We start from the raw sequence: 111,036 nt of genomic DNA, 5'->3' as shown, positions 1-111,036 counted from the left end.
TGTCGACCCGGTTGCCGGACCGTTCGACCGTCCACCCCAGATCACCGAGCAGGTCGGTGAGGTCGTCCACCGACCCGGGCACCCGGTCCTGACCCACGAGCTGACGGACGATGTGGCCCTTGGTCGCCTTGTTGAAGTGGCTGACCACGGACCGCGTGCCGTCGCGTTCGTGCAGGACCCGCAGGGTCGCGGTCCTCGGGGCCAACGCCGGTGAAGGCCGTCCGAGGGCGACGTACGTTCCGGACCGCAGGTCGACGAGCAGGCCGTCGGCGACCTCGTCGTCCAGGACGCGGGGGAGAAGGTCTCGCCACCGGCCGGCGACCGGACCGAGCCGCGGCAGGCTGACGGTGCCGGAGAGCCGATACGCGGGAATCGGGTCGGTCGGCCGGACCAGTCCGAACAGGGCGCTGGCGACAGCGACCACGCGGTCGGCGCGCTCCCGGGAGTCACGCTCGAGCGTGGCCAGGTCGAGCGCCCCGAACAGCACCCCGGTGTAGACCTCCCCGGCCGGCGCGGTGGGCTCCTCGCGCAGGCGGGCGTTGCGGGCGACCGCGTCGGCCTGGGTGGACCCCAGCCCGAGCACCTCCATGGCCCGTGACTCCCGACCACCGCTGAGGCGCACGACTGACGAGACGAGCTGCTCCCTGACCTTCGTGAGCCGCGGGAAGCTCAGTGCAGCGAGGTCGAGCGGTGCCCCGTCCACCGGTCGTGTCTTGCCCTCGGACGGGGGGAGGAGGATCAGCACCCGGCGACCCTATCCGCCGCCGGTGGGCCCGGCATCACAGCATCGACACACCCTCGACGACGAGGACCACGGCGAACACGGCGAAGGCCGCGGCTGCGCCGTAGCGGATGATCTTCTCGGGGAGCTGCTGGCCGAGCAGCGCGCCGACCGCGATCGCGAGGGCGTCGGCGGCGACCATCCCGAGGGTGCTTCCGATCCACGTGCCGAACCAGTCGTGGTCGACCGCCAGGGTGATGGTCGCGAGCATGGTCTTGTCGCCGAGCTCGGCCAGGAAGAACGCCAGGCCCACCGCGAGGATCGCCCGTCCGGTGGCCGCGGTGGCCTTCTGCGCCTCGTCCTCACTGAGGTGGTCACCGCGCAGGGTCCACAGGGCGAAACCCGCGAAGGCCACACCGGCTGCGATCGAGATCCACGCCTGGTACTCGCCGAAGGCCTCGCCGACCCAGTAGCCGATGCCCACCGAGGCCAGGTGGACCACCGCGGTCGCCAGCGTGATCCCGATCAGCACGTCGCGAGCCCGGTAGCGCGACGCGAACGTCATCGCCATCAGCTGGCTCTTGTCGCCCAGCTCGGCGACGAAGATCACCACCGTGCTGAGCACCAGTGCGTCGAACATGAAGAAGGCCCCTCGTCCTCCCGGACGAAGAGCCGCTGTGACGACGAGCCTCGACCGGGCTCGTGGTTCACGAATCCGGTCGAAAGTCTCGTCCGCCGGACCCGAGGGCCTGGCCTGCCGTGCCGGATCGTCCCGCGAGGGACTCTCAGTGTGTCGACACGACCGTTGGGGACTACTCCCTTTCGATGATCCAAGCCTAGCCCATCGCCGACGTGCGTAGGATGGGGGATTGCGAATGAGTTGGCCGGGCGGCCGCGGCGCACCCGCGAGGGGACGTCGAGGAAAGTCCGGACTCCACCGAGCACGGTGGTGGCCAACAGCCACCCACGGCGACGTGCGGGACAGTGCCACAGAGAACAGACCGCCAGCGGCCCCCTCTCCTCGGAGCGGGGGTGCGGGTAAGGGTGAAACGGTGAGGTAAGAGCTCACCAGCGCCCCGGGTGACCGGGACGGCTCGGTAAACCCCACCGGGAGCAAGACCAAGAGGGCATCGCGGCTCCGGCGGCGGTGCCCGCGCTGACGGGCGGCTCGTCCGATGTCAGCGGGTAGGTCGCACGAGGCGTCCAGCAATGGGCGTCCCAGATGGATGGTCGCCCGGCCCGTCGCTCCGGCGGCGGGCCGACAGAATCCGGCTTACAGGCCAGCTCATTCGCACCCTCGGGGGGAGCGCCGACGGCGACCGGCGGGTAGCATCGCGGCGTCCGACCGACATCCCCGGAGGTTCCCATGTCGACCGCCCAGACCGTGCGGCGTGCGCTCTACGTGCTCGCGATCGCCCTGGTCCTCACCGCAGCGGTCATCTTCCTGCTGCGGTTCCTCGACGACCAGGAGGCGCAGGACGCGCCCGATGCGGCGGTGCCGACGCAGGACCTGTCCGGCTTCTCGACGGTCGACATCGTGGAGACGATCACGGCGCAGGCGAGCCGCAACCTCGGCCGCCAGGTGACCGTCACGTGTCCGCCGCGGATCGAGCTGGTGCGTGACTTCGAGCTCACCTGCCAGATGACCGAGGCGGAGGGCGAGAACGTGGGCGCCGCCCTGCCCGACGTCATCGTCACGATCACCGACCCGTCGGCCTCGCAGGGCGCTCGCTACACCTGGCGCACGACCGGCTGAGGGCTTCGGCGCCGTCGTCGACCGAGGCGACAGCGTCGCCGCCGCATGACATCATCGCGGCCATGTCGGAACGCACCGAACAGTGGGACCGTGCCACGAATCTGCCGTTGACCGTGCTGACCTTCGTCTTCCTGGGCGCGTACGCCTGGCCGGTGCTGGACCCCGGGTTGCCCGACGGCTGGCGGACCGCGTGCACGGTCGCGGTGTGGGTCACCTGGGGAGCGCTGGCGGTCGACTACGTGGTCCGGCTGTGGATGGCCGAGAGCCGGCGCGCCTTCGTGCGCGGCCATCTGCTCGAGCTGGCCGTGGTCGTGCTGCCCCTGCTGCGACCGTTGCGGCTGCTGCGGCTGGTGACCCTGCTGAACGTGCTGAACCGGCACGCCGGCTCGAGCCTGCGGGGACAGGTGGGCACCTACCTGGTGGGATCGGTCGTGCTGCTGGTGCTGATCGGCTCCCTGGCCGTGCTCGACGCCGAGCGGGGTGCGGGCGGCACCATCACCTCGTTCGGCGACGCCGTGTGGTGGGCGTGCGCCACCATGACGACGGTCGGGTACGGCGACGTCTATCCCGTCACCGCCACCGGCCGCACCATCGCGGTGGCCCTGATGTTCAGCGGCATCGCGGTGCTCGGCATCGTCACGGCGTCGTTCGCGTCGTGGTTGATCGAACGGATCTCCGACGAGGTCGACGAGGACAGCGAGCTGACCCGGCGTGACATCGAGTCGCTGCGCTCGGAGGTCCACGAGCTGCGGGTCCTGCTGCAGAAGGCGGACTGAGGGTCAGGGCCGCAGTGCTGCGGCCTTCGCCGTCAGCACCTCACGCTCGCGGTCGTTGCGGGTCAGCCCGGCGGCCGTGAGCAGCTCGGAACGTGCCTCGTCCACCCGTCCGAGCCGGGTCAGCAGCTCGCCCCGGACGCTGGGCAGCAGGTGCGATCCCCGCAGGGAGCCGGCAGCGGCCAGCGCGTCGACGATGCCCAGGGCCTCCACCGTGTCGCCGGCCATGGACACGGCAACGGCACGGTTGAGGTCGACCACCGGGCTGGGAGCCAGCCGACCGAGCGCCTCGTACAGCACGACGACATGACCCCAGTCGGTCTCCTGGACCGAGGCGGCGACGGCATGGCACTCCGCGATGGCCGCCTGGAGGGCGTAGCTCCCGCGTCCTCGACCGATCTCGTCGACGTGACGCAGCAGCTCGCGCCCCCGCTCGATCTGCGCGTGGTCCCACCGCGACCGGTCCTGGTCGGCCAGCAGCACCGCACTGCCGTCCGGTGCGATCCGTGAGCGGAAACGTGACGCCTGCAGCTCCATGAGCGACAGGAGCCCGTGGACCTCCGGCTCGCGGGGGAGCAGCCCCACCAGGACGCGACCCATCCGCAGGGCCTCCCGGGCGAGGTCGTGACGGATCCAGCGGTCGCCGGCGGTCGCGGCGTACCCCTCGGTGAAGACCAGGTAGACGACCGCGAGCACCCCGGCCAGCCGGTCGGTCCACTCGTCGGCCTCCGGCGCCTCGAAGGGGACGCGGGCCGCCGCGAGGGTCTTCTTGGCCCGGACGATCCGCTGCTGCACCGTCGGCACCGGCACGAGCAGCATCCTGGCGATCTCCTCGGTGGTCAGACCGCCGACGACGCGCAGCGTGAGGGCGACCTGCGACTCCCGCGACAGTGCGGGGTGACAGGTGATGAACACGAGGCGCAGGACGTCGTCATCGATGGCCTGCCACTCGTCCTCGCCCGCCTCGTCCGCCTCGTGGGCCATGGCGCGGTACCGCCGGTCGAGCGAGGTGTCGCGGCGCCACCGGTCGATCGCCTTGCGCTTGGCCACGGCCGTGAGCCAGGCGCCCGGGTTCGCCGGGACGCCGGACTCCGGCCACTGCACCAGCGCGTCGACGACCGCCTCCTGGGCCAGGTCCTCGGCGAGACCGAGGTCGCCCGTCACGCGGGTCAGCGTGGCGACGATGCGGGCACTCTCGATCCGCCACACGGCGTCGACTGAACGCCTGATGTCGGGCTGCATCGTTGCGTCCTCCGCTGCCGGTCGCTCAGTCGGTCCCGAGCTCCTCGCGCCAGCCGGCCTCCTTCTGGATGTACTCGTTGTCGGCGTAGTCCTCGAAGTCGGCCTCGTCGGTGACCCGGCGGACCTCCAGCTTGCTGCCCGGACCGAGGGGGCAGCGGCCCGCCCACTGCGCCGCCTCCTCCTTGGACGACACCTCGATCATCCAGAAACCGTTGAACAGCTCGTGCGTCTCGCCGTACGGGCCGTCGGTGACGGTGGGCGTCTCGCCGTCGAAGTCGACGACGAACCCCTCGGCGGCGTCGGCGAGCCCCTCGCCCGCCTTGAGGACGCCGGCCTTCATGAGCGACTCGTTGTAGGCGCCCATCGCGTTGATGATCTCCTCGAAGTCGATCTCCGCCGAGGACTCGAGGGCGGCGTCGGTCGTGCGCATGATCAGCATGTACTTCATGGTGGTCTCCTGGTGTCGGGAGTACGCCCGGTGCGTGCTCCTACCCTCCCATCGAACGGGCGAGGCTTCGATCGACACGACCACCGAAACTTTTCTGGGAGCCCGGGCTCAGGGCAGCGTGAGGACCTCTGCGCCGTCGTCGGTCACCAGCAGGGTGTGCTCGAACTGTGCGGTGCGGGAGCCGTCGCGGGTCACCGCGGTCCAGCCGTCGTCCCACAGGTCCCACTCGACGGTGCCGAGGGTCAGCATCGGTTCGATCGTGAAGGTCATGCCCGCCTCGATGGGCGTGTCGGCGCTCGGGTCGTCGAAGTGCGGCACGACCAGTCCGTCGTGGAAGGCCGGTCCGACCCCGTGCCCGGTGAAGTCGCGCACGACCCCGTAGCCGAACCGCGCCGCGTAGGCCTCGATGACGCGGCCGATCACGTTGATCCGCCGACCCGGCCGGACCGCGCGGATCGCCCGGTCGGTGGCCTCGCGGGTCCGCTCGACCAGCAGCCGGGACTCCTCGTCGACGTCTCCCACGAGGTACGTCTTGTTGGTGTCGCCGTGCACCCCGTCCACGTACGCCGTGATGTCGATGTTCACGATGTCGCCGTCGACGAGCGGCCGGTCGTCCGGGATGCCGTGGCAGATGACCTCGTTGACGCTGCTGCAGAGCGACTTCGGGTACTCCCGGTAGCCCAGGGTCGACGGGTAGGCGCCGTGCTCGACGAGGAAGGCGTGCCCCACGCGGTCCAGCTCGTCGGTGGTGACGCCGGGCGCGATCGCGGACTCGACGGCGTCCAGCGCCCGGGCGGCGAGGCGACCGGCGACCCGCATGCGGGCGATCGTGTCGGCATCGCGCACCAGCGGGCCCCGGTACGGCAGCGGCGCGACCTGGCCGACGTACTCGGGACGCTCGACGGACGCGGGGACGGCCAGCTCGGGCGAGACCCGACCGGGGCGAAGACGGGTGGGGGAGGGCACGGCGGGAGTCTATCGACGTCGCGGCAGCGTGCAGGTGGGGCAGGATGGGGTCATGACCGACCAGTTCTACTTCTGTCTCAAGCACCGCACGGTCGAGGGCGAACACGGTTGCAAGGCGGCCGACCGGCTGGGTCCGTACGACACGTCCGCCGACGCGGCGAGGGCCCTGGACAAGGTTGCCGAGCGCAACACCGAGTGGGAGAACGACCCCGACTGGAACGACGACGCCCCCCGCGACACGCCGTGAGACAGCGTCGCCGCCGCAACCGCCAGGCCCGGCTGGACCGGTCCGGACCGTGGATCGGGACCGGCGGTGTCGTCGTCCTGGTGTGGTTGGCGATCTCGACCAGCCTCTACGCCCCGTGGTGGGGCGTGCTGCTCCATCTCGTCGCGATCGTCCCGACCGGCCGGCTGCTCGCGCGCTGGGCGAAGGAACACCCGCGACGCTGCGTGTGGATCCCGCTGATCGGGCTCGTCGTGTGGACCGGCATCAACGCGGTCGGTGTCGGCCTGCTCGGCTGGCGGACCTGATCGCCCCACCTGGTGGCCCGGTCCTGACGAGGGCGGGTCAGCTGTCGAACCGGTGCTCGTCGGCCGGGAAGGTGCCGGCTGCCACGTCGGCGGCATAGGCCCGTGCGGCGCCGAGCATGACCCCGTGGAGGTCGGCGTAGCGCTTGACGAACCGCGGGGCGCGTCCGGTGCGCAGGCCCATCATGTCCTGCCACACCAGCACCTGCGCGTCGCAGGCTGCGCCGGCACCGATGCCGATGGTGGGGATGCGGAGCACGTCCGTCACCTGGGCGGCGACCGGTGCCGGCACCATCTCCATGACGACGGCGAAGGCGCCGGCCTCCTGAAGGGCGACGGCCTCCTCGATGAGCCTCTGGGCGGCGTCCCCACGCCCCTGCACCCGGTAACCACCGAGCTGGTGCTCGGACTGCGGGGTGAACCCGATGTGGGCCATGACGGGGATCCCGCCGTCGGTCAGCAGCTGCACCTGGGGTGCCATCGGGAGCCCGCCCTCGAGCTTGACGGCGTGGGCATCGGCCTCCTTCATGAACCGCACCGCGGTGTCGAAGGCCTGCTGCGGTGAGCCCTGGTAGCTCCCGAAGGGAAGATCGGCCACCACCAGCGCACGCTGCGCGGACCTGGTGACCGCGCGGACCAGGGGGATCAGCTCGTCCACGGTGACCGGCAGGGACGACTCGTTGCCGTAGACGTTGTTCGACGCCGAGTCGCCGACGAGCAGGACGGGGATGCCGGCCTCGTCGAACACCTGGGCCGCGTACTGGTCGTAGGCGGTGAGCATGGCCCACTTCTCGCCGTCGGCCTTCCACTGCCGCAGGTGGTGCGTGCGGACGCGCTTGACGGTGGGATCGGTCGTCGGGCCGCCTCCGTACGGGGCGGGCTCCTCGGCGTGGTTCTCGGTCATCTGTCACTCCTTCTCGCAGCCCCGGGGCGGGGGTCCACGGACACCCCCAGCGTGCCAGACCCCGGGTCCGGGTGGCTCAGGCGGCTACAACGACTCCCGCCACCGGTTGGTGATCGGCACCCGACGGTCCCGGCCGAAGTTGCGGCGGCTGACCTTCGGGCCCGGTGGGTACTGGCGCCGCTTGTACTCCGCGCGGTCCACGAGGGTCACGACCCGCTGGACGAGCTCGGGGTCGAATCCCTCCTCGATCACCTCGGTGGCTCCGAGGTCGCGCTCGACGTAGGCGTCGAGGATCGCGTCGAGCAGCTCGTACGGAGGCAGCGAGTCGGTGTCGAGCTGTCCGGGTCGCAGCTCGGCCGACGGGGGCTTGGTGATGGTGTCCTCGGGGATCGGCGGGGTCTCCCCGCGCTCGGTCGACCAGGCGTTCCGCCACCGGGCCAGGTCCCAGACGAGGGTCTTCGGCAGGTCCTTGATCGGCGCGTACCCGCCCACGGCGTCGCCGTAGATGGTGGAGTAGCCGGTGGCCAGCTCGGACTTGTTGCCGCACGCCAGCACCAGGTGCCCGTGCTGGTTGGACAGGCCCATCCAGATGACCGCACGGATCCGGGCCTGCAGGTTCTCCTCGGCCAGCCCGTCCAGCGACAGCTGGGCCTGCAGGGCGTCGAACACCGGCGAGATCGGCACGGTGTCCAGGTGCAGGCCGGTGCGGCGGGCGAGCTCGGCGGCATCGCTGCGGCTGTGCTCGCTCGACCAGTCGCTGGGGTTGGAGACGCCGAAGACCCGGTCGGCGCCGAGGGCGTCGACGGCGATGGCCCCCACGAGGGTGGAGTCGATACCTCCCGACAGACCCATGAGGACACTCGTGAATCCGTTCTTGGCCACGTAGTCACGCAGCCCGAGCACGACGGCCTGGTACCGCTCGCCGAGATCGTCCCAGCGGTCGGCGATCGCCGAGGGGCGCGGGTCGAAGGCCGGCACCGGCTCGGAGGTGACGACGTGGCGCTCGACCCGCAGCCCGTGGAACCGGGTCTCGGGGTCCGGCATCGGTGCGGTGGCGGCGGGCAGGTCGAGGTCCACCACGAGCAGGTCGGTCTCGAACTGTGGGGCCCGTGCGAGCAGCTCGCCACCTGCGTCGACGACGAGGGTGTCCCCGTCGAAGACCAGCTCGTCCTGGCCCCCGACGAGGTTCACGTAGGCGACGGCACACTCGCCCTCCCGTGCACGGCGTGCGCACAGCTCGAGCCGCACGTCGTCCTTGGCCGCCTCGTACGGCGAGCCGTTCAGCACCACGAGCAGCCCGGCCTCGGCCGCGCGCGCGGCGGCCGAGGGGCCGTCCTGCCAGATGTCCTCGCAGATGGCGATCGCGACGTCCACGCCGCCGACCTGGACCACCTGGGTCTCGTCGCCGGCGACGAAGTGGCGGAACTCGTCGAACACCCCGTAGTTGGGCAGGTGGTGCTTGTCGTACCGGGTGACGATGCGGCCGCCGGTGATGACCGAGGCGGAGTTGGTGGGCGCGTTCTTCGGCACTCCGAGGCGGTCCGGCACGGCCTCGAGGGTCGGTGGCTTCGCGCTGTCGAGATGGCCGACGACGACGACCAGCTCGCCGAGCCCGTCGGCCTCGAGCCGGGCGGCCAGCTCGGCCACCGCACGCTGCGAGGCCGTGATGAAGGTCGCGCGGTAGGCCATGTCCTCGATGGGGTAGCCGGTCAGCACCATCTCCGGGGTCACGACGAGATGGGCTCCCGCGGCGTGGGCCCGGCGGCACTGCTCCAGCACCAGCTCGACGTTGGTGTCGATCGCTCCGACGACGGCATTGATCTGGGCGAGGGCGAGACGCAGCTGGGGCACGCGGTCAGCGTAGTGCCGGGTCCGACCGGTCGTCGTTGTGCTCGTCACGATGCTGCGGCGCGACGTAACATCGCCGAAACACGACGCGTGCGAGACTGACCGCATGGGTAAGCAAGAGGCTTTCGTCCTGCGGGCACTGGAGGAGCGCGACGTCCGGTTCGTCCGGCTCTGGTTCACCGACGTGCTGGGCTCGTTGAAGTCCGTGGCGATCGCCCCGGCGGAGCTGGAGGGCGCCTTCGCCGAGGGCATCGGCTTCGACGGATCGGCCATCGAGGGCTTCGCGCGGGTGCACGAGGCGGACATGCTGGCCAAGCCCGACCCGTCGACGTTCCAGATCCTGCCCTGGCGTGGCGAGACACCCGCCACGGCTCGGATGTTCTGCGACATCCACATGCCCGACGGCACGCCGTCGTACGCCGACCCGCGACACGTGCTGAAGCGTGCGCTGAAGAAGGCGGCCGACGCCGGGTTCACGTACTACACCCATCCGGAGATCGAGTTCTTCCTGTTCAAGGGCAAGCCAGGTCCCGGCGGTCGTCCGGTCCCGGTCGACGACAGCGGCTACTTCGACCACACCGCGCAGGGCGGGGGTCAGGACTTCCGGCGCGAGGTCATCACGATGCTCGAGAACATGGGCATCAGCGTGGAGTTCAGCCACCACGAGGGCGGACCCGGGCAGCAGGAGATCGACCTGCGCTACGCCGACGCGCTCTCCATGGCCGACAACATCATGACGTTCCGCACCGTGGTCCGGGAGGTGGCGCTCGGGGCCGACAAGTGGGCCTCGTTCATGCCCAAGCCGTTCACCGAGCACCCCGGGTCGGGCATGCACACGCACGTGTCGCTGTTCGAGGGTGACGAGAACGCCTTCTACGAGGCCGGTGCGGAGTACCAGCTGAGCAGCACCGGGCGCGCGTTCATCGCCGGCGTGCTGCACCACACGGCCGAGATCACCGCCGTCACCAACCAGTGGGTCAACTCCTACAAGCGGCTCGCCGGCGGCGGCGAGGCACCGAACTACGTGTGCTGGGGTCACAACAACCGGTCGGCCCTCATCCGCGTGCCCATGTACAAGCCGCACAAGAGCGGCTCGGCCCGCATCGAGCACCGCGGCATCGACGCGGCGTGCAACCCCTACCTGGCGTTCGCCCTGCTGCTGGCGGCGGGGCTGAAGGGCATCGAGAACGGCTACGAGCTGCCGCCGGAGGCCGAGGACGACGTCTGGTCGCTCAGCGAGCGCGAGCGCAAGGCGATGGGCATCGCCCCCCTGCCGCGCAACCTCGACGAGGCGATCCGCACCATGGAGACCAGCGACCTCGTGGCCGAGACCCTGGGCGAGCACGTGTTCGACTTCTTCCTGCGCAACAAGCGGGCCGAGTGGCAGGACTACCGCTCCCAGGTGACGCAGTTCGAGATCGACCGTCTGATGCCCATCGTGTGATCGGTCGGTGGGGTCGACCGTGCGCCTGCCGTAGCCTGCTGACGTGCCCCCCGAGCCCCCTGAGCTGACTCTCGCGCGTCGAGGCTTCCAGAACGCCGAGCTCGCCGCCGCCAACCTGCAGACCCTCGGTGACGTGCCCGAGGACCTGGTCACGCGCATCGCCGGCGTAGCGTCGCCCGACACCGCGCTCGCGTCGCTGTCCGCGATCGCCGGGTCCTGGGGTGCCAACCGGCTCCTGGCGGCGCTGGAGGACCAGGTGCTGCGCGAGCGGCTGCTGATCGTCCTGGGCACGAGCGAGGCGCTCGGACAGTTCCTGGCCCGGCACCCGGAGATGGTGCTGGAGCTGGGTCGAGACCAGCTCGACACCACCCCTCACGACCCCGACACGATGCGGCGCGAGCTGGCCGAGGCCGGCGACGCCGACGGGCTGCGGGTCACGTACTACCGGCAGCTGCTGTGCACCGTCGCGCGTGACCTCAACGCGTACGTGCCCTTCCGGTCGACGGCGGCCGAGCTGTCGCACCTCGCCGTCGCGACGCTCGCCGCGGCCCTGGGCATCGCGCGCGCCGAGGAGGCCGACGCCGACCTCACCCGGCTGGCCGTCATCGCGATGGGCAAGACCGGCGGACACGAGCTGAACTACATCAGCGACGTCGACGTCATCTTCGTGTACGAGCCCGCCGAGGGTGCCGACGACCAGCGCGCCGTCGCCGCGGCGACCCGGCTCGCGGCGGCCGTCATGCGGATCTGCGGTGGTCACACGGCCGAGGGCACGATCTGGGAGGTCGACGCGAACCTGCGGCCGGAGGGCAACTCCGGTCCGCTCGTGCGCTCGCTGGCCAGCCATGTCGCGTACTACGAACGGTGGGCCACGACGTGGGAGTTCCAGGCGTTGCTGAAGGCGCGGTTCGCCGCGGGCGACGCCGACCTGGGGCAGGCCTACCTCTCGGCCCTGCAGCCGCTGGTGTGGGAGGCCAGCACCCGGCCGAACTTCGTGGCCGACACGAGGGCGATGCGCCGCCGCGTCATCGACCACATCCCGGCCGCCCACCGCGAACGTCAGCTCAAGCTGGGCAGCGGGGGGCTGCGCGACGTCGAGTTCGCGGTGCAGCTGTTGCAGCTCGTGCACGGTCGCGGTGACGAGTCGCTCCGCAGTCCCACGACGCTCGAGGCGCTGAAGGCCCTGACCGACGGCGGGTACGTGGGTCGGCGCGACGGAGCGGCGCTCGAGGAGGCCTACGAGTTCCTGCGGACCCTGGAGCACCGCATCCAGCTGTTCCGGTTGCGCCGCAGCCACATCGTCCCCGACGACCCGGAGGACCTGCGACGTCTGGGTCGCAGCATGGGCTACGGCCAGAACCCGGCCGAGGGCCTGCAGCGGGACTGGCAGTCCCACCGCCGGGTCGTGCGGCGTCTGCACGAGAAGCTGTTCTACCAGCCTCTGCTCGAGGCGGTGGCCTCCTTGCCGACCGGCGATCTCCGGCTGTCCACCGAGGCGGCCGAGCAGCGTCTCGCTGCGCTCGGATTCGTCGATCCCCAAGGGGCGCTCGGGCACATCCAGGCCCTCACCAGCGGGGTCGCCCGACGCTCGGCGATCCACCGGTCACTGCTGCCGGCGATGCTCGCGTGGTTCAGCGAGTCGCCCGACCCCGACGCGGGTCTGCTGGCGTTCCGGCGCATCTCGGAGAGTCTGGGGGAGTCGCACTGGTACCTGCGCAAGCTGCGGGACGAGGGTGAGGGTGCCGAGCAGCTGGCCATGATCCTGTCCTCGAGCCGCTACGTCACCGACCTGATGCTGCGGGCGCCCGACTCCGTCGCCCTGCTGGGCGACGACGACGAGCTGGTGCCACGCGACCACGAGCGCCTGCTCACCGAGATCACGCTGGCCGCCTCCCGCCACGACGACGGGGCGGCAGCGGTGCGGGCCGTACGACGGATCCGGCGGCGCGAGCTGTCGCGCATCGGCATCGCCGACGTGCTGGGCAGGCTGGACATCCTGGAGGTGGGCGTGGCCCTCGCGGACCTCACCGCCGCCACGCTGTCGGGGGCGCTGATCGCGGCGACCAAGACCGTCGAGGCCGAGCGGGGACCGGTGCCGACCCGCATGGCCATCGTGCTCATGGGCCGGCTCGGCGGGCGGGAGTCGGGCTACGGGTCCGACGCCGACGTGATGTTCGTCCACCAGCCCGACCCCGGCGCCGACGACAAGGCCGCTGCCGACGGCGCGCTGGCCATCGCCACGACGCTGCGCACGATGCTCATGGCGGCGTCGGAGGACCCGCCGCTGGAGATCGACGCGGCGTTGCGGCCGGAGGGCCGCAACGGTCCGCTGGTGCGGACCTTCGCGGCGTACGAGGCGTACTACGCCAAGTGGTCGGCGGTCTGGGAGGCCCAGGCGCTCCTGCGGGCCTCGCCCACGGTCGGGGACCCGGACCTGTGTGCGCAGTTCCGCGGACTCATCGACCCGCTGCGCTGGCCGGCCGACGGGATATCGGAGGCCGACACCCGTGAGGTCCGCCGGATCAAGGCGCGGGTGGAGTCCGAGCGTCTGCCCCGGGGCGCGAACCCCAACACGCACCTGAAGCTGGGTCGCGGCGGGATCGCCGACGTGGAGTGGACGGTCCAGCTGCTGCAGATGCGCCACGCCCATGAGATCGAGGGCCTGCGCACGACCGTGACGTTGGAGGCGCTGCACGCCGCCACGGAGGCCGGCCTGGTCTCGGCCGACGACGCGGCGACGTTGGAGGAGGCATGGCGGCTGGTGAGCCGGATCCGCAACGCCGTGGTGCTGATGCGGGGCAAGGCGGCCGAGTCGATGGTGGAGCAGGTCGCGGAGCGGGCCGGTGTGGCCCACCTGCTCGGCTACGGCCAGGACCAGAGCGAGCAGCTGTACGACGACTACCTCCGGGTCACGCGCCAGGCCCGTCAGGTCGTCGAGCGCATCTTCTGGGAGTGAACCCCGCCCCACCCCGCGCGATGCGGAGCGGGGCGGGTGAGGGGGGAGAACAGAGGGGAGGGTTCAGCCGGTGCGGCGGCGCATGAGCAGGTGCTCGCGCTCGCCCGCGGTCAACCCGCCCCACACCCCGTACGGCTCGCGCACCGCGAGCGCGTGCTCGAGGCACTCGGCCACGACGGGGCACACGGCACAGCGCGCCTTCGCGGCCGACTCGCGCTGACGTCGCCGCGGACCTCGCTCGGCCTCGGGGGAGAAGAACGTCTCCGGATCCACATCGCGGCAGGCGCCTTCGTACTGCCACTCGTACGACTCCTGGATGGGATCGGGGAGTCGACTGATGCTCGCCATGCTGGCCTCCGAATCGGTGCTGCTGGTTGCTCACAGTCGATTCGTCGCCGAACGGCGTAAGGATGGGTCAGGGTCGCGACATCTGCAACTGGAACACGTCGATGTAGCCCACCCGGAAGCCCGCCTCGCAGTAGGCGAGGTAGAACTCCCACATCCGGCGGAACGTCTCGTCGAACCCCTGGGCCTGGACGCCCGCCCAGTTGGCGAGGAACTGCTCACGCCACAGGTGCAGGGTGCGGGCGTAGTCCTGCCCCAGCGAACGACGCTCGGTGACCTTCAGGGTCGTGTGCTCGGCGAGGGTCGAGTCGATCGCGTCGAGGGACGGGATCAGGCCACCGGGGAAGATGTACTTCTGGATCCAGCCGTAGGAGTTGCGGGTCGCGAGGTAGCGGTGGTGGGCCATCGTGATGGCCTGGATCGACACCGAGCCGCCGGGGGCGAGGAGCCGGTCGATCGCGGCGAAGTAGGTGGGCCAGTACTCCTCGCCGACGGCCTCGATCATCTCGACGCTGACGATCGCGTCGAACTGGCCCTGCACCTCGCGGTAGTCCTGCAGGCGCAGGTCGACCCGGTCGGTGAGGCCGGCGGCATCGATGCGCTGCTGCGCCAGCGCCGCCTGCTCCTGGGAGATCGTGATGGTCGTGACGTGCGCGCCGCGCTGGGCGGCGCGGATCGCGAGGGCGCCCCAGCCGGTGCCGATCTCGAGCACGCGGGTGCCTTCGCCGACATGGGCCTGGTCCAGGATGCCGTCGATCTTGCGCAGCTGGGCGGTCTCGAGCGGCTCGTCGTCCGTGGACGCGAACCAGGCCGAGGAGTAGGACATGGTCGGGTCCAGGAAGGTCGCGAACATCTCGTTCGAGAGGTCGTAGTGACGCTCGATGTTGGACCGGGAGCCCTCGATCGAGTTCTTCTCGTGGTGCGGCAGCTTCTTGTCGACGAACACGCGCAGGCGCTGCAGCGGCTTGGGCACGAGGTGGGTGAGCCGCTCGGCGAACGGGGTCAGCAGGTCGGCCAGGTCGGTGCCCGGACCCGCGGTCCAGTCGCCGGCCATGTAGGCCTCGCCGAAGCCGATCTTGGAGTCGGCGCCGAGGCGGCGGAAGAACGCGGCGGGTCGGACGACGGCCATCTCGGGCGAGTCCGGTCCGCCGTGGCCCCACACGGTGCCGTCGGGGAAGGTGAGCCGGACCGGCGTGCGGGTGACGGCCGGCCGCAGGATGGTGCGGGCGACCCGGGCCTTGAAGGGGGTCTGGGGGGTGTGGGCGATCCCGGGCCAGCGGGCGGCGGCGATGTCGGTCATCAGAGGGTTCCTTCGGGGGGCTGGTGCGGGGGACGGGGGACGACGGGCAGGCGGCGCAGCCAGAGCCACACGCCGTGCACGCGGATGAGCAGGCTGGTGCGCTGGGTCATGAGGGGGTACTTGAGGATCGCGGCCGCGACGCGGCGGGGGCTGGCCGGGCGGGGGACGCCGCGCAGCGTCGCGCCGAACACGGCGTCGCCGCCCTGGCGGAGCACGACCGAGGCCGACACCGAGGACGAACCCAGCTCGAACCGCAGATCGTACCGGCCGTCGACGGAGAAGAACGGCGAGACGTAGAAGGCCTTGTCGGTGTCGGCCCGGCCGGTCTCGTCGGGATCGAGCAGGTACGCGTGCCGCTCGCCGTAGGTGTTGTGGACCTCCGCGACGATGCAGGTCAGGCCGCCGTCGGGCGCGATCACCCAGAAGACGCTCAGCGGGTCGAAGACGTGGCCCAGCACGCGCGCGTTGGCCAGCATGAGGATCTTGTGGTCGGCGACGTCCAGACCGTGGGCGTGGCAGTAGCGCACGATGTTGTCGCGGATGGACGATTCCGGGTCACCGATGTGGTCGGCGGCGCGGAAGGTCGAGAAGGGGCGCAGCAGACGCGGCAGACGCGGCAGGTCGTCGACGTCGACGAGCCACTGGTACACGCGGTAGCGGAACCGGTGGGTCAGCGGGGTGCGACGGGTGTGGGCCACCGTGCCCTCCACGAGGGCCGGCAGGCTCGGCAGTGCGGTGTCGGGGAGGGTGATGCTCATGCGGTCCCGCCCCAGTCGGAGCCGAGGGCGCGGGCGGCCTCGACGCCGGACCGGCAGCCGTCCTCGTGGAAGCCCCAGCCGTGGTACGCGCCGGCGTAGACCGTGCGCTCGGTGAACAACCCGGGAAGCTCGGCCTGGGCGGCGACGGACGTCGGGGTGTAGATCGGGTGCGTGTACTGCATCACGGCCTCGACGGCGTCGGGCGCGATGCGTTCGGTCTCGTTGAGGGTCACCAGGTAGGGGCGGCGGCTCTCGATGCCCTGCAGGCGGTTCATCCAGTAGGTCGCGGTGCTGCGCTCACTGGTGGCGCTGCAGTCGTCCATCCGGTAGTTCCAGGCCGAGCGGGCCGCGTCGGCCTTCGGCAGGAACGACGGGTCGCGGTGCAGCACCGTCTCGTTGTCGGAGTACTCGAACGAGCCCAGCACCCGCCGCTCGTCGTCCGTCGGGTCGGTCAGCAGGGCGAGCGCCTGGTCGGCGTGGGTGGCGATGACGACCGTATCGGCGGTGTGGGCCCGGCCGGCTGCGTCGACGAGCTCGACCCCGTCGGGCTTGCGGGTCACCGCGGTGATGGGGGTCGAGTGCCGGACGTCGCCGATCTCCTCGACGACCCGGTCGATGTACGAGTGCGACCCACCGACCACGGTGTACCACTGCGGCGAACCCTTGATGGACAGGAAGCCGTGGTGCCGCAGGAACTCGAAGAGGTAGCGGGCGGGGTACTCCAGGGCGGTGTCGTCACCCGACGACCAGACGCAGGCCACGATGGGGATCGCGTAGTGCTGCACGAAGTACGCGCCGAAGCCGTGGAGGCGCAGGAAGTCGCCGTAGGTGAGGACCTCGCCGTCGTCGGCGGTGGCGAGCAGCGCGAGAGCCTTGCGCTGGAACCGCTTCACCCCCAGCAGCATCGCCAGGTAGCGGGGGTCGGCCAGGCGACGACGCTGGGCGAAGATGCCGGCTCCTCCGCGTCCGCCGGCGTACTCCAGACCGCACCCGTCGCAGTGGATGCTCATGCTCATCTCGGTGGCGTGGACCTCGACGCCGAGCTCGGCGAACAGTCGCCGCAGGTGCGGGTAGGTGCGGTCGTTGTGCACGATGAAGCCGGAGTCGACCCGGTGGGTCTCGTCCCCCTCGTGCAGCGTGTGGGTGTGGGCGTGGCCGCCGAAGCGCCCGTCGGCCTCGAAGACCGTCACGTCGTGCGTGTGCCGCAGCGCATAGGCGGCGGTGAGGCCCGAGACCCCGGAGCCGATGACGGCGACAGACTTCTTCATGCCACTAGTTCGTCGTCAGGCCCGCCGAGGATGGGTCGAGGTCGTGTGACGAGACTCATCGGCTGCTGTCCGCCTGCCGTGGCCGGGACCGGTCGAGCGGGTGGACGGGCGGCAGATTCACGCCACCAAGTGTTCCGCACGCTCGGCCTCGGCGCGAGCCGCCTCCCGCTTGGCGCGACGCCGTGCCTTGGACTCAGGGCTGTTGCCGATCTTGTACGGGTCGTCCGGCTTGGCGCCGTAGGTCGCGAGCTGGTGGGCGACGCTGAGCAGCTGGCGCGAGAGGCGCCCGGTGTTGTACTGCAGGTCGTACTTCTCGACCAGCCGGCGCACGTCGACGGCGACCTCGGGGTAGCGGCGGGCCGGGATGTCGGGGAACAGGTGGTGCTCGATCTGGTAGCTCAGGTTCCCGGTCAGGACGTGGAACGGGGCGTGGCCGGAGATGTTGGCCGAGCCGAGCAGCTGGCGCAGGTACCACTGGCCGCGCGACTCGTTCTGCGCGTCCTCCTCGGCGAACGTCTGCACCTGCGCGGGGAAGTGGCCGCAGAAGATGATGAGGAAGGTCCAGATGTTGCGGATGATGTTGGCGGCGACATTGGCGCCGAGGACGGCCAGCGGCGCCCACCAGCCGACCACCGGCACGAGGGCCAGGGCGGCGATCGGCCACGCCAGGTAGTCCTTGAACACCTGGCGGCGGATCTTCTGCGCGGCACGCTTCTTGCGGGCGGCGAACTCCGCCTTGCTCATCTTGCCCTGGAGGTACTGGTCGAGCTCGACGCCGTGGTACATCACGCCCCACTCGAACAGGAACATCAGCACGGTCGCGAGCGGCAGGTTGAACCGGTGCGTGGCGTACCACGGCTGGTCGGGGTCGATCCGCAGCAGGTTGTAGCCGATGTCGCGGTCCATGCCGTGGATGTTGGTGTAGGTGTGGTGGATGAAGTTGTGACCGTGCTTCCAGTCCTGGGCCGGCGCCACGTTGTCCCACTCGTACTTGGCGCCGTTGACCATGGGGTCGTTCATCCAGTCGTACTGGCCGTGCATGACGTTGTGGCCGATCTCCATGTTGTCGAGGATCTTGGCCAGGCCGAGCAGGGCGATCCCGGCGACGAAGGCCGGCCAGAAGAACGGCATGAAGATGCCGATGCGGCCCAGCACCTCCGCGGCACGCTGCACCTTGATGACCCACCGGATGTAGTCGGCGTCCTTCTGCCCGAGGTCGTCGAGCACGCGCTGACGGACGGCGTCGAGCTCGGCGCCGAACTCGTCGAGCTGCTCGTAGGTCATGAGGTCCAGGCCGATCGTGGCCCGCTTCTCGGTGTCGGTGCCGACCAGCGGCTGGGGCGCCTGGTCGTGGTCGCTGGCTGTGCGGGGGGCGATGGGTGCGTGCTTGCTCATGGGTGGTGGCTCCTTCAGAGGGCGACGGTGACGTCGCCGACGGGCACGTTGACGCAGGGCTTGATGGTCTCGTCGGTGTTCGCCGTGACCTCGCCGGTGATGACGTGGCGGACGGCACCGTGCAGCTTCTTGACGGCGCAGGTGTTGCAGACGCCCATGCGGCAACCGAACTCCGGGGTGAGTCCGGCGGCCTCGGCCTGCTCCAGGATGGTGGCGCCGGAGTTCGCGGCGCCGGTGGCGCTGGCATCGAACGACAGCGTGCCGGTGGCGTCGGCGGCATCGAGGTCGACGGCCGGCACCTTGAAGTACTCCTGGTGCAGCAGGTGCTCGGTGCCCTGCTCGGCGTACACGCCTCGGACGGAGGCGATCAGGCCGGCGGGACCGCACACCCACGCGGGGGTGGTGCCGGGGTCGATGCCGAGGGCCCGCAGGTGGTCGTGCTCGAAGCGACCCGACAGCTCGGCGCCGGCCTCGGGCTGCCGGGTGTACACCCGCACGAGGCGGACGCCGGCGAGGCCCGCCAGCCGGTCGAGCTCGTCGGTGAACATCTCGTCGGCGCGGGAGCGGGCGTAGTGCAGGAAGGTGACCTCGCCGAGGTGCGCGGCGCGGCTGGCGGCCCGGTCGGCCAGGGTGCGCAGCATCGACATCACCGGGGTGATCCCGGATCCGCCGCTGATCAGCGCCAGCCGCTCGGGCAGCACGTCGGGCAGGACGAACTCGCCCTGGGCCTGGGAGAGGTAGACGATCGTGCGCGGCGTCAGCTCGCGATGCAGGAACTGGGAGACGAAGCCGTCGGGGTGGGCCTTGACCGACAGGCTGAACAGGCCGTCGGTGCGCAGGGCCGAGCTGGACACGCTGAACACGCGCACCTTGCGGACGCCGTCGACCTCGACGCCGAACTCGACGTGCTGCCCGGGCCGGAACCCCTGCCAGGCGCGGTTGGGCTTGAGCAGGACGGTGCTGGCGTCGCCGGTCTCGCGCTCGACCGAGACGACCCGGGCCCGCACGTTCTCGACCGTCCACAGCGGGTGGACCTGCTCGAGGTAGTGGTCGACGGTGTGGGGCGAGGTGAGGCTCGCGACCGGCTTGGAGGCCAGCGTGCTCCTGAGGAGGCCCATGGCACCGCCTTCGATTTGAGTGAACAACCGTACACCGAAAAGTGTGCCGTGATTCGGCCGGCTTGGCAACCGGGCGCGCTGGTGACGTGGCGCACCCGGTATGGCCACGGCGGCCCGGTCTACACCCGTTCACCGGATCGTCGGTCGTAGGATGTGGCCGTGACCAGCAGTTCCACCCGTCAGGAGCAGAAGGAGCGGACCCGTCAGGCCATCCTCGACGCCGCCCTGCAGCTGAGCGGGAAGGTCGGGTTCGCGCAGCTGAGTCTGCGCCAGGTCGCCCGTGAGGCGGGCATCGTGCCGACCGCGCTGTACCGGCACTTCGGGTCGCTGGATGACGTGGGACTGGCTCTGGTGGAGGAGTCGTTCGAGACGCTGCGGGCCATGATCCGTGACGCGCAACGGGACCCCGACACGTTCGCCGACATCATCGAGTCCTCGGCCGAGATCCTGGTGCGCGTCGTCAAAGCGAACCGGTCGCACTTCGGCTTCGTCGCCCGGGAGCGCACCAGCGGGTCCGACCCGGTGCGTCAGGCCATCCAGCGTGAGCTCGAGCTGTTCATCTCCGAGCTCGCGTTGGTGCTCGCCCGGCTGCCGCACATCGGCACGTGGTCCAGCGAGGACGTCACGATGGCGTCCGGTCTGTTCATCCGCAACATGGTCTACCGCGCGGAGCAGGTGGTGCAGATGCCGGACGGCAGGCCGGACCTCGAGGAGGACATCAAGCGCAAGGCGCGCCGCGAGATGCGCCTGATCGTGCTCGGCTTCGAGAAGTGGCAGTCCTGACCGCAGTCGTCAGGAAATCCCGAGGTCGGCGGCCAGCCGCGTGATGACCTCGTCGTAGTAGGCCGCGGTGTCGCTGACCGAACCGACCAGGTGTCCGAACAGCTCGAACGAGATCGTGCCGAACACCGACGTCCAGCCCATGAGGGTCCGCAGGACCAGCTCGGGAGGCACGTCGTCGCCGATCCCGTGGGAGCGGACGAACTCGACGGCGGCGCCCAGAGTCCGTGCGAGGTCGGTGGAGGACGAGTCGTCGGACGCCCTCGGGGCTCGGTCCGCCGCGTGGGCGTCCACGACGATGGTGACGAGGACGACCGTGGTGCGGGTCGCCGGCCCGATGGTGTCCTGGGGTGCGGCGTAGCCCGGCACCGGGGAGCCGTACAGCAGCGCGTAGTCGCCCGGGTGCGCCAACGCCCACGTCCGGACGGCCCGGCAGGCCGCGCGCCACCGGCCGAGGTGGTCGGACCGGTCGGTCACCTGGCGATCGGCCTGTTCGACCGCGGCGCCGAGCTCGTCATAGCCGAGCACCAGCAGTGCCGTCAGCAGCTCGTCGCGGCTGGAGACGTACCGGTACACCGCCGACGAGACCATGCCGACGTCGCGGGCGACCTCGCGCAGGGAGAGCTCGCTGGGTCCGACCCGGGTCAGCTGGGTGCGGGCGGCGCCGAGGATCTCCGCAGTGATCTGCTCGCGGGCCCGCTGGCGGGCGGTCCGCGGGGCGGAGGGTGGCTCCGGAGGTGTCATGCGCTCACTCTGCCGGGTTGCGAGAGCATCCGCAACAAACGAGAGCAATGCTCTTGCGCTGGCGACGTGAGACTGTCATGCTGGAAACGAGAGCGGTGCTCTCGCCAAGCGTCCAGGAGGACACCATGACCGATCGCCATCTCGTCGTCGGCGCCGGGCCCGTCGGCCGTCACGTCGCTCAGCTGCTCGCTGCCCGAGGGTCGGAGGTGGTCGTGGCGACGCGTTCGGGAACCGACACCGGCATCGACGGGGTGCAGCACCTCGCCCTCGACGCCACGGACACCGACGCTCTCAGCGCTGCTGCCAGCGGCTCCTCGGTGCTGTACAACTGCGCGAATCCCACCGACTACACGACCTGGTCGGCCCTGTGGCCGCCGCTGGCGGCGTCGCTGCTGACCGCGGCGGAGCGCTCGGGCGCCGTGCTCGCCGTCACCGGCAACCTGTACCCCTACGGCCCGGTCGGCGCACCGATGACCGAGTCGACGCCCGACACGGCGACCGACACCAAGGGCCGCCTCCGCGCGACCATGTGGGCCGACGCCCGTGCGGCCCACGAGGCGGGTCGGATCCGGGCGGTGGAGGTCCGCGGCTCGGACTACGTGGGGACGGGGGTCGGCGACCACGGCCACGTGTCCCGACAGGTCGGGACCCTGCGCGCCGGCAAGCGGGCGTGGGTGCTGTTCGACGCCGACCAGCCGCACACCTTCACCGACGTGCTGGACATGGCGCGCCTGCTCGTCGCCGCCGGTGCGGACGAGTCCGCCTGGGGCCGGGTCTGGCACGCTCCCTCGGCAGCTCCCCGCACCCAGCGTCAGGCGCTGGTCGACCTCGCCCGCGTCGGGGACCTCCCGGAGCCGAAGATCTCCGTGCTCCGACCCCGTCTGGTGCGGACCATCGGGGCGGTCGTGCCGATGCTGAAGGAGCTCGCCGACCTGTCGTACCAGTGGACCGCTCCCTACGTGCTCGACGACGCGGTGTCACGGGCCCACTTCGGCCTCGAGCCGACCCCGTGGGACGAGTCGATGCGCCGCACCCTCGCCGGGTGACCCCACCTCCCCGCTGGCAGTGACGTTCTCGCCCCTGATCGGGCGAATTCGGGGCCGAAACGTCACTGCCAGCGGGAGGGCGAGGTCAGCTCTCGGCGGTGCCCATGAGGGAGAGCAGCTCGGCCTCGACAGTCCATCCGAGGTCCTCGTAGAGGGCACGCCCGTCGGCCGAGGCGGCCAGCACGCCGGTCGTCGCGCCGAGGACGGTCGCACGGTCGGTGAGCCGGGCCATCACGAGTCGTCCGAGGCCGCGACGCCGGTGCGACGGGATCGTCTCGACGGAGTCCAGCGTCATGTCGCGACCGCAGACCCCCGTCGTGCCCGAGGCGACGATGCGCTCCCCGCTCTCCACGGCGTAGGTGACGCGGGGGCCCTCCACGGTCCACCGTTCGGTCAGCCCGTCCGGCAGCGTGGCGCGGGGGAGCGGGCGCAGCGTCGTGGACATGAGCGTCTCGTCGTCGCGGTCGACCCGCACGCGCTCGATCGGTGGCCTCGCCCTGTAGCCGGCGAGGTCGGTGCCGACCACCGTCAACATCGCGCGAGGATCACCCGCGACGCGTCGTTGCAGTCGCTCGAACTCCTCGACGCCGGGATCGGTGCAGATGAGCTCGGTCTCCCGGGTCACCGACCCGACCCGCACCAGCGGCCATCCGTCCATCTGCTCGGCCGGCAGGTCACGCAGGTGCCGCCAGGTCGCCAGCCAGCGGTCCACGACGTCCGTGCTGGTCACCCGGGCAGTCTCGCAGGAGCGGCTCACCTACGATGACCGGCATGCAACCGGAGCGTCGACCCCCGCTGGACCCCCGCCTCGCGGCGGCCTTCTACGGCAGCGTGGTCGTCAACATCATCATCATCGTGCTGCAGCGCACCACCGACTTCGAGGACACGATCGCGTATCCGTTGTTCCTCGTGCCGGCGCTCCTCGCGCTGGGGGTCACCGGCTTCCTGACCCTGCGCGCCAGCTTTCGGCGCCGGCTCGACGACTGAGCCGGCTCAGACCACGCCCAGCGCGAGCATCGTGTCGGCCACGGTGACGAACCCGGCGATGTTGGCGCCGACGACGTAGTCGCCCGGGCTGCCGTGGTCCTCGGCGGCGGTCAGACACCGCTCGTGGATGCCCCGCATGATCTCGGTGAGTCGCTGCTCGGTGTCATGGAACGTCCAGGCCTCGAACGAGGCGTTCTGCTGCATCTCCAGCCCGCTGGTGGCGACCCCACCGGCGTTGGCCGCCTTGCCGGGGGCGAATCTCACGCCGGCCTCGGCCAGGACGTCGAAGGCCTCCGGGGTGGTGGGCATGTTGGCGCCCTCGGCCACCAACTGGCAGCCGTTCTCGACGAGGGAGCGTGCGCCGTCGACGTCGAGCTCGTTCTGGGTGGCGCACGGCAGCGCGATGTCGCACGGCACCTCCCACACGGGCCGGTCCGCGACGAAACGCGCGTCGCCGCCCCGGGCGTCGACGTACGCCTCGATCCGCTCGCGCCGCACCTGCTTGACCTGCTTCAGCACCTCGACGTCGATGCCCTTCTCGTCGACCACGTAGCCGCTGGAGTCCGAGCAGGCGACGACCGTGCCGCCGAGCTGCTGCACCTTCTCGATGGCGTACACGGCCACGTTGCCCGAGCCGGAGACCACGACCCGCTTGCCCTCGAGGGAGTCACCGTCGGCCTTCAGCATCTCAGCGGTGAAGATCACCAGACCGTAGCCGGTGGCCTCCGTGCGCGCCTCCGATCCGCCCCAGTCGAGGCCCTTGCCGGTGATCACGCCGGACTCGTAGCGGTTGGTGATCCGCTTGTACTGACCGAACAGGTAGCCGATCTCCCGCTGGCCGACCCCGATGTCGCCGGCCGGCACGTCGGTCTGTTCGCCGATGTGCCGGTACAGCTCGGTCATGAACGACTGGCAGAAGCGCATGACCTCGGCGTCGGAGCGGCCCTTGGGGTCGAAGTCGGCCCCGCCCTTACCGGCTCCCATCTGCAGGCCCGTGAGGGCGTTCTTGAAGGTCTGCTCGAAACCGAGGAACTTCACGATGCCCAGGTCGACGCTGGGGTCGAACCGCAACCCGCCCTTGTACGGACCCAGGGCCGAGCTGAACTCGACCCGGTAGCCGCGGTTGACCTGCACCCGTCCCTCGTCGTCGGTCCACGGCACCCGGAACATGATCTGTCGTTCGGGCTCACAGAGACGTTCCAGCACGGCGCCGTCGGCGTACTCCGGATGCTGGTCGAGCACCGGACCCAGGCTCTCGAGGACCTCCATGACGGCTTGGTGGAACTCGTCCTCGCCGGGGTTGCGGGCGAGGACGCGGTCGTAGACGTCCTGCAGGTGGGGATCGAGGGAACTCACGGGTGGCGGGACCTTTCGTCGGGGTGCCCGGGCGGGCTGCGCGGGCGACACTGGCTGCTTCGCCATCATGTCCGGGCGGACCCAGCCTCGCATCGTGGGCCTCGGCCGGCCAGCCGGACGATCCCGGTCCCGACCAGGCCCGTGAGAGGCGGCTCACGTGGTCCTGCGTGTGTCAGCCCCCGTGGCGGGGTACGCGTCCCTCATGACCGATGACAACGCAGCAGAGTCCAGGGAAGGACTGCTCGACCACGTCAAGGGCAAGGCCAAGGAGGTCGCCGGCGCGGTGAGCGGGAACGACGAGCTGGTGGAGGAGGGGCAGATCCAGCAGGCCGAGGCCGACCGCCGCAAGGCCGCAATCGCCGATGAGGCCGTCGCCGACGTCAAGCGCTCGGAGGCGGTGCAGGACCTTCAGCAGACTGACCGTGAGGTCGCCGACCAACAGCACGCAGCCGGTCGCCGGGCCGACCGCGAGGTGTCCGACGCCGAGCGCGAGCGGCAGGATGCGCACCTGGCTGCGGCGCGCGACGCCGCCGCGACCGAGGCTCGAGGGCACGATGCGGCTGAACAGCGTGCCGAGCAGGTCGCCGAGTCCCGTCTGACCGAGGCCGAGACCCTCGAGTCGGCAGCCGAGTCCACCGAGCAGAAGGCCGCGGCCGAGAGGCAGCGCCTCGAGCGCGAGGCCGCCGTCGCCGACCAGCACGCCGCCGAGTTGCGCGCCCGCACCGAGAAGTGAGGACCACCATGATCAGGACCATCGCCACCATCCCCTACGAGCTCGCCCGCCTGCCGTTGCGGGTGGCCGACCGGGGTCTGTCCGACCGCCTTCCCGAGACCTCCGGCCCCCGGGTCGTCCTCGACCGCGCCCTGGGGACGGCGGACCGGCTCGCGGGCACCCTGCTCGGCAACGACACCATCGCCCGGCGTGGCGCCGACCGGCTCGACCGGTCGGACCGTGTCGTGTCGGCGGCCCGTCTGGAGCGCGAGGCCGCCGCACGGCGCGACGAAGCGCGGGACGTGTCCTCCACGGGCCGTCGTCGAGCCTCCGATCAACGGACCTCGGCCCAGGAGAAGGCCGTGGCGGGTCTCGCCGAGGCTGACGCGGCGGAGGCGCTCGGCAAGCGGGAGGCGTCGACCACGGCGGAGAGGACCGCGGCGACGAGGAAGGCGGTCGCCGACCAGCGGGCAGAGGACCGCGCCAGCGATGCGAAGAAGCGCAAGGCACGGGCCGACTCCGCCGCCCGGGCCAGGAAGAAGGCCGCCCGCACGAAGGCCGCGTCCGAGGTGGACGACGCCCGCAGCAGCGAGCAGGCCGCCACCGAGGCTCGTGCCGACGCCGACCGTCTGGACGACCTGGCTGCGTCCAAGAAGGAGGACCGCCGGAAGGACTGAGCCGGATCCGTCGCGGTGCGAGTGCGAGCACGGCGAGGGTGGTTCCCGCGAGCTCGTCGACGTCAGGACGGTGATGCCCGCGGCGCAGTGACCTGTCGGTCGGCGTCCTCGACGTCGTCCTCGGGCACCCATCGCAGCAGGTCGCCGGGCTGGCACTCCAGCACCTCGCAGAGCGCGGCGAGGGTGCTGAAGCGCACGGCCTTGGCCCGTCCGTTCTTGAGCACCGCGAGGTTGGCGGGGGTGATGCCCACGAGGTCTGCGAGCGTGCCGACGGCGATCTTGCGCCGCGCGAGCATCACGTCGACGTCGACGACGATGGGCATCAGATGACCTCGTCCAGCTCGGACTGCAGGGTCCGTGCCTCGGCCTCGAACCCGACCGCCTGGACGAGCAACGTGCGCATCACGTACACGACGAGCGCCACGCCGGCGATGACCAGCGCGAATCCGCAGACGAGTCCGACGAGGCCGGGCGCCACCTCGTCGCCCGGAGTGGCGTGGTTGGCGAACCTGGCCACCACGGCGACCGCGAAGGTCAGGACCGACGCGGCGGCGATCGCACCGATCACCCCGTCGACGAACCGGAACGCGCGCGGCGAGAACACCGTCCCCGCGCGCACCATGGTGAGCAGTCGCCAGATGCACACGCCGACCACCTGGAGCGTTCCGACGCCCAGGACGCCGATCACCACCAGCGACACGTCGATGCCGGTCGGCGGTCGATCGGTGTCCCACCACAGCAGTGCCACGAGCGCGGCCTGCACCACGACCGAACCGGCCAGGGCCACGGCGATCACGGTGCGCAGCGTACGAAGGACCCACGGGTTCATCGGCTTCTCCAATCGATTGTTCGTCGATGCAAATCTATCGAAAAACAACCGATAACGCCAGCCGTGGTGGGAGCGGCCTACTTGGGGGGCATCCGGATGGCGCCGTCGACGCGGATCGTCTCGCCGTTCACGTAGGAGTTGGTGACGCACTCCAGCACCATGGAGGCGAGCTCGTCGGGGTACCCGAGACGCTTGGGGAAGTTGACCGACTCGCCCAGCTTGGCCTTGAAGGCCTCGGAGGCCTCACCCTCGCCGTAGATCGGCGTGTCGATCAGGCCGGGTGCCACCGTGTTGACCCGGATGCCCGAGGCAGCGAGGTCACGGGCGATCGGCAGGGTCATGCCGACCACGCCACCCTTGGACGACGAGTAGGCCGCCTGGCCGATCTGACCGTCGAACGCGGCCACCGAGGCCAGGTTGCAGATCGCTCCCCGCTCGCCGGACTCCAGCGGCTCGGTGCGGCTGATCGCGGTCGCGGCGAGCCGCAGCGCGTCGAACGTGCCGATCAGGTTGATCTCGATGACCTTCTTGTAGGCACCGAAGTCGTGGGCGGAGTCGAAACTGCCATCGCGGCCGATGGTGCGCTGCGCCCACCCGATGCCGGCGGAGTTCACGAGCACGCGCAGGGGAGCGAGCTCCTCCGCGGCGGCGACGGCGGTCTTGATCTGCTCGGTGTCGGTCACGTCGACGCGGATGAACACGCCGCCGATCTCGCTCGCGAGCGCCTGCCCGTCCTCCTCCTTGAGGTCGGCGACCACGACGTGCGCGCCCTTGGCGGCGAGCTGGCGGCAGACGGCGGCGCCGATACCTGACGCGCCCCCGGTGACGATGGCTGATGCTCCAGAAATGTCCATGGCAGGACGCTAGCGGGTCCCGAGCGCCGGGGCCGAGGTGCCTCCGCCTCGAGAACCGCCCGGCGCCTCCGCGCGAGGACTACGGTGACGGGCATGACGTTCGTGCAGGAGCTGACGGCCACGGGCCGGCCCACCCCCTTGTCGCGCTACATCGTGGCCAACGGCGTGCTCTACCTCGTGTTCGGAACCGTGGTGCTGTGCTGGCCGGAGATCACCTACCTGATGGGCGCCGACGACTTCCGAGCCGGCGAGTCCGGGCTGGTGCGGGTCCTCGGCTTCGTGATGGCGATCATCGGCTGGTTCTACGTCATGGGCGGGCGGACCGGAGCGACCTCGTTCGGGCTGGCCACCGTGGTGGACCGCGCCGTCGTGCCGGTGGTCCTGGGCGCGCTCGCGTGGAGTGGTGCCGTCGACGGTGGCCTGGTGGTGGGCTTCGCGATCCTGGACCCGGTGCTGGCCCTGGGGGCCTACCTGATCTGGCGTCGCACCCGGGTCGCGACGTGATGCGCACCGACCGGCGGCGAGACGAGGAGCGATCGTGGCCACACTGATCTACACGTCGAACATGTCCCTCGACGGGTTCACGGAGGACAGCCGCGGCGGCTTCAGCTGGGCGCCGCCGGACGACGAGGTGTTCGTGGCGATCACCGAGCGCATGGCCTCCGCCGGCACGTACCTGTACGGGCGACGCATGTACGAGACGATGGCCGTCTGGGAGACCGATCCGACCCTCGCTGAGCGGTCCGACCTCACCGCCCGGTTCGCCGAGGTGTGGCAGGCGGCGGACAAGGTCGTCCACTCCTCGACCCTCACCACGACGTCGACCGCGAGGACCCGCCTGGTGGATCACGTCGATGCGGGCGCCGTCGAAGACCTGAAGTCGTCCGCCGACGGGTACGTCCTGGTCGGCGGACCGCACCTCGCGGCGCAGGCCCTCGAGGCCGGTCTGGTCGACGAGATCGAGCTGTTCGTCTGGCCGGTGGTCCTCGGCGGACGCAACCCCGCCCTGCCCGCCGGGTGGTCCGCCGAGCTCGACCTGCTCGAGCACCAGCGCTTTCCCTCCGGAGCCGTTCGACTGCACTACCGGGTCCGGTGACGTCGCGGGTGCCCGCCCGCCCGGACGCCGGACGATCGCTCGCGCAGATTCCTCGACCGGTGCCGCACGTATGGTGTGTGCATACGCAACGCACAGCGACCAAGCAGACGGGGGTGCCGACGTGACGGACCACCAGCCATCGACAGCCGAACGGATCGCGATCGGACATCGCATCCGTTCTGCGCGTGAGGCGGCCGGCATCAGTGTGCGGGAGCTCTCGCGCCGGTTGGAGGTCTCTCCCAGCCATGTCTCCCAGGTCGAGAGAGGGCTGGCGTCGTTCAGCGTCCGTGCTCTCTACCGGGTCGTGAGCGAGCTCGAGATCTCGATGGACAGCCTGTTCGGCGAGGTGCTGCCGGTCCCCGAAGTCCCGGCGGCCTCGGACTCACCCGGTCCGGGCCCCGGCGCGGGCAGCGACGGCGGGCTCGACCACCTCGTGGCCGGCGGAGTCGTCCTGCGCCAGCGTGACCGTCCGACGCTTCCCCTGGCGGGCGGTACCCGGTGGGAACGCCTGACCCCACGGCCCGAGAACGGCGCGGAGTTCATCCAGGTCGTGTACCCGCCCGCCGTCGTGGGCGACGAGCGGCAGATCGACTTCATCCAGCACTCCAGCCGCGAGTACGGGCTGATCCTGACCGGTCGACTGACCGTCCAGGTCGGCTTCGACACGACCGTGCTGGAGGCGGGGGACTCCATCGCCTTCGACTCCGGCGTGCCCCATCGCTTCTGGAACGAGACGCCGCACGAGGTGCGTGCCGTGTGGTTCATCCTCGATTCCCCCAGGTCCGGCGACGACGCCGAGGACGACGCCTCCGCTCGCCTGGCGGCGACCGGGAAACACGGCGGCGCCTAGGTCGCTGTTCTTTGCGAGAGAACATTTTGAGGAGAAATGTTCTCTCTGAGGTTCCCTTGTGTGCACTCCTGATGTACATTCTCTGCTTGTGACGTAGACCACGTGACGGTGGTCACACAACGTTCCGAGCGGAAGGAGCCACGCGTGAGCGACGAACTGTCCTCAGCAGTCGGGGCCGTGGTGATCGAGGCCGTCTCGATCACGAAGCGATTCGGCGGCGCCGTGGCCGTCGACGACGTGAGCGTCTCGGTACGCACCGGAGAGATCTACGCCCTCGTCGGGGAGAACGGCGCCGGGAAGTCCACGCTGATGCGCATCCTCGCCGGGGTCCTGGAGCCGACCGAGGGTTCGGTTCTCGTCGACGGGTCTCCCATCGAGAGCGGCACCCGCGCCGCTCTCGACGCGGGCATCGCCCTGGTCCACCAGGAGCTCAGCCTCGTGCCGGAGATGACCGTGGCCGAGAACATCATGCTCGGCACCTTCCCGACCCGCGGTGGCACCATCAGCCGCAAGGAGATGCGGCGCTACGCCGGCGCGGCCCTGCAGGAGATCGGGGTCTCGATCGACCTCGACGAGCCGGTCTCGCGTCTGTCCGTCTCGCTGCGCCAGTTCATCGAGATCGCCCGCGCGGTCGCCCGCAAGCCGCGGGTGCTGATCCTGGACGAGCCGACGGCCACGCTGACGCCGGCCGAGACCGACTACCTGCTCCAGATGCTGAAGCGGCTGGCCCGGGCCGGTCTGGCGATCGTGTACATCTCGCACCGACTGCCCGAGATCTTCTCCACGTGCGATCGCGTCACCGTCCTGCGGGACGGCCGGCACGTCGACACGATGGACATCGCCGACACCACGCCCGACGCCCTCGTCGACAAGATGGTGGGCAGCGAGCTCAAGCGTGTCCACCAGACGGCCCGCGAGAGCAGTCCCGGCGACGTGGTGCTGTCGGCCCGGGGGATCACCGCACCGAGGGTCCACGGCATCGACCTGGACGTCCGCGCCGGTGAGATCGTGGGGCTCGGAGGCCTCGTCGGAGCCGGCCGCAGCGAGTTCGTCCGCGCGATGCTGGGCGTCGACCTGCGCACCGGCGGTGACGTCACGGTCCTCGTCGACGGTCGCAGGCGACGGATCGGCAGCTACCAGGCGGCGGTGCGTCACGGCATCGCGTTCGTCCCGGAGGAGCGGAGGCAGGACGGCCTGGCGCTGACGATGTCGGTCAGCGACAACATCGCCCTCCCCAACCGCGGCACCATCGGACGAGGAGGCGTGACCAGCGCCGCCAAGCAGCAGGCCTTCGCCGGCCCACTCGTCGACACGGTCGGCCTCCGTCCGCCGGACGTGAAGCGCGACGTGGGTGACTACAGCGGCGGCAACCAGCAGAAGGTCGTCATCGCCAAGTGGCTCGGCCTCCGCCCCCGCGTGATCGTGCTCGACGAGCCCACCCGCGGCGTCGACGTCGGCGCCAAGGCCGAGATCCACCGCCTGGTCCAGGAGCTCGCGGACGAGGGCACCGCCGTGCTCGTCATCAGCTCGGACCTTCCCGAGCTCCTGGAGCTCTCCGACGTCATCCACGTCATCCGCGACGGCCGGATCGCGGGCACCCTCGCCCGTGACGGGGCCGACGAGCGGAGCGTCATGTCCCTCGCTGCCGGAGAAAGCATGGTCACCTCCTCATGAACCAGCTCACCCAGTCCCCGGTCGCGGCAGCGCCGCCGGCCGCCGCACAGGTCGAACCGGTGGGCCGGTCGGCCACCGGTACGGCGCTGCTGTGGGCGGCCGAGCGGGGGATCGTCGTCTTCACGGCCGCGCTCATCCTTGCGTCCGTCGTGTTCGTCGACGGCTTCGCCTCGGCGGTGAACATCGCTGACGTGTTCCACCGGGCAGCGCCGATCGGGATCGTGGCCGTGGGCATGACCTTCGTGGTCATCAGCGGCAACTACCTGGACCTGTCCGTGGTCGCCCAGGTCGCCACCAGCGCGGTCATCCTCATCGGCGTCAGCAACTCCGTCAGCATCCCCGTCGCGATCGCTCTCGCCTTCGCCGTCTCGGTGGCCTACGGGCTGGTCAACGGGGTGGCCGTCGGCTACTTCAAGGCCAACGCCGTGATCGTCACCCTCTCGACCACCTTCGTGGGACTCGGTCTGCTGCGGTGGCTGTCGGGCGGCAGCATCTACTTCGGTCCCGCGGACGGACCCATCGAGTCGTTCGGCGACATCAAGCTCGGCGTCGTCCCCGTCTCCGCGATCGTCTTGGTGCTGGTGGCGATCGTCCTGGGCTTCCTGCTGAGCCGCACGAACTTCGGCTTCGCGGTGCGCTCGTTCGGCAGCAACAAGGAGTCGACCCGGCTGAGCGGGGTCAACACCCCGCTGGTCGTGGTCGGCGCCTTCATGATCACCGCGTTCGCGGCCACCATCGCCGGGTTCGTGCTCGCCGCCTACTCCAACACCGCCGTCAGCTCCATGTCCGACGGCTACGACTTCGGTGCCCTCGCGGCCATCATCATCGGTGGCACCAGCGTATTCGGCGGGCGGGGGAGCGTGCTCAGGACGGTCCTCGGAGTCATCTTCGTCAGCGTCCTGACCAACGTCCTGGTCCTGTCCGGCGCCGACTTCGGATGGCAGCAGGTCGCCATCGGATCCCTGATCGTCCTCGCGGTGTCCGTCGACGCCCTCGCCCGGAAAGTGAGCAGGACATGAGCACCTCCCACGGCGTCACCTTCGGCGACGACTCCGTCGGCACCCGCGCCGACCAGCTCCGTCGCACGCTCGGTCGCCGTACCGAGGGCCGCGGCGTCGCCCTGCTCGCGGTGGTCCTCGTCGTCGTCGTCATCCTCGAGCCGCTGGTCTTCTCCGCCTACCCGGTCACCCTGAGCCGGATCGCTCTCGTGGGGCTCGTCGCACTCGGCCTGACCGTGGTCATCCTCATGGGCGAGCTCGACCTGAGCGTCGCCAGTACCGCCGTCCTGGCCGGGGTGGTCATGGCGCAGACGGACAACATCGCCGTCGGGGTGCTCCTCGCGCTGCTGGTCGGCGTCGCCGTGGGGCTGGTCAACGCCTTCTTCGTGATCAAGGTCGGGATCAACTCGTTCATCGCCACCCTCGGCATGCTGTTCGTGCTGCGTGGGCTCGCGATCGTCGTCTCGAACTCCGAGCCGATCCCGCTCGAGAACATCAGCTTCGCCATCTCGTTCGGGCTCCCGATCGTGGGGCCACTGACCCCGCGCATCGTGATCTTCATCCTCGTCTTCCTGGTCCTGCACCTCTTCCTCACCCGGGTGCGCGCCGGTCGCGAGTTCTACGCCGTCGGCGGCAACCGCCAGGCAGCGCGGGACGCGGGGATCCCGGTCGACCGGCGTCTGGTCACGGGCTTCGTCGTGTGCAGCGTCATCGCTGCAGGCGCCGGTGCCATCAACACCCTCGAGCGCACGGCGGCGGACCCCACCTCGGGCTCGACCGTGCTGCTCGCCAGTTTTGCCGCAGCCATCATCGGCGGCGTCGCCCTCACCGGAGGGCGCGGTTCCATCCTTGGCACCCTGATCGGGGCCATCTCGCTCGGAACCCTGGAGGTCGGACTCACCCTCACCGGTGTGCAGGTCGACATCCAGCAGATCTTCATCGGCGGTGTCCTGCTCCTGGCGGTCATGACCGACCCAGCCAGCCTCAGGGCCGCCAGCTTCTCCCTCCGCACGTCTCTTCGCGGCCTCCGGGGCCGGTCGACCGACCGAGAGCCCACGCCGTCGCACGACGCGACGGCACCGTGAACAACGAAAGGAACACCCCCATGCGCAGCCCCCGCACCACCACCGCCGCACTGGCGCTCCTGTTCGCCGCATCGGCGCTCTCCGCCTGCGGCACCGACAGCAGCAGTGCGTCGGACGGCGACAAGAACGTCTACGCACTCCTGCCCCAGGGCACCGACCAGCCCTACGGCACCGAGTACCTGAAGGCGATGAATGCCGAGGCCGAGAAGGAGGGCATCAGCCTGACCATCACGAACTCGCAGTACGACGCCGACAAGCAGGCCAGCGACTGCCAGGTCGCCGTGGCGGCCCAGCCGGACCTGATCATCCTGTGGCCGGCCGTCGCCGACACCGTGCGCCCGTGTCTGGAGCGTGCCCGGGCGGCGGACATCCCGGTGACGATCACCAACTCCGACGTGAAGGAGGAGGACAAGAGCCTGACCGCCGGCTACTCCGGCCCGGACACCTACGGCCAGGGTGTCTCCTCGGCCGAGATCATGTGCGAGCTGGCCGACGGTCAGGACATCAACATCCTCCAGGTCGAGGGCCTGACCGGGAACACGACGGCGATCGACCGCAAGGCCGGATTCGAGGACACGATCGCCGAGAACTGCCCGAACGTCACGATCGTCGCCTCGCAGCCCGGCGACTGGAACAAGGACGACTCCCAGACCGTGACGTCCGAGATGCTCACCGCGACGGGCGCGGACAACATCCAGGGCATCTACGCGGCCGACGACACCATGGTGGCGGGCGCCATCGATGCGCTGAGCTCGCAGGGGCTCGACGTCGAGGAGATGCTGATCACGTCGATCGGCAACACCATGCTGGGCAACCCGCTGGTCGTCAGCGGCCTGCTCGACGGCACGGTCTTCCAGTCCTCGGAGTGGGACGGTCGCAACGCCATCACCCTCGCGGCGAAGGTGCTGGCCGGCGAGGAGCTCGACGGCGACCTGTTCATGCCCTCGGTGAAGGTCACCGCGGCCAACGCCTCGGACCCCGAGGTCGCGCCCAACTGGTGATCGCCCGCCCGCGCCGGGCGCAGCAGCCCGGCGCGCAGGCCATTGCCCCCACGCGTGAGGTGGGGGAGGGGGCGGGACGTCCCCGCCCCCACCCCCGCACCCGTTCGGAGAGAGACCACAGTGAGCATCATCAGTCCCCAGCACGCACCCGGGCTCGAGGTTCCGCGCCTGGACTTCGGCGGTCGCCCCGTCCCGGCGCCGGGCCACATGGGTGTCGACTACGAGTCCCGTGTCGATTTCGACCGGCTCCGGGCCTACCGGCTCGGTCGGGCCAAGGCGGCACTGGAGGCCAGCGAGTGCGGCGCCTTCCTGCTCTTCGACTTCTACAACATCCGCTACACCACGCAGACGTGGATCGGTGGCGCCCTGGGCGACAAGATGATCCGCTACACCCTGCTGGCGCGCGGGAAGGAGCCGGTGCTCTGGGACTTCGGGTCCGCCGTCAAGCACCACAAGCTGCACTCGCAGTGGACGCCGGAGGACAACTACCGCGCGGGCTTCCTCGGGTTCCGCGGCGCGGTCGCTCCGTCGGTCGGGCTGATGGAGTCGGCGGTCAAGGAGATCGCGTCCCTCCTGGTCGAGGCGGGGGTCGCCGACATGCCGGTCGGCGTCGACATCGTCGAGCCGCCGTTCCTCTTCGAGATGGAACGCCAGGGCCTCCGGGTGGCCGATGCCCAGCAGCCGATGCTGGACGCACGCTGCATCAAGTCCTTCGACGAGATCGTGCTGCTCAACCAGGCGGCCGCCATGGTCGACGGCGTCTACCAGGACATCACCGAGGCGCTGAAGCCCGGCGTCCGTGAGAACGAGATCGTCGCCATGGCAAACCGGCGGCTGTACGAGATGGGCTCGGACCAGGTCGAGGCCGTCAACGCGATCTCGGGGGAGCGGTGCAACCCTCACCCCCACAACTTCACCGACCGGATCGTCCGGCCCGGCGACCAGGCGTTCTTCGACATCATCCATTCGTTCAACGGCTACCGCACCTGCTACTACCGCACCTTCGCGGTCGGCAGCTCGACGGCGGCGCAGCGCGACGCGTACACCCGTGCCCGCGAGTGGATGGACCGGGGGATCGACGGCATCAAGGCCGGCGTCGGCACCGACGAGGTGGCGGCGTTGTTGCCCAAGGCCGAGGAGTTCGGCTTCGACAGCGAGATGGAGGCCTTCGGTCTGCAGTTCGCCCACGGCCTCGGGCTCGGTCTGCACGAGCGCCCGATCATCTCCCGGCTCAACTCGATGAAGGAGCCGGTCGAGCTCCAGGTCGGCATGGTCTTCGCGCTGGAGACCTACTGCCCTGCCACCGACGGGTTCTCCGCCGCCCGCATCGAGGAGGAGATCGTGATCACCGAGGACGGGCCTCGCGTGCTCACCCTCTTCCCGGCGCAGGAACTCTTCGTCACCAGCCCCTACTGACCCCCAGCTCACCCCACCGATAGGAGACCCCGTGGACACCACACGACTCGCCGGCAAGAACATCCTCATCACCGGCGCCGCTCAAGGCATGGGCGCCGCCGTCGCCGTCGACTACGCCGCCCAGGGCGCCAACGTCTGTCTCGGAGACGTGAACGTCGACGGCGTGGAGCAGGTCGCCGCAGAGATCAATGCCGCCGACGGCGGCCGTGCGACCCACGTGCAGCTCGACGTCACGAGCCAGGAGGCCGCGGAGGCCGCGGTCGCCGCGACGGTCGAGGCGTTCGGCAGCATCAACGTGCTGGTCAACAACGCCGGCATCAACAAGCCGCTGTTCTTCCTGGACATCACCCGCGACAACTGGCAGCGCATCATGGACGTCAACGCGTGGGGCACCCTCAACTGCATGCAGGCGGCTGCTCGCCGGATGGTCGCCCAGGGCAAGCAGGACCACCCCTACAAGATCATCAACGTCGGCTCCATCCTGTCGCGGGAGACCTTCGACGACGTCGTCGTCTACGGCGCCTCCAAGCACGCCGTGCTCGCGCTCATCAAGGGCGGTGCGAAGGCGCTGATGGAGCACAACATCACCGTCAACGGCTACGGCCCCGGAGTGGTGCGCACCGAGCTCTGGGAGCAGCTGGACAAGGACCTCGTCGCCATCGGCAAGTTCGCCAAGGAGGGCGAGTCCATGGACTCGCTCGCCCAGAACATGATCCTGATGAAGCGCTACTCCTACCCCGAGGACGTGGTCGGCACGGCCGCCTTCCTCGCCAGCGACGACAGCGACTACATGACCGGCCAGCTCCTGATGATCGACGGCGGGATCGTGATCCAGTGACCCAGCTGCAGGACTCGTTCCTGACCGGGGTCCCCACCGGGCTCCTCCTCGACGGCGAGTGGGTCCGCACCGAACGGACGCTGGAGGTCGACGATCCGGCCACGGGAATGGTGCTGGCCCACGTCTCGGACGCCGACGTGTCGGACGGTCTGGAGGCCGTCTCCGCGGCTCATCGGGCGTTCGGTCCGTGGGCGGCGGCTGCCCCACGGGTGCGGGCCGAGGTGCTGCGTCGCGCCTACGAGATCATGTCGGCCGAGGCCGAGCAGTGCGCGCGGCTGATCGTGCTCGAGAACGGCAAGGCGTGGAGCGACGCGGTGGCCGAGGTGACCTACGCCGCCGAGTTCTTCCGCTGGTTCAGCGAGGAGGCCTCCCGGGTGCCCGGCGATTTCCGGCTGGCGCCCGGCGGCGACAAGACGATCATCGTGGACCACCAGCCGATGGGGGTCGCCTACATGATCACGCCGTGGAACTTCCCGGCGGCCATGGCGACCCGCAAGCTCGCGCCCGCGCTGGCTGCGGGATGCACCGCGGTGCTGAAGCCGGCGGCCGAGACGCCCCTGACCGCGCTGTGGGTGGCGGAGGTGCTGCGTCGGGCGGGCGTCCCGGCGGGCGTGGTGAACGTCGTCGTCACGTCCGAGCCGGGGCCGGTGTCCGAGGCGATCCTCGCCGACCGGCGCACCGCGACCCTGTCGTTCACGGGATCGACCCCGATCGGGAAGCTGCTGCTCGCACTGACCGCCACCCGGGCCCTGCCCTCGTCGATGGAGCTGGGCGGCAACGCACCCCTGCTCGTGCTCGAGGGCGCTGACGTCGAGAAGGCCGTCGACGGTGCGATGGTCGCCAAGATGCGCAACGGCGGGTCCGCCTGCACGGCAGCCAACCGGTTCTACGTCCACGAGTCGCTGGCCACCGAGTTCACCGCCGCCTTCGAGCGGGCGCTCGGTGCTCTGCGCATCGGCAGCGGCCTCGACCCGGCCAACGACCTCGGCGCCCTCGTCAGCATCCGGGAGCGCGACAAGGTCCTGGACCTGCTCGAGAGGGCGGCCGAGGAGGGCGGTCGTCCCGGTCCCGCGGCCGAGGTGCCCGCCACCGGCGCCTTCATCGCTCCCCGCGTGGTGCGCGACGTCGTGCACGGTCAGACGCTGACCCGGCAGGAGATCTTCGGCCCCGTGGCCCCGATCGTGACGGTCGAGAGCACCGACCAGGCCGTGGAGCTGGCCAACGACACCGAGTTCGGGCTCATCTCCTACGTCTTCGCCGCCGATGCGGGGGAGGGCATCGGCGTCGCGCGGCGGATGGAGAGCGGCATGGTCGCGGTCAACCGTGGCGTGGCGTCCGACCCGGCCGCCCCCTTCGGCGGGATGAAGGAGTCCGGCCTGGGCCGTGAGGGCGGCTTCGCCGGGATCCATGAGTTCCTCGAGCCCCGGTACCTGGCGGTCGACCTCTGAGCACCGCGGTGCCGCCCACGATTGACTCCGGCGACGCGCCCGGTTCTCGGCCGGACTACGAGAGCGGGTCCGGCTCCGCCGGCCGGGCCGTGAACACCTCGGGGTGGCGCATCAGCTCGGTGCGGGTGCGCTGGATGTGGAGGGCCAGGACCCGACACGCGGTGTCCTCGTCGCGGGCCGCGATCGCGTCGACCAGGAGCCGGTGCTCGGCGTTCACCGCCCAGGCGCCCTGCGCTCCCATCAACCGGGCGAACTCCCGCCGGTAGTGCTGGGTGGTGTCCCAGAGCCGCTCGATCATGCCGGCGAGCTGGGGGGTGCGGTGCCCGGCGTACGTGCGCCAGTGGAACTCCCGGTCCAGGACCATGAACGTCTCCAGGTCGCCGCCCGCCTCGATACGGGCCTGGAGGTCCCGCAGGTCGCTGACGTCGTCCTCGCCCAGCCGGGGCATGCTGTCGGCGAGCAGGAGCGGCTCGATCCGCTCGCGAATCTGGTAGCTCATGGTCAGGTCGTGCAGGTCCATCTGACCCACCCAGGCTCCGGAGTTCGAGCGCACCTCGACGAGGCCGCGGGTCTCCAGGATGCGCAGTGCCTCGCGGACCGGGATCCGGCTGGTCGCGAGCTCCTCGGCGAGCTCGTCCTGCTTGATCCGGCTGCCGGGGCGCAGCCGTCCCGACAGGATGCGCTCGCGCAGGACCTCGGCCACCCGCTGGCTGGCCACCGGGGAGCCGGTCGTCTCGGACATCGATCCTCCTCGTCGGGGTGCCTGGACCGGGGTCATCAGGCGAAGGCGGACGGGTCGCGGTCGTACGCCTTGCCGTCGGGGTAGCAGACTAGCTCGAACTGCATGCCCCACGGGCTGAGGAAGTAGACCCAGCGCTGGCCCCGGCTCGGACCCCGGCTCGTCGTCGGGTCGCCGAGGACGCGGATGCCGGCGTCGCGCAGGGCCGCGACGGACGCATCCAGGTCGTCGACGTAGACCGCGACGTGGTGGCCGCCGACGTCGCTGTTGCGCGGTGGGGTGACCTGTTGTCCGTCGGCCGTGTACTGGAAGACCTCGAAGACGGCCTGGCCGCCGAGCCGGTAGAAGTGCAGACGCTCCATGACGGCGCGCTCGTCGACGTCGAGGTGTTCGCGCATCCAGGGTCCGTCGTCGTCGCGGTAGGGGCCGAGCCGGTACATGTAGTCGCACCCGAGGACGCCGACGAAGAAGTCGTGGGCCTCTGTCAGGTCGGGGACGGTGATGCCGATGTGGTCGACCTTCACGACGGACAGCAGGGATGTGGCGCGCATCTCACGATCTCCTTGCAATGTATCCATTCAGTGTCTACGGTTCAGTGTGTACCCGACAACAACGGGACGCAAGCATCCATAATGGATCAATCAGCTGGAGGGCACATGACCAAGCGGCAGGAGCTCACGCCGGCGGTGCCGTGGGTGGAGCTGACCGCGACCGGGGCCGACTGGGACGCGGCGGACCCTCAGGTCCTCCTGCAGCTCCTCGGGCGCGCCCAGTGGATCCGATCCTTCGAGGAGTACGTCCTGGAGCTCGCCGGTCAGGGCCTGATCCACGGCCCCGCCCACTCCAGCGTCGGCCAGGAGGGCGGTGCGGTCGGGTCGGTCCTGCCGCTGCGCTCCGACGACTTCGTCAACGGCTCGCACCGGGGCCACCACCAGTTCCTCGCGAAGGCGTTCGGCCACGTCCTCGAACCGAAGTCGTCCGGCCTGCCGGAGATTACGACCGAGGTCCGTGAGGTCCTCCACAAGACGTTGGCCGAGATCTGCGGACTCGCCGGCGGCTACTGCCGCGGTCGCGGCGGGTCGATGCACCTGCAGTGGCGCGAGGCCGGTGCGATGGGCACCAACGCCATCGTCGGCGGCGGGGTGCCGCAGGCCGCCGGGTTCGCGTGGAACATGCTGCACTCGGGCAGCGACGCGGTGTCGGTCACGTACTTCGGTGACGGAGCGGTCAACATCGGATCGGTCCTCGAGACCTTCAACCTGGCCGCCGCCTGGAAGCTCCCGGTCATGTTCTTCATCGAGAACAACCAGTACGCGGTGTCGACCCCGGTCGCCAGGGCGACCGGCGAACCCCGTCTCTCAGGTCGCGGCCCCGGCTTCGGCATCCCCAGCTGGCGGGTGGACGGGATGGACGCCCTCGCCGTGCACACGGCGATGACCGAGGCGGTCGCCCACATGCGGGCCGGCCTCGGGCCGACGATCATCGAGGCCGACCTCTACCGCTTCTTCCACCAGAACGGTGCGTTCCCGGGCTCGGCCTTCGGATACCGCGGCAAGGAGGAGGAGGCCTCCTGGCGGGAGCGCGACCCGATCGCGCAGCTGCGTCGCCGGGTGATCGCCCGCGAGCTGGCCACCGAGGCCGACATCGACGCGATGACCAACTCGATCGACACCACCATGAAGGAGATCGGTGACGAGCTCCTCGAGCCCGTCCCGGGCGGCAAGCCCACCGAGCGACGGATCATCGGGTCGCTCTGGCCCGACGCCGACTTCGTCGACGTCGGCGTCCGCGGCGACCTCTCCGAGCTCGAGGGTTCCCGGTTCGAGGACGAGGACTCGTTCAGCGGTGAGCTGGCCCAGCGTCGGTTCATCGACGTCGTGAGCGACGTCATGGCGCGTCGGATGGAGACCGACGAGCGGATCATCGTGATGGGCGAGGACGTCGACGGGCTCAAGGGCGGGACCAACGGCGCCACCAAGAAGCCGCTCGCCCAGTTCCCGGACCGTGTTCTCGGCACGCCGATCAGCGAGAACGCCTTCGCCGGCCTGGGCGGCGGCATGGCACTCGACGGCCGGTTCCGGCCGGTCGTGGAGTTCATGTACGCCGACTTCATGTGGGTGGCGGCCGACCAGCTCTTCAACCAGGTCGCGAAGGCCCGGCACATGTTCGGTGGCGACTCCGCTGTGCCGTTCGTGCTGCGCAGCAAGCTCGCGGCCGGCACGGGCTACGGCTCCCAGCACTCGATGGACCCGGCCGGCGTCCTGACCACGGCTCCCGGTCTCCGCGTGGTGGCACCGTCCACGCCTTTCGACTACGTGGGTCTCATGAACACGGCTCTGGCCTGCGACGACCCGGTCGTGGTCCTCGAGCACGTCGACCTCTACACCTCGACCGGCACGGGTCCCGTCGACGACCTGGACTACCTGCTCCCGGTCGGGAAAGCCGCCGTGCGCCGCACGGGGGAGGAGCTGACGATCATCTCCTACCTCACCATGGTCAACCACTGCCTCGAGGCGCTCGACCGGGTCGAGGTCGCCGCGGACCTCATCGACCTGCGCTGGCTCGACCGTGCCTCGATCGACTGGGACACGATCGGAGCGAGCATCCGCAAGACCAACCAGGTCCTGATCGTGGAGCAGGGCGCCGTCGGCACGTCGTACGGCGGCTGGTTGGCCGACGAGATCCAACGACGGTTCTTCGACTGGCTCGACGCGCCGATCGAGCGGGTCACCGGCGCCGAGGCGTCCCCGAGCATCAGCAAGGTGCTCGAGCGCGCGGCCATCGCCCGGACCGACGAGGTCGTCGACGCCCTCACCCGCATCGCGCAGGCCTGACCCGCACCCCCTACCGAAGGACACAGACCCATGCCGGAGCTCCTGCTGGTCCCCGAGGTCGCCGCTGGTGCGACCGAGGTCGTCGTCGCCGACTGGCTCGTCGAGCCGGGCGCCGACTTCACCGCGGGTGACGCCATCGCCGTCATCGAGACCGACAAGGCAGTGCTCGAGATGGAGGCCCCCCAGAGCGGGACACTCCTGAGGGCCCTGGTCGGACCCGGCGCCACGATCGAGGTGGGTCTGCCGATGGCGCTGGTCGGCTCGTCCTCGGACGTGGGCACCGACCTCGACGCGACGTTGGCCCGGCTGGGCGTGGGCACGGTCAGTGCCGCCGACGCATCCCAGGAGCCCGACGCTCCGACCTCCGACCCGGTCGAGGTCGCCCAGGCCACGGAGGAGGGCGCCGACTCCGTCGCCGTCGAGCCGGTGGCGACGGACCGGTCGGCGGGTGGCCCGGGTGGCCGGGTGTTCATCAGCCCGATCGCACGCAAGCTGCTCCGCGAGGCAGGTCTCACCCCCGACGGACTCGTCGGCTCGGGGCCGGGCGGGCGCATCCGCCGCCGTGACGTCGAGCGTCTGATCGCCGACCGTCGGGCCGCGACGCCCGACGCCCCCAGCGAGGCGTCCGCACCGACGTCCACGCAGGTGGCGTCCGCGGACGCCTGGACCGACGTCCCGCACACCCGGCTGCGCCGCACGATCGCTCGCCGGCTCACCGAGAGCAAGCAGCACATCCCGCACTTCTACGTGAAGCGGAGCGTCACCCTCGACCCGCTCCTGGAGCTGCGCAGGCAGCTGATCGAGTCCTCCGGGGCCAAGTTCTCGGTCAACGACTTCGTCATCCGTGCTGTCGCGTCGGCCCACCAGCAGGTGCCCGACGCGAACGTGATCTGGACCGAGGACGCGCTTCGACGCTTCGACCACGTGGACATCTCGGTCGCCATCGCCGCCGAGCGGGGCCTGGTGACCCCGGTGCTCCGCGACGTGGGGGCCAGCTCGCTGTCCGCGATCTCGCGGCAGGTCAAGACGTACGTCGAGCAGGCCGGTGCCGGGACGCTGCAGCAGCGCGACCTCGAGGGAGGTTCGATCACCATCTCCAACCTCGGCATGTACGGCGTCGACGAGTTCTCCGCGATCATCAACCCTCCCCAGTCCGCCATTCTCGCCGTCGGGGCGGGTCGGCCCGCGGCGGTCGTGGTGGACGACCAGGTCGTGGTCCGCACCGTGTCGGAGATGGTGCTCTCGGCGGATCACCGCGCCATCGACGGTGCCCTGGCCGCCCAATGGATGAGCGCCCTGGTGCACGCGCTCCACCATCCGCTGACCCTCCTCGTCTGAGCCCCGGGGACGAGGACCCTCGTCAACCGGATGGCGCCGTGTCGCGGGTGCTGAGGGCCCATCCCCGGTAGCGTGCGGCGCATGTCCCTTGACCCCGTCCCGGCGGCTGCACGATGAGAGTCGGCGTCGCGATCCCGCAGATGGCCGAGGGCTACGGCCCGGGCACGACGGTGGCGTGGGCACGCGGTATCGACGCCGGGCCCTTCTCGAGCGTCTCGGCGGGGGAGCGCGTCACGTTCACCAATCCCGAGATGGTGGCCACGCTGGCCGCCTGCGCTGCCGTGACGGAGAACGTCCGCATCCTCTCCAACGTGTGGGTGCTGCCCCAGCACGCCATGCCGATGGTGGCCCAACAGATCGGCACCCTCGACCAGCTCGCGAACGGCCGGCTCGACGTTGCGGTGGGCGTCGGTGCGCGCGAGGACGACTACCGGGCGCTCGGGCGGGAGTTCACCCGCCGCCACGCCCGGCTCGACGCCAACGTCGCGGAGCTGCGGGACCTGTTGGCGGGGCGCCCGCCCTTCGAGGGGGCCGACCCGGTGGGACCGCTCCCGGTGCAGGCCGGAGGACCCCGCATCCTGGCCGGCGCGATGGGGCCCAAGGCGATGCGCCGGGCGGCCCGGTGGGCGGACGGCATCAGCGGTTTCGACATCGCGGGAGACGCGCAGTCCATCAGGCGGGTCAACGACCTGGCCGACCGGTGCTGGCAGGAAGCGGACCGCGAGGCACCGCCGGTCAAGATCAGTGGCAGCTTCGTCGCCATCGGGATCGAGGACAGTGCCGCCACCTTGCGTTCGTTCGCCGGCCGCTACCTGGGATTCCTCGGCCCGGAGCTGGCCGGGGCGTTCGCACGGACGGCCGGGTCGTCCACCCCGGATGCCCTCCGGACGGTGCTGGACGGTGCCAAGGAGGCCGGGTGCGACGAGTTCATCCTGGTGCCGGGGACAACCGACCTGCGATGCCTCGACGCCGTGGCGGAGGTCGTCGCCGCCCGCGGGTGACTCCGCCCGTCCTGTGGGTGATCGTGGTTCGCGGACCAACGGAGAACGCCCAGCCGGCCGAGGCCGACGGGGGTGTAGTGCTGATGACAGCCAAGCGTTGCAGCCCGGAAGCGGAGCGCCTTACGCCTCAACCGCCGGGTGCATCACGCCCACGGTGACTTCCCCAAGAGACGCGCCAAGACATCGGCTGACCACGCGAGGGCGGTGGGCGAGGAGTTTGTTCTGAGATTCAGCGGGGGTTCAAGCACCCTCCGGGAGCACTGCGAACAGCACTGCGAGGCGGATCTCGCGGTCGGGGTCGTCGGGGTGACCGAGAATGTAGTTTCGGCGAGCAGCGGGCTCGGTGGAAGCGGTGCCAACGCGCTTGAAGGCGGGATGCTCCCTGACAGACTGTTCGGCCTTTTCCAGAACGGCTGAGGCGTTCTTCCGGTCGATGAAGAGAATCAGCGCAGCCTTCTCGTCGCGCCACGGCAGGTAGCCCAGGAGTTGGTCAATCGCTTTGCCGCACTCTTTGGCGCCGGTCCACCACTTGCACTCGCCGACGAAGACGTGGCGTTCGCCATCCTGCACGAGGATGTCGGTCTTGCCTGATTGAACAAACGTCTCGCCAGTGGCGCCACCCTCGAAGGTTCCGTTCAGCTGGACTAGGATCTGGTCCCGAAGTTCCTCTTCGCCCTTGCCAGAAGCAACGGAAGGCGTGCGCTCCATAGCGAGCAGGGTGGACTGGACGACTCTGATGACGTCCTCATACTGCTCAGCCGTGAGTGCGGGCTCGTCGGCATATGGTGGCATCGATCGGTTGGTGCGGGCGGCCCCAACCTGTTTCCTCGACAGCGGCACTGGCCGCGGTGCGTCAGGCCGCTTCGCGATCGAGAATCCCAAGGCGCCGGCGAGATTGCGTCGCTCCTGCAGCAGCTTCTTGCGACGATCAATGACGGGCCGCAACCGCTCCGCGACCTGACTATTGTGCGCGTCGACATCGGCCCGAACGTGCTCCAGTTCAGTTCGGATGGGACCAATGGCGCCGTCGATCGCGGCCTTCGCCTTCTCCGGCCCGATGTCGCTTGCCGTCTGACCCGATCTCACAGTGATCGATCCGGCCCCGAGGGAGGCTTCGAACCGCTTCATCAGATGAGTGTTCGGGCGGTAGTAGAACAATCGTGCGTCCCCAGTGAAGTCGAACGTGGCACTAATCGTGAAGCCACGGACGGTGTAGGTCCGATCGCGACCCCATTGGTCGCGAACCTTCGACGATGTTTCAGAAACCCCTCCGTCGACCGGACCCTCGGTGATCGTGGGCGCTTCCACGGTGGCCAGTCGAGAGAACTGGTCGAGAAGGTCGCCTGTGGAACGGCTCAGAACCTCGTGTTCGGGAAGCTTGTCAATCCTTCCGGCAGCGTCTTCGAGGAGACCCTGGAGGAACAAGCGGAGCTCGCCGCGCTCGAACAGACGGGTCACGCGACCTCCTCGGGAACGGCCGTCGAAGAAATGTGGTGAAGCGTTTCCACAATGACGTCTACGTCGGCCTCAGAGAAGAAGTAGTCCGGGCCGGTGGGGGCGTGGTCGGTGTAGGGCGACTCGAAGAGCCGAGCCGGCTCCATCACACCGTTCTTGGTGAGCTCGTCGACGATGAGGTTGACGAAGCGGATCTGGTTGGCTGAGAACCTGGTGCTGTCGAGGTAGTTCTCGAACGCTTCCATTGCCGAGGCGCGGTCGAGGCCGACGAGATGGCGAACGAACAGGCCGAGCCCGCCGCCCTGTTCGGCGGCCCAGGCGATGTCGACCTGTTGGCCGCCGGAAGCGACGAGCATCTGCTCCAGCTCGGTGAGGTCGTCGGACGTGAGCTGCCTATTGCGGCGTAGCCGCTGGAGGGCGAGGTTTTCCAGGTGCTCGCGCAGATACGCCTCGGCCTTGGCACGGAACCGCTCGAAATTCGTGCCGGGTGTGACCCCGGGCAGCACGATATCGATCCCCTCGCTGAGGATGTCCTCGAAGTCGGTGTAGATCGGGTTGCGGGACGTCTTCTCGACGAACTGGACCAGGCCACGCAGCCGCAGTCGGGCGAGTTCCAGCATCGGCAGGGTGACGTCGATCCACCACTCGTCACCGGCGACCGACTCCAACAGAGCGGCCTGCTCCGCGACCGAGGGGATCGTCGTCTTTCCCAGCAGTGCAGCGGCGATGTGCTGTGCAGTCTCTCGCAGGCGCTCGGCCAGGATGAGGTCTCCGTCGAGCTGGGCGAGTTGGCGGCGCAGGATCAGCAGGTCGAACCGCTTCGCATCCTCGTCGGCGTCGCGCACCGCGGACGGCAGCCCGGCGAGTGAGGACAACGCTTCGGAGTCCTCCGGACCCAGCGTCTGCCATGTCTCGGCGGTGGCGAACCGCTCGACCGCCCGTCGATGCGGTCGCACGACGAAGTTGTCGAGGTTCATGCCGGCCACAACCTCCCGCAGGGTCGCGGCAGTCGAGTTGCGTAGATCCGGCTCGTCCTGGTCCAGCGCCCGCACCAGACCGACCCGGGCCTCGAACAGCCGCTGGGAGAGTGACTTCTGCACCTGTCCCTGCGAGCCCGGCAGGTCCTGGCTGAAGTAGTCGAGGTTGCCGCAGAAGTCGAAGACAAAGAAGTCCTGCTTCTCCTTGCCGGGTCCGAACAGGCCCGGACACACCCGGGTGCCGCGGCCGATCATCTGCCAGAACTTGGACTTCGATCGCACCATCTTGAAGAAGACGAGGTTCACGACCTCGGGCACGTCGATGCCCGTGTCGAGCATGTCGACGCTGATCGCGAGGTGCGGTGCATTGTCCTTGATCGAGAAGTCGTCGATGAGCGACTGTGCGTACGGGTTGGCGTGGGTGACGACCCGGGCGAAGTGGCCGGCGAGCTCGGGATAGGCCAGGTTGAAGCGCTTCTCGATGAACTCGGCGTGCTTCTGGCTCTTGGCGAAGACGATCGTCTTCCCCAGGCGGTCGCCACCGGCGACCTTGTGGCCCCGCACCATGAGCGTCTCGAGAACCTTGTCGACGGTGTCCTCGTTGAAGAGGAAGCGGTTGAGCTCTTCGGCGCCGACCTCGTCGGGCGGGCCGTCCTCACCCCAGTCGAGGGTGTCCCACTGGTCCTTTTCGTCCTCGGTGAGGTCGTCGTATCGGATGCCCGAGCGCAGGAACTGGGTGCCGACACTGATGCCCTTCGGCGGAACGAGGTAGCCCGACTCGACGGCCTCGTCGAGGGTGTAGTGGTCGGTGGGGACGCCGTCCTCGAGGTGGAACAGTCGGTAGGTGTTGTGGTCGACTTCATCCTTCGGTGTGGCGGTCAGTCCGACGAGCAGGGAGTCGAAGTAGTCGAAGATCGCCCCGTACTTCGCGTACACGGATCGGTGGGCCTCGTCGATCACGATGAGGTCGAAGTACCCCGGACCGAACCGGCGCAGCCCTCCGTCGACCTCGTTGATGAGACCCATCATCGTGGGATAGGTCGAGACGTAGACCCGCCCGTCGACGGCCTTCTCCGTCACGAGATTGACCGTGGTCGAGCCCGGCAGGTGCTCCTTGAACGCATTCGCCGCCTGGTTCACCAGGGCGGTGCGGTCAGCGAGGAAGAGCACCCGCTTGACCCAGTTGGCCTTCTGCAGCAGGTCGACAAGCGCGATGGTGGTGCGCGTCTTGCCTGAACCGGTCGCCATCACCAACAGGGCTTCGCGCTGCTTGCGGTCGAACGCATCACCCACGGCCTTGATCGCCCGCACCTGGTACGGCCGGCCGGCAATGTCGGTGTTTGCCTGCGCCGAGGACAGGGGCAACTTGGTCTGACGGCGCTGCACCAGCAGCTCCAGTTCGTCGCGGGTGTAGAAGCCCTGGGTCTCACGGGGCGGGTAGCCGGCAGCGTCGTCCCACATCCGATGCTCGTAGCCGTTGGTGAAGAAGATCACCGGACGACGACCGAACTGCCTCTCCAAGCAGTCGGCGTACAGCTTGGCCTGTTGCTGCCCGACCTCGGGGGACTTCGACGTGCGCTTGGCCTCGACCACCGCCAGCGGCAGACCGTCGGCACCCCAGAGCACGTAGTCGACGAACCCTCGCCCCTCCGCGTTGGGCATGCCCGTGACCTCGTACTCGCGGTCGCGGGTCTGGTCGAGCGTCCAACCGGCCTCGTGCAGGAGCACGTCGATGAACAGGTCTCGGGCGCCGGCCTCGTCGTAGTCGCGAGTGTCGGGGCCGACCGCCGCCTGGGCCTCGGCGATCTGGTCCTTGAGGCGGGCGATCTCGGCCTCGTGGGCCGCCAGCCGGTCGTCCTTCTCGGCCAGTTCGCGGGCGTGGGCCTCATCCTGGGCCTTGAACTTCGCCGCCAGCCGGCCGACCTCCTCGCGGGACAACGGTGCAGCCTGGGCGGCGAGGGCAGGGTCGAACTGTGCTTGCAGCGGCACCAGATTCGGCTGCGGTGAGTGGTGGTAGGACGTCCATACGACGACGTTGAACAGCTCACGCAGCACCGCCAGCGACACGTCGGGCCGGATCTGCCGGTTCTCGTGCACGGCCGTGTTGGCGATGCGGCGGATCGCCGTCAGCTTCTGCGTGATGCCTTGCGGCACCCTTGCCTTGAAGGCCGGGTCGCTGATCTTCGCGGCCAGGTCGTTGCGGTAGGGAATCGACAGGGAGAGTACGTCGTAGAGGTAGCCGACCAGTTCCTCGACCACGCGGCGGCTGTAGAAGCACGCGGACCGCGGGTCAGATGACAGATACGACTCAGCCCGAGCGCAGTCGTCATGCAGGGACGGCAGTGTCAGGCGGACGAAGTCGAAGTTCCCCATGGCGGTCGATCACTCACCGTCGTCGATGTTGAAGTGGTCGGCCAGACGTTCGAGGGTGAACTCCTGGCGGAGCTTGCAGGCGCTGTGCTGGCTGGCGAACAGGCCCTTTTCCCAATAGGCCTCCGTCTCGGGACGTGCATCCACCCACTCAACGGGAACGACCCACTCGGCCATGTCATCGTCGACGGAGTCGAAGTCTGCGTGCGGTGCGCCGAAAAGATCCTGCTCGGCCAGGTTCACCCAGTTCTCGTCGACCTTCACCAGGGCTTCTGCCCATCGGCGTGCGGGTGCCAGCGTCTTGCCAACAGCGACGAAGCCGGTGCCGGGCAGGTGGACCCAAACTCGCGCGCCCTCTGGGAGCGAGCGCAGCGTCTTGCTGTAGAACCGGCCACCACCGGCGGAGATGAAGTTGAACCGTCGGGCGTCGGCCCAGTTGCGACCTGCGCCGTACGAGACATACCAATCGATCTGATTCCATGGCGCCCGCTTGCTCTTCTTGCTGCCCTTCGGAGCGGCGGCCGTCTCCTCGTCGGACCCGGCTAGCCACGACCTGGCGAGATAGCGACGGTTGTCGTCCTCGAGGTAGGAGAAGAAGACGGCGTTGACCGGGACGCCGAAGTCGCGGAGGTAGTTGACGATGCGCTCCGAGCTGGAGTCGAGCTCGGCAGCCACGATGGTGAGGCTGAGTTCTCCGTTGAGCTCGTCAGGCGGCGCGCTTCCGAAGACGTCTTCGAACGCAGCCTCGAACGGCTGGTCGAGATGCTTGGTGGCGATGTCAAGAACTTCGTCGCGTGACAATGTCGAAGCCCACGAGCCGTAGTCGAGCACCTGAGCCACGACCTCGCGCGGTGTCTTGTCGCGCTTGAGTTCCAACAGATTGAGATTGCCGTCGACATCGATCGCGAGCAGGTCGAGACGTGACCCATACGGCGTGATCACCTCGCTGCCGATGACCAGCAAGCGCTCGCCGAGAAGTGACGGGTCGCGCTTCAAGAATTCGTGCAGGTCCTTCTCTGCGGGGAGCGCAGACGTCGCCAGCGGCTTCGGCTCATCGCCGTCGATCCGCCACATCCTCATCTCAACGGCCATCGCTCACAGCTCCCCTCGGAAGGCACGGGATTGGAGGGAAGCGAATAAGAGGTCTTCGGCGGCGGATTCCTGTCGAGCAACGGCGGTCACGGCCTCGACGCGCGCAGCTCGCTCAACGAACTCCTCCTGCAGCGCGCGCGGGGGCAACGGGACTTCGAGCTGCTCGATTCGAAATAGCGCCAGCTTGCCGATAGTCACCTGGCCGACCTTCCCTGCGATCTGGTCCTGAAGCGAACGGCTCTGGAGCATACGAGCCAGCCAAGACCCGATGTAGGCCTGCCCATCTTTGGGCACGATCTTCGCGGCGTTCTCGGTGAGGTTGGCCCCCGCGAGGGTCGCCGGGACCGCAGCCGTCAATCCGATTGAGCCAGCGATTGAGATGATCACGTCGCCTTCGTCGATGGTGTACCGGGCGATCTGTCGCTGGACCTCCGGAGTCAGGAAGCACAAGTTGCTTGATTGAATTGCGCCGCCACGAAGGTCGGTGACCCTGACGTACGGGTGGTGCGTAGGACCGATGGCATACGACGCTCCCTTCGGCAGTCGCTTTCCGCCCCTAATGCGCGCGATGTCTCCAAGAGCGACAACTGGGTGCGGTTCGCGAGTGAACATTTCGCTGAAGATCGACTGGGTGAGGAAGTTGAGGTGTGAGAGGGCCTGACGGCGCTTGGCGCGGAGGGCGTCGGCGTGGTCGAGGATCGCGGCGATGCGGCGCTGCTCGGGGAGGGGCGGAACGTTCGCCAATGGGAGGTTGAGGAAGTCGTGGACAGATGAGCGGCGCCGACGCGGGACAGAGCCGAACGCTATTCCGTCGTAGGCGCCGATGAGCTGCGGCGTGAGTAGCAGCCGCGCAACATACCGAGGGTCGTGGCCATCACGCACCCTGAACGTCGGATAGAGCGGGCTGATGATTCCCTCGTCGACGATCGTGTTCTGCGCAACCGCACCTGCCCAAAGCAGATATGGATTGAACGCGATTTCGTTGCGACGTACGACCTTGTACTTGCTGACGTCCTCCGTGGCGAGTCGCTTGCTGAACCGATCAGCTTGACGCACAAAGCCATTGCGCTCGGTCAGAGTCAGTACCGTCGGCTCGTCGCCTTTGCCCGGCTGTTCCTTGAACTCGACCAGAAGGTCCCCGATGGAGGTCATGACAACATCGCCTTCAACTCACTTAGGCCTCTGGCGATCTCGTCTTCGAGGATCTCGATGTCGGCGATGATCTCGAGCGGGGCACGGTGCTCGATCTCGTCGTGGACGATCTCCTTGTGACGGTTGAGGGAGAGGTCGTAGTCCTGGGCGACGATGTCGGCCTTCGGGACGAGGAAGGACTGCTCGGTGCGAGCGCGGTCGTCCTCCTCCGCAAGGTTCTGCCATCGTGTCAGCACGTCCGGGAGGTCGTCGGCCTCGACCGAGTTGCGCTTGTCGTCGAGGGAGAAGCCGTCGGCGCGGACGTCGTAGAACCAGACGTCGTCAGTGCCACCGGAGTTGGTCTTGGTAAAGAACAGGATCGCGGTCGATACGCCAGCGTAGGGGCGGAAGACGCCGGACGGGAGCTTCACGACGGCGTCGAGTTTTTGCTCCTCGACCATGATCCGGCGGAGCTCTTTGTGGGCCTTGCTGGACCCGAACAGCACTCCGTCGGGCACCACGACGGCTGCGCGACCGCCCGGCTTGAGTAGCTTGAGGAACAGCGCAAGGAAGAGCAGTTCGGTCTTCTTCGTCTTCACGACGCGCTGGAGGTCCTTGGCGGTGGCCTCGTAGTCGAGCGAGCCGGCGAAGGGTGGGTTGGCGAGGATGAGCGTGTACTTCTCGGTGTCACCGGCGGCCCCCTCGGAGAGGGAGTCGCGGTACCGGATGTCGGGGGACTCGACGCCGTGCATCAGCATGTTCATGCTTCCGATGCGCAACATGGTGGAGTCGAAGTCGTAGCCGTGGAACATCGAGTGATGGAAGTGCTGGCGTTGGTTGGCGTCGAGCAGGGCGTCGGCGTGGGTCTCCCGCACGTACTCGCTCGCGGCGACGAGGAAGCCGCCAGTTCCACAGGCCGGATCGCAGACTTCGTCACGCGGTTGAGGCGCCGTCATGCGCACCATCAGGTCGATGATGTGGCGCGGTGTGCGGAACTGGCCGTTGACGCCGGCAGACGCGATCTTCGACAGCAAGTACTCGTACAGGTCGCCGTTGGTGTCGCGGTCGGCCATCGGGATGTCGTCGAGCATGTCGACGACCTTCGACAGCAGCGCCGGCGTGGGGATCGTGAAGCGGGCGTCCTTCATGTGCTCGCTGTAGGTGCTGCTGTCACCAAGGCCACGCAAGAACGGGAAGACGTCGTCAGCGATGGTGCGGTGCATCACCTCGGGGGAGGTGTTCTTGAACTGGCCCCACCGCAGGTGTGCCTGGCCGGGCAGGAACACCGGGTTCTCGACCTCTCCGCCGGTGACCCGGGCCTTGCTCTCGGCCAGCGTCTGGACGTCGTCGAGGCGGCGGATGAAGAGTAGGTATGTGATCTGCTCGATGACCTCCAGCGGGTTGCTGATGCCGCCCGACCAGAAGGCGTCCCAGACGCGGTCGATCGTGCTCTTCAACTCTCCCGTGATCACAGCCGTCACTCTAGTTCGAGCGAGTGGTGCAGACGCGGACATCGACACCAGCCCAACTGGCCGGTCGATTGTGCGTATGCCGTTCAGCCGTCTCAGCTTCGGACGCCAGTGAACCCGGGGATTCGAGCTTTCGTCATGCTGACGATGCCACGAAGCCTCAGATGGCGCCCAGCGAACTTGGTCGCGACCGGTCTTCGCCGGGAGCGAGACGAGCTGCATCAACGGTTCTGACAAGGACTGACCCAGTCCGGTAATAGCGTGACCGCGTGAATAGCGAGAGCGGGAAGTCCTTCGTGGAAACGCTTTGGGAGATGGACGAGAAGGCGCTGATCCAGGGCTACTTCGTCAACCGACGGCAACCGGACTTTCAGACGGTACAAGTCATCATGGAAGCCAAGGCGATGCTTGCGGCAGAGCATGCGGCATCAGAATCCGGAAGAGCCGCCTCGGCAGCTGTCGGTTCAGCGGAGGCTGCCATGAGAGCGGCCGAACAGTCGGAGCGAGTCGCCGCGGCTACGTTCCGGCTGGCCTGGATGACCTTGGTGATGGCTGTTGCCACGCTCACCACGGCTGTCGTCGCGGTCGCCACGGGTTAACTGAGCCGCACTCTCCTGCCGTGTCGGAGGTCGTCGCCTTACGAGGGTGAGTCGAGCACACCAGTGGCATGGCAGCCCGGCAGTTGCCCGACGCAGAACGCCCCCGCCGACCGAGGTCGACGGGGGCGTCATGCTGGTAGGCGGTGGTTTCGAGGCTCGGGCGCAGGGGCGCCCTCGCACCTCAACCACCGGGGGCGGATCAGATGTCGTAGTACAGCTCGAACTCGTGCGGGTGCGGGCGCAGCTGCACGGGCAGGATCTCCTCGGTGCGCTTGTAGTCGATCCACGTCTCGATCAGGTCGGGCGTGAACACGTCACCGGCCGTCAGGAACTCGTGGTCGGCCTCGAGCGAGTCGAGCACCGCGTTGAGCGAGGTCGGGACCATGTCGATGGCCTCGTACTCCTCCGGCGGCAGCTCGTAGATGTTCTTGTCGATCGGGGCCGGCGGCTCGATCTTGTTCTTGATGCCGTCCAGACCGGCCAGCAGCAGGGCGCTGAACGCCAGGTACGGGTTGGCCGACGGGTCGGGGCAGCGGAACTCGATGCGCTTGGCCTTGGGGTTCGCGCCCGTGATCGGGATGCGGACACAGGCCGAGCGGTTGCGGGCCGAGTAGACCAGCGCGATCGGGGCCTCGAAGCCCGGCACCAGACGGTGGTAGGAGTTCACCGAGGGGTTGGTGAACGCCAGCAGCGACGGGGCGTGCTTGAGGATGCCGCCGATGTAGTGGCGGGCCAGGTCCGACAGGCCGCCGTAGCCGGCCTCGTCGTAGAACAGCGGCTTGCCGTCGTTCCAGATCGACTGGTGCACGTGCATGCCCGAGCCGTTGTCACCGAAGATCGGCTTCGGCATGAAGGTGACGGTCTTGTCGTTCGCCCACGCGGTGTTGCGCACGATGTACTTGAACTTCATGACGTCGTCCGCGGCCTTGAGCAGCGTGTCGAACTTGTAGTTGATCTCGGCCTGACCGGCGGTGCCGACCTCGTGGTGGCCGCGCTCCAGCTCCAGGCCCACCGAGGCGAGGTTGCTCATCATGTCGTTGCGCAGGTCGGCGGTCTTGTCGGTCGGCGCGACGGGGAAGTACCCGCCCTTGTAGCGGACCTGGTAGCCACGGTTGTCGTCGAGGGAGTCGCCGGTCGACCAGGCGGCCTCGGTCGACTGGATCTCGTAGAAGGACTTGTTGGCGCTGGTGCCGTAGTTGACCCGGTCGAAGATGTAGAACTCGGCCTCGGGCGCGAAGAAGGCGGTGTCGCCGATGCCGGTGGTGGCCAGGTACGCCTCGGCCTTGCGGGCCACGTTGCGCGGGTCGCGCGAGTAGGCCTCACCGGTGATCGGGTCGTGCACGAAGAAGTCGAGCGCCAGGGTCTTGCGACGCTTGAAGGGGTCGACGTACGCGGTCTTGATGTCCGGGTACAGCACCATGTCGGACTGGTCGATGGTCTGGAACCCGCGGATGGACGAGCCGTCGAACGCCACACCGTTCTCGACCATCGACGCGTCGAAGGTCGAGGCCGGCAGCGTCACCTGCTGCTGGATGCCCGGGAGGTCGGTGAAGCGGACGTCGACGTACTCGACACCCTCGTCCTTGATGAACTTGAACAGCTCGTCGGCATTGCCGAACATGGGTCCTCCTCGGCCGCAGCGCGGCGCAGTTCGTCGGATAGGCGAAGCGGGACGCGTCGTTCCCGCACGGTTCGAACCTAGGCACGAGCAGTTTCCCGACCGTCACCGGTTTGTTTCGGTCATGTTACAAGTCCCTCGGCGAGCGGCCCGGTGGTGCCGCACTAGGGTCGACGCATGCAGGAAGCCACCTTGGGACGTCGTCTCCTGGCGCTGGTCATCGACTGGGCCGTCGCCGCGTTGACCGCCGCCCTCCTCTTCGGGGTCGGCTACCCGCCCGAGATCACCGAGAACCTGGTCATCTCGGCGGTGTTCCTGGTCGAGGTCGGCGTGCTCACCGGGCTCATCGGCGTCTCGATCGGCAAGCGCGTCATGCGGCTCGGGGTGGAAGGACCTGACTCCGCGCCGATCGGCGTCCCCCGCGCGCTGCTGCGCACGGCACTGCTGCTGACCGTGCTGCCCGCCGTGGTGATGACCGAGGACAAGCGCGGCCTGCACGACCTCGCCGCCCGCTCGCGGGTCATCCACGTCCCGCGTCAGCGGTAGGGCCCGGTCAGCCGCGCATCATCTTGCGGGCGCCCTTCATGCTCGTCGGCACGGGGCCGCGCGGCATGGGGGCGGCCGGACGCATGGCGTCGAGGGCCTTCAGCTTGTTGATGACCGAGGTCTGCGCGGCCGGCTTGATGGTCTTCTTCATCTTCTGCACGTGCCGGTTGAGCTTGGTGAGGGGGATCTGGCCCTCCTCGTTGCCGACCACCAGGTCGAGCACCGGGATGTCGTCCCCGACGATCCGCGCGTGCTTGCGCTTCTCGGCGGCCAGCAGCTGCCGCACCCGGTGGGGGTTGCCCTCGCCGACCAGGATGACGCCGGGCCGTCCGACCACACGGTGCACGATGTCCTGCTGCTTGGTGAACGCCACGGCAGGCTTGACGTTCCAGCCCTTGCGCAGCATCTGCAGCGCGCTCGCAGCCGCGCCGGTCTGTCCCTCGACCTGCGCATAGGCGGCCTTCTCGGCCCGCCGCCCGAACACGATCAGGGCGGCCAGGGTGCCCGACAGCAGACCGAACAGCACGGCCAGCGGGATGCCGATGATGGACGGACCGAACAGCACCAGGTTGACCGTGGCGGCGATGCCGCCGACGAGCAGGAACCAGAACAGCAGGCGCAACCCGATCGTGCGGTCGGTGCGCTTGGTGATCGTGTAGGCCTGCCGCATCTGGGCGATGCGGCCGGTGGGTGCTTCGGGGGTACCTGCAGACATGCGGGTCAGTCTAGGTGAGGGGGAGTCAGCCGGCTGCGGCGGCGGCGCGGGCGTCGAGAGCCTGCTGGTAGAGGCGGCCGGCCCGGTAGGAGGAGCGGACCAGGGGACCGGACATGACGCCGGCGAAGCCGATGGCGGCGGCCTCGTCGGCCAGCTCGACGAACTCCTCGGGCTTGACCCACCGTTCCACCGGGTGATGGCGCTTGGACGGGCGCAGGTACTGCGTGATGGTGATGAGGTCGCAGCCGGCGTCGTGCAGGTCGACCAGCGCCTCGGAGACCTCCTCGCGGGTCTCACCCATGCCCAGGATCAGGTTGCTCTTCGTGACCAGGCCGAAGTCGCGGGCCTGGGTGAGGACGTCGAGCGAGCGCTCGTACCGGAAGGCCGGGCGGATGCGCTTGAAGATCCGCGGCACGGTCTCCAGGTTGTGGGCCAGGACCTCGGGGCGGGACTCGAACACCTCGGTGAGCAGCTCGGGGACGCCGTTGAAGTCGGGGATGAGGTTCTCCACCCCGGTGTCGGGGTTGAGCTCGTGGATCTGTCGCACGGTCTCGGCGTAGAGCCAGGCACCGCCGTCGGGCAGGTCGTCGCGGGCCACACCGGTGATCGTGGAGTAGCGCAGCTGCATCGCCCTTACCGACTCGGCGACCCGGCGGGGCTCGTCACGGTCCAGCGGTTGCGGCTTGCCGGTGTCGATCTGGCAGAAGTCGCACCGGCGGGTGCACTGCTCGCCGCCGATGAGGAAGGTGGCCTCGCGGTCCTCCCAACACTCGAAGATGTTGGGACAGCCCGCCTCCTGGCACACCGTGTGCAGACCCTCGGACTTCACCAGCTGCATCAGCTCGTTGTACTCCGGGCCCATCTTCGCGCGCGTCTTGATCCACGCCGGCTTCTTCTCGATCGGCGTCTCCGCGTTGCGGACCTCGAGCCGCAACATCTTGCGTCCGTCAGGGGCGATGCTCACCCTCCCACCCTACGCCGACCGGTCAACGTAGGCTCTCGGGTGTGATCTCGGTGGACCGCGACTGGACCCGACCGGCTCCGACACCGGGGCAGCTGCGCAACGACGCCGTCATCGCGGTCGTCGCCGCGGCGCTCGGCGTGCTGTCGGTCGAGATCTGGCGCAGCGCGTACGACGCCGATCTCGGCTGGCGCGGCGTGGAGGCGCACCTGTGGTTCGTCCTCGCCGGGATCGTGCTGGCCGGCCGCCGCCGCTACCCCTTGACCACGCTGGCCCTGCAGGCCGTCATCTTCGTGGTGATCGGCGAACGGTTCGAGAGCATGGTCGGCATCTTCACCCTGCAGATGACCTTCTTCGCCTCGCTCTACTCGGCCTGGGCCTGGTCACGCCGCACCCGCGAGCTCGTCGTGACGACCGTCGCCGTCGTGGTGGCCATGTTCGTGTGGCTCGCGATCGTCTTCTCCCGGCCCGACACGTTCCCCGACCAGCCGACGACCGGGCTGTTCACGCCGGCCGCCGCCCTGATCATCTACTCCCTGGTCATCAACGCCGTGTACTTCGGGGGAGCGATCGCGTGGGGCCACGCCTCGTGGCTGAGCGCTCGGAGGCGCAGCATCGTCGAGGAGCAGATCCGGCGCGAGCGGGAGCTGCGCGAGTCCGAGCGCCGACGGGCCGTGCAGACCGAGCGGGTACGGATCGCCCGCGACCTGCACGACGTCGTGGCCCACCACATCAGCGGCATCGGCATCCACGCCTCGGGGGCGGCGCGCAGCCTGGCGAACAGCCCCGAGGTGGCCCAGCGGGCACTCGTCACCATCGAGCGGTCGTCCCGTGAGGCCGTCAACCAGATGCACCAGCTGGTCGGACTGTTGCGCGACGACGACCAGGGCGGACCCGACCGTGGTCCGCAACCGGGCCTGGCCGACATCGCGGGTCTGGCCGACCCGGCCGGCGCCCCGGTGGTGACCCATGAGCAGGTCGGGACCCCGTTCGAGGTCCCGGCCACGGTGGCGGTCTCGCTGTTCCGGGTCGCCCAGGAGGCGATCGCCAACGCCCGACGGCACAGCAGTGCCCGGGCGATCGCCGTGACGACCCGGTTCGGTGGGGACCCCGGCCACCGTCACGTCGAGGTCGAGATCCTCGACGACGGGCGCGGCGCCGCGGCTCCGACGACCTCGGGGGGCTTCGGTCTCACCGGCATCCGCGAACGGGCGGCGATGCACGCGGGCGAGGTCGAGATCGGCCCGCGGCCCCGGGGCGGGTTCCGCGTGCGGGTCCGCGTCCCGGTGGAGGAGGAGTCATGACCGATCCGGTGCGGGTGCTGCTGGTGGACGACCAGGAGCTCGTCCGCACGGGGTTCTCGATGATCCTGGCCACCGAGAGCGACATCGAGGTGGTGGGGGAGGCACGCGACGGGGCGGAGGCGGTGCAGCGTGTCGCCGAGCTGGCGCCCGACGTCGTCCTGATGGACGTGCAGATGCCGGGCACGGACGGCATCTCGGCCACCGAGCAGATCGTCGCGGCCGGCGGGGCGCCGAAGGTCCTCATCCTCACGACCTTCGACGACGACGCGCACCTGTTCGCCGCGCTGCAGGCCGGTGCCAGCGGCTTCCTGCTGAAGAACTGCCCCCCGGACGACCTCGTGCAGGCGATCCGGCTCGCGGCCGAGGGCCACTCGTTGCTGGCGCCGGAAGTGACCCAGCGGGTCATCGCGCGGTCGACGTCGCGTGCGGCCCCCGAGGCCGACGGCCGGCTCGACGAGCTGACCGAGCGGGAGCGTGACGTGCTGGTCCTGCTCGCCCGTGGTCACAGCAATGCCGAGATCGCGGGCGAGCTGTACGTCAGCGCCGCCACCGTGAAGTCGCACGTGTCGCACATCCTGGCCAAGCTCGAGGTCCGGGACCGGGTCCAGGCCGTCATCCTGGCGTTCGAGAACGGCCTGATGGACTGAGGTCGGACCCGGTCTCATCCCTCCGGATGAGGCCGGTCGGGTCCCGTCGGCCGATGCGTCGAAGCCCTCCCGCTGCCTAGCGTGGAGCCATGATCGACGTCCAGAACCTCACGCGGACCTACGGTGACACCACCGTCGTCGACGACGTGAGCTTTTCAGTCCAGCCCGGCCGGACCACCGGATTCGTCGGGGCCAACGGTGCGGGGAAGACCACCACGATGCGCATGATCATGGGGGTGCTCGCCCCCAGCGCCGGCACGGTGCTCTGGAACGGCGACCCGATCACCGCGGAGGTCCGCCGCAGCTTCGGGTACATGCCGGAGGAGCGCGGTCTGTACCCGCGCGCACCGATCGCCGAGCAGCTGGTGTACTTCGCCCGGTTGCACGGGCTCTCGCGTGCCCAGGCCTCCGCTCGCACCGAGGAGCTGCTCTCGCACTTCTCGCTGGTGGACCGTGCCGACGACATCCTGGACGCGTTGTCGCTGGGCAACCAGCAGCGCGTCCAGATCGCCGCGGCCCTCGTCCACGAGCCGAGGGCCCTGGTGCTCGACGAGCCGTTCAGCGGACTGGATCCCGTCGCGGTCGACTCCATGGTCGACCTGCTGACGCGTGAGGCCGCCGGGCTGCCGCTGCTGTTCTCCAGTCACCAGCTCGACCTGGTGGAGCGGCTGTGCGACGACCTGGTCATCCTGTCGGCAGGTCGGGTCGTCGCCGCAGGACCGGTCGAGGACCTGCGCAGCCGCGGCGCCGACCGGTACCGCATCGAGATGCAGGGCGCCGACGCGGCCTGGCTGCGCGACGTGCAGGGCCTGCAGGTCCTGGACGTCGACGGCCCGGTCGCCCTGGTCGACCTCGACGGGATCGACGCCGCTGCCCTCTCGCGCCTGGTGGTCGACCACGGTCCCGTGGTCGAGATCGCCCGCGCCCGCCCACCGTTGTCCGAGATCTTCCGCGAGGTCACCCGATGAACACCACCACCCCCGCGCCGTCCGCGCGGACGACCGGCGCCTGGCGCATCGTCGCCGACAACGAGGTCCGCACCAGGATCCGGCAGAAGTCGTTCGTGATCACGACCGCGGTGTCGGTCCTGCTGGTCCTCGTCGGCATCATCGCCGCCGGCTACTTCTCCGACCGTCCTCAGGACAACACCGTCGCGGTGGTCGATGCGTCTGCGGTCAGCGTGGTCGAGTCCGCGGAACAGATCGGCCGGTCGGGCAACGACCGCCTGAGCATCGACGTGCTGGAGGTCGCCGACCCCGAGGCCGCGGAGCGGGCGGTGCGTGACGGTGACGCCGACGCGGCCCTGCTCGACACGGCCGACGGGTTCGAGATCGTGGGCGAGGACGGGGTCCCGGCCGAGATCGACGGTCCGCTGCGGACCGCTGCCAGCTCGGCGGTCCTGCAGGGCAACGCCGACACGCTGGACGTCGACCTGACCGCCCTGCAGCAGGGCACCGAGGTGTCCCAACGCCTGCTCGAGGCCGACGACACCGACGACGGCCTCGGTCAGGCCGCCGCGTTCGTGTTCATCATCTTGTTCTTCATCGTCGCGATCGGCTCCGGCATGATGATCGCCGGCAGCGTCACGCAGGAGAAGGAGAGCCGCGTCGTGGAGATCCTCGCGGCGACGGTGCCGATGAGGCAGCTGCTGTGGGGCAAGATCCTCGGCAACACCGTCCTGGCGGTCGGTCAGGTCGTCCTGTTCGCCGCGGCCGGAGCCGTGGGGCTGGCCGTCTCGGGGCTCGACGTCGACTTCGGCCGACTCGGACCGGCGATCGGCTGGTACGTGGTGTTCTTCGTGCTGGGGTTCATGGCACTGGCCAGCCTGTGGGCCGTGGCGGGGGCGTTGGCGTCGCGCCAGCAGGACCTGCAGTCGACGACGGCACCGGCGCAGGCGCTGCTGTTCATCCCCTACTTCGCCTTCTTCTTCGGCAACGACCTGGTGCAGCAGGTGATGTCGATGGCGCCGGTCGTGTCGTCGATGATCATGCCCGCCCGCATGGCGACCGAGGCCGTTCCGCTGTGGCAGACCGGCGTGGCCGTCGGTGGCACCGTCGTGGCCACCGTCCTGCTCATCCGGCTGGGGGCGCGGGTCTACGAGCGCACGCTGCTGAGGACCGGCGACAAGATCTCCTACCGCGACGCCCTCAGGATGTCGGCCGACTGACCCGTGGCGGTGGGTGAGCAACCTCTCGCACGGTGCGGCGGTGGGTGAGCAACCGTTCGAGGGCTCGATTCGGTTGCTCACCTACCGCCACCGCGGAGGTTCGGTTGCTCACCTACCGCCACCGGGTCAGGAGAGGGTGCGGAGCCCGATCGCGGGTGTCGCGGCGGCGGTCGCCAGGTCCGGCGACGGGGTGTAGTCGTCCCAGGCCAGCAGCTCCAGCAGGTGCGGCCGCACCGCTGCGGCAGCCTCGGGCACCGTCACGGTGCGTCCCAGCTCGACGCTGAGGGTCGTGACCCCGGCGTCGGCGATGCCGCACGGCACGAAACGCTCGTACCACCCGAGGTCGACGTCGGCGTTCAGGCTGAACCCGTGCATGGTCACGCCACGCGACACCCTGATGCCGATCGCGGCGACCTTGCGCTCCGGGCGTCCCGCGCCGGCCGCCAACCACACGCCTGACCGGCCGGCGACCCGCCCGGTCGCGACGCCGAGGTCCGCCGTCGCCCGGATGAGGGCCTCCTCGACCCGCCGGACGTAGTCGACCACCAGCACGTGCGAGGGCAGCCGGGTGATCGGGTAGCCGACCAGCTGGCCCGGCCCGTGGAAAGTGATCTTGCCGCCCCGGTCGACGTCGACGACCGGTGTGCCGTCGAGCGGACGCTCGTGCGGCTCGGTGCGGCGGCCGGCGGTGTACACCGGGGGATGCTCCAGGAACAGCACGGTGTCACCGATGCGGTCGTCGGCCCGGTCGGTCAGCATCCTGCGTTGCAGCTGCCACGCCTGCTCGTAGTCGAGAGCGTCGGGGCCGTACCAGTCGTCGAGGATCTCCACGCGGCTCATGCCGCCAGCCTACGCCCGCTGGTGGCGCCGGGCGGGGCGTCGGGCGCGGCTGCCGGGCAGCCCGGAGGGCCTGTGGACGGGGCCCTGGTCGTGGCGATCGGGACCCCCCACGATGGCGGCATGGACGTCTGGGGGATCGCCGCGTGGATCGTGTCGCTGGTATCCGCCGCTGTCGGAGGGCCACCCTGCACCGAGCTGGTGGCGCTGGACCTCGAGCGCACCCGCGCGCTCGTGTCCACCGACCCGGCGGCCCTCACCCGGGTCTACGCCGATCCCCGGGCAGCGGCGGCCGACCTGACACTGCTCGAGCAGTACCGCGATCGCGGCTGGCTGCTGAGGGGGTCGTCCATGGCGCTGCTGGGGTGCGTCGTGCTGACCAGCGACGACACGTCCGCCCGGCTCGACGTCGTCGACCGACTGGGCCCCACCCGGGTGCGCGGGGACGACGGGACAGCCGTCCGGCTGCCGCGTGACCTGCCGTCGCGCCGCACGATCGACCTGGAGCAGGTGGACGGGCGCTGGCGCATCGCCGGCGTCGCCTGACGGGACCGACGGGGCCTACGTCAGGGCCTGGGCCAGGGTCGACTCGATGTCGGGGGCACTGAAGCGGAAGCCCGACTGCGCGAGCGCGGCCGGTTCCAGCCGCAACGAACCGAGGAGGTCGTCGGCCAGGCCGCCGAGCGCCGCCCGCAGCACGAAGGCCGGGGCCGTCAGGAACGCCTTCGTGCCGACGGCGTCGGCCAGCGCACGGGTGAACTCCGCGTTGGTGACCGGTGCGGCCGTGGCCAGGTTGACCGGCCCGGACACGCTGTCGGTCTCGGCCAGGTGGGCCACCGCCCGGACCCAGTCGGTGCGGGAGATGTTCGAGAAGTACTGCTCGCCCGAGCCCAGCTTGGCGCCGCCGTACCGCCGGAACGGGATCGCCATCAGCTTCAGCGCCCCGCCGGACTCGTCGAGCACGATCGACGTCCGCAGGTAGCAGACACGGGCGCCGGCCTCGACCGCCGGAGCGGCCGCCGCCTCCCATGCGTGGGTGACCTCGGGCAGGAACCCCGGTCCCGGCGAGGCCGACTCGTCGAGCCGCTCGTCGCCACGATCCACGCCGTAGTACGACATGCCCGACCCCGACAGCAGGACCGCGGGAGTGCGGGACCGGGCCACGGCCGTGGCGAGGGTCCGCGTGGCACCGATCCGGGAGTCGAGGATCTCCTTCTCACGACCCTTGGTGCGGGGCCACTTCTGGATGGAGGACCCGGACAGGTTCACCACGACGTCGGCGTCGTCGATGATCCGCTGGTCGACCTTGCCGGCGGCGGGATCCCAGACCGACGCGTCGCCGGCCGGAACCTGCGACCGCACCAGGCGGGTGACGGCGTGCCCGCGGCTGCGGAACTCCTCCACCAGAGCGGTGCCGAGGAACCCGGAGGCTCCTCCGATGACGACGCGCAACGGCTGGTCGGTCACGTGCTCAGGACCCCAGCTCGGACTCGAACGACCCGCCCTGCAGACGCGACTTGACCGCGGTGAGGAAGCGGCCTGCGTCGGCCCCGTCGACGATCCGGTGGTCGTACGTCAGCGCCAGGTAGACCATGCTGCGCACGGCGATGCTGTCGCCACCGGCCGGGTCGCTGATGACCACGGGTCGCTTGACGACGGTGCCGACCCCCAGGATCGCCGCCTGCGGCTGGTTGATGATCGGGGTGTCGAACAGGGCGCCGTTGCTGCCGAGGTTGGTGATCGAGAAGGTGCCGCCGGACAGCTCGTCCGGGGTGATCTTGTTCGTGCGGGTCCGCTCGGCCACGTCGGCGATCTTGCGGGCCAGGCCGGCGATGGACAGGTCTCCGGCGTCGCGGATCGTGGGGGCCAGCAGTCCCCGCTCGGTGTCGACCGCGATCGACAGGTGCTCGCCGTCGGGGTAGGTGACGGTGCCGGCCTCGAGGTCGAGGGCGGAGTTGAGCTGCGGGTAGGCCTTGAGGGCCTCGACGGCGGCCTTCGCGAAGAACGGCAGGAAGGTGAGCTTGACACCCTCCCGCTCGGCGAAGGCGTCCTTGTGCCGGGCTCGCAGGCGGGCGATCTCGGTGACGTCGACCTCGTGCACCTGCGTCAGCTGCGCCGACGACTGCAGCGACTCCACCATCCGGGTCGCGATCGTGCGCCGCAGCCGCGTGATCTTCTCGGTCTTGCCGCGCAGCGGGGAGGGGTCGGCCGAGGCCGGCGCCGACGGCTGGTCAGGTGCGGAGCTCGCGGCAGGCGCCTTGCTCTTCTCGGCGGCCTCCAGCACGTCCGACTTGCGGATGCGCCCACCGACGCCGGTCCCGGTGACGGTGGAGAGGTCGACGTCGTGCTGCTTCGCGAGCTTGCGCACGATCGGCGTGACGTACGAGGTCTCGTCGTCGTCGTCGTCGCCGGCGTCAGGGGTCTTCGCTGCGGGCTCAGGAGCCTTCTCGGGCTGCTTCTGCGGCTCCGGCTCCGGCTGCTTCTGCGGCTCGGGCTCCGCCTTCTCGGGCTCGGCCTTCGAGGCAGGCTCCTCCTTCGGGGGGGCCGGCGGCGGGTCGGCAGGGGCCGAACCGGCGGTGCCGATCACGGCCAGCTCGGCGCCGACCTCGACGGTCTCGTCCTCGGCGACCTTGATCTCCAGCAGGGTGCCGGCGACGGGGGAGGGGATCTCGGTGTCGACCTTGTCGGTCGAGATCTCCAGCAGCGGCTCGTCGACCGCGACCTCGTCGCCCACGGCCTTGAGCCACTGGGTGACGGTGCCCTCGGTGACGGACTCGCCCAGGGCCGGCAGGGTGACGGCCGTGCCCTCGCCCCCGCCGGACGGCTCGGACGTCTCGGCGGCCGGTGCTTCCTGCTCCTCCGGCTCGGGCTCCTCGTCCTGTGCAGCCGGCTCGGGTTCGGTCTCCTCGGCCTCCTCGACGTCGGCCTCCTGCGGCTCGGCGGGCTCCTCGGGAGCCGGCGCCTCGGTGGCCGGGGCGTCGTCGGACGCCTCCTCGCCCTCCTCACCGATCACGGCCAGCACGGCGCCGACCTCGACCGTCTCGTCCTCCTCGGCCTTGATCTCCAGCAGCACGCCGGCGACCGGCGAGGGGATCTCGGTGTCGACCTTGTCGGTCGAGATCTCCAGCAGCGGCTCGTCGACGGCGACGGTGTCGCCGACGGCCTTGAGCCACTGGGTGACGGTGCCCTCGGTGACGGACTCGCCGAGAGCGGGAAGGGTGACGGTCGTGGCCATGATGTCCTCTGGAGGTCGGTGTCTCAGGCGTGGGAGTGCTCAGGCGTGGGAGTGCAGGGGCTTGCCGGCCAGCGCGAGGGCGGCCTCGCCGAGGGCCTCGTTCTGGGTGGGGTGGGCGTGCAGGAGCTGGGCGACGTCCTCGGGGTAGGCCTCCCAGTTGACGATCAGCGAGGCTTCGCCGACCTGCTCGCCGTAGCGCGAGCCGATCATGTGGACACCGACGATGGGGCCGTCCTTCTCCCGCACGAGCTTGATGCTGCCGGCGGTGCCGAGGATCTGGGACTTGCCGTTGCCGCCGAGGTTGTACTCCACGACCTCGACGCCGTCGTCGCCGTACTTCTCCTTGGCCTGCGGCTCGGTGATCCCGACCGAGGCGATCTCGGGCTCGCAGTACGTGACGCGGGGGATGCCGGAGTCGATGACCGGCTGGGGCTTGAGCCCGGCGATCTCCTCGGCCACGAAGATGCCGTGGGCGAAGCCGCGGTGCGCCAGTTGCAGGCCCGGCACCAGGTCACCGACGGCGAAGATGCCGTCGACGTTGGTGCGCAGACGCTCGTCGGTCGGGACCCAGCCGCGGTCGACGGTGACGCCGGCCTCCTCGTAGCCCATGCCGGCGGAGTTGGGGCCGCGGCCGACGGCCACGAGCACCAGGTCGGTGTCGATCGTGTCGCCGTTCTCGAGCGTGACGGTGACGCCGGTGTCGGTCTGCTTGACCGACTCGAACTTCACGCCGGTCTTGAAGTTGATCTTGCGCTTGCGGAACGCCCGCTCCAGCTGCTTGGACAGCGAGGGGTCCTCCAGCGGCACGAGGCTGGGCAGGCCCTCGATGATGGTGACGTCGGCGCCGAAGGACTTCCAGACGCTGGCGAACTCCACCCCGATGACGCTGCCGCCGATGATGACGACCTTCTCGGGCACCTCGCTCATGGTGAGCGCCTCGGAGCTGGTGACGATGCGGCCGCCGATGTCCAGGCCCAGGGTGCGGGAGACCGAGCCGGTGGCCAGCACGACGTTCGTGCCGGTGTACCGCTCGCCGTTCACCTCGACGGTGCCGCCGCCGCCCTTCGTGGTCTCGACGAGCCTGCCCTCGCCCTCGACGACCGTGATGCCGCCGGACTTGATCAGACCCTGCAGACCCTTGTAGAGCCGCTCGACGATGCCGTCCTTGTAGGCGTTGACCCCGGCCATGTCGATTCCCTCGAGGGAGGCCCTGACGCCGTAGCTCTCGCTCTCGCGGGCGTTGTCGGCGATCTCGGCGGAGTGCAGCAACGCCTTGGTGGGGATGCAGCCGGTGTGCAGGCACGTGCCGCCCAGCTTGCCCTTCTCGACCAGCGCGACGCTCTTGCCCAGCTGCACCGCGCGCAGGGCGCAGGCGTAGCCGCCGCTCCCGCCGCCGAGGATCACGATGTCGTACGTACCTGGGCCGTTCGGGGCTTCCGCCACGATTCCTCCACACCTGATTGCTAGCCGACGTCGGCACCCGCAGCGGTGCCCTCTTTCCATCTTGTCACTCGTGTCGAGCCGGGTGCCAGCGGGGTGTGAGGCCATCGGGCACACTGGGCGCATGAATTGGTGGAGTCGCCGCAGGGCCACACGCACGGCCGGAGGAGCCGCCGTGTCGGACCGGCACGCCAACCGTGCCGATCTGGACCACCTGCGGGAGTTCATCGCCAGCCGCGCGGGAGTCGAGGCGTTCGTCGAGCCCGCCACGTCGGTCACGCAGACGACCCTGCTGCTCGTGGCCGGTGACGGGGAGTGGACCCGGCGACGGATCGCCTCGGCCCAGGCTGCCGCCGATTTCGCCCGCAAGGAGAAGATCCCGGTCTACGACACCAACCGGGTCGGCATCCCGCAGCGGATGCGCGAGTTCGACCAGCGCCAGCGCCGCGGTGGGCCGCAGGCGGGTGGCTCGCGCCCCGTCGCCAACCCCGCCCCGGCGGCACGGCTCGACCCGCGGCAGTCGGCGGCCGTCATGACCCTGGAGATGATCGCCGGGGCCGATCCGCTGCCCGACGCCCACGACCGCGACGACCTGGTGACGTTGCTGCGTCAGGCCCGCGGCAAGGCCCACCCGGACCGTCGCGGAGGCGACCGTTCGATGTGGGACAAGGTGGAGGACGCCGCGCGCACGCTCGACCTCACCGACTGAGCCGGCAGGTCCGCCGTCAGTCGGCTATCCCGGGCGGCCAGACGACGGTGAAGCGTTCGAAGACCGTGGGGAGGTCGTCGACGTCGTCGCGTCCGAGGGTCCGGCGGAAGTAGGCGCGGTGGCCGCGCAGCCAGTCGTCCCGCGACCGGTCACCCTCACCCTCGTCCCACGCGAACGCCTCGTCGACGCTGACGAGCGGGCCGTGCCGGACCTCGGTCGTGCGCAGCACGGCCTGAGCCGTCCCCGCGCCGTCGGTGACGATCCAGTGCCCGCCCTGCACCACCGCGTCGCCGTCGTGTTCCACCGTGCCCGCCGTGGCCCGCTTGCGGCCCTCGACGACGAGCGCCAGGAGCTCGTCCGCCAGGGCGGGGGAGTCACCGAAGCACTCCACGACCGGCAGGTCGCCGGCGTGCTCGGGGTGGGCCGCGGTGTAGGCCGACCACAGCACCGCGGCGGAGTCCGAGTCCGGTGTCACCGCTCCGCGAGGTGTGCGGCGAGCCGCACGAGGGTCCGCACCGAGAATCCGGTCCCGCCGACGGGGATCTCGTCGTACGCGGACCCCTCGTTGAACGACGGTCCCGCGATGTCGAGGTGCGCCCAGGAGGTGTCGCCGACGAACTCGCGCAGGAAGGCCGCGGCGAACAGGGTCCCGCCGGACGGCTTGGGGTTGTGCTGCCGCAGGTCGGCGATCGACGACGACCGCACCGTGGCCCGCATCTCCTCGGCGATGGGCAGCGGCCACATCGGCTCGCCGGCGTTCCGCGCGGCGAGCAGGACGGCGTCGGTGAGCGCGTCGTCGTTGCCGAGCACGCCGGCGGTCCGCTGGCCGAGGGCCACCACGCACGCACCGGTCAAGGTGGCGACGTCGACGATGTGGTCGGGCCCGGTCTCGGCGGCCAGACTCAGCCCGTCGGCCAGGACGATCCGACCCTCGGCGTCGGTGTTCAGGACCTCGATCGTGGTGCCGTTGCGGATCGTGAGGACGTCACCGGGGCGGGTGGCGGAGCCGCTCGGCATGTTCTCGGCCAGGCAGGCGTACGCCGTGACCCTCAGGGGCAGACCCAACCGGGCGATGGCGACGGTCGCGGCGACGACCGAGGCCGCACCCGACATGTCGATCTTCATCGTCGCCATCCCGGCGCCGGTCTTGATGGACAGGCCCCCGGAGTCGAACGTGATCCCCTTGCCCACCAGGGCCAGGTGGCCGGTCGCGTCCTTGGGCTCGTACGACAGCGTCACCAGGCGCGGTGGAGCATCCGATCCCCGTCCGACGCCCAGGATGCCGCCGCACCGCTCCTTGGCCAGACGCTTCTCGTCCCACACCGCCACCTTGACGTGGTCGCCGGCGAACTCGGTGATCGACTCGGCGAAGTCGGCGGGCCGCAGGTCGCCGGGCGGCGTGTTGGTCCAGTCCCGGGCCCGGGCCACGGACTCGGTCACCATCAGGGCGTCCTCGAGCGCGCGCTGGGCGCTGCTCTGCCGCGCGAACGGCGTCAGGACGACGGCGGAGGTGACCCTCGGCTTCTCGGCCGCATCCGCCGCGCGGGTGCGGTAGGCCTCGAACCGGTAGCAACCGAGCCGGACGCCCTCGGCGATCGCGACGGCCTCGTCGACACCGGCCGGGTGCAGCGCCACGGCGACCGAGCCGCGGCGAGCGGCCCTGATCCCGCGGGCGGCCGCTGCTCGCAGCTGCGCCGCGGTGGGCTCGGCCGGCAGCGCCACGGCGACGACGACCGCGGCCGTGGCCAGGTCCCCGGCGGGAAAGCTGACGACCTGGTCGGTCTCGCCGGTGAAGCCCATGGTCTCCAGCACGTCGGCGAAGCCCTGCCGGTCGTCGTCCCCCCGGATGCCCAGCACCAGTACGTCGGCCTTGGCCGTCTCGGGCTTGGCGGTGCTGAGGGTGACCGGGGGGAGGGGGGTCGTCGACCCGGCCCGGGGGGCGCGGTGCGCGGACGTGGATGAGGCGGTGGGCATGTCGGCCACTGTAGTCGCGGCCGCTAGGTTGACCCGCATGGATCTGCTGCACTCGCCGCTGCACGACCGACACGTCGCCCTGGGCGCGAAGTTCGCCGAGTTCGGCGGCTGGAGCATGCCGCTGGACTACTCCGGGCCCGGCGGGGACGGTGGGGTCCTGGCCGAGCACGCGGCCGTCCGCGGTGGGGTGGGACTGTTCGACGTCAGTCACCTCGGCAAGGCCGTCGTGCGGGGCACCGGCGCCGCGGACTTCGTGAACGAGTGCCTCACCAACGACCTCGGGCGCATCGGTCCCGGTCAGGCCCAGTACACCTTGTGCTGCGCCGACGACGGCGGCACCGTCGACGACCTGATCGCCTACCTGCGCAGCCCGTTCGAGGTCTTCCTGATCCCCAACGCCGCGAACACCGCCGAGGTGGTGGCCCGACTCCGGGCCGAGGCGCCGGAGGGGGTCGAGGTCGTCGACCAGCACCGTGACTTCGCCGTGCTCGCGGTGCAGGGCACGCTCAGCGACGAGGTGGTCTCGGCGCTCGGTCTGCCGACCGATCACGCCTACATGTCGTTCGCCGACGCGCGGATCGCCGGCCACGACGTCACGGTGTGTCGCACGGGGTACACCGGTGAGCGCGGCTACGAGCTGGTGGTGCCGACCGACGCCGCCGTCGACGTCTGGGACGCCGTCCTGGCGGCCGGCCGGCCGCACGGCATCCGCGCCTGCGGTCTCGGAGCCCGCGACACCCTGCGGACCGAGATGGGCTACCCCCTCCACGGTCACGAGCTGTCGGCCGAGATCAGCCCGGTCATGGCGCGCGCAGGGTGGGCGGTCGGCTGGTCCAAACCGCGGTTCTGGGGTCGTGAGGCCCTGCAGCGTCAGCGGGAGGAGAAGACGGTGCGCACGCTGCGCGGGCTGCTGGCCCAGGGTCGCGGCATCCCGCGGCCCGGCATGGTCGTCCGTAACGGCGACGGTGCGGTGGTCGGTGAGGTCACGTCGGGCACCTTCTCGCCGACGCTGCGTCAGGGTGTCGCCCTGGCGCTGCTGGAACCGGGCGTCGAGGTGGGCGCCTCGGTGGGGGTCGAGGTGCGGACCCGGCAGGAACCCTTCACGGTGGTGGCACCGCCATTCGTCGAGTCGTCGACCAAGGAGAGCTGAACCATGGGCTGGAGCTGGACCTACGAGACCGCCGACGGGACGCCGACCGGTGGTCGCTCACCGGAGTTCGAGAACCGCGGCGACGCCGAGTCGTGGGTCGGGGAGACCTTCGGTGACCTCGTCGAGGAGGGCGTCGACCAGGTACGACTCTTCGACGGCGACACCGAGGTCTACGGACCGATGTCGCTGCACCCGTCCTGAGCCGGGGCGAGCGCCCTCAGTAGCGCGCCTTGAACTCCCCGCCGCGGGCGATCGCGACCTTCGGCAGGCGGAAGCGGCGCAGCTGGGACGAGCGCAGCACCGCGTAGGACACCGCACCCTTGTGGGGGGTCTCGGGGAACCGCTCCCTCAGCGCCTTCTTCATGCCGCGGAGCAGGACGATCTCGTCGACGACCGTGCCGAGGACGGCGAAGGCCCACAGGAACGCGACGGCGCTGACGGCCCACGGGGTGTTGACGAAGTTGATGAGCAGGATGAGGACCAGCAGGGGCAGCAGGTACTCGGCCACGTTCCAGCGCCGGTCGACGTAGTCACGGACGAAGGCCTTGACGGGACCGCGGTCACGCCGCGGGAGGTGGTCGCCCGCGCCGCTGCGGAGCGCCTCGCGCTGCTTGGTGCGCAGCTCCTCGCGGGCGCGGCGTTCGCGCAGCATCTTCTCCTTGCGGGTCAGTGGCTGCTTCATCTGAGCCCTGCGCGCCGCCTCGGCCTCCTTGCGGCTGGGGGTCGGTCGGCCCTTGGCGGCGGGGGTGGAGGAGTCGTCGGTCACGGCCCCACCCTATCCGGGGCCACCCCGTACGCTGCGGGCATGGGGATCGCAGACCGGCTGAGGCGGGTGGCCCGCGCATGGCGGGGGTCGGACGACCCGGCCGACCTGGCCGGACGGCTGGACGACACGTACCGCGAGCAGATCGTCCTCCTGCAGCAGGTGAGTCGTGGTGTGGCGGACCTGGCCACCCACCGCAAGCGGGTCGAGCTGCAGCTCACCAAGCTGAGACACCAGGCCGAGCAGCTCGACGAGCAGGCGAAGGTGCGGGTCGCGGCGGGGGACGACGACGGCGCTCGTGCGGCCCTGACGCGACGAGCGGCGCTCGTCACGGCCGCCGACGAGCTGGGTGACCGTCACGCCGACCTCGTCAGCGACGAGGCACGCCTGCAGGCGACGGCCGCGGACCTGCAGGCGAAGGTCGATGCCTTCCGGCTGCGCAAGGACACCCTGGTGGCCCGCCGCTCGGCGGCCACCGCCAGGTCGGAGATCACGCGGGCCACGACCGGCATCAGCTCGTCGAGCAGCGACGTGGGTCAGGCGATGGCCGAGGCCGAACGCCACACCCGCGAGCTGGACGCCCGCTCCGACGCCGTCGACGAGTTGGTGGCCGAGGGCATCATGGACGGTCCCGGCGGCCCGGCGCCGACCGGCCACGCCGAGTCCGAACGGTGGGATCGGGCCTTCGAGGCCGCCGACCCGCACCGGGCCCCCGGCGAGGATCGCAGCGAAGGAGGGTCCGGTGGCCAGAACCAGATTCAGGGGTGACCGCGGGCTGACCCTCCGCATGGGCGGCGTCAGCCTGGCGCTCGGCGCGATCTACGTGGTCTTCGGTCTCGTGCTGATGCAGACCGGCCTCGGGGCGTTCGGCATCGTGATCGTGCTGGCCATCGCCTGGGGTCAGTGGTACTTCTCGGACTCCCTCGCGCTGAAGTCGATGGGCGCCAAGGTGGTCGAACCGCACCAGGCCCCGGAGCTGCACGCCATGATCGACCGGCTGTGCGTGCTCGCCGACATGCCCAAGCCGCGCGTCGCGGTGGCGGTCACCGACGTGCCGAACGCCTTCGCGACCGGCCGTACACCGAAGCACTCCGCCGTGTGCGTCACCACCGGCATCATGCAGCGCCTCGACGCCGAGGAGCTGGAGGGGGTGCTGGCCCACGAGCTGGCCCACGTCGCCAACCGTGACGTCACCGTCATGACCGTCGCGACGTCACTGGGTCTGCTCGCCGGCCTCGTGACGCGGTACGGCTTCTACTTCGGCGGCGGTGGCCGCGGCCGCGGCAACAACAACAACCTGCCGTTCATCGTCGTCTTCCTCGTCAGCATCGTCGTGTACTTCCTGTCGTTCCTGCTGACCCGCTCGCTGTCGCGCTACCGCGAGCTGAGCGCCGACCGGTCCGGTGCGTACCTCACCGGCCAGCCGTCGAAGCTGGCCTCGGCCCTGATGAAGATCTCGGGCGACATGTCCCGGATCCCCAGCCGGGACCTGCGCGAGACCGGCGCCGTGAGCGCCTTCTTCTTCGCCCCGGCCCTCAACCGGGCGTCGGTCTCGGCGATGTTCTCGACCCATCCGCCGCTCGACCAGCGCGTGCAGCAGCTCAGCCGCATCAGCGCCGAGCTGTCGGAGCGCTGAGCGATGGGTCTGTTCGACTCCCTGTTCGGCCGGAGCACGCCGCCGCAGGCCGACATCGGGGTGCTGTTCCAGGTGCCGCAGGCGGCCATCTCGCTGGAGACGCAGGGGTTCGGCTTCGCCGGGCTCGGGGCCGTCTGCTACCGCGACGCCGAGGGGTACGCCGACGACGCGGCGGTCGACGAGGCGCGGGAGCTGGTCGGTCTCGACCCGGCGGCGACCGTCGAGCGCACCGTCGACCGGTTCGGGTTCCACTGGGTCACGGTCCGCCGGTCCGCCGACGTCGGCGGCATCGTCACCGACCTCCACGCCGTCAACACGACCCTGGTCGAGGCCGGGTTCGGGGCGTCCCTGCTGTGCTCCACCGTCGTGTTCACGACCCCTGCGCTCGAGCGACTGGCGCTGGTCTACCTGTTCAAGCAGGGCACGTTCTACCCGTTCGCGCCGCTGGCCGGTCAGCGGCGCGACAACGCCCTGGAGCTGCAGGTACGGGGTCTGGTCGAGTCCGACGTGCCCGTCGAGCCGGACCTCGGCCGGTGGATGGCCCTGTGGGGCTCTCCCGGACTCGACTGACCCGCCCCGCCGGTCACCGGGCCGGGTACGTTGGGACCGTGACCTTCGACGCTCTCTCCCGCGACCGGATCGAGACCCTGCACGCCGAGGCGGAGCAGGCCTACCGCACGCTCGGTGAGGCCGGGCTCACCCTCGACCTCACCCGCGGCAAGCCGTCGCCGGCACAGCTCGACCTGTCTGCAGGGCTGTTGTCGCTGCCCGGCACGGACTTCCGGGCTGCCGACGGCACCGACACCCGCAACTACGGGGGACTCACGGGCCTGACCGAGCTGCGCGAGATCTTCGCCGAGCTGCTGGGCATCCCGGTGGCCCAGCTGCTCGCGGCCGACAACGCCAGCCTGGCGCTGATGCACGACACCCTGACCTTCGCGATGCTGCACGGGACCCCCGACTCGCCCGCACCGTGGGGCGCCGCTCCGGTCAAGTTCATCTGCCCGGCGCCCGGCTACGACCGGCACTTCGCCCTGACCGAGCACCTGGGCATCGAGATGCTCGTCGTCGACATGCTCGACGACGGCCCGGACCTCGACCAGGTCCGCGCCCTCGTCGGCGACCCGGCGGTCAAGGGCATCTGGCTCGTCCCGACCTACGCCAACCCCACGGGCGCGGTGGTCAGCCACGAGAAGGCGGCGGCGCTGGCCGCGCTCGAGACCGCCGCACCGGACTTCCGCATCTACTGGGACAACGCCTACGCGGTCCACCACCTGACCGACGAACGCACGACCACCGCCGAGATCGTGGGACTGTGCGCCTCCGCGGGCAACCCGAACCGGCCCCTGGTGTTCGCGTCGACCTCCAAGATCACGTTCGCCGGGTCGGGTGTCAGCTTCTTGGGCGGCTCGCCCGAGACCATCGCCTGGTACCTGCGGCACGTCGCCTTCCGCACGATCGGTCCCGACAAGGTCAACCAGCTGCGACACGCCCGCTTCCTGCAGGACGCCGAGGGCGTGCACCGGCTGATGGACGGTCACCGCGCCGTCCTGGCCCCGAAGTTCGAGGCCACGCTGCAGATCCTGGCCGAGCGGCTCGGGCCGCACGACGTGGCGACCTGGACGCGGCCCCGAGGGGGATACTTCGTCAGCCTCGACGTTCCCGACGGGACCGCCACCCGGGTCGTGGCGCTGGCGAAGGCGGCCGGCATCTCGCTCACCCCCGCCGGCGCGTCGTTCCCCTACGGCCGCGATCCGCGGGACCGCAACATCCGCATCGCCCCGTCGTTCCCGTCCATGACCGACCTCACCGCCGCCATGGACGGGCTGGCGACCTGTGTCCTGCTCGCCGCGACCGCGCAGGCGCTGGAGTCAGGGACAGGCCGATCCTGACCATCGACGGCGCCGGACGGCCCGGGTGAAGGTCCTCGTCGCACCCGACAAGTTCGCGGGCACGCTCAGCGCCCCCGAGGCGGCCACGGCGATCGCCGAGGGGTGGCGACGCACGGCACCGGACGACCGGTTGACCCTGGCCCCGATGGCCGACGGCGGACCCGGCTTCATGGGGGTGCTGCACCAGGCGCTGGGCGGCGACGTGTCGGTGGTGACCGTCGACGGACCGTGGGGTGACCCCGCCCCCGTCAGCCTGCTGCGGGTCGGCGACACGGTGTACCTGGAGTCCGCCCAGGCGTGCGGGCTCCACCTCGGACGAGGGGGCGACGCGGACCGGGCCACGACGCTCGGGGTGGGCCAGGCCGTCCTCGCGGCGGTGGAGTCTGGCGCGCGGCACGTCGTGGTGGGACTGGGCGGCAGTGCGACCACCGACGGCGGTGCCGGCCTGCTGGCCGGACTGGGCGCCGTGGCCGACGTGCCCCTCGGCGCCGGGCCGCACGGGTTGGAGGGCATCACCCGGGTCGACCTCGCTCCGGCGCTCCGCCGCCTCCGGGGCGTCACCCTCACGGCCGCGACCGATGTCGACAGCGTGCTGCTGGGCATGTTCGGCGCCGCACGGACCTTCGGCCCGCAGAAGGGACTCGACGACGCCGCGATCCTCGTCGTGGACCGGCAGCTCGACGCCTTCGTCGACGTGGTGTGCGGTCCCACCCCGGCCGAGCGGCGGGTCGCCGACCGGCCCGGTGCGGGCGCGGCCGGTGGTCTGGGGTTCGCCCTGCTCCTGCTGGGGGCCGAGGTCACCTCGGGCATCGGGTTGGTCGCCGAGCACACGGGTCTGGCCGATCTCGTCGCCACCCACGACCTGGTCCTGACGGGGGAGGGGTCCTACGACTACTCCTCCCGGGCCGGGAAGGTCGTGTTCGGCGTGGCCCGCGTGGCCGCGGAGCTGGCCCGACCGTGCGTCGTGCTGGCCGGGCGGGTCGACGTCGGGTCCCGCGAGATGCGGGCGATGGGGGTCGAGTCGGCCTACGGGGTGGTCGACCTGGTGGGCGAGGAGCCGGCGATGTCGCACCCCGCGCGTTCCCTGCAGGCGCTCGGCGCACGGGTCGCCCGCACCTGGTCGCACTGACGGGCCCGCCCGGACCTGCTCGCACGGACGGGGCCGCCCGGATCGGATCGCGGTGTTCGGGGTTGTCGGCACCGCCGCGTACGATGGAACAGATCCGCGCGGGCGGGCGTTGACACCAGCGACCGACCCCCAGCACGACGCACACCGAGCCCGGGAGATGACATGAGCATCGACAGCACCACGGACGCCGACCTCCAGACCTCCACGCCGGACGCCACCGCCCCGGCCACCAGCGTGACCCTCAGCCAGGGCGCGACCGAGAAGGTGTCGAGCCTGCTCGCCCAGGAGGGTCGTGACGACCTGGCCCTGCGCATCGCGGTCCAGCCCGGCGGCTGCTCCGGCCTGCGGTACCAGCTGTTCTTCGACGAGCGCTCGCTCGACGGGGACCAGGTGTTCACCTTCGACGGCGTCAACGTCGTCGTCGACCGCATGAGCCTGCCGTACCTGGGCGGAGCCACGATCGACTTCGTCGACACCATCGAGAAGCAGGGCTTCACCATCGACAACCCGATGGCCACCGGCTCCTGCGCTTGCGGCGATTCCTTCCACTGAGCCGCCCGACACCCGCCTGACCCGCCACGGCCCTGCGCGAACGCGCAGGGCCGTTGCCTATGCTGTGCGGGTGCATCTCGCCATCGCCGGTTCCATCGCGACCGACCATCTGATGACCTTCCCGGGACGGTTCACCGACTCCCTCGTCCCCGAGGAGCTCGACAAGGTCGCCTTGTCGTTCCTCGTCGAGGACCTCGACGTCCGGCGCGGAGGATGTGCCGCGAACATCAGCTTCGCCCTGGCCAGCCTCGGCCACCGGCCGGTGCTGGTCGGCTCGGTCGGCAAGGACTTCGACGTCGAGTACCGCGGTTGGCTGGAGTCGGCGGGTGTCGACACGTCGTCGGTGCGGGTCTCGGAGTCCCGCCACACCGCCCGGTTCGTGTGCACCACGGACTCGACGCTCGCGCAGATCGCCTCGTTCTACGCCGGCGCCATGTCCGAGGCCCGCGAGATCGACGTGCTCGGGCTCGGCCACGCGTTCGACCTCGTGCTGATCGGCCCCGACGACCCCGAGGGCATGCTGCGGCACACCGCTGCGTGCCGCGACGCCGGCGTGCCGTTCGCCGCCGACCCGTCCCAGCAGCTCGCCTTCGCCGACGGTGACATGATCCGTCTGCTGGTCGACGGCGCCACCTACCTGTTCAGCAACGACTACGAGGCCGCCCTGATCGAGCAGAAGACCGGCTGGACGTCCGCCGACGTGCAGTCCAAGGTCGGCACCCGGATCGTCACCCGCGGCAAGGACGGGGTCTCGGTGTACACCGCCGACGACGAGGTCCACGTGTCCGCGATCCCCGGGCTGGTCGCCGTCGATCCGACCGGCGTCGGCGACAGCTTCCGGGCCGGGTTCCTCGCCGGCGTCGCGGCCGGCCTCGGGCTCGAGCGCTCGGCGCAGATCGGTTGCACGATCGCGGCCAGCGTGGTGCTCACCAAGGGCACGCAGGAGTACACGTTGGACCGGCAGAGCTTCCTCGACCGGCTCGGGTCGGCCTACGGCGACGTCGCCGCGGCCGAGGTCGGCGACGCCCTGGCGCTCGCGTGAGCGGCCCCCGTCGCACCGGCCCCGCGAAGGTTGCCCTCAGCGAGAGCCGGACGGCCGGCTGGGATACCCTGAGCATGTCGTTGCGTGACGTTCCTGCACCAGAAAGGCGCCCCGTGGGTCGGTTGAAGTTGGCGTTGCTCGCTGTCCTCGCGTTGGTCCTCAGCGGTTGTTCCCCCGTGGACGACTCCCAGATCATGCGGCTGGCCCTGCCGGTCGCCGGCAGCGACCGCACGCAGGCCATGTGGAACCTGTGGCTCGGCGCGTGGATCGCGGTCCTGGTGGTCTTCCTGCTGGTCTTCGGCCTGATGGTCTGGGTCATGATCCGCTACCGCCGTCGCAGCGACGACGAGGTGCCGGTGCAGGTCCGGTACAACCTGCCGATCGAGGCGCTGTACACCTTCGCGCCGGTCATCATCGTCGCGGTCTTCTTCTTCCACACCGTCACCAGCCAGAACGAGATGCTCGAGACGGTCGAGAACCCCGACCACACCATCGAGGTCGTCGGGTCCAAGTGGCAGTGGGCCTTCAACTACCTCGACGAGACCGCCGTCGACGGCGAGGCCGTCTTCGACGTCGGTACGCCGGCTCAGCCCGCCGAGCTGTGGCTGCCGGTCGACGAGTCGGTCCGGTTCAACCTGACGTCCCCCGACGTGATCCACTCCTTCTGGATCCCGGAGTTCTACTTCAAGATGGACGTCGTCCCGGGTCGCGACAACACCTTCGACGTCACCCCCACCCGTGAGGGCACCTTCACCGGTCGGTGCGCCGAGCTCTGCGGCCTCTACCACTCACGGATGATCTTCACCGTCAACGTGGTGTCGCGGGCCGAGTACGACGACCACCTGGCCGACCTGGTCGAGCTCGGCCAGACCGGCGCGCCGGCCGGTGCGCAGGAGGCCCGGACCATCGCCGGGCTCAAGACGGACGGAGAGGCAGAGTAATGGCGACCGCAACCTTCGAGGCCGGCTCCTCGGCCGACCCGTCGGGCCACGGACCGGTCCCCGGCAAGACGCTGTCGCAGAAGGTCATCACCTGCCTGACGACGACCGATCACAAGGTGATCGGCAACATGTACCTGGTCACGTCGTTCATCTTCTTCATCATCGGCGGCCTCATGGCCCTGGTGATCCGGGCCGAGCTGGCCCAGCCCGGCACGACCTTCGTCGACGACGAGCTGTACAACCAGCTGTTCACGATGCACGGCACGATCATGCTGCTGCTGTTCGCGACCCCGCTGTTCTTCGGCTTCGCCAACGCGATCATGCCGCTGCAGATCGGTGCGCCCGACGTGGCCTTCCCGCGGCTCAACATGTTCAGCTACTGGCTGTACCTGTTCGGCGGCCTCATCACCGTCTCGGGCTTCATCGCTCCCGGTGGCGCCGCCAGCTTCGGCTGGTTCGCCTACGCGCCGCTGTCCGACGGGGTCAACTCGCCCGGCGTCGGCGGTGACCTGTGGGTGATGGGCCTCTACATGGCGGGTCTCGGCACGATCCTGGGTGCCGTCAACTTCGTCACGACGATCTTCTGCATGCGCGCACCGGGCATGACGATGTTCCGGATGCCGATCTTCGTGTGGAACACGCTGGTCACGAGCCTGCTCGTGCTGATCGCGTTCCCGATCTTCGCCGCGGCCCTGCTGGCGCTGGCGGCCGACCGGATGTTCGGTGCGCACGTGTTCGACGCCGCCACCGGCGGGCCGATCCTGTGGCAGCACCTGTTCTGGTTCTTCGGCCACCCCGAGGTCTACATCATCGCCCTGCCGTTCTTCGGCATCGTGACCGAGATCCTGCCGGTGTTCAGCCGCAAGCCGATCTTCGGCTACGTCGGACTCGTCGGCGCCACCCTGGCGATCGCCGCGCTGTCGGTGGCCGTGTGGGCCCACCACATGTACGTCACCGGCGCGGTCGACCTGGCGTTCTTCTCCTTCATGACGTTCCTGATCGCGGTTCCGACCGGCGTGAAGTTCTTCAACTGGATCGGCACGATGTGGGGCGGATCCCTGTCCTTCGACACCCCGCTCATCTTCTCGCTGGGCTTCCTGGTCACCTTCCTCTTCGGTGGTCTGACCGGCGTGGTCCTGGCGTCACCGACGCTGGACTTCCAGCTCTCGGACTCCTACTTCGTCGTCGCGCACTTCCACTACGTGGTGTTCGGCACCGTGGTGTTCGCGATGTTCGCCGGCTTCTACTTCTGGTGGCCCAAGCTCACCGGCAAGATGCTCGACGAGAAGCTCGGCAAGATCCACTTCTGGATGTTGTTCCTCGGGTTCCACCTGACCTTCCTCGTGCAGCACTGGCTCGGTGTCGAGGGCATGCCCCGTCGCTACGTCGACTACAGCCCGAGTGACGGCTTCACCACCCTGAACGAGATCTCGTCGATCGGCGCGTTCCTTCTGGGCGCCTCGACGCTGCCGTTCTTCCTGAACCTGTGGAAGACCCGCTCGGCGAAGCCGGTCGGGCTGGACGACCCGTGGGGCTGGGGTCGCTCGCTGGAGTGGGCCACCTCGTCCCCGCCGCCGCGTCACAACTTCGTCTCGCTGCCGCGGATCCGTTCGGAGAGCCCGGCCTTCGACCTGCACCACCCCGAGATCGCCGCTCTCGAGCTGGCCGACAACCCGGGGGAGAACGGGACCTTCGCCGACGCGCCGGACGTGTCCGGGCGCGGCGAGGTCGTCGATGACACGAAGGGTGACCCGTCATGAAGAACGAGCTGTGGACCATTGCCTTCTGCGGGGTGTTCTTCGTCCTGATCTCCCCGGTCTACTGGATCCTCACGGGGGACCCGACGGGCACCACCGCCCTGATCATGACGACGCTGCTGTGCGTGGTGCTCGGCTTCTATCTCGCCATCGTGGCGCGGCAGATCCCGGACCGTCCCGAGGACCGCAGCGACGGTGAGATCGCCGAGGGCGCCGGAGAGCTGGGCTTCTTCCCGCCCTACAGCTGGTGGCCGCTGTACTGCGCCCTGGCCTTCGGCGTCGTGGTGCTGGGCATCATCTTCGGCTGGTGGCTGTTCGCCATCGGTGTCGTCTTCGGCGGCGCAGCCCTGGTCGGGTGGACTTTCGAGTACTACCGCGGCATCCACGCGCACTGACCGACCCGCCTGAGTCCCGGGACGGTCGGTGGGTTGGCGGCGAGCACCTAGAATGACCGGGTGAGACCCGCTTCCCTCTGTGCCCTGCTCCTGATCGTGCTCGCCGGCTGCTCGTCGTCCGGCGGCGATCTGCTGGACCGTGTGCCGCCGGCACTCGTGACGACCAACATCGAGGCCGACGCGACGGCCGTCGCGGTCGACACCCTCGTGACGGTCGCGGTCGAGAACGGCACGCTGGCCGAGGTCACGCTGCTGGACGCCGAGGGGACCCCTGTCGGCGGGGAGGGCTCGGACACGAGCTGGACCGCGGTCGAGCGGCTCGAGCCGGGTACCGCCTACTCCTTGACGGCGACCGCCGAGGGCGACGACGGCGAACCGATGACGATCGAGCGCTCGTTCACCTCCCAGGACCTCACGCTGGACCAGCAGACCTACCCGTCGGTGGCGCCGCTGCAGGGTGAGACCGTCGGGGTGGGGATGCCGGTGATCGTCTACTTCGACCTGCCCGTCACGGACCGCGCGACCTTCGAGCGGGAGATGTCGGTCACGGCCGAGCCGCAGCAGGTCGGCGGCTGGCACTGGGTCAGCGACACCGAGGTGCACTACCGGCCCGAGGTGTACTGGCAGCCGGGGTCCACCGTGAAGGTCGACCTGGCCCTCAACAGCCTGCCGGCGGGGGAGGGCATCTACGGACAGCTCGACCAGGAGGTCGAGTTCCAGGTGGGCCGTCAGGTCATCTCGACGGTCGACACCGCCGCCCACACGATGAGCGTCTCCATCGACGGTCAGGTGGCCCGCACGATCCCGGTCACGACGGGCGCCCCCGACAAGGCCTCGCGCAACGGCACCAAGATCATCATGGAGAAGTTCGACGCGGTCGACATGGACGCGGCCTCGACCGGCGTCGACCTGACCGATCCCAACTACTACAACATCCCCGACGTGAAGTGGGCCATGCGTCTCACCAACTCCGGCGAGTTCGTCCATGCTGCCCCGTGGTCGGTGGCGTCGCAGGGGCGGGCCAACGTCAGCAGCGCCTGCGTGGGGATGAGCACCGAGAACGCGGGATGGCTCTACCAGAACTCCCAGCGGGGCGACGTCGTGGTGTTCACCGGCAGTCCGCGCCGACTGGAGCCGTGGAACGGCTGGACCGACTGGAACCTGGACTGGTCCCAGTGGCAGGCCGGTTCGGCCCTCGCCGGCGAGCCCGCGGTCGCCGGCTGACCGACGGCTGTCCGGCGGTGGGTGAGCAACCGGTCGCGCTGCCCAGCGGTAGGTGAGCAACCTGTCGGGCTGCCCGGCGGTGGGTGAGCAACCGATGTGGACCCTGGTGAGGTTGCTGACCTACCGCCGCGTTGGTGGTGAGGTTGCTCATCTACCGCCGGACCCTGGTGAGGTTGCTGACCTACCGCTGCCTGCAAGCGACTGACCCCGTCCGCGGCCCCGGAACGACCGCGGCCCCCTCCCGGGTGGGGGAGGGGGCCGCGGTCGTCGGTCGGTGATCGTGTCTCAGTGGACCCGCGGAACGCCCGTCTCGGAGACGCCCTGGAAGTCCTCGCCCAGCGCGACCGGGTGTCCGTCGTGGTCGGCCAGATGGTGCTTGGCCTCCTCGACCTCGGCGCCGGTCGGCTTGTCGACGACCCCGTCGTAGTAGCGCTTGCGCGCCCACGCCCGGATCCTCTCCTTGCGGCTGCCCGGTGCGGCGACGCCGTTCTCGTCGACCTCGACGGCCGCCTCCAGAGCAGGTGCCCGCTCACGCGTGGTGAGCGAGTACTGCTGGCTGACCGGCAGCGGCGCGTGCCGCTCGGAGTACCCGCCGTCGGGCGAGCGCTCGATGACGCCGGTCTCGTACCCGTGCAGCACCAGGTCCTTGTCGTGGTGCTGCAGACCCAGGCAGATGCGCTTGGTGATGATGAAGGCGATGACCGGGAAGATGAAGAACCCGAACCGGAACACCCAGGTGAGGGCGTAGATGTCCAGACCGAACTGGGTGGCGATGATGTCGTTGCCACCGGCTGCCCATCCGACTCCGTAGGCCGTCATCGCGGCGACGCCGAGCGCGGTGCGGGTCGGCGCGTCGCGCGGACGCTCCAGCAGGTGGTGCTCACGGTCGTCACCGGTGATCCAGCGTTCGATGAACGGCCAGAGCGCCAGCGAGGTGAACACCAGTCCGAGCCCGCCCACCCCGGGGATGAAGACGTTCCAGCTCCAGGTGAACCCCAAGAACGTGGACTCCCAGGCCGGCATGATGCGCACCAGACCCTCGGAGAAGCCCATGTACCAGTCAGGCTGCGAGCCGGCGGTGACCTCCGACGGGTTGTACGGACCGTAGGCCCACACCGGGTTGATCTGGATGATCGCACCGAGCAGGGCGGTGAAGCCGAACACCACGAAGAAGAATCCACCGGCCTTGGCCGCGTAGACCGGCAGCATCGGGTAGCCGACGACGTTGTCGTTGGTCCGTCCGGGGCCGGGCCACTGCGTGTGCTTGTGGTAGACGAGCAGCAGCATGTGGGCGGCGATCAGCCCCAGCAGCAGCGCAGGGATGAGCAGGATGTGCGCCATGTACAGACGCGGGATGATCAGCTCTCCGGGGAACTCGTCACCGAAGATCAGGAACTCCAGGTAGGAGCCGACGAGCGGGATCGACTTGATCATGCCGTCGACGAACCGCAGGCCCGTGCCGGACAGCAGGTCGTCGGGGAGCGAGTAGCCGGTGAAGCCGTTCACCATGCCCAGGGCCAGCAGGCCGACGCCGATCAGCCAGTTGATCTCACGCGGCTTGCGGTACGCACCGGTGAAGAACACGCGGAGCATGTGCACCAGCATCGCCGCGACGAACAGGGCGGCGGCCCAGTGGTGGATCTGTCGCATCAGCAGTCCGCCGCGGATGTCGAACGAGATGTCGAGCGTCGAGGCGTAGGCCTGGGACATCTCGAGGCCGCGGAACGGCTCGTAGGACCCCTCGTAGACGATCTCGGCCATGCTGGGCTGGTACCAGAAGGTCAGGACGGTGCCGGTGAGCAGCAGGACGACGAAGCTCCACAGGGCGATCTCGCCGAGCATGAACGACCAGTGCTCGGGGAAGACCTTGCGCAGGTTCTTGCGCGCGGCGCCGGCCAGCCCGAGCCGGTCATCGACCCATCCGACCGGTCCGGCGGCCTTCTTGCCCCCGGGGGTCTTCTCGATGTCGGTGTAGGTGTCGGTCATGACTCACCGTCCAGTTTCTCGTCCAGTTTCTTCTGGTCGCGGGCGAGCTCGGGATAGCTCGGCCCGACAATGTCGGGGAAGTCGCTGACGGCGACGAGGTAACCCTCGTCGTCGACGGCCATGGGCAGCTGGGGGACCGCGCGCTTGGCGGGGCCGAAGATCACCTTGCCGTTGTCGGCGAGGTCGAACGTGGACTGGTGGCAGGGGCACAGCAGGTGGTGGGTGGTCTGCTCCCACAGCGAGATCGGGCAGCCCACGTGGGTGCAGATCTTGGAGAAGCAGAGGATCCCGTCGATGCCCCAGTTCTCCTTGCCGGGCTCGGGGGTGATCTCCTCGGGACGCATCCGGACCAAGATCACGGCCGCCTTGGCCTTCGCGGCCAGGAGCTCGTGGCCGTGGATCTCGGCCTCCTCCTCACCCTCGGCGGGGAAGAACACGGCCGGCTCGGCGTTGATGAGCTGGCCGACCTCGACGTCGGCGGGGCGGATCGGCAGACCGGAGACGTCGTTGACGATCCGCATGCCGCGGGACCAGACGGTGACCGACTGGCCGTAGGGGTTGGGTCCCAGATCCTTGAGCAGCACGACACCGGGCAGCGCGAGGGCACCGACGGCGCCGAGGAGGCTGTTGCGGATCATGGGGCGCCGGCCGATCTGGCTCTCCTGGATGCCGGAGTTGATGTCCGCCAGGACGGCCGAGCGGTCCTCGTCGGACGAGCGCGCGGGGTGACGCATCTCGACCATCTCGTGGTCGGACATGATCTTCTTGGCCCACTGGATGATGCCCACGCCGATCAGCAGCATGGCGCTGCCCAGGGTGAAGCCGAGCGCGAAGTTCTGGGCCGACCAGCCCAGGAACGTCGTGTCGAAGTCGATCGTGAAGTACGCGACGCAGAACGCGAACGCCAGGAACGTCGCGATGACGAACATGAGCGAGATCTGCCGCTCGGTGCGCCGGGCCTGCGACTCGTCGACGTCGGTGACGCGGTACTGGTGCTCCGGGAGGCCGGGGTCGGCGATCGGCTCGGCCGCGGCCGGGGTGGTGTCGTCGTGACGCTGCAGCTCGTCGCTCACTGCTCTGCTCCCTTGACCTTCTTGGTGGAACGGGTTCCGTGTGCGGCGATCCAGATGGCGAAGCCCACCAGGCCGCCGATGCCGATGACCCAGACCCAGACGCCGTCGGCCACCGGACCGAGACCGCCGCCGCCGAAGCCGCCGTAGTTGGGCTGCTCCTGCACGGCCTTGATGTAGCCGATGATGGCCCGCTTGTCCTCCGGGCTGATGACGTCGTCGCCGAAGACCGGCATCTGCTGCGGGCCGATCTGCATGGCCTCGTAGATGTGCTTGGGGGTCACGTCGTACAGCGACGGTGCGTAGCGACCGCTGGGCAGCGCGCCGCCGGCTCCGACGGAGTTGTGGCAGGCGGTGCAGTTGGTGCGGAAGAACTCGCCGCCCTCGCTGATCTCCTCGGCCGAGAGGTCCTCGTACTCGAGGAACTCCTCGGACGGGATGGCCGGACCGGGGCCGAGCGAGGCGATGTACGCCGCCAGCTGGCGGGTCTCCTCCTCGGTGTACTCCGGGGTCTTGCGCGGGGCCTGCGGGGCGGCCTGCGCCATCGGCATGCGGCCGGTGCCGACCTGGAAGTCGACGGATGCGGCGCCGACGCCGATGAGGGACGGTCCGTAGTTGCCGCCACTGACGGTGACGATGCCCTCGGCGTTCAGACCGTGGCAGCTGGCGCACCCGATGAGGAACAGGTCGCGCCCGGCCTCGACGTCGCGCGAGCTGGTCTCCTCGGCCGTGGCGGCCTTCGGCGCGAACGCCGAGTACAGGGCTCCGGCGATGACCAGTCCGCCGATCAGGACGAACAGGCCGGCCAGAGGATGCCGGCGTCTGGTCGAGAGAGTCCGCACCAGGTACCTCATTCCGTGTAGGTGAAACAGAGTTTACCGGCGAATTTCCTGCCGGGCAGCGCGAGAGGGTGTGAGGTGAGCCGGGCTCACTGCAACAGGTAGATCGACGCGAACAGCGCGACCCACACGACGTCGACGAAGTGCCAGTAGTAGGACGCGACGATGGCGCTGATGGCCTGCTCGTGGGTGAACTTGCGCGCCGCGAAGGTGCGGCCGATCACCAGCAGGAACATCATCAGTCCGCCCACCACGTGCAGGCCGTGGAAGCCGGTGGCGAGGTAGAACAGGCTGCCGTACGCCGACGAGGAGAGCGTGACGCCCTCGTGGATCAGCTCGGCGTACTCCAGGGCCTGACCGCCGATGAAGATGGCGCCCATGACGTAGGTGAGGACGAACCACTCACGCATGCCCCACAGGCGGACCTGACGCAGGGTGCCGGACCGGCCGGCCTTGCCCTTCACCGCCGCGAACACACCGAACTGGCAGGTGACCGAGCTCATCACCAGGATCAGGGTGTTGACCGAGGCGAAGGGGACGTTGAGCAGCAGCGTCTCCTGGGCCCACAGCTCCGGAGCCACGTTGCGCACCGTGAAGTACGCGGCGAACAGACCGGCGAAGAACAGCAGGTCGCTCGCCAGCCAGACGATGGTGCCGACCGTCACCATCGAGGGTCGCCCCTCCTGGCCGTGGAGTCGGGACGCGGGAATCACAGAGGTAGTCGCCACGGGAACATTATGTACGATTCGATCGTGAGCGAGCACCCAACCCTCCGCGTTCTGGTCTACAGCGACGACCGCGACGTCCGATCGGCCGTCGTTGCAGCGTTGGGGCGTCATCCGCACCCTGATCTCCCGGCGTTCGAGTACCTCGAGTGCGCCACCGAACCGGTGGTCTTCGGCCATCTCGACGACCGCCGGCCGGCGCACCGTGTCGATCTGGTGATCCTCGACGGCGAGGCGACACCGGCCGGTGGGCTCGGCATCGCTCGTCAGATCAAGGACGAGATCTTCCGCGCCGCGCCGGTCCTGGTGATCACCGGTCGACCGCAGGACGCGTGGTTGGCGACGTGGTCGCGCGCCGACGCGGTGGTGACGCATCCGATCCAGCCGCTCCGGCTGGCCGAGGCGGTCATCGGCCTGGCCCGCGGCGTGCTCGCCGCCGGCTGACCGGCGCCTCGATGTCGACCACCTGGCCCGACCTCCTGTCGTCCCTCGTGAGGGGTGACGACCTCGACACCGCGTCGACGGCCTGGGCGATGGAGCAGATCCTCTCCGGCGCGGCCACCGATGCGCAGATCGCAGGATTCGCGGTCGCGCTGCGCGCCAAGGGCGAGACCCTCGACGAGCTCCAGGGGCTGGTCGACGCGATGCTGGCCGCGGCGAGCCTGCTGGACGTCCCCGACCGGGTGGTCGACATCGTCGGCACCGGTGGCGACCGCGCGGACACCGTGAACATCTCGTCGATGTCGGCCGTGGTCGCGGCCGGCGCGGGGGTCGGCGTGGTCAAGCACGGCAACCGTTCGGCCTCGAGCACCACCGGCTCGGCCGACGTGCTGGAGGCGCTCGGTGTCCGGCTCGACGTGCCGGCCGACCGGATCGTCGAGGTCTACGACCGGGCCGGCATCACCTTCTGCTTCGCGCCGGTGTTCCACCCGTCGATGCGGCACGCCGGACCGGTGCGGCGTCAGCTCGGCATCGCGACCGCCTTCAACTTCCTCGGCCCGTTGACCAACCCCGCGTCGCCCGCGGCGTTGGCGATCGGGTGTGCCGACCTGCGCATGGCGCCCCTGATGGCCGGTGTGCTCGCCCGTCGCGGTGCGGACGCCCTGGTCTTCCGGGGCGACGACGGGCTCGACGAGATCACCACCACCACCACGTCACGCGGCTGGATGGTGTGGAAGGGACAGGTGCACGAGTCGGTGCTCGACCCCCGTGACCTCGGTTTCACCCTGTCGGCGCCCGAGGCACTGCGGGGCGGCGATGTCGCCCACAACGCGGACGTGTTCCGCCGGGTGCTGGCCGGAGAACCCGGGCCGGTGCAGGACGCCGTGCTGCTGAACGCCGGCGCGGGGATCGCTGCCCATGCGTTCGGTCACGGCGACCTGAACGCCCGCATCGCCGCGGGTGTGGAGGCCGCCCTGACCTCCATCGAGTCCGGCGCCGCGGCCGACGTGCTGGACCGCTGGGTGGCGACGACCGCGGCCCTCGCGCCCCCCGTCTGACCCGCCCGCACCGCTCCCGCCTCCCCGCTGGAAGTGACGATTCGGCCCCGGATCCGTCGATTCCAGGGCCGAATCGTCACGGCCAGCGGGGAGGTGGGGGGAGATGGCGGGCTGCCGACGCCAGGGGGGTGACCCACGTGCCGTCGACCAGGCGGACCCCGTCTCCGGTGAGCCAGCGCCGAATCACCTCGGTTTCCTCCACGAGGGCCGCGGGAGCGGGGCCGGGGCCGGGGGTGACCGTCTCGGCGGTGGCGAGCAGGACGTCGAGCCACCCGCGGTACTCGGTGCCTCGTGGCAGGACGCCCGCCGCTGCCAGCCGGCCGTGGCGCACCACGTGCATCTCCCACCCGTCGGCGTGGGGTGCCGCCGCGACGATCTCGGGCTCGGCGGTGAGCTCGCGGAGCCGGTGGGTGCGGTCGGCGCCGCGCACCAGCGCCTGCAGCCGGTCGCGCCACAGCGCCGCGTCCTCGAACCGTTCGTCGGCCGCGAGGTCGCGCATCCGGTCACCGATCCGGTCGACGACCTCGACCGGGTCGGCGGTGAGCGCCGAGCGGACCCGCCCGACCTCGATCGCGTAGACCTCCGGGTCGGCGCTGCCGTCGCAGGGCGACAGGCAACGGTCCATCTCGGCCAGCACGCAGGGCGACCGGCGCGAGGTCCGGCCCATCCGGTCGGTGCACTGACGGATGGCGAAGGTGTCGTGCACGGCATGGGTCGCCTCGACCGCCTCGGCGCGGGACCTGAACGGACCGATGTAGTCGGCCCCGTCGTCACGCACCTGCGGCACCAAGGAGATCCGGGGCCACGGCTCCTGCGTGAGCTTGACCCACGTGGTGCGGGCCGGGTCCTTGGACCGGCGGTTGTACGGCGGTCGGTGGTGGGCGATGAGTCGGAGCTCACGGACCCGGGCCTCCAGGGCGGTGGCGCACACGACGGTCTCGATCCGTTCGGCCAGCATGACCATCTCGCCCATCCTGGACCTGGTCTCGGACCGGGTGAAGTAGGTGCGGACCCGACGGCGCAGGTCGGCCGAGGTGCCCACGTAGAGGACGTCGTCGGCGCGGTCGCGGAAGAGGTAGACGCCCGCGGCGTTCGGGACCTTGTCGGCCAGGTGGCGTTTGCGGCGCTGCGCCGGGGTGACGGTGGAGGTGTAGGCCCGCGCCTCCTCGAGGCTGTGCACGCCGAGCGGGCCGAGCCGTTCGAAGAGGTGGTGGAGCACGTCGACGGTGGCGCGCGCGTCGGAGAGGGCACGGTGGTTGGGGGTGGTGGTGGCGCCGACGTGGGCCGCGAGGGTGCCGAGCTTGCAGTTGCGGACCTCGCCGGCCAGCAGGACGCGGCGCGCGAGTAGCGCGGTGTCCAGCACCTCGAAGCGTGGCCACGGGATCTGCAGCTCGGCGGCCGCGTGCCGCAGGAAGCCGGTGTCGAACGGCGCGTTGTGCGCCACCAGGACCGATCCGCGGGCGAACTCCAGGAAGCTCGGCAGCGCCTCGGCGATGCGAGGCGCCTGCACGACCATCTGGTCGGTGATGCCGGTCAGGACCGTGATGAAGGCCGGGATGGACTCGTCCGGGTTGACCAGCGTCTGGAACTCGCCGAGCACCTCGCCGCCCCGCACGAGGACGGCCCCGATCTCGGTGATGCGCGAACCCTTCTGCGGCGAACCGCCGGTGGTCTCGAGATCGACGACGCAGAAGGTGACGTCGACCAGCAGCCGTCCCAGGTCGTCGAAGGAGCCCTGCCCGAACGAACCCTGTCCCCAGGCCTGCTCCGCCCGCTGCTGATCCATGTCGGCCGACGGTACGCCCGACGTGTGACAGTCGGTCCGTCCCGCCGCCGGCGACCAAAACTGTCCGATCGGCTGCCTACCGTCGTCATCAGTGCCCACCCCGGGCCACGAGGAGGTGTGGGATGAACCGTCACGATGCGGCCGGACACGAGACCGGTCACGCCACCGGCCACGGCCAGGGAGGCGGCGCTCCGGTGGTGGTCGACTGCGACCGGTGCGTGGTGAGAGGTCCGGCTGCCTGCGGCGACTGCGTCGTCACGGTGCTGCTCGGGTCCCCGCCGGACGGTGTCGAGATCGCCGCCGACGAGCAGGCCGCCCTGGGAGCGCTGGCCGACTCCGGCCTCGTCCCGCCGCTGCGCATGGTCACGCCGCTGACCGACCGACGCACCGGGGCCGGCTGAAAGTTGATCTGCGACAGGCCCCCACCTAGAGTGTGGGCGTGCGTCCGGAGAACGCCGATCCCCCCGATCGGCGTCGGACGCACCGCCGTGTCACGACGGGCGTGGGGAAGACATCCGCCGTGAGCCGCGCGGTCCGGTGCCCACAGGCGGGTGCTGACCGCTGCCGGTAGGTGTCGAAGATGGAGGAGTGCGTGAGCACAACCCGACCGTCCGAACCGTCCAGCACCACCTCGACCGCACGCCCCGCCCGCAGCCGCCTTGCCGCGGGCGCAGCAGCGCTGGGTCTCGTGGCCGCCCTCCTCACCGTGGGCGCTGCCGTGGCCGAGCCCGATCGCGCTGCCACGGTCGCCGAGGTCGAGCAGGCGTTCGAGCGTGCGGAGGCCGCCAACGAGCAGGTCAACCAGCTCGGTGTCCAGATCGAGCGCACGCAGGCCGACATCGCCGCGCTCGACGCCGAGATCTCCGCCGTCGGGGCCGAGTACGAGCAGCGTCGCACGGCCTTGGGCGAGGCCCTGGTGGAGCAGCAGCTCGCCGCGCCCCTGGGTCCGACCGTCAGCCTGCTCGGCAGCGAGGACCCCGAGGCCTTCCTCGAGGGTCTCGGCGCCGTCCAGGCCCTCAACACCTCCCGGGCCGAGGCGCTCGACGAGTTCAGTGCCGTCAGCCGCAAGCTGCAGAACCGTCGCGCGCAGCTGGAGGACCTGCGGACCACGCTGGAGGCCGACGAGGCCTCGGCCGACGAGATCCGCAAGGACGTCCAGGCGCAGTACCGCGCGGCCCAGGCCGCGCTCGAGCGACTTCCCGCCGAGGAGCGACGCACCCTGACGGCCAGCAACACCACCATCGACTTCGCCGTCGTGGCGCCGAGTGCCCGCGGTCAGGCAGCCATCGACTTCGCGCTGGCCCAGGTCGGCAAGCCGTACGTGTACGGCGGCACCGGACCCAACGGCTACGACTGCTCGGGTCTGGTCCAGGCCTCCTTCCGTGCCGCCGGAGCCAGCATCCCGCGCGTCGTCGGTCCGCAGTACCAGGCCGCGCAGCAGATCTCGATGGACCAGCTGCAGCCCGGGGACATCGTGTTCTACGGCGACATGTCGCACAACGGCATCTACCTCGGCGACGGTCGCGTCGTGCACGCCCCGCGTCCGGGCAAGACGGTCGAGATCACCGGCATGGGCGGCTTCACCAAGGCCGCCCGGGTTGGCTGACCCGGACGACGCGCCACCGGCCGCCCCTCGGGCGGCCAACGTGGGTGCCGTCGCCATCCTGGTGGCGGTGCTCGTGGGCCTGCTCGTCTGGCAGCGGCCGTGGGCCGGTGACGACCCGGCCGCAGCGGTGCCGGACCTCCCGACCCGCTCGGACCGGGTGGTCGTCGAGCAGCTGGCCGCGCTGTCGGCGGCCGAGACCGCTGCGGACTTCCGTCGAGCGGCGGGGGAGTCGGCGGCATCTGCCGAGCTCGCCGACCGGATCTGGCGGGCGCGGACGGCGCTCGCGGTCGACGGGATCGACTTCCGGCGGATGTCCGGGGGCACGGTCGTCGACGACCCCGACGGGTCCACCTCCGTCGTCGTCGAGGTCAGCTGGGGCACCGCCGAGGCCTCGCCGCTCGGCGGGACGGACTCGGCCACCGCTCGGGTCCGACTGAGATTCCTGCCCACCGGCGACGAACGGCTCGCCCTCACCGGGGTGCAGACCGCAGGCGACCTGATGCCGCTGTGGCTGGCCGGCGAGATCGACGTGCGCGGCGGTGCCGGTGCCGTCGCGATCAGCGTCGACGGCGGAGGGATCGACGCCGTCACCGAGAAGGTCGAGGTCGCCCGGGAGCAGGTCGAGCGGATCACGGGGTCGGACGAGCCCCTGGTGGTCGTCGACCCGGCGACCGCCGAGCTGGGGGCCGACCTGCTGGGTCGCACGGAGGCCGAGCTCGCGCCGATCGCCGGTGTCGCGACCCGACTCACCGGTTCGCGGCCGCTGGTGCTGCTGAATCCCGACGTGTTCGCCGCCATGGACGGCCGCGCCGCCCAGGTGGTCGTGACCCACGAGGCGACCCACGCCATGACGGGCGCCGTGGGGGCGGCCGTCGAGCCCTGGGTGTCCGAGGGCTTCGCCGACTTCGTCGCCCTGCGCGACGACACCGCGCCGCTGGACGTCAGCGCCGGCCAGATCCTCGAGCAGGTGCGCACGTCCGGCGCTCCCGCCTCGCTGCCGTCGGCGGCGGACTTCGACACCGGCGGATCGGGCCTGGGCGCGGTCTACGAGGGAGCCTGGTTGATCTTCCGGCTGATCGGGGAGACGGCCCCCGACGCGTCGGTCGTCGAGTTCTACACGCGGGTCCGTGACGGTGCCGACGTGGAGCAGGCGCTGTCGGACACCCTCGGTACCGACCTGACCTCGCTCACCGCGGCGTGGCGCGACTACCTGACCACCGGCGCGTCCTGACGGCGGTCACCGTACGAACAGGGCCTCGATGTGGTCGTGGAAGTCGCGCAGGACGGCGTGCCGGCGGACCTTCAGCGACGGCGTGAGGTAGCCGTTGTCCTCGGTGAAGTCCTCGGCCAGGATCGAGAAGCTGCGGATGGACTCGGCCTGGGACACCTGGGCGTTGGCCTCGTCGACCGCGGCCTGCACCTTCGCCCGCAGGTCGGGGGAGTCGAGCGGTCCGTCCCAGGCCTCACGGTCGACGGTCACCAGGGCCGCGATGAACGGTTTGCCGTCGCCGACCACCACACACTGGCTGACGACGGCGTGGGCGCGGACCTGGTCCTCGAGCACCGCCGGGGCGACGTTCTTGCCGCCGGCCGTCACCAGGATCTCCTTCTTGCGGCCGGTGATCCGGACGAAGCCGTCGTCGTCGATCTCGCCGAGGTCACCGGTGGAGAACCAGCCGTGCTCGTCGAGGACCTGGGCGGTGGCCTCGGGGTCGTTCCAGTAGCCGGAGAACACCTGGGGGCCGCGGAACTGCAGCTCGCCGTCGTCCGCGACCCGGGCCTCGGTCCGCGGGAAGGGTCGCCCCACCGTGCCGATCCGCTGGTCGTCAGGAGTGTTGACGCACAGGGCGGCGGTGGTCTCGGTCAGGCCGTAGCCCTCCAGCACCGTGACCCCGATGCCGCGGTAGAAGTGCGCAAGGCGCTCGCCCAGGGGCGCACCACCGGAGATCGCCCAGGCGGCACGTCCGCCCAGGGCGTCCCTGATCCGGCCGTACACCAGCCGGTCGAAGACCCGGTGACGCGCCCGGAGCGCCACGCCGGGGCGGCCGCCGTCCACCTGGGCCCGGCTGTAGGCGATCGCGGTCGCGGCCGCCCGGTCGAACACCGGGCCGCGGCCGTCGGCCCAGGCCTTGGCGCTGGCGGAGTTGAAGACCTTCTCGAAGACCCGGGGCACGGCCAGCACGAAGGTGGGCCGGAACTCACCGAGGTGGCCGACCAGGTCACCGACGTCGGCGGTGTGTCCGAGCGTCGCGCCGGAGCGGATCGCCCCGACCTGGATGATGCGGGCGAACACGTGCGCCAGGGGCAGGAACAGCAGGGTGGTGGCATCGTCCTGCCCGAACAGGTCGGGGAGGATCTCCAGGGCTCCGGCCAGCTCGGCCCTCAGGTTCCCGTGCGTCAGCACGCAGCCCTTCGGGCGGCCGGTGGTGCCCGAGGTGTAGACGATGGTGGCGGGGGACTCGGCGGTCACGGCGGCCCGGCGGGCCTCGAGGTCGTCGTCGGACACGTCGCGGCCCGCGGCCACGAGGGCCGCCACCGCATCGGACTGCAGGGACCACACGGCCCGCAGGCTCGGGGCGTCGGCGCTCGCGGCGTTGACGCGCTCGACGTGGGCGGCCGACTCGGCGACGCAGCCGGCAGCGCCGGAGTCGGCCAGGATCCAGGCGATCTGGGCCACCGACGAGGTCTCGTAGATCGGCACGGTCACGGCGCCGGCCCACCAGATGGCGTAGTCGAGCAGGGTCCACTCGTAGCGCGTCTTGCTCAGCAGGGCGACCCGGTCACCCGGCTCGATGCCGTGCGCCACGAGCCCCTTGGCGACCGCCGTCACCTCACGGTGGAAGGTGCCGATCGTCACGTCGGTCCAGCCGCGCGACGTCAGTCGCGACAGGGCCACGGCGTCGCGGTCCGCCAGTCGGTCCAGGACGTCGAGGGTCAGGTTGCCCCCGTAGGGGTCCGAGGACGTCGACGGCAGCGGGTGCGGTTCGGTCACACCCGGCAGGCTACTCGCCCCGTCGCCGCGGCGTCGTCGTGGCAGGCCCTAGGATTGGCGCACCACCGGTCACCGAGGAGGACTCATGGCGCGCACGTCGAGCGACATCGTCATCGACGCCCCGGCCGACGAGATCATGGCCGTCATCGCCGACTTCCCGGCATACCCGGACTGGGCGACCGGGGTCCGGGTCGCCGAGGTGGTCGACGCCGGTACCGGCGGCCGGGCCGACCGGGTCCACTTCGCCCTGGACGCCAACCCGATTCGCGACGAGTACACCCTGGGCTACGTGTGGGACGGCGACCGGTCGGTCTCCTGGGAGCTGGTCGAGGCCGGGACGATGCTGACCTCGCTGGTCGGTGCCTACCAGCTCGAGCCGGCTCCCGGTGGTGGCACGAAGGTCACCTACCAGCTGCGGGTCGACGTCTCCATCCCGCTGCTCGGCATGCTGAAGCGCAAGGCCGAGAAGGTCATCATCGACTCGGCGTTGAAGGGCCTGAAGCAGCACGTCGAGGCGACGCGTGCCTGATCGCTCCCAGGACCGACCCCGCGACACCGGACCCGAGGAGGTCGGCGGGCTCGCCGAGGAGGCGGTGAAGCTGCTGGCCGCCCTGGCGACGCACCGCCCGACGGAGTCGGGCACGGCGGGAGCGTCCGCGGCCGGAGGCCCCGGGTCCTCGGCGGACGGCGAGCAGGCGCACCAGTGTCCTCACGGCTGGTGCCCGGTGTGCCGGGTCGTCACCCTCGTCCAGGAGCATCCCGAGGTCGTCGAACAGGTGGTGAGGTCGGCCGCGGACCTGGCCCGGTCGGTGCGGGAGGCGGTCGACCTGGCCATGCGCCCGCGGGACGACTCGTGACGACCGGCGTCGCCGTCGGCGTCGACGTCGGTGGTACCAAGATCGCGGCCGGCGTCGTGGACCACGACGGACGGATCGTGGCCCGGGGCAGGATCACCACCCCGACGGAGGCCTCGGCGATCCCCGGTGCGGTCGCCGCCCTGGTCCACGAGGTGGCCGGTGGTGCGGGCGTCGACACCGTCGGCGTCGGAGCCGCAGGGTTCATCGCCGCGGACCGCCGCACGGTGCGGTTCGCTCCCAACATCGACTGGGAGGACGAGCCCCTCGCGGCGACCCTGGAACCGCTGGTCGGGGCCACCGTGGTGGTCGAGAACGACGCGAACGCCGCGGCCTGGGGCGAGTTCAGGTTCGGGGCGGGCCGGGCCCACGACGACCTCCTCCTCGTGACGGTGGGCACGGGGGTCGGCGGGGGCATCGTCAGCGCTGGGCAGCTCCTCCGCGGCGCCCACGGCATCGCCGCCGAGGTCGGACACCTCTGCCTGGTGCCCGACGGCAGGGCGTGCCCGTGCGGCCAGCGGGGCTGTCTGGAGCAGTACGCCAGCGGCACGGCCCTGGTCCGGTCCGCCGCACGGCACAGCGAGCCCGGGACCGTCGTCGACGGCGCCGAGGTGACCCGTCGGGCCGCCGGGGGCGATGCGGAGGCCCAGCAGCTGCTGGCCGACCTCGGCGAGCGCCTGGGCCGGGGGATCGCGGCCCTCGTGGCCGTGCTCGACCCCGCGGTGGTGGTGGTCGGCGGGGGCGTCGGCGCGGCAGGTGACCTGCTGCTCGAGCCCGTCCGTCGCTCGCTGAACGCCCACGTGACCGGCGGCCGGCGACGTCCGGTGGCCGAGGTCCTCCCTGCCGTCCTGGGCAACGACGCGGGTCTCATCGGGGCGGCCGACCTGGGGCGGGCCGGCTGACGTGGCCGACAAGCTGGCGATCGGGATCGACATCGGGGGCACCAAGATCGCCGCCGGCGTCGTCGACGAGGACGGTCTGATCCTCGCCCGGGTCCGCAGGGACACCCCCACCACCGATGCCGCCGAGGTGCTCGACGCGATCACCGAGATCGCCACCGAGCTGCGGGCTGACCACCTGGTGAGGTCGATCGGCATCGGTGCGGCCGGCTTCATCGATGCCTCGCAGTCGACCGTGCTGTTCTCACCCCACCTGGCCTGGCGCAACGAACCCCTGCGCGACCGGGTGTCGCGCCGTACCGGGCTCCCGGTCCTCGTCGACAACGACGCCAACGCCAGCGGGTGGGCCGAGTGGCGCTTCGGTGCCGCGCAGAACGAGCCCGACGTCGTCGCCATCACCCTCGGCACCGGCATCGGCGGAGCGCTCGTCATCGACGGCCAGCCGTACCGCGGCGGCCACGGGATCGCGGGGGAGTTCGGCCACATGCAGGTGGAACCGGACGGGCGCCCCTGCGAGTGCGGCAACCGTGGATGTTGGGAGCAGTACGCCTCGGGCCGGGTCCTGAGTCGGCGCGCGGCGGCCGAGGTGGGCGGAGGCAGCCCGCTGGGCCGCCGTCTCGTCGAGCTGGCGGTGGGCGAGGGCCTGGCGCCGCACCAGGTCGACGGCACGCACGTGACGCGGCTGGCCCGCGCCGGGGACGCGACCGCCCGCGAGTGGATCGCCGAGGTCGGCCAGTGGCTGGGGGTCGGCATCGCGAATCTCGCGGCCGCCCTCGACCCGGGCATCTTCGTGATCGGTGGCGGCGTCAGCGACGCGGACGACCTGCTGCTGCTGCCCGCCCGTGCGGCCTACTCCGCAGCACTGACCGGACGCGGCTACCGCGCCGAGGCGAGGGTCGTGAAGGCCCACCTGGGGGCGGACGCCGGACTGGTCGGCGCGGCCGACATGGCCCGGATCACAGCACGGCGCCGTCGTCCGGCCCATCCCGCCGCCCGGGCCCGTGTGAGGGCAGCTGCGAGATCAGGTAGATCGCCCCGGCGACGAAGATGAGCCCGGCCCCGACAACCATCGACCGGGGCAGCCAGATGCGCAGCATCGTGCACAGCACCAGCAGGGCCGGCGCTCCCAGCACCCCGCACCACGACAGCGTGGTCGGCAGGTCCCGTGGCTTCAGCTCGACCGGCGGGACCTCGCGGTAGAACGGCTCGTCGGGCAGGTCGTCGACGTCACGCAGCTCTTCGGGCACGTCGGGGCGGACCGGCTCGCGTCGAGGTGGTTCCGGCTCGCTCTCGGGGAACGTCGGCGACTCCAGCTCCAGGCCCTCGACGATCGCGTCGAACTGCGAGCGCACCCGCGCCGACTCGTCGCGGGGGTGGTCGTCGGGCTCGGGGTCGCCCGGACGCCCGTCGTCAGACATCGCGGACGACGTGCTCGGCCACGAAGGCGTCGGTGCGTTCGAAGATGAGCTCGGCATCGTGGTCGAGGGTCGCGACGTGGTAGCTGTCGGTGAGCGACACGCTCTCGACGACTCCGGAGGAGACCCCGGCGAGCACGAGGTCGCGGGTGAGGTCGTCGACGACGTGGTCCTCCTCGGACCGGAAGTACAGCAGCGGTGCCTGCACCCGGTCGAGGTTCGGTCGCACGTCCTTCCACATCTGCATCATGGAGGCCAGCGCCTTCAGCGGGGTCCGGTCGTAGCCGTACTCGTCGGTGCCGGGCTTCTTGATGTCGTTGCCGATGCCCGGCATGGACGGCAGGAGGTGCTGCAGCACCGGCACGAGCTTGACGTCGAACCGTCGCGAGGCGACCGCCGGGTTGACCAGCACGAGCGCGTCGATGTCGTCCGGCCGTTGCTGCGCCAGACGGGTCACGAGGCAGCCGCCCATCGACAGGCCGGCGACCACCACGTGGTCGCACCGCGACCGCAGGTCGGTCAGCTCGGCGTCCACCGTGGCGTACCAGTCCTGCCACCCGGTGCGGTTCAGCTGCTGCCAGGACGTGCCGTGGCCCGGCAGCCGCGGCACCCGGACGGTGTGTCCGCGCGCGGCGAGATGCTCGCCCCAGGGGCGCATCGACGCCGGAGATCCCGTGAACCCGTGGCTCAGCAGGAAGCCCAGGGACCCGCCGTCCGCGGCAAAGGCCTCGGCGCCTGGACGGACGGTCACGGCTTCGCTGCTCATGACGCCATCGTATGTCGTGACGCCCCTCACGGTCGGAGTAGAGTCTCGCTGACGCCGAAGGAGACGACGTGTTCTACTGGTTCCTCAAGTTCCTGGCCCTGGGGCCCCTGCTGCGGCTCATCTTCCGGCCGTGGGCCGAAGGGACGGAGAACGTCCCCCGCGAGGGGGCCGTGATCCTCGCGAGCAACCACCTGTCGTACAGCGACTGGCTGTTCACGCCGCTGGCCCTGCCCCGCCGGGTCACCTTCGTGGCGAAGGCCGAGTACTTCGAGGGGCCCGGGATCAAGGGATGGTTCCAGAAGACCTTCTTCTCCGGTGCCGGGCAGGTGCCGATCGACCGCACCAGCGGATCGGCCGCCGCGGGAGCGATCCGCACCCAGCTGCGACTGCTCTCCGAGGGCAGCATCTGTGGCATCTACCCCGAGGGCACCCGCTCCCACGACGGCAAGCTGTACCGGGGCCGGACCGGTGTCGCCCGGTTGGCGCTGGAGGCCGGCGTCCCGGTCATCCCCATGGCGGTCATCAACACCGACGTCGTGGCCCCGCCCGGCAAGATCTTCGGCCGCATGGCGCGACCGGGCGTGCGGTTCGGCACGCCGTTGGACTTCAGCCGCTACGAAGGCATGGAGGACGACCGCTACATCCTGCGGGCGATCACCGACGAGATCATGTACGAGATCATGCGACTGTCCGACCAGGAGTACGTCGACCTGTACGCGCAGGACGCCAAGAAGCGGGACCGGGAGGCCGAGCGTGAGGCGGCGAAGGTCGCCGCACGGACGGAGTCCGACGAGGTGTGGGACGAGATCAAGCCCGACTGAGGTCCGCCCGCCGACGGGTCCGTGTCGGCGCCGGCCGGTAGCGTCGCGACCATGAGCCCCACGCACCACACCTTCGACTACATCGAGATCGCCGCGCCGGACCTCGAGGCCGGCCGGACCTTCTACGCCGACGTGTTCGGCTGGACGTTCGTCGAGTACGGCCCCGACTACGTCGCGATCAGCTCGCCGTCGGGCGACGGCGAGGTCGGCGGTCTCGACCGTGCCGGCGTCCCCGGCCGGGGCGGTCCGCTCGTCGTGCTCTACTCCGACGACCTCGACGCGACCGTCGAGGCCGTGCGGACGGCGGGCGGCACGATCGTGCAGGAGCCGTTCGTCTTCCCGGGCGGACGGCGCTTCTCGTTCACCGACCCGGCCGGCAACGAGCTCGCGGTGTGGGGCCAGCCGTGACCGACCGGCCGGCGGAGGACGTCTGGCAGTATCCGCGCCCGCCGGCCGTCGAGCCGAGCGACGAGCTGGTGGTCGTGGAGCTGGGAGGCAGCGAGATCGTCCGCACCAGCCGCGCGTTGCGGGTGCTCGAGACCAGCCACCCGCCGACGTACTACCTGCCGCTGGCCGACGTGGCCCCGGGCGTCCTGCATCCGGTCGGCGGCACCACCTGGTGCGAGTGGAAGGGCAGCGCCGACTACTTCGACGTCGTCGCCGGGGGCCGGACGGTCCCGGCCGGTGCCTGGACCTATCCGTCGCCCACCCCGGCCTTCGCCGCGCTCACGGGTCACCTGGCGTTGTACCCCGGCCGGATGGATCGGTGCACCGTCGACGGCGAGGTCGTGCAGGCGCAGGAGGGGGACTTCTACGGCGGCTGGATCACCTCGCGGGTGCGAGGTCCGTTCAAGGGGGCGCCGGGCACGCTGGGTTGGTGACGTCGGGCCGATGAACCGGACCGGTATCGTTGCTCGGGTGAGCATCCCCAGCCTGGCCGACCTCCACGCGATCGGTGCCGTCCAGCAGCCGTCGTACGCCGATCCGGTCTCCCGCGACGCCGCGGTCGAGACCCTCCGCAGGATGCCTCCGCTGGTGTTCGCCGGCGAGTGCGACGCGCTGCGCGACCGACTGGCCCAGGTCAGCCGTGGCGAGGCGTTCCTGCTGCAGGGCGGTGACTGCGCCGAGACCTTCGAGGGCGTGACGGCCGAGAACGTCCGCAACAAGCTGCGGGTGCTGCTGTCGATGGCCGTCGTCCTGACGTACGCGGCCAGCGTGCCGGTGGTGAAGGTCGGCCGACTGGCCGGCCAGTACGCCAAGCCGCGCTCCAGCGACACCGAGACCCGGGGCGACGTGACCCTTCCGGCCTACCGCGGTGATGCCGTCAACGGCTTCGACTTCACCCCGCAGTCCCGGGCCCACGACCCGCAGCGTCTGGTCGACGTCTACAACGCCTCGGCGGCGACCCTCAACCTCGCCCGCGCCTTCACCACCGGCGGCTACGCCGACCTGCGGCAGATGCACGTGTGGAACACCGACTTCGTGCGCAACAGCCCGGTGCGCGAGCGCTACGAGAAGATCGGTCACGAGATCGACAAGGCGCTGGCCTTCATGGACGCCATCGGGGTCGATCCCGAGGAGTTCCACACCGTCGACTTCTTCAGCTCGCACGAGGCCCTGCTGCTGGAGTACGAGCACGCCATGACGCGGGTCGACTCGCGCACGTCGCTGCCGTACGACGTGTCGGCGCACTTCCTCTGGATCGGGGAGCGCACCCGCCAGGTCGACGGCGCCCATGTCGAGCTGCTCAGCCGGATCGCCAACCCGGTCGGCGTGAAGCTCGGTCCGACCTCCACGCCCGACGACGCGATCGCGCTGTACGAGAAGCTCAACCCCGACCGTGTGCCGGGCAAGGTCACCTTCGTGACCCGCTTCGGTGCGGGCAAGATCCGCGATCTGCTGCCCCATCTGGTCGAGAAGGTCACGGCCGCCGGCCTGGAGGTCGCCTGGGTGTGCGACCCGATGCACGGCAACACCTTCGAGACCGACAACGGCTACAAGACCCGCGAGTTCGACGACGTCATCGACGAGGTCCGCGGCTTCTTCGAGGTGCACCGGTCGCTGGGCACCTGGCCCGGTGGCCTGCACGTCGAGCTCACCGGCGACGACGTCACCGAGTGCCTGGGCGGCGGCAACCGGCTCTCCTCCCTCGACCTCGCCACCCGCTACGAGACGCTGTGCGACCCCAGGCTCAACCGGGCCCAGTCGCTGGAGCTGGCCTTCCTCGTCGCCGAGATGCTGGCCGAGCGCTGACCGGCCTCACCTACGCGGAGGTCGGAGCCACCGCGAGGTCGCCCCTGCCCGCGGGGTACCACCATGTCCGCGCGCACCGTGACCTCGGTGCCGTCGATCTCGATGCGGTCGCCGAGGTGCTGCTGACCTGGCAGATGCACGAGCGGGCGGGGGTCCGCCGGGTGCGCGGGGCCGAGCGGGTGGCCCACGGCGCCGAGGTCACGTTCCGGTTCCTGGGCCAGACGATCCCGTGCCGGGTGGTGGCGGTCGTCGACGAGCCGGACCGGCGCGGCTTCGCCTACGGCACCCTGCCCGGGCATCCGGAGTGCGGCGAGGAACGGTTCCTGCTCGAGCGGGATCCCGCCACCGGACATGTCAGCGCCGTCATCACCGCCTTCTCCCGCCCCGGCACCTGGCGGACCCGCATCATCGGACCGCTCGGACGAGCCCTGCAACGCCACATGACGCGCCGCTACCTCGCCGCCCTCACCCGCTGATTCCCAGGTGATCCTGGGAAACTGTCACGTGACCCCTGTTGCAACCGGGGTCAGGTGACAGTTTCCTGTGCTCGGTGTCAGTTTCCCAGGATCACCTGGGAAACGTCACCGGGGCGAGGGTTCGGGCTGGACCCGCAGGGTCAGGAGGGTCGTGGCGAGGGAGTCGTACTGGCCGCACAGCATGAGGAACTCGATCGCCTCGGCCTCGTCGAGGTGGCGCCGCAGGTCGGCCCACGTCGCGTCGTCGAGTCCGCGGTCCGTGACGAGGTGGCCGGCGGCGACGAGCAGGCTGCGCTGCCGGTCGTCCCACCCCGACCAGGTCGGGTCGTCGGCGTGGGCGATCTGCTCGGCGGTCAGGCCCACCCGACGGCCGATCCGGCGGTGGTGGTTGCTCTCGTACTCGCACCCACGGGTCGCGGCGACCCGCAGGATCACCAGCTCGGTCTCGGTGCGGGCGAGGCGGCCCCCGGGCATCAGGTGCGCGCTGTAGAACAACCAGGCCCGGAACAACCGGCGCTGGCGGCCGAGGGTGGTGAAGACGTTCGGTCGGTGACCGCCGATGGCGCGGCCGGCCACGATGCTGATGACGTGGTTCACCAGACCGAGATCGCGTCGGGTGCCAGGGGTGATGCGCGGGGTGGGGTGCTCCATGGCAGGAGGCTAGCGGATCTGGGCGCTCGTCCCAGATCTGCTACAGGCCCGTGATGCTCACGGTCGCGCCGCGCTCCTGCATGCTGCCCGCCCCGGGGAACTGGCCGAGGACCGTGAAGTTGCCCCGACCGATCACGTCGACCTCGAACCCCGCCGCCTCGAGCGCCGCCTCCGCGTCGTTGCGACGCTGACCGACCACGTTCGGCACCTCGAACAGCTCGGGGCCCTGCGAGACCACGATCGTGACCGTGTCGCCCCGCAGCACCGTCCCGCTCGCCGGACTCTGACTGATGACGACGCCCTCCGCGACGTCGTCGCTGAACTGGCGCTCGACACCGACCTCGAAGCCGATGTCCTGCAGGCCCTGCGTCGCCTCGGCCTCGGTGCTGCCGGTGAAGTCGGTCACCTCGAGCGGCTCGCGCCCCTGGCTGACCAGCACGTCGACGGTGGTCTCCTTCTTCACCAGGTCACCCACGGCCACACCCTGCAGGCTGATGATCTGACCCTCGGGCACCTCCTGGTCGAAGGTCTCGGTGACGGCACCGAGCTCGAGGTTCGCCTCCGCCAGCAGCGCCCTGGCCTCGTCGAGGGTGCGACCGGTCAGGTCGGGCACCGCGTACCGCTCGGGTCCCGACGACACCACGGCTGAGATCGTCGACTCCGGCAGGATCCGTTCGCCGGCTGCCGGGTCGGTGGAGATGACGCTGCCGAGGGGAACGGTCTCGGAGAACTCGCGGTCGGTCACCTCGAGCGTGAACCCGGCCTGCTCGGCCTCGGCGATCGCCTGCTGCTCGGTCAGGTTGACCAGGGCAGGCGTGTCGACGAACCGCCCCACGCCGTAGTAGTAGCCGAGTCCGCCCGCCAGCAGGGTCAGCACGACGACGGCCACGAGCAACCGGCGGCCCCGTCGGCGTTGCCGGTCGGCGGGGGTGCGGGGAGGGGTGTCGACTGCGGTCGCGGGAGTCGCGGGGGGAGCCGCGGCCGCCACGGCGGCTCCGCCGAGCACCGCGGTGTGTTCGGTGGACGGCGACCCGCCGGTCACGGTCACGGTCTGCTCGTCCTCGCCGGCTCCGCCGACGGCGGCGGTGATCTCGTCGGCGCCGGCGGTCAGCGGCACCCCGGGCCCGGAGGGTCGCAGGTCGGCGGCCAGCTCGGCGTCGTCGTCGACACCCTGCCGCAGGGCCAGCTGTACCCGGCGCAGCTGCTGCAGCAGCACGCGGGCGTCCGCCGAGCGCTGGTCGCGATCGCGGGCCGTGGCCCGGGCCACGAGGGCGTCGACGTAGTCGGGCAGGCCGGGTCGGAGGTCCGACGGCGGTCCGATGTCCTCGTGCACGTGCTTGTAGGCGACCTGGATCGGGCTGTCACCCTGGTGCGGCTTGACCCCGGTGAGCATCTCGTAGGTCATCGCGCCGACGGCGTAGACGTCGGAGCGGGCGTCGGTGCCGGCGTTGACCACGATCTCCGGCGCCAAGTACGACACGGTGCCGATGAGGGCGTTGCCGGTGGCGGTGGTGGCGGTGCTGACGGCCCGCGCGAGCCCGAAGTCGGCGACCTTGACCTCTCCGTCGGGAGTGATCAGCACGTTCTCGGGCTTGACGTCTCGGTGCACCAGGTGCGCCTCGTGCGCGGCGGAGAGGGCGATCAGCACCTGCTCGACCAGGTCGAGCGCACGCAGCGACGGCATCGGCGCCTCGGTGCGCATGACGTCGCGCAGCGTACGGCCGGGGACGAACTCCATCACGAGGTACGTGATGTCGCCGTCGCTGCCCTGGTCGAAGACCGCCACGACGTTGCGGTGGTTCAGCTTGGCCGCCGCCTTCGCCTCGCTGCGGAACCGCTCGGTGAAGACGGCCGCGTCGCCGAGACCCCGGTGCATTACCTTGACCGCGACCTGCCGGTCGAGTCTCTGGTCCTCGGCGAGGAACACACTGGCCATGCCGCCGCGGGCGATGCGTTCGGTGATCAGGTACCGACCGTCGAGGACGCGACCCACGAGGGCTTCGTCGCCCATCACTGTCACGTCGGCCTCCTGACCCTGTCGCTCGGCCCGCGCACGGGTGTCGTCGTCCGTCTGATTCTAGTGACCCGTCCCACCGCAGCGCGGTCATGGTGGCCGCGGCGGGTCAGCGGGTCCGGTCCGTCGCCCGCGCGAGGAGCGGTTCGAGGGTCGAACGGCCGCCTGTGGGGAGCTCGAGGAGCGCCGTCCGGGCGGCGACGACGAGGCGGTCGATCTCGTGCTCCACCGACGCCAGGGCTCCGCTGGAGGCGATCAGGTCGCGGATCCGGGGGACGCCGTCGTCGGTGCCCAGAGCGTCCCGCAGGACCGCCCGGGCCGGCTCGCCGCCGAGCTCCGCGGTCCGTGCCACCAGGAGGGTCCGTTTGCCCTCCCGCAGGTCGTCACCGCTGGGTTTGCCGGTCACGGCCGGGTCGCCGAACACTCCCAGCACGTCGTCGCGCAGCTGGAACGCCTCGCCGAGGGGGAGCGCGACGGCCGAGAGCCCGGCCATCAACGCCTGGTCGCCGCCGCCGAGGGTCGCGCCGAGGTGGAGGGGCCGCTCCACGGTGTACTTGGCCGCCTTGTACCGGACCACGAGCATCGCCTCGGCGGCCGAGGACTCCGGGCGCGTCTGGTTGACGACGTCCAGGAACTGCCCGGCGACGACCTCGGTCTTGCACACGTCGAGCACCTCGAAGGCGCGGGCCAGGCGAGCGGCCCCGTCGGCACCCGTGAACGGCCCCGGGCGGTGGCCGGCGCTGCGGAGCATCTCGTCGCACCACGAGAGCATCAGGTCGCCCATCAGCACCGCGGTGGCGGCGCCGAAGCCGGCCGGATCGCCGACCATCGCCTCGCGTCGGTGCCGTTGTTCGAAGTCACGGTGCACGCTCGGCCGTCCGCGCCGGGTGTCGGAACCGTCCATGAGGTCGTCGTGCACCAGCGCGCTGCCCTGCAGCCACTCCAGGGACCCCGCGGCGACCGCGACGGCCTCGGGCACCGGGGTGTCGTCGGGGGTGGCTGTGGCGACGCGCCACCCGGCCAGGCAGAACGCCGGCCGCAGCCGCTTGCCCCCGGACACGTAGGCGGCGGCGGCGTCGACGAGGTCGGCCAACGGCGGGCCGAGCGGGTCGAGACGCGTCCTCTGGTGCTGCACGAACGAGACCAGCGCCGCGTCGACGACCGCGAGGTCGGTCGGGGCCGTGGCGTCGGAGGTCACGGCTCGGACGATACCGTTGGTACGTGCCGCACGACGACCGCTCCCTGCTGGAGCAACTACGGGATCAGCGTCCGACCGTCTCCTTCGAGTTCTTCCCCCCGAAGGACGACGACGGCGAGCAGCTGCTCTGGACCACCATCGCCGAGCTCGAGCCCTACGACCCGACCTTCGTCTCGGTCACCTACGGGGCGGGCGGCTCCAGCCGTGAGCGCACGGTCCGCATCACGGCACGCATCGCCGAGCAGACGTCGATGCGGCCGGTCGGACACCTCACCCTGGTCCGCCAGAGCCGCGAGGAGATCGCCGAGGTGCTGCAGCAGTACGCCGACGCGGGCGTCTCCCACGTGCTGGCGCTGCGTGGCGACCCGCCGGGCGGACCGCGTGCGGACTGGGAGCCCCACCCGGGCGGCATGGACTACGCGATCGAGCTGGTCGAGCTCGCCCACGAGATCGGTGGGTTCAGCGTGGGGGTCGCGGCGTTCCCCGAGGGCCACCCCGACGCGCCCGACCTGGACGAGGACGCCCGTGTCCTGGCGCTGAAGGCCGGCGCCGGCGCCGAGTTCGCGATCACCCAGCTGTTCTTCCGCGCCTCGGACTACTTCGAGCTGGTCGACCGGGTCCGCGCCCAGGGCTCGGACATCCCGATCGTCCCGGGCATCATGCCGATCCTCAACTTCGCCCAGGTGGCCCGGATGGCCGAGCTGTCCGGCGCGGCGATGCCCGCCGAGGTGCTTGCGCAGATCGAGCCGATCGCCGACGACAAGCCGGCCGTGCGGGCCCGCGGCATCGCGCTGGCCACGCAGCTGTGCCGTGACCTGATCGCCGGGGGAGCCCCGGGTCTGCACTTCATGACGCTCAACCGGTCGAGCGCCACCCGTGAGATCTTCGAGGCGCTCCGCGGCGAGGGACTGGTCTGACCCACCGGCCGGTGTGACCGCTCAACGGGGCGCGGCACCGATGTGCGCCGCGACCGCCGCGGTGGCCATGCCGATCTGCTCCAGGCGCGGACCGGGGTGGGCGTGGGAGCCGGCGTGGTAGACGCCGCGCGCCGGCCCCACCCCGGGCCGGTCGAACATCGAGCTCCACCCGGTCCAGGTCCATCCCTCGTGGCCCAGCGGCACGAGGTCGATCGGTTTCAGGTCGTGCCGGACCACGACGAGCTCGCGCAGGTCGAGTCCGAACCGGGCGAGGGCGACGAGCACGTTCTCCCCGCTGCGGTGCGCCAGCGTCCAGCGGCGGTCGCCGCTGGAGTGCACGCGGATGGGCGGGTTCGCGTGGACGAGGGTCTCGACGGCGAGCTCGGGCGGGTCCTCCGCGAGTTCGAGGAAGGTGCGTGAGGCCGGGACGACCGGCATGTCTCGAGGGGCGTCGAGGCCATCGGGCACCGTGCGGTTGCACCACACCACGACGTCGGCCGGCCACCGTCCGTCGGCGGTCTCGACCGCCGTGACACCGCCGTCGGGCCCGTCCAGGACGACCCGGTGCACGTGCTGGCCGGTCTCGACCGTGACCTTGCGCTCGACCAGACGCTGCTCGAGGGCCGCGGCCAGCCCGGGCCATCCGCCCTCGAACCGCCAGCGGCCGAAGGTTCGCTCGACGTAGTGGCTCACGGCCAGGAACCCGGGGGTCGAGCGGCGGTCGAGCCCGTCGAGCCGGATCGGGTCGAGGATCACCTTGGCGAGCCGGGCGTCGGCGAGGTCCCGGGCCGCCAGCTTGCCCACCGGGCGACGAGGTCGCAGGACGCGTCGGGCGTCGCGGTCGAAGGCGTCGGGTCCGGTGAGGACGACGTCGAGGCTGTGGCGGCGCAGCACCTCCCACACCTGGTCCTGCCCGTCGACCCATGTCGACCAGTCGTCCTGCCCGAACGCCGCGGTGACGGCGTCGTGCTGGTCGGCCCGGCGCCCCATCGGGAGGTCGAGGACCTCGCCGTCCGCGAAGACATGGCGCCGACCGGGCGCCGGCTCCAGCCCGAGCGTGCGGTCCATGGGCCGCCCGGACTTGCGGAACAGGTCGCGGAACACGCCGGGAAGGGTCACCAGCTCGGGGTGCAGCGGCCACCGTGCGCCGTCGATCTCGATGCCGTGCAGACCGCCGCCGAGCCGGTCCGCCGCGTCGAGCAGTGTCACGTCGTGGTGCAGCTTGGCGAGTCGCGCGGCGGCCGAGAGTCCGGCGAACCCACCACCCACCACCACGACTCGAGCCATGGGCGCACCCTAGTGAGCCGTGTGACACAGTGAACACATGGGTCCCGTTCGTCTCGACGTGGTCTGGCAGGCCGTGCTCGACGTCGTCGCCGCCGGCCCGTCCGGCAGCCTCCGGGTGGTCGATCTCGGCGGCGGCACGGGTGCCGACGCCGTCCGGCTGGCCCGGCTGGGGCACCGCCTCACGGTCGTCGACTCCAGTCCCGACGCACTCGCCTCGCTGCACCGGCGTTCGGTCGAGGCCGGTGTCGAGGACCTGGTCACCGCCGTGGCGGGCGACCTCGAGGACCTCGGTGCGGCCGTCCCCGACGGTGAGGCGGACCTGGTGCTGTGCCACGGGGTGCTCGAGCACGTCGACCGGCCGGCCACCGTGCTGTCGGCCGTCCCGGCCATGCTGCGTCCCGGCGGCCTGCTCAGCGTCCTGGTCCCGGGGCGCAACGCCGCGGTGCTCACCCGGGCCATGGCCGGCGACCTCGCCGCGGCGAGCCGCCTGCACGACCGGTCGGCCGCCGACTGGGACCTGCGCCGCGACGGTCCCCGACGATTCGTGACCGCCGAGGTCGAGGCGCTGGTGGGCGGGTGCGGGTTGTCGGTCGTCCGGCACGTCGGTCGACGCGTCGTGAGTGACCTGGTGCCCAGTACCGTGGTCGACGGGGACGCCGCACAACGCGCCGCCCTGATGGACCTCGAGCGGCTGCTGGGGGCCTCGGAGGATTTCACGGCGTTCTCCGGTGGCTTGCAGACGATCGCCCGCCTAGACTTGAGCCAGAGTTCACCACCAGGAGGCAACCGTGCCGCTCTCTGACGAAGAAGCCCGCCTGCTCCAGCAGCTGGAGCAGTCCTTGGCCGAGGAGGATCCCGACTTCGCCTCGACCCTGCGCGGATCGGTCTTTGCCGCGCGCAACCGTCGCGTGGCGGTGCTCGGCGTCCTGGGCTTCCTCGGTGGGATCGGCCTGCTCTTCGGCGGTGCCGTGGCGGCACTCACCTGGCTGGGCGTCATCGGATTCCTCCTCATGCTCGGGTCGGCCTACGTCGTCGTCGGTGCGTGGAAGCGCGGAGCGCTCACCGCGGAGGACCCGCGTCCGGCCACGTCCGGCAGCTCGCCCGGCAAGCCGTCGGGATCCTTCGTCGACCGCATGGAGGAGCGTTGGCAGCGCCGTCAGGACGGCGACAACAGCTGATCCGGTGAACCGCCGGCCCTGAATCGGGCCCTCGGCCCTCCACTTCGCTCCACCCGGAGCCGAACCGCCCCCTCGGGGGCGGTTTTTTCGTGCGCCCGCAGGTGACCTCCGATGCGCCCCCGCGGTCGCCGCGCCCCGACACGCTCGAAGAAGTGGCGCTTTCGTGCACCATGGTGGAGCAAAGTGGAGTACTGTGGAGCGAAATGGAGCGACAGGTGGATCGACCGGTGGTCGGAGACGAAGGGGAGGCACGCGATGAACGTCGACGTGGCCAACTTCTTCGGCACCTTCACCCCGCGCCTGGACGAGAAGGGTCGGCTCTTCCTGCCGGCGAAGTTCCGGCCGCGGCTGGAGCACGGCGTGGTGCTGACCCGCGGCCAGGAGAACTGCATCTACGGGTGGACCCCGGAGTCGTTCAGCTCCTTCACCGACCGGGTGCGCGACACCCCCTTCACCAACAAGCAGGCACGCAACTTCTTCCGGATGCTGTTCTCCGGCGCCTCCTCGGAGGTCCCGGACAAGCAGGGCCGCATCGCGATCCCGCCGGTCCTGCGCGAGTGGGCCCAGCTCGGCCGCGAGTGCGCCGTCGTCGGGGCCATGGACCGGATCGAGATCTGGGACCTCGAGCGCTGGACCGAGTTCTCGGCCGGCCAGGAGGAGGCCTTCTCCGACATGTCCGACGAGGTGATGCCCGGGATCTTCTGACCGTGCGACCGCTCCCTGACCCTTCCAGCACCCACCAGCCCGTGTGGCGAGATCCCCGGCCGAGTGGTTCTGACGCACTTCCCCGGCGTCAGAGACACCCGGACGGGGCTCTGGCCCCACGGACCCCCACCCGCCGACGCACCGAGGAGGTCGCCGCATGACCGACAACCGCGCACCGCGCCGCATCCGCCACGAGGTGGCCGACGCGGTGGCACAGATGGCGCTGTCGCTCGCGCTGTCGGTCGTCGTCGCCGGGCTGTTCGTGCTGCTGGTCCGACTGGGCACCCGATGAACGGACACGTGGGGGACGGGCACACCCGCCCCTCCCACGTGCCGGTGGCGCTGGACCGGGTGCTGGACCTGCTCGCGCCCGCCGTCGAGGCCGCCGGGGAGGCTGCCGTCGTCGTCGACACGACGCTGGGGCTCGGCGGGCACACCGCGGCGATGCTGCAGCGGTTCCCCGACCTGCGGGTCGTGGGCATCGACCGTGACCCGGACGCCCTGCGGCTGGCGGCCGAACGGCTGGCCGACGTCGCCGGACGGGTGACCCTGGTCCACGCCGTCTACGACCGGATCGCGGACGCGCTCGACGAGGCCGGCGTCGAGCGGGTCGACGGTGTCCTGTTCGACCTCGGTGTCTCCTCGATGCAGCTCGACGTGGGGGAGCGGGGCTTCGCGTACGCCCAGGACGCGCCGCTGGACATGCGGATGGACCCGACGACCGGCATCACGGCGGCCGAGGTGCTCAACACCTACGCGGCCGGTGACCTGGCCCGGGTGCTGCGCACCTACGGCGAGGAGAAGTTCGCCCGCCGGATCGCCGACGCGGTCGTGGCCGAGCGGGACGAGCACCCCTTCGACACCAGCCCGCGACTGGTCGACCTGGTCCGCCGGTCGATCCCTGCGGCAGCGCGCCGGACCGGCGGCAACCCCGCCAAGCGGACCTTCCAGGCCCTGCGCATCGAGGTCAACGACGAGCTGGGCGCGTACGAGCGGGCGCTGCCGGCGGCGCTCTCGGCGCTGAGGCCGGGCGGGCGGGTCGTCGTGCTGGCCTACCACTCGCTGGAGGACCGCATCACGAAGCGGACCTTCGCCCGCATCACGACCACCCAGGTGCCCCGGGACCTGCCCTTCGTCCCGGCCGGTCATGCCGCCGAGTTCCGGTCCCTGACCCGGGGAGCCGAGCTCGCGTCACCCGCCGAGATCGACGAGAACCCCCGCGCGCAGTCGGTCCGGCTGCGCGCCGTCGAGAGGATCGCCGCATGAGTGGGACCGCCGCCCGCGCCGCCGCCCGGGCGA

The 111,036-nt window shown here is 70.4% G+C and carries 113 protein-coding genes and 1 other RNA gene (1 of these 114 running past the window's edge); 66 read left to right on the top strand and 48 right to left on the bottom strand.

What is annotated here, in order from left to right:
* Together HMPREF0063_RS08160 and HMPREF0063_RS08155 are read right to left on the bottom strand one after the other, a co-directional pair.
* A protein-coding gene (locus tag HMPREF0063_RS08160; RefSeq protein ID WP_007078192.1) for a YaaA family protein crosses the window boundary here: on the bottom strand, positions 1–745 show its 5' portion. The gene continues 29 nt to the left of window position 1, outside the view; only the first 745 of its 774 coding nucleotides appear in the window; it begins with the start codon at positions 743–745; the stop codon falls past the left edge of the window.
* Between the two features lie 34 nt (positions 746–779).
* Positions 780–1,361 carry a TMEM165/GDT1 family protein gene (locus tag HMPREF0063_RS08155; RefSeq protein WP_007078191.1) on the bottom strand — a complete coding sequence of 194 codons (582 nt, stop codon included), beginning with the start codon at positions 1,359–1,361 and terminating at the stop codon, positions 780–782.
* 236 nt (positions 1,362–1,597) lie between these two features.
* On the opposite strand from HMPREF0063_RS08155, the gene rnpB reads away from it, so the two are divergent.
* The 3 genes from rnpB (at position 1,598) to HMPREF0063_RS08145 (ending at position 3,253) form a co-directional block, all read left to right on the top strand.
* Positions 1,598–2,013: RNase P RNA component class A (rnpB, locus tag HMPREF0063_RS16070), an RNA gene on the top strand.
* A 74-nt stretch (positions 2,014–2,087) separates the two neighbouring features.
* Positions 2,088–2,477: a hypothetical protein gene (locus HMPREF0063_RS08150; protein ID WP_007078190.1), complete on the top strand. Its 390-nt coding sequence runs from the start codon at positions 2,088–2,090 to the stop codon at positions 2,475–2,477.
* Positions 2,478–2,539: 62 nt separating this feature from the next.
* On the top strand, positions 2,540–3,253 hold the full coding sequence (locus tag HMPREF0063_RS08145) for a potassium channel family protein (protein WP_007078189.1): 714 nt from the start codon (positions 2,540–2,542) through the stop codon (positions 3,251–3,253).
* Positions 3,254–3,256: 3 nt separating this feature from the next.
* On the opposite strand, the gene HMPREF0063_RS08140 is transcribed toward HMPREF0063_RS08145, so the two are convergent.
* The 3 genes from HMPREF0063_RS08140 to map form a co-directional block, all read right to left on the bottom strand.
* Positions 3,257–4,459, bottom strand: coding sequence for an RNA polymerase sigma factor (locus HMPREF0063_RS08140; RefSeq protein ID WP_245527696.1), 1,203 nt, complete (start codon positions 4,457–4,459; stop codon positions 3,257–3,259).
* A 58-nt stretch (positions 4,460–4,517) separates the two neighbouring features.
* Positions 4,518–4,940, bottom strand: coding sequence for a YciI family protein (locus HMPREF0063_RS08135; protein WP_007078187.1), 423 nt, complete (start codon positions 4,938–4,940; stop codon positions 4,518–4,520).
* Positions 4,941–5,048: 108 nt separating this feature from the next.
* Positions 5,049–5,906: a type I methionyl aminopeptidase gene (map, locus tag HMPREF0063_RS08130; RefSeq protein WP_007078186.1), complete on the bottom strand. Its 858-nt coding sequence runs from the start codon at positions 5,904–5,906 to the stop codon at positions 5,049–5,051.
* A gap of 52 nt (positions 5,907–5,958) precedes the next feature.
* Between map and HMPREF0063_RS08125 the strand changes: the two genes are divergently transcribed.
* Entirely contained in the window at positions 5,959–6,153 is a 195-nt protein-coding gene (locus HMPREF0063_RS08125; protein ID WP_040320190.1) for a hypothetical protein, read from the top strand.
* The gene (locus HMPREF0063_RS08120; protein WP_007078184.1) at positions 6,150–6,437 is read left to right on the top strand and encodes a hypothetical protein; all 288 of its coding nucleotides are present in this window, start codon (positions 6,150–6,152) and stop codon (positions 6,435–6,437) included. Before HMPREF0063_RS08125 ends, HMPREF0063_RS08120 begins: the two co-directional genes overlap by 4 nt.
* Before the next feature lie 37 nt (positions 6,438–6,474).
* Here HMPREF0063_RS08120 and panB read toward each other — a convergent pair whose 3' ends face one another.
* On the bottom strand, positions 6,475–7,338 hold the full coding sequence (gene panB, locus HMPREF0063_RS08115) for a 3-methyl-2-oxobutanoate hydroxymethyltransferase (RefSeq protein ID WP_007078183.1): 864 nt from the start codon (positions 7,336–7,338) through the stop codon (positions 6,475–6,477).
* Between the two features lie 84 nt (positions 7,339–7,422).
* Positions 7,423–9,189 (bottom strand): NAD+ synthase, encoded by a 1,767-nt coding sequence (locus HMPREF0063_RS08110; protein ID WP_040320189.1) that lies wholly within the window; start codon positions 9,187–9,189, stop codon positions 7,423–7,425.
* Positions 9,190–9,292: 103 nt separating this feature from the next.
* On the opposite strand from HMPREF0063_RS08110, the gene HMPREF0063_RS08105 reads away from it, so the two are divergent.
* Together HMPREF0063_RS08105 and HMPREF0063_RS08100 are read left to right on the top strand one after the other, a co-directional pair.
* Complete coding sequence (locus tag HMPREF0063_RS08105) at positions 9,293–10,630, top strand: glutamine synthetase family protein (RefSeq protein WP_007078181.1); 1,338 nt, start codon at positions 9,293–9,295, stop codon at positions 10,628–10,630.
* A 43-nt stretch (positions 10,631–10,673) separates the two neighbouring features.
* A complete protein-coding gene (locus HMPREF0063_RS08100; protein ID WP_007078180.1) occupies positions 10,674–13,586 on the top strand; it encodes a bifunctional [glutamine synthetase] adenylyltransferase/[glutamine synthetase]-adenylyl-L-tyrosine phosphorylase in 2,913 nt (970 codons plus the stop codon).
* 63 nt (positions 13,587–13,649) lie between these two features.
* Here HMPREF0063_RS08100 and HMPREF0063_RS08095 read toward each other — a convergent pair whose 3' ends face one another.
* The 6 genes from HMPREF0063_RS08095 to HMPREF0063_RS08070 all read right to left on the bottom strand — a co-directional run bounded on the left by HMPREF0063_RS08095 (position 13,650) and on the right by HMPREF0063_RS08070 (position 19,770).
* Positions 13,650–13,934 carry a WhiB family transcriptional regulator gene (locus tag HMPREF0063_RS08095; protein WP_007078179.1) on the bottom strand — a complete coding sequence of 95 codons (285 nt, stop codon included), beginning with the start codon at positions 13,932–13,934 and terminating at the stop codon, positions 13,650–13,652.
* A 67-nt stretch (positions 13,935–14,001) separates the two neighbouring features.
* Entirely contained in the window at positions 14,002–15,231 is a 1,230-nt protein-coding gene (locus HMPREF0063_RS08090) for an SAM-dependent methyltransferase (RefSeq protein ID WP_007078178.1), read from the bottom strand.
* Positions 15,231–15,989 (bottom strand): DUF1365 domain-containing protein, encoded by a 759-nt coding sequence (locus tag HMPREF0063_RS08085; RefSeq protein WP_007078177.1) that lies wholly within the window; start codon positions 15,987–15,989, stop codon positions 15,231–15,233. Before HMPREF0063_RS08085 ends, HMPREF0063_RS08090 begins: the two co-directional genes overlap by 1 nt.
* Positions 15,986–17,257, bottom strand: a complete 1,272-nt coding sequence (locus HMPREF0063_RS08080; RefSeq protein ID WP_007078176.1) for an NAD(P)/FAD-dependent oxidoreductase — start codon at positions 17,255–17,257, stop codon at positions 15,986–15,988. The genes HMPREF0063_RS08085 and HMPREF0063_RS08080 overlap by 4 nt, the downstream gene beginning before the upstream one ends.
* Before the next feature lie 117 nt (positions 17,258–17,374).
* A complete protein-coding gene (locus tag HMPREF0063_RS08075; protein ID WP_007078175.1) occupies positions 17,375–18,652 on the bottom strand; it encodes a fatty acid desaturase family protein in 1,278 nt (425 codons plus the stop codon).
* Positions 18,653–18,666: 14 nt separating this feature from the next.
* A complete protein-coding gene (locus HMPREF0063_RS08070) occupies positions 18,667–19,770 on the bottom strand; it encodes a ferredoxin reductase (protein ID WP_007078174.1) in 1,104 nt (367 codons plus the stop codon).
* A gap of 159 nt (positions 19,771–19,929) precedes the next feature.
* Between HMPREF0063_RS08070 and HMPREF0063_RS08065 the strand changes: the two genes are divergently transcribed.
* Positions 19,930–20,553, top strand: a complete 624-nt coding sequence (locus HMPREF0063_RS08065; RefSeq protein ID WP_083788884.1) for a TetR family transcriptional regulator — start codon at positions 19,930–19,932, stop codon at positions 20,551–20,553.
* A gap of 9 nt (positions 20,554–20,562) precedes the next feature.
* Here HMPREF0063_RS08065 and HMPREF0063_RS08060 read toward each other — a convergent pair whose 3' ends face one another.
* On the bottom strand, positions 20,563–21,294 hold the full coding sequence (locus HMPREF0063_RS08060) for a TetR/AcrR family transcriptional regulator (RefSeq protein WP_007078172.1): 732 nt from the start codon (positions 21,292–21,294) through the stop codon (positions 20,563–20,565).
* Positions 21,295–21,419: 125 nt separating this feature from the next.
* Here HMPREF0063_RS08060 and HMPREF0063_RS08055 point away from each other — a divergent pair, with 125 nt between their 5' ends.
* Positions 21,420–22,340, top strand: coding sequence for an NAD-dependent epimerase/dehydratase family protein (locus HMPREF0063_RS08055; RefSeq protein ID WP_040320187.1), 921 nt, complete (start codon positions 21,420–21,422; stop codon positions 22,338–22,340).
* A gap of 85 nt (positions 22,341–22,425) precedes the next feature.
* On the opposite strand, the gene HMPREF0063_RS15760 is transcribed toward HMPREF0063_RS08055, so the two are convergent.
* Entirely contained in the window at positions 22,426–23,070 is a 645-nt protein-coding gene (locus HMPREF0063_RS15760) for a GNAT family N-acetyltransferase (RefSeq protein WP_007078170.1), read from the bottom strand.
* 41 nt (positions 23,071–23,111) lie between these two features.
* Here HMPREF0063_RS15760 and HMPREF0063_RS08045 point away from each other — a divergent pair, with 41 nt between their 5' ends.
* Complete coding sequence (locus HMPREF0063_RS08045) at positions 23,112–23,327, top strand: hypothetical protein (protein ID WP_040320186.1); 216 nt, start codon at positions 23,112–23,114, stop codon at positions 23,325–23,327.
* Positions 23,328–23,333: 6 nt separating this feature from the next.
* Here HMPREF0063_RS08045 and gdhA read toward each other — a convergent pair whose 3' ends face one another.
* The gene (gene gdhA / locus HMPREF0063_RS08040) at positions 23,334–24,683 is read right to left on the bottom strand and encodes an NADP-specific glutamate dehydrogenase (protein WP_007078168.1); all 1,350 of its coding nucleotides are present in this window, start codon (positions 24,681–24,683) and stop codon (positions 23,334–23,336) included.
* 202 nt (positions 24,684–24,885) lie between these two features.
* On the opposite strand from gdhA, the gene HMPREF0063_RS08035 reads away from it, so the two are divergent.
* On the top strand, positions 24,886–25,416 hold the full coding sequence (locus tag HMPREF0063_RS08035; RefSeq protein ID WP_040320679.1) for a hypothetical protein: 531 nt from the start codon (positions 24,886–24,888) through the stop codon (positions 25,414–25,416).
* 8 nt (positions 25,417–25,424) lie between these two features.
* Positions 25,425–26,072 (top strand): hypothetical protein, encoded by a 648-nt coding sequence (locus tag HMPREF0063_RS08030; RefSeq protein ID WP_040320185.1) that lies wholly within the window; start codon positions 25,425–25,427, stop codon positions 26,070–26,072.
* A 62-nt stretch (positions 26,073–26,134) separates the two neighbouring features.
* Here HMPREF0063_RS08030 and HMPREF0063_RS08025 read toward each other — a convergent pair whose 3' ends face one another.
* The 3 genes from HMPREF0063_RS08025 to HMPREF0063_RS08015 form a co-directional block, all read right to left on the bottom strand.
* Positions 26,135–26,395 (bottom strand): helix-turn-helix domain-containing protein, encoded by a 261-nt coding sequence (locus HMPREF0063_RS08025; protein WP_007078166.1) that lies wholly within the window; start codon positions 26,393–26,395, stop codon positions 26,135–26,137.
* On the bottom strand, positions 26,395–26,901 hold the full coding sequence (locus HMPREF0063_RS08020) for a DUF2975 domain-containing protein (RefSeq protein WP_007078165.1): 507 nt from the start codon (positions 26,899–26,901) through the stop codon (positions 26,395–26,397). Before HMPREF0063_RS08020 ends, HMPREF0063_RS08025 begins: the two co-directional genes overlap by 1 nt.
* 77 nt (positions 26,902–26,978) lie before the next feature.
* Entirely contained in the window at positions 26,979–27,755 is a 777-nt protein-coding gene (locus HMPREF0063_RS08015; RefSeq protein ID WP_007078164.1) for an SDR family NAD(P)-dependent oxidoreductase, read from the bottom strand.
* Between the two features lie 93 nt (positions 27,756–27,848).
* Here HMPREF0063_RS08015 and HMPREF0063_RS08010 point away from each other — a divergent pair, with 93 nt between their 5' ends.
* From HMPREF0063_RS08010 to HMPREF0063_RS07965, 10 genes are all read left to right on the top strand, one after another.
* Positions 27,849–28,259: a hypothetical protein gene (locus HMPREF0063_RS08010; RefSeq protein WP_007078163.1), complete on the top strand. Its 411-nt coding sequence runs from the start codon at positions 27,849–27,851 to the stop codon at positions 28,257–28,259.
* Between the two features lie 34 nt (positions 28,260–28,293).
* Positions 28,294–28,851: a dihydrofolate reductase family protein gene (locus tag HMPREF0063_RS08005; RefSeq protein ID WP_007078162.1), complete on the top strand. Its 558-nt coding sequence runs from the start codon at positions 28,294–28,296 to the stop codon at positions 28,849–28,851.
* Positions 28,852–28,972: 121 nt separating this feature from the next.
* A complete protein-coding gene (locus HMPREF0063_RS08000; protein ID WP_211208720.1) occupies positions 28,973–29,701 on the top strand; it encodes a helix-turn-helix domain-containing protein in 729 nt (242 codons plus the stop codon).
* Positions 29,702–29,845: 144 nt separating this feature from the next.
* Entirely contained in the window at positions 29,846–31,375 is a 1,530-nt protein-coding gene (locus tag HMPREF0063_RS07995) for a sugar ABC transporter ATP-binding protein (protein ID WP_007078160.1), read from the top strand.
* Positions 31,372–32,394, top strand: a complete 1,023-nt coding sequence (locus tag HMPREF0063_RS07990) for an ABC transporter permease (protein ID WP_007078159.1) — start codon at positions 31,372–31,374, stop codon at positions 32,392–32,394. The genes HMPREF0063_RS07995 and HMPREF0063_RS07990 overlap by 4 nt, the downstream gene beginning before the upstream one ends.
* On the top strand, positions 32,391–33,458 hold the full coding sequence (locus HMPREF0063_RS07985) for an ABC transporter permease (protein WP_156794071.1): 1,068 nt from the start codon (positions 32,391–32,393) through the stop codon (positions 33,456–33,458). Before HMPREF0063_RS07990 ends, HMPREF0063_RS07985 begins: the two co-directional genes overlap by 4 nt.
* A 20-nt stretch (positions 33,459–33,478) precedes the next feature.
* Entirely contained in the window at positions 33,479–34,459 is a 981-nt protein-coding gene (locus tag HMPREF0063_RS07980; protein ID WP_007078157.1) for a sugar ABC transporter substrate-binding protein, read from the top strand.
* Positions 34,460–34,579: 120 nt separating this feature from the next.
* A complete protein-coding gene (locus HMPREF0063_RS07975) occupies positions 34,580–35,875 on the top strand; it encodes a M24 family metallopeptidase (RefSeq protein WP_007078156.1) in 1,296 nt (431 codons plus the stop codon).
* Positions 35,876–35,906: 31 nt separating this feature from the next.
* Positions 35,907–36,713 (top strand): SDR family NAD(P)-dependent oxidoreductase, encoded by an 807-nt coding sequence (locus tag HMPREF0063_RS07970; protein WP_007078155.1) that lies wholly within the window; start codon positions 35,907–35,909, stop codon positions 36,711–36,713.
* Complete coding sequence (locus HMPREF0063_RS07965; RefSeq protein WP_007078154.1) at positions 36,710–38,161, top strand: NAD-dependent succinate-semialdehyde dehydrogenase; 1,452 nt, start codon at positions 36,710–36,712, stop codon at positions 38,159–38,161. The genes HMPREF0063_RS07970 and HMPREF0063_RS07965 overlap by 4 nt, the downstream gene beginning before the upstream one ends.
* Positions 38,162–38,216: 55 nt before the next feature.
* On the opposite strand, the gene HMPREF0063_RS07960 is transcribed toward HMPREF0063_RS07965, so the two are convergent.
* Both HMPREF0063_RS07960 and HMPREF0063_RS07955 read right to left on the bottom strand, forming a co-directional pair.
* Positions 38,217–38,903: a GntR family transcriptional regulator gene (locus HMPREF0063_RS07960; protein WP_007078153.1), complete on the bottom strand. Its 687-nt coding sequence runs from the start codon at positions 38,901–38,903 to the stop codon at positions 38,217–38,219.
* A gap of 35 nt (positions 38,904–38,938) precedes the next feature.
* Complete coding sequence (locus HMPREF0063_RS07955) at positions 38,939–39,451, bottom strand: VOC family protein (RefSeq protein WP_007078152.1); 513 nt, start codon at positions 39,449–39,451, stop codon at positions 38,939–38,941.
* 105 nt (positions 39,452–39,556) lie between these two features.
* Between HMPREF0063_RS07955 and HMPREF0063_RS07950 the strand changes: the two genes are divergently transcribed.
* From HMPREF0063_RS07950 to HMPREF0063_RS07940, 3 genes are all read left to right on the top strand, one after another.
* Entirely contained in the window at positions 39,557–41,734 is a 2,178-nt protein-coding gene (locus HMPREF0063_RS07950; protein ID WP_007078151.1) for an alpha-ketoacid dehydrogenase subunit alpha/beta, read from the top strand.
* Positions 41,735–41,764: 30 nt separating this feature from the next.
* Entirely contained in the window at positions 41,765–43,072 is a 1,308-nt protein-coding gene (locus HMPREF0063_RS07945; protein ID WP_007078150.1) for a dihydrolipoamide acetyltransferase family protein, read from the top strand.
* A 113-nt stretch (positions 43,073–43,185) separates the two neighbouring features.
* Positions 43,186–44,073, top strand: coding sequence for an LLM class flavin-dependent oxidoreductase (locus HMPREF0063_RS07940; RefSeq protein WP_007078149.1), 888 nt, complete (start codon positions 43,186–43,188; stop codon positions 44,071–44,073).
* A 240-nt stretch (positions 44,074–44,313) separates the two neighbouring features.
* On the opposite strand, the gene HMPREF0063_RS07935 is transcribed toward HMPREF0063_RS07940, so the two are convergent.
* The 5 genes from HMPREF0063_RS07935 to HMPREF0063_RS07915 form a co-directional block, all read right to left on the bottom strand.
* On the bottom strand, positions 44,314–45,531 hold the full coding sequence (locus HMPREF0063_RS07935; RefSeq protein WP_007078148.1) for a hypothetical protein: 1,218 nt from the start codon (positions 45,529–45,531) through the stop codon (positions 44,314–44,316).
* Positions 45,528–48,764 (bottom strand): DEAD/DEAH box helicase family protein, encoded by a 3,237-nt coding sequence (locus tag HMPREF0063_RS07930; protein WP_245527695.1) that lies wholly within the window; start codon positions 48,762–48,764, stop codon positions 45,528–45,530. The genes HMPREF0063_RS07935 and HMPREF0063_RS07930 overlap by 4 nt, the downstream gene beginning before the upstream one ends.
* Positions 48,765–48,887: 123 nt before the next feature.
* Positions 48,888–49,967 carry a PDDEXK family nuclease gene (locus HMPREF0063_RS07925; protein WP_007078146.1) on the bottom strand — a complete coding sequence of 360 codons (1,080 nt, stop codon included), beginning with the start codon at positions 49,965–49,967 and terminating at the stop codon, positions 48,888–48,890.
* A 3-nt stretch (positions 49,968–49,970) separates the two neighbouring features.
* On the bottom strand, positions 49,971–51,119 hold the full coding sequence (locus tag HMPREF0063_RS07920) for a restriction endonuclease subunit S (RefSeq protein ID WP_007078145.1): 1,149 nt from the start codon (positions 51,117–51,119) through the stop codon (positions 49,971–49,973).
* Entirely contained in the window at positions 51,116–52,570 is a 1,455-nt protein-coding gene (locus tag HMPREF0063_RS07915) for a type I restriction-modification system subunit M (RefSeq protein WP_007078144.1), read from the bottom strand. The genes HMPREF0063_RS07920 and HMPREF0063_RS07915 overlap by 4 nt, the downstream gene beginning before the upstream one ends.
* Before the next feature lie 266 nt (positions 52,571–52,836).
* Here HMPREF0063_RS07915 and HMPREF0063_RS07910 point away from each other — a divergent pair, with 266 nt between their 5' ends.
* On the top strand, positions 52,837–53,166 hold the full coding sequence (locus tag HMPREF0063_RS07910) for a hypothetical protein (RefSeq protein WP_007078143.1): 330 nt from the start codon (positions 52,837–52,839) through the stop codon (positions 53,164–53,166).
* A gap of 199 nt (positions 53,167–53,365) precedes the next feature.
* Here the strand turns inward: HMPREF0063_RS07910 and glnA are convergent, their stop codons facing one another.
* A complete protein-coding gene (glnA, locus tag HMPREF0063_RS07905; protein ID WP_007078142.1) occupies positions 53,366–54,787 on the bottom strand; it encodes a type I glutamate--ammonia ligase in 1,422 nt (473 codons plus the stop codon).
* A 174-nt stretch (positions 54,788–54,961) separates the two neighbouring features.
* Between glnA and HMPREF0063_RS07900 the strand changes: the two genes are divergently transcribed.
* Positions 54,962–55,330, top strand: coding sequence for an RDD family protein (locus tag HMPREF0063_RS07900; RefSeq protein ID WP_050760929.1), 369 nt, complete (start codon positions 54,962–54,964; stop codon positions 55,328–55,330).
* Positions 55,331–55,337: 7 nt separating this feature from the next.
* On the opposite strand, the gene HMPREF0063_RS07895 is transcribed toward HMPREF0063_RS07900, so the two are convergent.
* A complete protein-coding gene (locus HMPREF0063_RS07895) occupies positions 55,338–56,045 on the bottom strand; it encodes a DUF4191 domain-containing protein (protein WP_007078140.1) in 708 nt (235 codons plus the stop codon).
* A 25-nt stretch (positions 56,046–56,070) separates the two neighbouring features.
* Positions 56,071–56,982 carry a lipoyl synthase gene (gene lipA / locus HMPREF0063_RS07890; RefSeq protein WP_007078139.1) on the bottom strand — a complete coding sequence of 304 codons (912 nt, stop codon included), beginning with the start codon at positions 56,980–56,982 and terminating at the stop codon, positions 56,071–56,073.
* Between the two features lie 68 nt (positions 56,983–57,050).
* Here lipA and HMPREF0063_RS07885 point away from each other — a divergent pair, with 68 nt between their 5' ends.
* The 4 genes from HMPREF0063_RS07885 (at position 57,051) to HMPREF0063_RS07870 (ending at position 61,124) form a co-directional block, all read left to right on the top strand.
* The gene (locus HMPREF0063_RS07885) at positions 57,051–58,310 is read left to right on the top strand and encodes a sensor histidine kinase (RefSeq protein WP_007078138.1); all 1,260 of its coding nucleotides are present in this window, start codon (positions 57,051–57,053) and stop codon (positions 58,308–58,310) included.
* Positions 58,307–58,957: a response regulator gene (locus HMPREF0063_RS07880; protein WP_007078137.1), complete on the top strand. Its 651-nt coding sequence runs from the start codon at positions 58,307–58,309 to the stop codon at positions 58,955–58,957. The genes HMPREF0063_RS07885 and HMPREF0063_RS07880 overlap by 4 nt, the downstream gene beginning before the upstream one ends.
* A gap of 89 nt (positions 58,958–59,046) precedes the next feature.
* A complete protein-coding gene (locus HMPREF0063_RS07875) occupies positions 59,047–59,925 on the top strand; it encodes an ABC transporter ATP-binding protein (protein ID WP_007078136.1) in 879 nt (292 codons plus the stop codon).
* Positions 59,922–61,124: an ABC transporter permease gene (locus HMPREF0063_RS07870; protein WP_007078135.1), complete on the top strand. Its 1,203-nt coding sequence runs from the start codon at positions 59,922–59,924 to the stop codon at positions 61,122–61,124. The genes HMPREF0063_RS07875 and HMPREF0063_RS07870 overlap by 4 nt, the downstream gene beginning before the upstream one ends.
* Before the next feature lie 126 nt (positions 61,125–61,250).
* On the opposite strand, the gene lipB is transcribed toward HMPREF0063_RS07870, so the two are convergent.
* Positions 61,251–61,964 carry a lipoyl(octanoyl) transferase LipB gene (gene lipB / locus HMPREF0063_RS07865; RefSeq protein ID WP_007078134.1) on the bottom strand — a complete coding sequence of 238 codons (714 nt, stop codon included), beginning with the start codon at positions 61,962–61,964 and terminating at the stop codon, positions 61,251–61,253.
* Between the two features lie 120 nt (positions 61,965–62,084).
* Here lipB and HMPREF0063_RS07860 point away from each other — a divergent pair, with 120 nt between their 5' ends.
* A complete protein-coding gene (locus HMPREF0063_RS07860; protein ID WP_156794069.1) occupies positions 62,085–62,507 on the top strand; it encodes a hypothetical protein in 423 nt (140 codons plus the stop codon).
* A 15-nt stretch (positions 62,508–62,522) separates the two neighbouring features.
* On the opposite strand, the gene HMPREF0063_RS07855 is transcribed toward HMPREF0063_RS07860, so the two are convergent.
* The 3 genes from HMPREF0063_RS07855 to lpdA are packed head-to-tail and all read right to left on the bottom strand — an operon-like array spanning position 62,523 to position 66,639.
* Entirely contained in the window at positions 62,523–63,428 is a 906-nt protein-coding gene (locus HMPREF0063_RS07855; protein WP_007078132.1) for a TIGR01777 family oxidoreductase, read from the bottom strand.
* 4 nt (positions 63,429–63,432) lie between these two features.
* Positions 63,433–65,196, bottom strand: a complete 1,764-nt coding sequence (gene sucB, locus HMPREF0063_RS07850; protein ID WP_007078131.1) for a 2-oxoglutarate dehydrogenase, E2 component, dihydrolipoamide succinyltransferase — start codon at positions 65,194–65,196, stop codon at positions 63,433–63,435.
* Positions 65,197–65,235: 39 nt separating this feature from the next.
* A complete protein-coding gene (gene lpdA / locus HMPREF0063_RS07845) occupies positions 65,236–66,639 on the bottom strand; it encodes a dihydrolipoyl dehydrogenase (RefSeq protein WP_007078130.1) in 1,404 nt (467 codons plus the stop codon).
* Between the two features lie 172 nt (positions 66,640–66,811).
* On the opposite strand from lpdA, the gene HMPREF0063_RS16950 reads away from it, so the two are divergent.
* The gene (locus HMPREF0063_RS16950; RefSeq protein WP_007078129.1) at positions 66,812–67,345 is read left to right on the top strand and encodes a hypothetical protein; all 534 of its coding nucleotides are present in this window, start codon (positions 66,812–66,814) and stop codon (positions 67,343–67,345) included.
* A 16-nt stretch (positions 67,346–67,361) separates the two neighbouring features.
* Here the strand turns inward: HMPREF0063_RS16950 and HMPREF0063_RS07835 are convergent, their stop codons facing one another.
* Positions 67,362–67,820 (bottom strand): ASCH domain-containing protein, encoded by a 459-nt coding sequence (locus HMPREF0063_RS07835; RefSeq protein ID WP_007078128.1) that lies wholly within the window; start codon positions 67,818–67,820, stop codon positions 67,362–67,364.
* Positions 67,817–69,319, bottom strand: a complete 1,503-nt coding sequence (locus HMPREF0063_RS07830; RefSeq protein WP_156794068.1) for a leucyl aminopeptidase — start codon at positions 69,317–69,319, stop codon at positions 67,817–67,819. Before HMPREF0063_RS07830 ends, HMPREF0063_RS07835 begins: the two co-directional genes overlap by 4 nt.
* Positions 69,320–69,356: 37 nt before the next feature.
* Here HMPREF0063_RS07830 and gcvT point away from each other — a divergent pair, with 37 nt between their 5' ends.
* Both gcvT and HMPREF0063_RS07820 read left to right on the top strand, forming a co-directional pair.
* Positions 69,357–70,469: a glycine cleavage system aminomethyltransferase GcvT gene (gene gcvT, locus HMPREF0063_RS07825; RefSeq protein ID WP_040320184.1), complete on the top strand. Its 1,113-nt coding sequence runs from the start codon at positions 69,357–69,359 to the stop codon at positions 70,467–70,469.
* A gap of 3 nt (positions 70,470–70,472) precedes the next feature.
* Entirely contained in the window at positions 70,473–70,670 is a 198-nt protein-coding gene (locus tag HMPREF0063_RS07820) for a hypothetical protein (protein WP_007078125.1), read from the top strand.
* A 16-nt stretch (positions 70,671–70,686) separates the two neighbouring features.
* Here the strand turns inward: HMPREF0063_RS07820 and HMPREF0063_RS07815 are convergent, their stop codons facing one another.
* Entirely contained in the window at positions 70,687–71,235 is a 549-nt protein-coding gene (locus HMPREF0063_RS07815) for a DUF3043 domain-containing protein (RefSeq protein WP_007078124.1), read from the bottom strand.
* 39 nt (positions 71,236–71,274) lie between these two features.
* On the opposite strand from HMPREF0063_RS07815, the gene HMPREF0063_RS07810 reads away from it, so the two are divergent.
* From HMPREF0063_RS07810 to HMPREF0063_RS07760, 11 genes are all read left to right on the top strand, one after another.
* Positions 71,275–72,000 carry a PspA/IM30 family protein gene (locus HMPREF0063_RS07810; RefSeq protein WP_007078123.1) on the top strand — a complete coding sequence of 242 codons (726 nt, stop codon included), beginning with the start codon at positions 71,275–71,277 and terminating at the stop codon, positions 71,998–72,000.
* Positions 71,975–72,868, top strand: coding sequence for a zinc metalloprotease HtpX (gene htpX, locus HMPREF0063_RS07805; RefSeq protein WP_040320183.1), 894 nt, complete (start codon positions 71,975–71,977; stop codon positions 72,866–72,868). Before HMPREF0063_RS07810 ends, htpX begins: the two co-directional genes overlap by 26 nt.
* A gap of 3 nt (positions 72,869–72,871) precedes the next feature.
* Entirely contained in the window at positions 72,872–73,438 is a 567-nt protein-coding gene (gene pspAB / locus HMPREF0063_RS07800; RefSeq protein ID WP_007078121.1) for a PspA-associated protein PspAB, read from the top strand.
* A 38-nt stretch (positions 73,439–73,476) separates the two neighbouring features.
* Complete coding sequence (locus HMPREF0063_RS07795; protein ID WP_007078120.1) at positions 73,477–74,760, top strand: aspartate aminotransferase type Ic; 1,284 nt, start codon at positions 73,477–73,479, stop codon at positions 74,758–74,760.
* 25 nt (positions 74,761–74,785) lie between these two features.
* The gene (locus HMPREF0063_RS07790) at positions 74,786–75,889 is read left to right on the top strand and encodes a glycerate kinase family protein (protein WP_007078119.1); all 1,104 of its coding nucleotides are present in this window, start codon (positions 74,786–74,788) and stop codon (positions 75,887–75,889) included.
* Between the two features lie 162 nt (positions 75,890–76,051).
* Positions 76,052–76,441, top strand: a complete 390-nt coding sequence (locus tag HMPREF0063_RS07785) for a HesB/IscA family protein (RefSeq protein ID WP_007078118.1) — start codon at positions 76,052–76,054, stop codon at positions 76,439–76,441.
* Positions 76,442–76,511: 70 nt separating this feature from the next.
* On the top strand, positions 76,512–77,483 hold the full coding sequence (locus HMPREF0063_RS07780; RefSeq protein ID WP_040320182.1) for a carbohydrate kinase family protein: 972 nt from the start codon (positions 76,512–76,514) through the stop codon (positions 77,481–77,483).
* Between the two features lie 176 nt (positions 77,484–77,659).
* Positions 77,660–78,424 (top strand): aa3-type cytochrome oxidase subunit II, encoded by a 765-nt coding sequence (gene ctaC / locus HMPREF0063_RS07775; protein ID WP_245527748.1) that lies wholly within the window; start codon positions 77,660–77,662, stop codon positions 78,422–78,424.
* Entirely contained in the window at positions 78,424–80,184 is a 1,761-nt protein-coding gene (gene ctaD / locus HMPREF0063_RS07770) for an aa3-type cytochrome oxidase subunit I (protein ID WP_007078115.1), read from the top strand. The genes ctaC and ctaD overlap by 1 nt, the downstream gene beginning before the upstream one ends.
* Positions 80,181–80,576 (top strand): cytochrome c oxidase subunit 4, encoded by a 396-nt coding sequence (locus tag HMPREF0063_RS07765; RefSeq protein WP_007078114.1) that lies wholly within the window; start codon positions 80,181–80,183, stop codon positions 80,574–80,576. The genes ctaD and HMPREF0063_RS07765 overlap by 4 nt, the downstream gene beginning before the upstream one ends.
* Positions 80,577–80,636: 60 nt before the next feature.
* Positions 80,637–81,800 carry a L,D-transpeptidase gene (locus tag HMPREF0063_RS07760; RefSeq protein WP_007078113.1) on the top strand — a complete coding sequence of 388 codons (1,164 nt, stop codon included), beginning with the start codon at positions 80,637–80,639 and terminating at the stop codon, positions 81,798–81,800.
* A 285-nt stretch (positions 81,801–82,085) separates the two neighbouring features.
* Here the strand turns inward: HMPREF0063_RS07760 and qcrB are convergent, their stop codons facing one another.
* The 4 genes from qcrB to ctaE form a co-directional block, all read right to left on the bottom strand.
* Positions 82,086–83,786: a cytochrome bc1 complex cytochrome b subunit gene (gene qcrB / locus HMPREF0063_RS07755; protein WP_007078111.1), complete on the bottom strand. Its 1,701-nt coding sequence runs from the start codon at positions 83,784–83,786 to the stop codon at positions 82,086–82,088.
* Positions 83,783–84,859, bottom strand: coding sequence for a cytochrome bc1 complex Rieske iron-sulfur subunit (gene qcrA, locus HMPREF0063_RS07750; RefSeq protein WP_007078110.1), 1,077 nt, complete (start codon positions 84,857–84,859; stop codon positions 83,783–83,785). Before qcrA ends, qcrB begins: the two co-directional genes overlap by 4 nt.
* On the bottom strand, positions 84,856–85,698 hold the full coding sequence (gene qcrC, locus HMPREF0063_RS07745) for a cytochrome bc1 complex diheme cytochrome c subunit (RefSeq protein WP_040320666.1): 843 nt from the start codon (positions 85,696–85,698) through the stop codon (positions 84,856–84,858). The genes qcrA and qcrC overlap by 4 nt, the downstream gene beginning before the upstream one ends.
* An 86-nt stretch (positions 85,699–85,784) precedes the next feature.
* Positions 85,785–86,423 (bottom strand): aa3-type cytochrome oxidase subunit III, encoded by a 639-nt coding sequence (ctaE, locus tag HMPREF0063_RS07740; RefSeq protein ID WP_483446995.1) that lies wholly within the window; start codon positions 86,421–86,423, stop codon positions 85,785–85,787.
* Between the two features lie 24 nt (positions 86,424–86,447).
* On the opposite strand from ctaE, the gene HMPREF0063_RS16575 reads away from it, so the two are divergent.
* Together HMPREF0063_RS16575 and trpD are read left to right on the top strand one after the other, a co-directional pair.
* Positions 86,448–86,864: a response regulator gene (locus tag HMPREF0063_RS16575; RefSeq protein WP_342610508.1), complete on the top strand. Its 417-nt coding sequence runs from the start codon at positions 86,448–86,450 to the stop codon at positions 86,862–86,864.
* Positions 86,865–86,875: 11 nt separating this feature from the next.
* Entirely contained in the window at positions 86,876–87,919 is a 1,044-nt protein-coding gene (gene trpD / locus HMPREF0063_RS07730) for an anthranilate phosphoribosyltransferase (protein WP_040320181.1), read from the top strand.
* Positions 87,920–87,995: 76 nt separating this feature from the next.
* Here the strand turns inward: trpD and HMPREF0063_RS07725 are convergent, their stop codons facing one another.
* A complete protein-coding gene (locus HMPREF0063_RS07725; RefSeq protein WP_007078106.1) occupies positions 87,996–89,705 on the bottom strand; it encodes a DEDD exonuclease domain-containing protein in 1,710 nt (569 codons plus the stop codon).
* Positions 89,706–89,827: 122 nt separating this feature from the next.
* Between HMPREF0063_RS07725 and HMPREF0063_RS07720 the strand changes: the two genes are divergently transcribed.
* The 3 genes from HMPREF0063_RS07720 (at position 89,828) to HMPREF0063_RS07710 (ending at position 92,542) form a co-directional block, all read left to right on the top strand.
* Entirely contained in the window at positions 89,828–90,106 is a 279-nt protein-coding gene (locus HMPREF0063_RS07720) for a hypothetical protein (RefSeq protein ID WP_007078105.1), read from the top strand.
* A 191-nt stretch (positions 90,107–90,297) separates the two neighbouring features.
* Positions 90,298–91,311: a C40 family peptidase gene (locus HMPREF0063_RS15755; RefSeq protein WP_156794067.1), complete on the top strand. Its 1,014-nt coding sequence runs from the start codon at positions 90,298–90,300 to the stop codon at positions 91,309–91,311.
* Positions 91,304–92,542 carry a gluzincin family metallopeptidase gene (locus tag HMPREF0063_RS07710; protein ID WP_156794066.1) on the top strand — a complete coding sequence of 413 codons (1,239 nt, stop codon included), beginning with the start codon at positions 91,304–91,306 and terminating at the stop codon, positions 92,540–92,542. The genes HMPREF0063_RS15755 and HMPREF0063_RS07710 overlap by 8 nt, the downstream gene beginning before the upstream one ends.
* A 6-nt stretch (positions 92,543–92,548) precedes the next feature.
* Here the strand turns inward: HMPREF0063_RS07710 and HMPREF0063_RS07705 are convergent, their stop codons facing one another.
* Positions 92,549–94,303, bottom strand: coding sequence for an AMP-dependent synthetase/ligase (locus tag HMPREF0063_RS07705; protein WP_007078102.1), 1,755 nt, complete (start codon positions 94,301–94,303; stop codon positions 92,549–92,551).
* An 85-nt stretch (positions 94,304–94,388) separates the two neighbouring features.
* On the opposite strand from HMPREF0063_RS07705, the gene HMPREF0063_RS07700 reads away from it, so the two are divergent.
* From HMPREF0063_RS07700 to HMPREF0063_RS07685, 4 genes are read left to right on the top strand one after another with little or no spacing between them, the layout of a single operon-like run.
* The gene (locus HMPREF0063_RS07700) at positions 94,389–94,832 is read left to right on the top strand and encodes an SRPBCC family protein (protein ID WP_007078101.1); all 444 of its coding nucleotides are present in this window, start codon (positions 94,389–94,391) and stop codon (positions 94,830–94,832) included.
* Positions 94,825–95,160 carry a hypothetical protein gene (locus HMPREF0063_RS07695; RefSeq protein ID WP_007078100.1) on the top strand — a complete coding sequence of 112 codons (336 nt, stop codon included), beginning with the start codon at positions 94,825–94,827 and terminating at the stop codon, positions 95,158–95,160. The genes HMPREF0063_RS07700 and HMPREF0063_RS07695 overlap by 8 nt, the downstream gene beginning before the upstream one ends.
* Entirely contained in the window at positions 95,157–96,059 is a 903-nt protein-coding gene (locus HMPREF0063_RS07690; protein WP_007078099.1) for an ROK family protein, read from the top strand. The genes HMPREF0063_RS07695 and HMPREF0063_RS07690 overlap by 4 nt, the downstream gene beginning before the upstream one ends.
* A gap of 1 nt (position 96,060) precedes the next feature.
* On the top strand, positions 96,061–97,107 hold the full coding sequence (locus tag HMPREF0063_RS07685) for an ROK family glucokinase (protein ID WP_007078098.1): 1,047 nt from the start codon (positions 96,061–96,063) through the stop codon (positions 97,105–97,107).
* Here the strand turns inward: HMPREF0063_RS07685 and HMPREF0063_RS07680 are convergent.
* Together HMPREF0063_RS07680 and HMPREF0063_RS07675 are read right to left on the bottom strand one after the other, a co-directional pair.
* Positions 97,013–97,474, bottom strand: coding sequence for a hypothetical protein (locus tag HMPREF0063_RS07680; RefSeq protein ID WP_007078097.1), 462 nt, complete (start codon positions 97,472–97,474; stop codon positions 97,013–97,015). The two genes, HMPREF0063_RS07685 and HMPREF0063_RS07680, sit on opposite strands and share 95 nt — an antisense overlap.
* Positions 97,467–98,237 carry an alpha/beta hydrolase gene (locus HMPREF0063_RS07675; RefSeq protein WP_007078096.1) on the bottom strand — a complete coding sequence of 257 codons (771 nt, stop codon included), beginning with the start codon at positions 98,235–98,237 and terminating at the stop codon, positions 97,467–97,469. Before HMPREF0063_RS07675 ends, HMPREF0063_RS07680 begins: the two co-directional genes overlap by 8 nt.
* A 68-nt stretch (positions 98,238–98,305) precedes the next feature.
* Between HMPREF0063_RS07675 and HMPREF0063_RS07670 the strand changes: the two genes are divergently transcribed.
* From HMPREF0063_RS07670 to HMPREF0063_RS07650, 5 genes are read left to right on the top strand one after another with little or no spacing between them, the layout of a single operon-like run.
* On the top strand, positions 98,306–99,058 hold the full coding sequence (locus tag HMPREF0063_RS07670) for a lysophospholipid acyltransferase family protein (protein ID WP_007078095.1): 753 nt from the start codon (positions 98,306–98,308) through the stop codon (positions 99,056–99,058).
* A gap of 51 nt (positions 99,059–99,109) precedes the next feature.
* The gene (locus HMPREF0063_RS07665) at positions 99,110–99,466 is read left to right on the top strand and encodes a VOC family protein (RefSeq protein WP_040320180.1); all 357 of its coding nucleotides are present in this window, start codon (positions 99,110–99,112) and stop codon (positions 99,464–99,466) included.
* Positions 99,463–99,939: a DUF427 domain-containing protein gene (locus HMPREF0063_RS07660; protein WP_211208764.1), complete on the top strand. Its 477-nt coding sequence runs from the start codon at positions 99,463–99,465 to the stop codon at positions 99,937–99,939. Before HMPREF0063_RS07665 ends, HMPREF0063_RS07660 begins: the two co-directional genes overlap by 4 nt.
* Before the next feature lie 10 nt (positions 99,940–99,949).
* On the top strand, positions 99,950–101,311 hold the full coding sequence (locus HMPREF0063_RS07655; protein ID WP_007078092.1) for a class II 3-deoxy-7-phosphoheptulonate synthase: 1,362 nt from the start codon (positions 99,950–99,952) through the stop codon (positions 101,309–101,311).
* On the top strand, positions 101,236–101,787 hold the full coding sequence (locus tag HMPREF0063_RS07650) for a DUF1990 domain-containing protein (RefSeq protein ID WP_007078091.1): 552 nt from the start codon (positions 101,236–101,238) through the stop codon (positions 101,785–101,787). The genes HMPREF0063_RS07655 and HMPREF0063_RS07650 overlap by 76 nt, the downstream gene beginning before the upstream one ends.
* A gap of 105 nt (positions 101,788–101,892) precedes the next feature.
* On the opposite strand, the gene HMPREF0063_RS07645 is transcribed toward HMPREF0063_RS07650, so the two are convergent.
* From HMPREF0063_RS07645 to HMPREF0063_RS07635, 3 genes are all read right to left on the bottom strand, one after another.
* The gene (locus HMPREF0063_RS07645; protein WP_007078090.1) at positions 101,893–102,438 is read right to left on the bottom strand and encodes a carboxymuconolactone decarboxylase family protein; all 546 of its coding nucleotides are present in this window, start codon (positions 102,436–102,438) and stop codon (positions 101,893–101,895) included.
* 40 nt (positions 102,439–102,478) lie between these two features.
* Positions 102,479–104,449: a Stk1 family PASTA domain-containing Ser/Thr kinase gene (pknB, locus tag HMPREF0063_RS07640; RefSeq protein WP_007078089.1), complete on the bottom strand. Its 1,971-nt coding sequence runs from the start codon at positions 104,447–104,449 to the stop codon at positions 102,479–102,481.
* Positions 104,450–104,561: 112 nt separating this feature from the next.
* Positions 104,562–105,650: a polyprenyl synthetase family protein gene (locus HMPREF0063_RS07635; protein ID WP_007078088.1), complete on the bottom strand. Its 1,089-nt coding sequence runs from the start codon at positions 105,648–105,650 to the stop codon at positions 104,562–104,564.
* 23 nt (positions 105,651–105,673) lie between these two features.
* On the opposite strand from HMPREF0063_RS07635, the gene metF reads away from it, so the two are divergent.
* Positions 105,674–106,567: a methylenetetrahydrofolate reductase [NAD(P)H] gene (metF, locus tag HMPREF0063_RS07630; RefSeq protein ID WP_007078087.1), complete on the top strand. Its 894-nt coding sequence runs from the start codon at positions 105,674–105,676 to the stop codon at positions 106,565–106,567.
* 21 nt (positions 106,568–106,588) lie between these two features.
* Here metF and HMPREF0063_RS07625 read toward each other — a convergent pair whose 3' ends face one another.
* Complete coding sequence (locus HMPREF0063_RS07625) at positions 106,589–107,854, bottom strand: phytoene desaturase family protein (RefSeq protein ID WP_007078086.1); 1,266 nt, start codon at positions 107,852–107,854, stop codon at positions 106,589–106,591.
* Positions 107,855–107,891: 37 nt separating this feature from the next.
* Here HMPREF0063_RS07625 and HMPREF0063_RS07620 point away from each other — a divergent pair, with 37 nt between their 5' ends.
* The 5 genes from HMPREF0063_RS07620 (at position 107,892) to rsmH (ending at position 111,003) form a co-directional block, all read left to right on the top strand.
* On the top strand, positions 107,892–108,656 hold the full coding sequence (locus tag HMPREF0063_RS07620; protein WP_007078085.1) for a class I SAM-dependent methyltransferase: 765 nt from the start codon (positions 107,892–107,894) through the stop codon (positions 108,654–108,656).
* On the top strand, positions 108,643–109,032 hold the full coding sequence (locus HMPREF0063_RS07615; protein ID WP_007078084.1) for a DUF3040 domain-containing protein: 390 nt from the start codon (positions 108,643–108,645) through the stop codon (positions 109,030–109,032). The genes HMPREF0063_RS07620 and HMPREF0063_RS07615 overlap by 14 nt, the downstream gene beginning before the upstream one ends.
* Before the next feature lie 255 nt (positions 109,033–109,287).
* Positions 109,288–109,737, top strand: a complete 450-nt coding sequence (gene mraZ / locus HMPREF0063_RS07610; protein ID WP_040320179.1) for a division/cell wall cluster transcriptional repressor MraZ — start codon at positions 109,288–109,290, stop codon at positions 109,735–109,737.
* A 157-nt stretch (positions 109,738–109,894) separates the two neighbouring features.
* Complete coding sequence (locus HMPREF0063_RS17205) at positions 109,895–110,029, top strand: hypothetical protein (RefSeq protein WP_007078082.1); 135 nt, start codon at positions 109,895–109,897, stop codon at positions 110,027–110,029.
* Positions 110,026–111,003, top strand: coding sequence for a 16S rRNA (cytosine(1402)-N(4))-methyltransferase RsmH (gene rsmH, locus HMPREF0063_RS07605; protein WP_007078081.1), 978 nt, complete (start codon positions 110,026–110,028; stop codon positions 111,001–111,003). Before HMPREF0063_RS17205 ends, rsmH begins: the two co-directional genes overlap by 4 nt.
* The last annotated feature ends 33 nt before the right edge of the window (positions 111,004–111,036 follow it).

It is taken from the genome of Aeromicrobium marinum DSM 15272, assembly GCF_000160775.2.
Classification (GTDB): domain Bacteria; phylum Actinomycetota; class Actinomycetes; order Propionibacteriales; family Nocardioidaceae; genus Aeromicrobium; species Aeromicrobium marinum.
The sequence above is the reverse complement of the archived record's forward strand: the minus strand, read 5'-3'. Positions and strand labels throughout refer to the sequence as shown.

What these genes read in the sequence shown, in the direction of transcription:
- HMPREF0063_RS08155 (WP_007078191.1), bottom strand. Translation starts at nt 1,361, where the DNA reads ATGTTCGACGCACTGGTGCTCAGCACGGTGGTGATCTTCGTCGCCGAG.
- HMPREF0063_RS08055 (WP_040320187.1), top strand. Translation starts at nt 21,420, where the DNA reads ATGACCGATCGCCATCTCGTCGTCGGCGCCGGGCCCGTCGGCCGTCAC.
- HMPREF0063_RS07990 (WP_007078159.1), top strand. Translation starts at nt 31,372, where the DNA reads ATGAACCAGCTCACCCAGTCCCCGGTCGCGGCAGCGCCGCCGGCCGCC.
- HMPREF0063_RS08030 (WP_040320185.1), top strand. Translation starts at nt 25,425, where the DNA reads ATGATCAGGACCATCGCCACCATCCCCTACGAGCTCGCCCGCCTGCCG.
- sucB (WP_007078131.1), bottom strand. Translation starts at nt 65,196, where the DNA reads ATGGCCACGACCGTCACCCTTCCCGCTCTCGGCGAGTCCGTCACCGAG.
- HMPREF0063_RS08085 (WP_007078177.1), bottom strand. Translation starts at nt 15,989, where the DNA reads ATGAGCATCACCCTCCCCGACACCGCACTGCCGAGCCTGCCGGCCCTC.
- HMPREF0063_RS08095 (WP_007078179.1), bottom strand. Translation starts at nt 13,934, where the DNA reads ATGGCGAGCATCAGTCGACTCCCCGATCCCATCCAGGAGTCGTACGAG.
- HMPREF0063_RS08020 (WP_007078165.1), bottom strand. Translation starts at nt 26,901, where the DNA reads ATGAACCCGTGGGTCCTTCGTACGCTGCGCACCGTGATCGCCGTGGCC.
- gcvT (WP_040320184.1), top strand. Translation starts at nt 69,357, where the DNA reads ATGGATCTGCTGCACTCGCCGCTGCACGACCGACACGTCGCCCTGGGC.
- HMPREF0063_RS07785 (WP_007078118.1), top strand. Translation starts at nt 76,052, where the DNA reads ATGAGCATCGACAGCACCACGGACGCCGACCTCCAGACCTCCACGCCG.
- HMPREF0063_RS07960 (WP_007078153.1), bottom strand. Translation starts at nt 38,903, where the DNA reads ATGTCCGAGACGACCGGCTCCCCGGTGGCCAGCCAGCGGGTGGCCGAG.
- HMPREF0063_RS08080 (WP_007078176.1), bottom strand. Translation starts at nt 17,257, where the DNA reads ATGAAGAAGTCTGTCGCCGTCATCGGCTCCGGGGTCTCGGGCCTCACC.
- trpD (WP_040320181.1), top strand. Translation starts at nt 86,876, where the DNA reads ATGTCGACCACCTGGCCCGACCTCCTGTCGTCCCTCGTGAGGGGTGAC.
- HMPREF0063_RS07860 (WP_156794069.1), top strand. Translation starts at nt 62,085, where the DNA reads ATGGACGTCTGGGGGATCGCCGCGTGGATCGTGTCGCTGGTATCCGCC.
- HMPREF0063_RS08090 (WP_007078178.1), bottom strand. Translation starts at nt 15,231, where the DNA reads ATGACCGACATCGCCGCCGCCCGCTGGCCCGGGATCGCCCACACCCCC.
- HMPREF0063_RS07820 (WP_007078125.1), top strand. Translation starts at nt 70,473, where the DNA reads ATGGGCTGGAGCTGGACCTACGAGACCGCCGACGGGACGCCGACCGGT.
- HMPREF0063_RS07810 (WP_007078123.1), top strand. Translation starts at nt 71,275, where the DNA reads ATGGGGATCGCAGACCGGCTGAGGCGGGTGGCCCGCGCATGGCGGGGG.
- HMPREF0063_RS08150 (WP_007078190.1), top strand. Translation starts at nt 2,088, where the DNA reads ATGTCGACCGCCCAGACCGTGCGGCGTGCGCTCTACGTGCTCGCGATC.
- HMPREF0063_RS08125 (WP_040320190.1), top strand. Translation starts at nt 5,959, where the DNA reads ATGACCGACCAGTTCTACTTCTGTCTCAAGCACCGCACGGTCGAGGGC.
- qcrB (WP_007078111.1), bottom strand. Translation starts at nt 83,786, where the DNA reads ATGACCGACACCTACACCGACATCGAGAAGACCCCCGGGGGCAAGAAG.
- HMPREF0063_RS08025 (WP_007078166.1), bottom strand. Translation starts at nt 26,395, where the DNA reads ATGCCCATCGTCGTCGACGTCGACGTGATGCTCGCGCGGCGCAAGATC.
- HMPREF0063_RS08015 (WP_007078164.1), bottom strand. Translation starts at nt 27,755, where the DNA reads ATGGACATTTCTGGAGCATCAGCCATCGTCACCGGGGGCGCGTCAGGT.
- HMPREF0063_RS07830 (WP_156794068.1), bottom strand. Translation starts at nt 69,319, where the DNA reads ATGCCCACCGCCTCATCCACGTCCGCGCACCGCGCCCCCCGGGCCGGG.
- HMPREF0063_RS07655 (WP_007078092.1), top strand. Translation starts at nt 99,950, where the DNA reads ATGAACCGGACCGGTATCGTTGCTCGGGTGAGCATCCCCAGCCTGGCC.
- HMPREF0063_RS08075 (WP_007078175.1), bottom strand. Translation starts at nt 18,652, where the DNA reads ATGAGCAAGCACGCACCCATCGCCCCCCGCACAGCCAGCGACCACGAC.
- rsmH (WP_007078081.1), top strand. Translation starts at nt 110,026, where the DNA reads ATGAACGGACACGTGGGGGACGGGCACACCCGCCCCTCCCACGTGCCG.
- panB (WP_007078183.1), bottom strand. Translation starts at nt 7,338, where the DNA reads ATGACCGAGAACCACGCCGAGGAGCCCGCCCCGTACGGAGGCGGCCCG.
- HMPREF0063_RS07875 (WP_007078136.1), top strand. Translation starts at nt 59,047, where the DNA reads ATGATCGACGTCCAGAACCTCACGCGGACCTACGGTGACACCACCGTC.
- HMPREF0063_RS07870 (WP_007078135.1), top strand. Translation starts at nt 59,922, where the DNA reads ATGAACACCACCACCCCCGCGCCGTCCGCGCGGACGACCGGCGCCTGG.
- HMPREF0063_RS07900 (WP_050760929.1), top strand. Translation starts at nt 54,962, where the DNA reads ATGCAGGAAGCCACCTTGGGACGTCGTCTCCTGGCGCTGGTCATCGAC.
- pknB (WP_007078089.1), bottom strand. Translation starts at nt 104,449, where the DNA reads ATGGGCGACGAAGCCCTCGTGGGTCGCGTCCTCGACGGTCGGTACCTG.
- mraZ (WP_040320179.1), top strand. Translation starts at nt 109,288, where the DNA reads ATGAACGTCGACGTGGCCAACTTCTTCGGCACCTTCACCCCGCGCCTG.
- HMPREF0063_RS08035 (WP_040320679.1), top strand. Translation starts at nt 24,886, where the DNA reads ATGACCGATGACAACGCAGCAGAGTCCAGGGAAGGACTGCTCGACCAC.
- HMPREF0063_RS07680 (WP_007078097.1), bottom strand. Translation starts at nt 97,474, where the DNA reads ATGTCTGACGACGGGCGTCCGGGCGACCCCGAGCCCGACGACCACCCC.
- HMPREF0063_RS07880 (WP_007078137.1), top strand. Translation starts at nt 58,307, where the DNA reads ATGACCGATCCGGTGCGGGTGCTGCTGGTGGACGACCAGGAGCTCGTC.
- HMPREF0063_RS08045 (WP_040320186.1), top strand. Translation starts at nt 23,112, where the DNA reads ATGCAACCGGAGCGTCGACCCCCGCTGGACCCCCGCCTCGCGGCGGCC.
- HMPREF0063_RS07665 (WP_040320180.1), top strand. Translation starts at nt 99,110, where the DNA reads ATGAGCCCCACGCACCACACCTTCGACTACATCGAGATCGCCGCGCCG.
- HMPREF0063_RS07895 (WP_007078140.1), bottom strand. Translation starts at nt 56,045, where the DNA reads ATGTCTGCAGGTACCCCCGAAGCACCCACCGGCCGCATCGCCCAGATG.
- HMPREF0063_RS07720 (WP_007078105.1), top strand. Translation starts at nt 89,828, where the DNA reads ATGAACCGTCACGATGCGGCCGGACACGAGACCGGTCACGCCACCGGC.
- HMPREF0063_RS07955 (WP_007078152.1), bottom strand. Translation starts at nt 39,451, where the DNA reads ATGCGCGCCACATCCCTGCTGTCCGTCGTGAAGGTCGACCACATCGGC.
- HMPREF0063_RS17205 (WP_007078082.1), top strand. Translation starts at nt 109,895, where the DNA reads ATGACCGACAACCGCGCACCGCGCCGCATCCGCCACGAGGTGGCCGAC.
- HMPREF0063_RS07940 (WP_007078149.1), top strand. Translation starts at nt 43,186, where the DNA reads ATGAGAGTCGGCGTCGCGATCCCGCAGATGGCCGAGGGCTACGGCCCG.
- HMPREF0063_RS07620 (WP_007078085.1), top strand. Translation starts at nt 107,892, where the DNA reads ATGGGTCCCGTTCGTCTCGACGTGGTCTGGCAGGCCGTGCTCGACGTC.
- HMPREF0063_RS07625 (WP_007078086.1), bottom strand. Translation starts at nt 107,854, where the DNA reads ATGGCTCGAGTCGTGGTGGTGGGTGGTGGGTTCGCCGGACTCTCGGCC.
- HMPREF0063_RS07700 (WP_007078101.1), top strand. Translation starts at nt 94,389, where the DNA reads ATGGCGCGCACGTCGAGCGACATCGTCATCGACGCCCCGGCCGACGAG.
- HMPREF0063_RS07725 (WP_007078106.1), bottom strand. Translation starts at nt 89,705, where the DNA reads ATGGATCAGCAGCGGGCGGAGCAGGCCTGGGGACAGGGTTCGTTCGGG.
- pspAB (WP_007078121.1), top strand. Translation starts at nt 72,872, where the DNA reads ATGGGTCTGTTCGACTCCCTGTTCGGCCGGAGCACGCCGCCGCAGGCC.
- HMPREF0063_RS07945 (WP_007078150.1), top strand. Translation starts at nt 41,765, where the DNA reads ATGCCGGAGCTCCTGCTGGTCCCCGAGGTCGCCGCTGGTGCGACCGAG.
- HMPREF0063_RS07980 (WP_007078157.1), top strand. Translation starts at nt 33,479, where the DNA reads ATGCGCAGCCCCCGCACCACCACCGCCGCACTGGCGCTCCTGTTCGCC.
- HMPREF0063_RS07925 (WP_007078146.1), bottom strand. Translation starts at nt 49,967, where the DNA reads ATGGCCGTTGAGATGAGGATGTGGCGGATCGACGGCGATGAGCCGAAG.
- HMPREF0063_RS08105 (WP_007078181.1), top strand. Translation starts at nt 9,293, where the DNA reads ATGGGTAAGCAAGAGGCTTTCGTCCTGCGGGCACTGGAGGAGCGCGAC.
- HMPREF0063_RS07645 (WP_007078090.1), bottom strand. Translation starts at nt 102,438, where the DNA reads ATGGAGCACCCCACCCCGCGCATCACCCCTGGCACCCGACGCGATCTC.
- HMPREF0063_RS08135 (WP_007078187.1), bottom strand. Translation starts at nt 4,940, where the DNA reads ATGAAGTACATGCTGATCATGCGCACGACCGACGCCGCCCTCGAGTCC.
- lipA (WP_007078139.1), bottom strand. Translation starts at nt 56,982, where the DNA reads ATGTTGCGGCTCGAGGTCCGCAACGCGGAGACGCCGATCGAGAAGAAG.
- HMPREF0063_RS07950 (WP_007078151.1), top strand. Translation starts at nt 39,557, where the DNA reads ATGACCAAGCGGCAGGAGCTCACGCCGGCGGTGCCGTGGGTGGAGCTG.
- HMPREF0063_RS07765 (WP_007078114.1), top strand. Translation starts at nt 80,181, where the DNA reads ATGAAGAACGAGCTGTGGACCATTGCCTTCTGCGGGGTGTTCTTCGTC.
- ctaD (WP_007078115.1), top strand. Translation starts at nt 78,424, where the DNA reads ATGGCGACCGCAACCTTCGAGGCCGGCTCCTCGGCCGACCCGTCGGGC.
- lipB (WP_007078134.1), bottom strand. Translation starts at nt 61,964, where the DNA reads ATGAGCCGCGTGGAGATCCTCGACGACTGGTACGGCCCCGACGCTCTC.
- HMPREF0063_RS08060 (WP_007078172.1), bottom strand. Translation starts at nt 21,294, where the DNA reads ATGACACCTCCGGAGCCACCCTCCGCCCCGCGGACCGCCCGCCAGCGG.
- HMPREF0063_RS07985 (WP_156794071.1), top strand. Translation starts at nt 32,391, where the DNA reads ATGAGCACCTCCCACGGCGTCACCTTCGGCGACGACTCCGTCGGCACC.
- HMPREF0063_RS08010 (WP_007078163.1), top strand. Translation starts at nt 27,849, where the DNA reads ATGACGTTCGTGCAGGAGCTGACGGCCACGGGCCGGCCCACCCCCTTG.
- HMPREF0063_RS08070 (WP_007078174.1), bottom strand. Translation starts at nt 19,770, where the DNA reads ATGGGCCTCCTCAGGAGCACGCTGGCCTCCAAGCCGGTCGCGAGCCTC.
- HMPREF0063_RS08145 (WP_007078189.1), top strand. Translation starts at nt 2,540, where the DNA reads ATGTCGGAACGCACCGAACAGTGGGACCGTGCCACGAATCTGCCGTTG.
- HMPREF0063_RS07920 (WP_007078145.1), bottom strand. Translation starts at nt 51,119, where the DNA reads ATGACCTCCATCGGGGACCTTCTGGTCGAGTTCAAGGAACAGCCGGGC.
- glnA (WP_007078142.1), bottom strand. Translation starts at nt 54,787, where the DNA reads ATGTTCGGCAATGCCGACGAGCTGTTCAAGTTCATCAAGGACGAGGGT.
- HMPREF0063_RS07675 (WP_007078096.1), bottom strand. Translation starts at nt 98,237, where the DNA reads ATGAGCAGCGAAGCCGTGACCGTCCGTCCAGGCGCCGAGGCCTTTGCC.